General features: G+C 49.3%; 118 protein-coding genes, 1 tRNA gene and 3 pseudogenes (1 of these 122 cut by a window edge). 82 read left to right on the top strand and 40 right to left on the bottom strand.

Annotation, left to right across the window (positions count from 1 at the left end):
- The first annotated feature begins 604 nt into the window (after positions 1-604).
- Positions 605-1,210 carry a Crp/Fnr family transcriptional regulator gene (locus tag C7382_RS04860; protein WP_116679193.1) on the top strand — a complete coding sequence of 202 codons (606 nt, stop codon included), beginning with the start codon at positions 605-607 and terminating at the stop codon, positions 1,208-1,210.
- Positions 1,211-1,282: 72 nt separating this feature from the next.
- Positions 1,283-2,161, top strand: a complete 879-nt coding sequence (locus C7382_RS04865; RefSeq protein ID WP_116679194.1) for a pirin family protein — start codon at positions 1,283-1,285, stop codon at positions 2,159-2,161.
- A gap of 90 nt (positions 2,162-2,251) precedes the next feature.
- Here the strand turns inward: C7382_RS04865 and C7382_RS04870 are convergent, their stop codons facing one another.
- The 3 genes from C7382_RS04870 to C7382_RS04880 all read right to left on the bottom strand — a co-directional run bounded on the left by C7382_RS04870 (position 2,252) and on the right by C7382_RS04880 (position 5,141).
- Positions 2,252-2,923 carry a porin family protein gene (locus C7382_RS04870; RefSeq protein ID WP_116679195.1) on the bottom strand — a complete coding sequence of 224 codons (672 nt, stop codon included), beginning with the start codon at positions 2,921-2,923 and terminating at the stop codon, positions 2,252-2,254.
- A 152-nt stretch (positions 2,924-3,075) separates the two neighbouring features.
- Positions 3,076-3,678, bottom strand: coding sequence for a porin family protein (locus C7382_RS04875; RefSeq protein WP_116679196.1), 603 nt, complete (start codon positions 3,676-3,678; stop codon positions 3,076-3,078).
- 206 nt (positions 3,679-3,884) lie between these two features.
- Positions 3,885-5,141, bottom strand: coding sequence for a T9SS type A sorting domain-containing protein (locus tag C7382_RS04880; protein WP_116679197.1), 1,257 nt, complete (start codon positions 5,139-5,141; stop codon positions 3,885-3,887).
- Between the two features lie 362 nt (positions 5,142-5,503).
- On the opposite strand from C7382_RS04880, the gene mnmG reads away from it, so the two are divergent.
- From mnmG to C7382_RS10070, 6 genes are read left to right on the top strand one after another with little or no spacing between them, the layout of a single operon-like run.
- Positions 5,504-7,381: a tRNA uridine-5-carboxymethylaminomethyl(34) synthesis enzyme MnmG gene (gene mnmG / locus C7382_RS04885; RefSeq protein WP_116679198.1), complete on the top strand. Its 1,878-nt coding sequence runs from the start codon at positions 5,504-5,506 to the stop codon at positions 7,379-7,381.
- A 33-nt stretch (positions 7,382-7,414) separates the two neighbouring features.
- Positions 7,415-9,214, top strand: a complete 1,800-nt coding sequence (gene uvrC, locus C7382_RS04890; protein ID WP_207772709.1) for an excinuclease ABC subunit UvrC — start codon at positions 7,415-7,417, stop codon at positions 9,212-9,214.
- A 6-nt stretch (positions 9,215-9,220) separates the two neighbouring features.
- Positions 9,221-9,673, top strand: coding sequence for a D-aminoacyl-tRNA deacylase (dtd, locus tag C7382_RS04895; protein ID WP_116679200.1), 453 nt, complete (start codon positions 9,221-9,223; stop codon positions 9,671-9,673).
- Between the two features lie 4 nt (positions 9,674-9,677).
- The gene (locus C7382_RS04900) at positions 9,678-10,028 is read left to right on the top strand and encodes a nucleotide pyrophosphohydrolase (protein ID WP_116679201.1); all 351 of its coding nucleotides are present in this window, start codon (positions 9,678-9,680) and stop codon (positions 10,026-10,028) included.
- Entirely contained in the window at positions 10,015-10,884 is an 870-nt protein-coding gene (gene deoC / locus C7382_RS04905) for a deoxyribose-phosphate aldolase (protein ID WP_116679202.1), read from the top strand. The genes C7382_RS04900 and deoC overlap by 14 nt, the downstream gene beginning before the upstream one ends.
- Before the next feature lie 41 nt (positions 10,885-10,925).
- Positions 10,926-11,087 carry a hypothetical protein gene (locus C7382_RS10070; protein WP_165815126.1) on the top strand — a complete coding sequence of 54 codons (162 nt, stop codon included), beginning with the start codon at positions 10,926-10,928 and terminating at the stop codon, positions 11,085-11,087.
- Positions 11,088-11,525: 438 nt separating this feature from the next.
- On the opposite strand, the gene C7382_RS04910 is transcribed toward C7382_RS10070, so the two are convergent.
- The 6 genes from C7382_RS04910 to dgt form a co-directional block, all read right to left on the bottom strand.
- Entirely contained in the window at positions 11,526-12,500 is a 975-nt protein-coding gene (locus tag C7382_RS04910) for a polyprenyl synthetase family protein (RefSeq protein WP_116679203.1), read from the bottom strand.
- 101 nt (positions 12,501-12,601) lie between these two features.
- Positions 12,602-13,240, bottom strand: coding sequence for a WbqC family protein (locus tag C7382_RS04915; RefSeq protein WP_116679312.1), 639 nt, complete (start codon positions 13,238-13,240; stop codon positions 12,602-12,604).
- A gap of 20 nt (positions 13,241-13,260) precedes the next feature.
- On the bottom strand, positions 13,261-13,836 hold the full coding sequence (gene lepB / locus C7382_RS04920; RefSeq protein ID WP_243405659.1) for a signal peptidase I: 576 nt from the start codon (positions 13,834-13,836) through the stop codon (positions 13,261-13,263).
- A 40-nt stretch (positions 13,837-13,876) separates the two neighbouring features.
- Entirely contained in the window at positions 13,877-15,280 is a 1,404-nt protein-coding gene (gene lepB / locus C7382_RS04925; RefSeq protein WP_116679205.1) for a signal peptidase I, read from the bottom strand.
- Positions 15,277-16,011 carry a 4-hydroxy-tetrahydrodipicolinate reductase gene (locus C7382_RS04930; protein WP_116679206.1) on the bottom strand — a complete coding sequence of 245 codons (735 nt, stop codon included), beginning with the start codon at positions 16,009-16,011 and terminating at the stop codon, positions 15,277-15,279. The genes lepB (C7382_RS04925) and C7382_RS04930 overlap by 4 nt, the downstream gene beginning before the upstream one ends.
- 61 nt (positions 16,012-16,072) lie before the next feature.
- Positions 16,073-17,416 carry a dGTP triphosphohydrolase gene (gene dgt, locus C7382_RS04935; protein ID WP_116679207.1) on the bottom strand — a complete coding sequence of 448 codons (1,344 nt, stop codon included), beginning with the start codon at positions 17,414-17,416 and terminating at the stop codon, positions 16,073-16,075.
- Between the two features lie 635 nt (positions 17,417-18,051).
- Here dgt and C7382_RS04945 point away from each other — a divergent pair.
- The 4 genes from C7382_RS04945 to C7382_RS04960 all read left to right on the top strand — a co-directional run bounded on the left by C7382_RS04945 (position 18,052) and on the right by C7382_RS04960 (position 24,235).
- The gene (locus tag C7382_RS04945) at positions 18,052-18,411 is read left to right on the top strand and encodes a hypothetical protein (RefSeq protein ID WP_116679209.1); all 360 of its coding nucleotides are present in this window, start codon (positions 18,052-18,054) and stop codon (positions 18,409-18,411) included.
- Between the two features lie 226 nt (positions 18,412-18,637).
- Entirely contained in the window at positions 18,638-21,136 is a 2,499-nt protein-coding gene (locus C7382_RS04950) for a TonB-dependent receptor (RefSeq protein ID WP_116679210.1), read from the top strand.
- Between the two features lie 543 nt (positions 21,137-21,679).
- Positions 21,680-22,420: a DNA repair protein RecO gene (gene recO / locus C7382_RS04955; protein WP_116679211.1), complete on the top strand. Its 741-nt coding sequence runs from the start codon at positions 21,680-21,682 to the stop codon at positions 22,418-22,420.
- A 66-nt stretch (positions 22,421-22,486) separates the two neighbouring features.
- Positions 22,487-24,235 (top strand): phospho-sugar mutase, encoded by a 1,749-nt coding sequence (locus tag C7382_RS04960; RefSeq protein ID WP_116679212.1) that lies wholly within the window; start codon positions 22,487-22,489, stop codon positions 24,233-24,235.
- Positions 24,236-25,355: 1,120 nt separating this feature from the next.
- Here C7382_RS04960 and C7382_RS04965 read toward each other — a convergent pair.
- The 12 genes from C7382_RS04965 to fmt form a co-directional block, all read right to left on the bottom strand.
- Positions 25,356-25,835 carry an ATPase gene (locus tag C7382_RS04965; RefSeq protein ID WP_116679213.1) on the bottom strand — a complete coding sequence of 160 codons (480 nt, stop codon included), beginning with the start codon at positions 25,833-25,835 and terminating at the stop codon, positions 25,356-25,358.
- 54 nt (positions 25,836-25,889) lie between these two features.
- Positions 25,890-27,722 carry a V-type ATP synthase subunit I gene (locus tag C7382_RS04970; protein WP_116679214.1) on the bottom strand — a complete coding sequence of 611 codons (1,833 nt, stop codon included), beginning with the start codon at positions 27,720-27,722 and terminating at the stop codon, positions 25,890-25,892.
- Positions 27,719-28,333 (bottom strand): V-type ATP synthase subunit D, encoded by a 615-nt coding sequence (locus tag C7382_RS04975; RefSeq protein ID WP_116679215.1) that lies wholly within the window; start codon positions 28,331-28,333, stop codon positions 27,719-27,721. Before C7382_RS04975 ends, C7382_RS04970 begins: the two co-directional genes overlap by 4 nt.
- Before the next feature lie 16 nt (positions 28,334-28,349).
- On the bottom strand, positions 28,350-29,669 hold the full coding sequence (locus C7382_RS04980; RefSeq protein ID WP_116679216.1) for a V-type ATP synthase subunit B: 1,320 nt from the start codon (positions 29,667-29,669) through the stop codon (positions 28,350-28,352).
- Positions 29,670-29,680: 11 nt separating this feature from the next.
- Positions 29,681-31,435, bottom strand: coding sequence for a V-type ATP synthase subunit A (locus C7382_RS04985; protein WP_116679217.1), 1,755 nt, complete (start codon positions 31,433-31,435; stop codon positions 29,681-29,683).
- 9 nt (positions 31,436-31,444) lie between these two features.
- Entirely contained in the window at positions 31,445-32,377 is a 933-nt protein-coding gene (locus tag C7382_RS04990; RefSeq protein WP_116679218.1) for a DUF2764 domain-containing protein, read from the bottom strand.
- A 3-nt stretch (positions 32,378-32,380) separates the two neighbouring features.
- Positions 32,381-32,971 carry a hypothetical protein gene (locus C7382_RS04995; RefSeq protein ID WP_116679219.1) on the bottom strand — a complete coding sequence of 197 codons (591 nt, stop codon included), beginning with the start codon at positions 32,969-32,971 and terminating at the stop codon, positions 32,381-32,383.
- Positions 32,972-33,715: 744 nt separating this feature from the next.
- A complete protein-coding gene (locus C7382_RS05000) occupies positions 33,716-39,508 on the bottom strand; it encodes a DUF4011 domain-containing protein (RefSeq protein ID WP_116679220.1) in 5,793 nt (1,930 codons plus the stop codon).
- 7 nt (positions 39,509-39,515) lie between these two features.
- Positions 39,516-40,709 carry a two-component system sensor histidine kinase PorY gene (gene porY / locus C7382_RS05005; RefSeq protein ID WP_116679221.1) on the bottom strand — a complete coding sequence of 398 codons (1,194 nt, stop codon included), beginning with the start codon at positions 40,707-40,709 and terminating at the stop codon, positions 39,516-39,518.
- Between the two features lie 66 nt (positions 40,710-40,775).
- Positions 40,776-42,707 carry an LTA synthase family protein gene (locus C7382_RS05010; protein WP_116679222.1) on the bottom strand — a complete coding sequence of 644 codons (1,932 nt, stop codon included), beginning with the start codon at positions 42,705-42,707 and terminating at the stop codon, positions 40,776-40,778.
- A 3-nt stretch (positions 42,708-42,710) separates the two neighbouring features.
- On the bottom strand, positions 42,711-45,263 hold the full coding sequence (locus tag C7382_RS05015) for a glycosyltransferase family protein (RefSeq protein WP_116679223.1): 2,553 nt from the start codon (positions 45,261-45,263) through the stop codon (positions 42,711-42,713).
- 393 nt (positions 45,264-45,656) lie between these two features.
- Positions 45,657-46,628: a methionyl-tRNA formyltransferase gene (gene fmt / locus C7382_RS05020; RefSeq protein ID WP_116679224.1), complete on the bottom strand. Its 972-nt coding sequence runs from the start codon at positions 46,626-46,628 to the stop codon at positions 45,657-45,659.
- A gap of 424 nt (positions 46,629-47,052) precedes the next feature.
- Here fmt and rpsL point away from each other — a divergent pair, with 424 nt between their 5' ends.
- The 33 genes from rpsL (at position 47,053) to rplQ (ending at position 65,064) form a co-directional block, all read left to right on the top strand.
- The gene (gene rpsL, locus C7382_RS05025) at positions 47,053-47,457 is read left to right on the top strand and encodes a 30S ribosomal protein S12 (protein ID WP_004583602.1); all 405 of its coding nucleotides are present in this window, start codon (positions 47,053-47,055) and stop codon (positions 47,455-47,457) included.
- A gap of 215 nt (positions 47,458-47,672) precedes the next feature.
- Positions 47,673-48,149, top strand: a complete 477-nt coding sequence (rpsG, locus tag C7382_RS05030; RefSeq protein WP_116679225.1) for a 30S ribosomal protein S7 — start codon at positions 47,673-47,675, stop codon at positions 48,147-48,149.
- A 12-nt stretch (positions 48,150-48,161) separates the two neighbouring features.
- Positions 48,162-50,285 carry an elongation factor G gene (fusA, locus tag C7382_RS05035; protein ID WP_116679226.1) on the top strand — a complete coding sequence of 708 codons (2,124 nt, stop codon included), beginning with the start codon at positions 48,162-48,164 and terminating at the stop codon, positions 50,283-50,285.
- Between the two features lie 15 nt (positions 50,286-50,300).
- Complete coding sequence (gene rpsJ / locus C7382_RS05040; RefSeq protein WP_004583599.1) at positions 50,301-50,606, top strand: 30S ribosomal protein S10; 306 nt, start codon at positions 50,301-50,303, stop codon at positions 50,604-50,606.
- A gap of 23 nt (positions 50,607-50,629) precedes the next feature.
- Positions 50,630-51,247: a 50S ribosomal protein L3 gene (rplC, locus tag C7382_RS05045; RefSeq protein WP_116679227.1), complete on the top strand. Its 618-nt coding sequence runs from the start codon at positions 50,630-50,632 to the stop codon at positions 51,245-51,247.
- Entirely contained in the window at positions 51,247-51,876 is a 630-nt protein-coding gene (gene rplD, locus C7382_RS05050) for a 50S ribosomal protein L4 (RefSeq protein ID WP_116679228.1), read from the top strand. The genes rplC and rplD overlap by 1 nt, the downstream gene beginning before the upstream one ends.
- Before the next feature lie 14 nt (positions 51,877-51,890).
- On the top strand, positions 51,891-52,184 hold the full coding sequence (gene rplW / locus C7382_RS05055; RefSeq protein WP_116679229.1) for a 50S ribosomal protein L23: 294 nt from the start codon (positions 51,891-51,893) through the stop codon (positions 52,182-52,184).
- 5 nt (positions 52,185-52,189) lie between these two features.
- Positions 52,190-53,014: a 50S ribosomal protein L2 gene (rplB, locus tag C7382_RS05060; protein WP_116679230.1), complete on the top strand. Its 825-nt coding sequence runs from the start codon at positions 52,190-52,192 to the stop codon at positions 53,012-53,014.
- Positions 53,015-53,036: 22 nt separating this feature from the next.
- On the top strand, positions 53,037-53,306 hold the full coding sequence (rpsS, locus tag C7382_RS05065) for a 30S ribosomal protein S19 (RefSeq protein ID WP_036880783.1): 270 nt from the start codon (positions 53,037-53,039) through the stop codon (positions 53,304-53,306).
- A 54-nt stretch (positions 53,307-53,360) separates the two neighbouring features.
- Positions 53,361-53,765, top strand: a complete 405-nt coding sequence (rplV, locus tag C7382_RS05070) for a 50S ribosomal protein L22 (RefSeq protein WP_116679231.1) — start codon at positions 53,361-53,363, stop codon at positions 53,763-53,765.
- A 6-nt stretch (positions 53,766-53,771) separates the two neighbouring features.
- Positions 53,772-54,509 carry a 30S ribosomal protein S3 gene (gene rpsC, locus C7382_RS05075; RefSeq protein WP_116679232.1) on the top strand — a complete coding sequence of 246 codons (738 nt, stop codon included), beginning with the start codon at positions 53,772-53,774 and terminating at the stop codon, positions 54,507-54,509.
- A 20-nt stretch (positions 54,510-54,529) separates the two neighbouring features.
- On the top strand, positions 54,530-54,964 hold the full coding sequence (rplP, locus tag C7382_RS05080; RefSeq protein ID WP_116679233.1) for a 50S ribosomal protein L16: 435 nt from the start codon (positions 54,530-54,532) through the stop codon (positions 54,962-54,964).
- A gap of 5 nt (positions 54,965-54,969) precedes the next feature.
- Positions 54,970-55,167: a 50S ribosomal protein L29 gene (rpmC, locus tag C7382_RS05085; protein WP_116679234.1), complete on the top strand. Its 198-nt coding sequence runs from the start codon at positions 54,970-54,972 to the stop codon at positions 55,165-55,167.
- A gap of 9 nt (positions 55,168-55,176) precedes the next feature.
- On the top strand, positions 55,177-55,431 hold the full coding sequence (rpsQ, locus tag C7382_RS05090) for a 30S ribosomal protein S17 (protein ID WP_116679235.1): 255 nt from the start codon (positions 55,177-55,179) through the stop codon (positions 55,429-55,431).
- A gap of 1 nt (position 55,432) precedes the next feature.
- A complete protein-coding gene (gene rplN / locus C7382_RS05095; RefSeq protein WP_116679236.1) occupies positions 55,433-55,798 on the top strand; it encodes a 50S ribosomal protein L14 in 366 nt (121 codons plus the stop codon).
- 22 nt (positions 55,799-55,820) lie between these two features.
- Positions 55,821-56,141, top strand: coding sequence for a 50S ribosomal protein L24 (gene rplX, locus C7382_RS05100; protein ID WP_116679237.1), 321 nt, complete (start codon positions 55,821-55,823; stop codon positions 56,139-56,141).
- The gene (rplE, locus tag C7382_RS05105; protein WP_116679238.1) at positions 56,141-56,701 is read left to right on the top strand and encodes a 50S ribosomal protein L5; all 561 of its coding nucleotides are present in this window, start codon (positions 56,141-56,143) and stop codon (positions 56,699-56,701) included. The genes rplX and rplE overlap by 1 nt, the downstream gene beginning before the upstream one ends.
- Before the next feature lies 1 nt (position 56,702).
- Complete coding sequence (gene rpsN / locus C7382_RS05110) at positions 56,703-56,972, top strand: 30S ribosomal protein S14 (protein ID WP_116679239.1); 270 nt, start codon at positions 56,703-56,705, stop codon at positions 56,970-56,972.
- A 52-nt stretch (positions 56,973-57,024) separates the two neighbouring features.
- A complete protein-coding gene (rpsH, locus tag C7382_RS05115; RefSeq protein ID WP_116679240.1) occupies positions 57,025-57,420 on the top strand; it encodes a 30S ribosomal protein S8 in 396 nt (131 codons plus the stop codon).
- Positions 57,421-57,435: 15 nt separating this feature from the next.
- Positions 57,436-57,987, top strand: coding sequence for a 50S ribosomal protein L6 (gene rplF / locus C7382_RS05120; protein ID WP_116679241.1), 552 nt, complete (start codon positions 57,436-57,438; stop codon positions 57,985-57,987).
- Between the two features lie 18 nt (positions 57,988-58,005).
- Positions 58,006-58,350, top strand: coding sequence for a 50S ribosomal protein L18 (gene rplR / locus C7382_RS05125; protein WP_116679242.1), 345 nt, complete (start codon positions 58,006-58,008; stop codon positions 58,348-58,350).
- Between the two features lie 5 nt (positions 58,351-58,355).
- Positions 58,356-58,874: a 30S ribosomal protein S5 gene (gene rpsE, locus C7382_RS05130; protein WP_116679313.1), complete on the top strand. Its 519-nt coding sequence runs from the start codon at positions 58,356-58,358 to the stop codon at positions 58,872-58,874.
- A gap of 15 nt (positions 58,875-58,889) precedes the next feature.
- Positions 58,890-59,069, top strand: a complete 180-nt coding sequence (rpmD, locus tag C7382_RS05135; RefSeq protein WP_116679243.1) for a 50S ribosomal protein L30 — start codon at positions 58,890-58,892, stop codon at positions 59,067-59,069.
- A gap of 21 nt (positions 59,070-59,090) precedes the next feature.
- Positions 59,091-59,537 (top strand): 50S ribosomal protein L15, encoded by a 447-nt coding sequence (gene rplO, locus C7382_RS05140; RefSeq protein WP_116679244.1) that lies wholly within the window; start codon positions 59,091-59,093, stop codon positions 59,535-59,537.
- Between the two features lie 4 nt (positions 59,538-59,541).
- Positions 59,542-60,882, top strand: a complete 1,341-nt coding sequence (gene secY, locus C7382_RS05145; RefSeq protein WP_116679245.1) for a preprotein translocase subunit SecY — start codon at positions 59,542-59,544, stop codon at positions 60,880-60,882.
- Positions 60,882-61,667: a type I methionyl aminopeptidase gene (map, locus tag C7382_RS05150; protein ID WP_116679246.1), complete on the top strand. Its 786-nt coding sequence runs from the start codon at positions 60,882-60,884 to the stop codon at positions 61,665-61,667. Before secY ends, map begins: the two co-directional genes overlap by 1 nt.
- Positions 61,668-61,669: 2 nt before the next feature.
- The gene (gene infA, locus C7382_RS05155) at positions 61,670-61,888 is read left to right on the top strand and encodes a translation initiation factor IF-1 (protein WP_004583577.1); all 219 of its coding nucleotides are present in this window, start codon (positions 61,670-61,672) and stop codon (positions 61,886-61,888) included.
- Between the two features lie 14 nt (positions 61,889-61,902).
- Complete coding sequence (gene ykgO, locus C7382_RS05160) at positions 61,903-62,019, top strand: type B 50S ribosomal protein L36 (RefSeq protein WP_116679247.1); 117 nt, start codon at positions 61,903-61,905, stop codon at positions 62,017-62,019.
- A gap of 32 nt (positions 62,020-62,051) precedes the next feature.
- Complete coding sequence (rpsM, locus tag C7382_RS05165; protein ID WP_116679248.1) at positions 62,052-62,432, top strand: 30S ribosomal protein S13; 381 nt, start codon at positions 62,052-62,054, stop codon at positions 62,430-62,432.
- Positions 62,433-62,443: 11 nt separating this feature from the next.
- Positions 62,444-62,830 (top strand): 30S ribosomal protein S11, encoded by a 387-nt coding sequence (rpsK, locus tag C7382_RS05170; RefSeq protein ID WP_116679249.1) that lies wholly within the window; start codon positions 62,444-62,446, stop codon positions 62,828-62,830.
- Between the two features lie 153 nt (positions 62,831-62,983).
- A complete protein-coding gene (gene rpsD, locus C7382_RS05175) occupies positions 62,984-63,589 on the top strand; it encodes a 30S ribosomal protein S4 (RefSeq protein WP_116679250.1) in 606 nt (201 codons plus the stop codon).
- 12 nt (positions 63,590-63,601) lie between these two features.
- Positions 63,602-64,594, top strand: a complete 993-nt coding sequence (locus C7382_RS05180) for a DNA-directed RNA polymerase subunit alpha (RefSeq protein ID WP_116679251.1) — start codon at positions 63,602-63,604, stop codon at positions 64,592-64,594.
- A gap of 5 nt (positions 64,595-64,599) precedes the next feature.
- Positions 64,600-65,064, top strand: coding sequence for a 50S ribosomal protein L17 (rplQ, locus tag C7382_RS05185; protein WP_116679252.1), 465 nt, complete (start codon positions 64,600-64,602; stop codon positions 65,062-65,064).
- Positions 65,065-65,246: 182 nt separating this feature from the next.
- On the opposite strand, the gene tilS is transcribed toward rplQ, so the two are convergent.
- From tilS to C7382_RS05200, 3 genes are all read right to left on the bottom strand, one after another.
- Entirely contained in the window at positions 65,247-66,608 is a 1,362-nt protein-coding gene (tilS, locus tag C7382_RS05190) for a tRNA lysidine(34) synthetase TilS (protein ID WP_116679253.1), read from the bottom strand.
- Between the two features lie 109 nt (positions 66,609-66,717).
- Positions 66,718-67,473: a zinc ribbon domain-containing protein gene (locus tag C7382_RS05195; protein WP_116679254.1), complete on the bottom strand. Its 756-nt coding sequence runs from the start codon at positions 67,471-67,473 to the stop codon at positions 66,718-66,720.
- Positions 67,474-67,485: 12 nt separating this feature from the next.
- A complete protein-coding gene (locus tag C7382_RS05200; RefSeq protein WP_116679255.1) occupies positions 67,486-68,580 on the bottom strand; it encodes a Nif3-like dinuclear metal center hexameric protein in 1,095 nt (364 codons plus the stop codon).
- Between the two features lie 517 nt (positions 68,581-69,097).
- Between C7382_RS05200 and C7382_RS05205 the strand changes: the two genes are divergently transcribed.
- The 5 genes from C7382_RS05205 (at position 69,098) to C7382_RS05225 (ending at position 71,861) form a co-directional block, all read left to right on the top strand.
- The gene (locus C7382_RS05205) at positions 69,098-69,787 is read left to right on the top strand and encodes a porin family protein (RefSeq protein WP_116679256.1); all 690 of its coding nucleotides are present in this window, start codon (positions 69,098-69,100) and stop codon (positions 69,785-69,787) included.
- 361 nt (positions 69,788-70,148) lie between these two features.
- A complete protein-coding gene (locus tag C7382_RS05210; RefSeq protein WP_116679257.1) occupies positions 70,149-70,622 on the top strand; it encodes an HU family DNA-binding protein in 474 nt (157 codons plus the stop codon).
- Between the two features lie 141 nt (positions 70,623-70,763).
- Complete coding sequence (locus C7382_RS05215; RefSeq protein WP_116679258.1) at positions 70,764-71,213, top strand: N-acetylmuramoyl-L-alanine amidase; 450 nt, start codon at positions 70,764-70,766, stop codon at positions 71,211-71,213.
- The gene (locus C7382_RS05220) at positions 71,210-71,422 is read left to right on the top strand and encodes a hypothetical protein (protein WP_116679259.1); all 213 of its coding nucleotides are present in this window, start codon (positions 71,210-71,212) and stop codon (positions 71,420-71,422) included. Before C7382_RS05215 ends, C7382_RS05220 begins: the two co-directional genes overlap by 4 nt.
- Positions 71,409-71,861, top strand: coding sequence for a hypothetical protein (locus tag C7382_RS05225; protein WP_116679260.1), 453 nt, complete (start codon positions 71,409-71,411; stop codon positions 71,859-71,861). Before C7382_RS05220 ends, C7382_RS05225 begins: the two co-directional genes overlap by 14 nt.
- A gap of 91 nt (positions 71,862-71,952) precedes the next feature.
- Here the strand turns inward: C7382_RS05225 and trmD are convergent, their stop codons facing one another.
- Positions 71,953-72,630, bottom strand: coding sequence for a tRNA (guanosine(37)-N1)-methyltransferase TrmD (trmD, locus tag C7382_RS05230; RefSeq protein WP_116679261.1), 678 nt, complete (start codon positions 72,628-72,630; stop codon positions 71,953-71,955).
- A 217-nt stretch (positions 72,631-72,847) separates the two neighbouring features.
- On the opposite strand from trmD, the gene C7382_RS05235 reads away from it, so the two are divergent.
- The 22 genes and pseudogenes from C7382_RS05235 to C7382_RS05340 all read left to right on the top strand — a co-directional run bounded on the left by C7382_RS05235 (position 72,848) and on the right by C7382_RS05340 (position 84,864).
- A tRNA-Asp gene (locus C7382_RS05235) sits at positions 72,848-72,921 on the top strand.
- 310 nt (positions 72,922-73,231) lie between these two features.
- Positions 73,232-74,464 carry a site-specific integrase gene (locus tag C7382_RS05240; RefSeq protein ID WP_013816574.1) on the top strand — a complete coding sequence of 411 codons (1,233 nt, stop codon included), beginning with the start codon at positions 73,232-73,234 and terminating at the stop codon, positions 74,462-74,464.
- A gap of 35 nt (positions 74,465-74,499) precedes the next feature.
- Entirely contained in the window at positions 74,500-74,772 is a 273-nt protein-coding gene (locus C7382_RS05245) for an ORF6N domain-containing protein (RefSeq protein WP_116679262.1), read from the top strand.
- 12 nt (positions 74,773-74,784) lie between these two features.
- Positions 74,785-75,246: a DUF1896 domain-containing protein gene (locus tag C7382_RS05250; protein WP_116679263.1), complete on the top strand. Its 462-nt coding sequence runs from the start codon at positions 74,785-74,787 to the stop codon at positions 75,244-75,246.
- Positions 75,247-75,604: 358 nt separating this feature from the next.
- Positions 75,605-75,964, top strand: a complete 360-nt coding sequence (locus C7382_RS05255; RefSeq protein ID WP_116679264.1) for a hypothetical protein — start codon at positions 75,605-75,607, stop codon at positions 75,962-75,964.
- A gap of 6 nt (positions 75,965-75,970) precedes the next feature.
- Complete coding sequence (locus C7382_RS05260) at positions 75,971-76,492, top strand: hypothetical protein (protein ID WP_021644043.1); 522 nt, start codon at positions 75,971-75,973, stop codon at positions 76,490-76,492.
- A 9-nt stretch (positions 76,493-76,501) separates the two neighbouring features.
- Positions 76,502-76,732: a hypothetical protein gene (locus C7382_RS05265; RefSeq protein ID WP_021644044.1), complete on the top strand. Its 231-nt coding sequence runs from the start codon at positions 76,502-76,504 to the stop codon at positions 76,730-76,732.
- A 22-nt stretch (positions 76,733-76,754) separates the two neighbouring features.
- Positions 76,755-77,036: a hypothetical protein gene (locus C7382_RS05270; RefSeq protein ID WP_116679265.1), complete on the top strand. Its 282-nt coding sequence runs from the start codon at positions 76,755-76,757 to the stop codon at positions 77,034-77,036.
- Positions 77,037-77,048: 12 nt separating this feature from the next.
- Entirely contained in the window at positions 77,049-77,351 is a 303-nt protein-coding gene (locus tag C7382_RS05275; protein WP_012457825.1) for a hypothetical protein, read from the top strand.
- A 12-nt stretch (positions 77,352-77,363) separates the two neighbouring features.
- Complete coding sequence (locus C7382_RS05280; protein WP_116679314.1) at positions 77,364-77,780, top strand: PcfK-like family protein; 417 nt, start codon at positions 77,364-77,366, stop codon at positions 77,778-77,780.
- Between the two features lie 11 nt (positions 77,781-77,791).
- Positions 77,792-79,063, top strand: a complete 1,272-nt coding sequence (locus C7382_RS05285; protein ID WP_116679266.1) for a PcfJ domain-containing protein — start codon at positions 77,792-77,794, stop codon at positions 79,061-79,063.
- Positions 79,064-79,087: 24 nt separating this feature from the next.
- The gene (locus tag C7382_RS05290; protein ID WP_116679267.1) at positions 79,088-79,342 is read left to right on the top strand and encodes a hypothetical protein; all 255 of its coding nucleotides are present in this window, start codon (positions 79,088-79,090) and stop codon (positions 79,340-79,342) included.
- A gap of 4 nt (positions 79,343-79,346) precedes the next feature.
- Positions 79,347-79,565 carry a hypothetical protein gene (locus C7382_RS05295; RefSeq protein ID WP_021663494.1) on the top strand — a complete coding sequence of 73 codons (219 nt, stop codon included), beginning with the start codon at positions 79,347-79,349 and terminating at the stop codon, positions 79,563-79,565.
- A gap of 237 nt (positions 79,566-79,802) precedes the next feature.
- The gene (locus tag C7382_RS05300) at positions 79,803-80,447 is read left to right on the top strand and encodes a DUF6796 family protein (protein ID WP_116679268.1); all 645 of its coding nucleotides are present in this window, start codon (positions 79,803-79,805) and stop codon (positions 80,445-80,447) included.
- 13 nt (positions 80,448-80,460) lie between these two features.
- On the top strand, positions 80,461-81,024 hold the full coding sequence (locus C7382_RS05305; RefSeq protein WP_116679269.1) for a methyltransferase family protein: 564 nt from the start codon (positions 80,461-80,463) through the stop codon (positions 81,022-81,024).
- 14 nt (positions 81,025-81,038) lie between these two features.
- Positions 81,039-81,653 carry a class I SAM-dependent methyltransferase gene (locus tag C7382_RS05310; RefSeq protein ID WP_116679270.1) on the top strand — a complete coding sequence of 205 codons (615 nt, stop codon included), beginning with the start codon at positions 81,039-81,041 and terminating at the stop codon, positions 81,651-81,653.
- A gap of 40 nt (positions 81,654-81,693) precedes the next feature.
- A pseudogene (locus C7382_RS05315) lies at positions 81,694-82,206 on the top strand (hypothetical protein); the annotation flags it as partial.
- A 6-nt stretch (positions 82,207-82,212) separates the two neighbouring features.
- Entirely contained in the window at positions 82,213-82,875 is a 663-nt protein-coding gene (locus C7382_RS05320) for a class I SAM-dependent methyltransferase (RefSeq protein WP_116679315.1), read from the top strand.
- A gap of 34 nt (positions 82,876-82,909) precedes the next feature.
- Positions 82,910-83,095 carry a hypothetical protein gene (locus C7382_RS05325; RefSeq protein ID WP_133241533.1) on the top strand — a complete coding sequence of 62 codons (186 nt, stop codon included), beginning with the start codon at positions 82,910-82,912 and terminating at the stop codon, positions 83,093-83,095.
- 24 nt (positions 83,096-83,119) lie between these two features.
- Positions 83,120-83,626: pseudogene (locus C7382_RS05330) on the top strand (isoprenylcysteine carboxylmethyltransferase family protein).
- An 89-nt stretch (positions 83,627-83,715) separates the two neighbouring features.
- On the top strand, positions 83,716-84,183 hold the full coding sequence (locus C7382_RS05335; RefSeq protein ID WP_116679272.1) for a PH domain-containing protein: 468 nt from the start codon (positions 83,716-83,718) through the stop codon (positions 84,181-84,183).
- 33 nt (positions 84,184-84,216) lie between these two features.
- On the top strand, positions 84,217-84,864 hold the full coding sequence (locus C7382_RS05340) for a hypothetical protein (RefSeq protein WP_207772707.1): 648 nt from the start codon (positions 84,217-84,219) through the stop codon (positions 84,862-84,864).
- Between the two features lie 18 nt (positions 84,865-84,882).
- Here the strand turns inward: C7382_RS05340 and C7382_RS05345 are convergent, their stop codons facing one another.
- From C7382_RS05345 to C7382_RS05410, 14 genes are all read right to left on the bottom strand, one after another.
- The gene (locus C7382_RS05345; RefSeq protein WP_116679273.1) at positions 84,883-85,359 is read right to left on the bottom strand and encodes a DUF3872 domain-containing protein; all 477 of its coding nucleotides are present in this window, start codon (positions 85,357-85,359) and stop codon (positions 84,883-84,885) included.
- A gap of 12 nt (positions 85,360-85,371) precedes the next feature.
- Positions 85,372-85,938, bottom strand: coding sequence for a conjugal transfer protein TraO (locus C7382_RS05350; RefSeq protein ID WP_116679274.1), 567 nt, complete (start codon positions 85,936-85,938; stop codon positions 85,372-85,374).
- Entirely contained in the window at positions 85,932-86,957 is a 1,026-nt protein-coding gene (gene traN, locus C7382_RS05355) for a conjugative transposon protein TraN (protein WP_116679275.1), read from the bottom strand. The genes C7382_RS05350 and traN overlap by 7 nt, the downstream gene beginning before the upstream one ends.
- 22 nt (positions 86,958-86,979) lie before the next feature.
- A complete protein-coding gene (traM, locus tag C7382_RS05360) occupies positions 86,980-88,341 on the bottom strand; it encodes a conjugative transposon protein TraM (RefSeq protein WP_116679276.1) in 1,362 nt (453 codons plus the stop codon).
- Positions 88,331-88,618 carry a hypothetical protein gene (locus C7382_RS05365; protein WP_116679277.1) on the bottom strand — a complete coding sequence of 96 codons (288 nt, stop codon included), beginning with the start codon at positions 88,616-88,618 and terminating at the stop codon, positions 88,331-88,333. The genes traM and C7382_RS05365 overlap by 11 nt, the downstream gene beginning before the upstream one ends.
- Positions 88,615-89,238 carry a conjugative transposon protein TraK gene (traK, locus tag C7382_RS05370; protein ID WP_004585399.1) on the bottom strand — a complete coding sequence of 208 codons (624 nt, stop codon included), beginning with the start codon at positions 89,236-89,238 and terminating at the stop codon, positions 88,615-88,617. Before traK ends, C7382_RS05365 begins: the two co-directional genes overlap by 4 nt.
- Positions 89,239-89,249: 11 nt before the next feature.
- Positions 89,250-90,377 (bottom strand): conjugative transposon protein TraJ, encoded by a 1,128-nt coding sequence (gene traJ / locus C7382_RS05375; RefSeq protein WP_116679278.1) that lies wholly within the window; start codon positions 90,375-90,377, stop codon positions 89,250-89,252.
- A 31-nt stretch (positions 90,378-90,408) separates the two neighbouring features.
- Positions 90,409-91,038: a DUF4141 domain-containing protein gene (locus C7382_RS05380; RefSeq protein ID WP_004585397.1), complete on the bottom strand. Its 630-nt coding sequence runs from the start codon at positions 91,036-91,038 to the stop codon at positions 90,409-90,411.
- Positions 91,039-91,064: 26 nt separating this feature from the next.
- Positions 91,065-93,590: a TraG family conjugative transposon ATPase gene (locus C7382_RS05385; RefSeq protein ID WP_116679279.1), complete on the bottom strand. Its 2,526-nt coding sequence runs from the start codon at positions 93,588-93,590 to the stop codon at positions 91,065-91,067.
- Entirely contained in the window at positions 93,587-93,922 is a 336-nt protein-coding gene (locus C7382_RS05390; RefSeq protein ID WP_021644061.1) for a DUF4133 domain-containing protein, read from the bottom strand. Before C7382_RS05390 ends, C7382_RS05385 begins: the two co-directional genes overlap by 4 nt.
- A gap of 3 nt (positions 93,923-93,925) precedes the next feature.
- Positions 93,926-94,228 (bottom strand): DUF4134 domain-containing protein, encoded by a 303-nt coding sequence (locus C7382_RS05395; RefSeq protein WP_004585394.1) that lies wholly within the window; start codon positions 94,226-94,228, stop codon positions 93,926-93,928.
- 189 nt (positions 94,229-94,417) lie between these two features.
- Positions 94,418-95,122 (bottom strand): hypothetical protein, encoded by a 705-nt coding sequence (locus tag C7382_RS05400; RefSeq protein ID WP_116679280.1) that lies wholly within the window; start codon positions 95,120-95,122, stop codon positions 94,418-94,420.
- 4 nt (positions 95,123-95,126) lie between these two features.
- Positions 95,127-95,513: a DUF3408 domain-containing protein gene (locus tag C7382_RS05405; protein WP_021644063.1), complete on the bottom strand. Its 387-nt coding sequence runs from the start codon at positions 95,511-95,513 to the stop codon at positions 95,127-95,129.
- Positions 95,500-96,309, bottom strand: a complete 810-nt coding sequence (locus tag C7382_RS05410) for a ParA family protein (RefSeq protein ID WP_021644064.1) — start codon at positions 96,307-96,309, stop codon at positions 95,500-95,502. The genes C7382_RS05405 and C7382_RS05410 overlap by 14 nt, the downstream gene beginning before the upstream one ends.
- Positions 96,310-96,938: 629 nt before the next feature.
- Here C7382_RS05410 and C7382_RS05420 point away from each other — a divergent pair.
- From C7382_RS05420 to mobC, 3 genes are read left to right on the top strand one after another with little or no spacing between them, the layout of a single operon-like run.
- The gene (locus C7382_RS05420) at positions 96,939-97,340 is read left to right on the top strand and encodes a plasmid mobilization protein (protein ID WP_013816534.1); all 402 of its coding nucleotides are present in this window, start codon (positions 96,939-96,941) and stop codon (positions 97,338-97,340) included.
- Entirely contained in the window at positions 97,325-98,605 is a 1,281-nt protein-coding gene (mobB, locus tag C7382_RS05425; protein ID WP_116679281.1) for a conjugal transfer protein MobB, read from the top strand. Before C7382_RS05420 ends, mobB begins: the two co-directional genes overlap by 16 nt.
- 1 nt (position 98,606) lies before the next feature.
- Positions 98,607-100,616, top strand: coding sequence for a conjugal transfer protein MobC (mobC, locus tag C7382_RS05430; RefSeq protein WP_116679282.1), 2,010 nt, complete (start codon positions 98,607-98,609; stop codon positions 100,614-100,616).
- A 98-nt stretch (positions 100,617-100,714) separates the two neighbouring features.
- On the opposite strand, the gene C7382_RS10240 is transcribed toward mobC, so the two are convergent.
- Entirely contained in the window at positions 100,715-100,846 is a 132-nt protein-coding gene (locus C7382_RS10240; protein ID WP_262499705.1) for a hypothetical protein, read from the bottom strand.
- Between the two features lie 45 nt (positions 100,847-100,891).
- Here C7382_RS10240 and C7382_RS05435 point away from each other — a divergent pair, with 45 nt between their 5' ends.
- The 7 genes and pseudogenes from C7382_RS05435 to C7382_RS05465 all read left to right on the top strand — a co-directional run.
- On the top strand, positions 100,892-103,351 hold the full coding sequence (locus C7382_RS05435) for a choice-of-anchor J domain-containing protein (protein ID WP_116679283.1): 2,460 nt from the start codon (positions 100,892-100,894) through the stop codon (positions 103,349-103,351).
- 516 nt (positions 103,352-103,867) lie between these two features.
- On the top strand, positions 103,868-104,746 hold the full coding sequence (locus C7382_RS05445) for a GLPGLI family protein (protein ID WP_116679285.1): 879 nt from the start codon (positions 103,868-103,870) through the stop codon (positions 104,744-104,746).
- A gap of 14 nt (positions 104,747-104,760) precedes the next feature.
- Positions 104,761-107,397 (top strand): TonB-dependent receptor, encoded by a 2,637-nt coding sequence (locus C7382_RS05450; protein ID WP_116679286.1) that lies wholly within the window; start codon positions 104,761-104,763, stop codon positions 107,395-107,397.
- Between the two features lie 199 nt (positions 107,398-107,596).
- The gene (locus C7382_RS05455) at positions 107,597-109,006 is read left to right on the top strand and encodes a DUF3945 domain-containing protein (RefSeq protein ID WP_116679287.1); all 1,410 of its coding nucleotides are present in this window, start codon (positions 107,597-107,599) and stop codon (positions 109,004-109,006) included.
- Positions 109,007-109,094: 88 nt separating this feature from the next.
- On the top strand, positions 109,095-111,188 hold the full coding sequence (locus tag C7382_RS05460) for a type IA DNA topoisomerase (RefSeq protein ID WP_116679288.1): 2,094 nt from the start codon (positions 109,095-109,097) through the stop codon (positions 111,186-111,188).
- Positions 111,189-111,754: 566 nt separating this feature from the next.
- Positions 111,755-112,087, top strand: a pseudogene (locus tag C7382_RS10350) (N-6 DNA methylase); the annotation flags it as partial.
- Between the two features lie 984 nt (positions 112,088-113,071).
- Positions 113,072-113,443, top strand: the start of a protein-coding gene (locus C7382_RS05465; RefSeq protein ID WP_449421197.1) for a DUF2958 domain-containing protein. Its footprint extends 4,932 nt past the window's final position; the window shows 372 of its 5,304 coding nt (coding positions 1-372); it begins with the start codon at positions 113,072-113,074; the stop codon falls past the right edge of the window.

Consider the following 113,443-nt stretch of genomic DNA (forward strand, 5'->3'; position numbering starts at 1 on the left):
AACCTTTTGAATACTTTTTTTGCGCCAAAGCAACTCGAAATCATCCCAAACAAAACTACATTATAATAATGATCGCGCGCGCGATGAACAGCCAAAAATTTTCCCAATCAAGAGATATATGAGACCGTCGGGGGGAGGATATCGCCGCCGAAGGATGGCGATTCTCTCTCCCCGACGAGCCGTGCTTCGCCGGCATGCAACTAAAATCCCCCATCTTCCTACCCCCCGGAAAAAGACTCCTCCGATGGCATCTTTTTTAACAGTGTAATGATATCTGAGAGCTTCCGGGCATACCCCCCCCGAATCTTGCGCCCAAAACAAACAGAATCTCGCGCCGAAACACCTTGAATACTTGCGCCAAAACTTTTTCGTTTTGGCGCATAATTTTTCCCGAAATGGCGCCAAAGAAAATCCCTTTGCTCGCGAGTTTTTGAGACATAATACACCTAAGAAAATCCACAACTCTCGCGAATGATTTTTTTCGCATAGACCGTACGCACGATAACATCAAAGAGAGATTGTCCTAGAACCAGACCACAGGGCAGCGGACAGACGCTCTATGTCGTTATCTTTGTGAATATAAGAACGACGACGGCATACGCTCATGAATGAATACATCTTTACAGACTTTCTGCGCTCGAATGTGGTGCTCAGCAGCGAACAAATGGCTGCACTCTTCGAAGGCAGCCGCGTATTGGAACCCAAGAAGGGTGAGTTTCTCTTGTCGGCCGGAGAGATTTGTCGGCACCGCTTCTTCATCGAGCGCGGTGCCGTACGCGAGTATTCGATTGACGAGCGCGGACGGGAACATCTGTTACACTTCGCTTTAGAAGGATGGTTCCTGATGAATGTGGAGAGTATATTCTTCGATCAGCCGTCGTCTTACTTCATCGAGGCCATAGAGCCGTCGCGTGTGCTACTGCTAGACGACAAACAGTTCCGGAAACTCGCAGCGGAGAATGAGGCTTTCGAGCGCTTCGACAAAAGCCTCTTACACGAGCATATCCACACCCTACAGCATCGCATCACCGCACTACAGAGCAGTTCGGCAGAGGAGCGCTACCGGCTTTTCACCAAGCAGTACCCCGAGGTTATGCTCCGCGTGCCACAGATGATGATCGCTTCCTATCTGGGCATCACGCCCGAGAGCCTGAGCCGCATCCGCAAGGAGCTGGCACAGCGCAACTGCCGACCGCGCAATACTTCTTAACATAGATCAATGCACAGCAGCGGAGGCGAGAGTACATTTGTCGTGTAACTCAAAAACAAGAAAGGAAAAACAATGGCAACGAAAAAAAATGCATTCGTGACGCATCCGCAAGAGACTCACTGGGTAGGCGATGGCTTCCGCGTACACAACTTCATTCCGGCCATCCCCGGGCTGTCAATGCAGGAGATGGATCCCTTCATCCTGCTGGACTACAACGCCAAGAGGATGGTAGCTCCCAGCGAAACACCCGGAGGGGTGGATGTGCACCCGCACCGGGGATTCGAGACCGTGACCATCGCATACGAAGGAGAGATGGAACATCATGACAGTGCCAAACACGGCGGTGTGATCCGACGAGGCGACGTGCAGTGGATGACAGCTGCAAGCGGTATTCTTCACAAGGAGTATCACGCCAAGGAATGGGCCAAGAAAGGCGGTCTCTTCCAGATGGTGCAGCTATGGACCAATCTGCCGGCACGCGACAAAATGTCCGCCCCCAAATACCAAAGCATCCCCAACGACACCATGGGCAAGCATATACTCCCCGACCATGCAGGCTTGGTCGAGGTGATAGCGGGCGAATACCAAGGAACGGCAGGGCCGGCACGGACACACTCCCCCATCGCTCTGATGAACGCCAAGCTCAACGAAGGAGGTCGAGCTGAGTTCTCTTTCCCTGCTCATTACAACACGGCTTTGCTTGTTATTCAGGGACATGCAGTGGTAAACGGGACTGATCTGCCCACGGACAACCTACTGAAGTTTGCCAACGAGGGCGAAACCTTCACCATCGAGGCCACAGCACCCGAAACGGTGGTACTCGTCATGAGCGGCGAACCGCTGCGCGAACCAATCGCAGCTTACGGACCCTTCGTAATGAACACGAAGCAGGAAATCATGCAAGCTATGGACGATTACAATCGCGGTGCCTTCGGCCATCTCGAAGACTAAGGAATAGTCACCAATAGCAATGTCCCCATGAGAACCGAAATGGTTCTCATGGGGACATTGCTATTGGTAAAACAGGGTACTTCTATCGGATCAGAAGCGTACGCCCAGACCTACGTGGAAAGAGGTGTTCTTGAGTGTAGCGTCTAAGTCCTGTCCGAGGGCCGTCACCTCTTTGAGGCTGTTAACGAGACCGAAGTCAGCTCCAACGAGCAAATAAATTTTGGAATATTCCACCATGGCTGCGGCACCGAGTCCCATATCGAACTTATTGCCTTTGGCCGTGAGCTGACTGAGGCCTTGTTGATAAATGTCCACAGTGGATCCGTTTGCGTTCGTTCCCGTTGCTTCACTACTGATCGCATAGGAGAAATAGGGACCTGCCTGCACAGCAACAGAGAGGAGATTGAGCAGATTGACACGGTAACCCAAATGAACAGGTATCTCAACATAATGCGTCTGCATCTTGAGAGATTTCAAGCCGATACCTGCTAACGCAATGCCAGCCAAATCGGTTTTCGTTCCTTTGGACTGGAATGCAAGACCCGGGCTTACATAAAGACCTGCGCTCAGAGGCACTTCTACATTACCGGAAAAGCGATAACCCACGATGGTCTTACCGGCAAAATCTCCAATGCTCTCTACTTTATAATCCCCTGCACTAAAGCCTACTGCGGCATCGGCACGGAATGAGATTCTCTTCTGAGCCGAAGCTCCTCCTATTACGGCTACTGCCAGAGCAGCCATCATGATCAACTTTTTCATTTTTCTTACTCGATTGACATTAAACATATTAGTGCTATCTGCCCCAAATATACGATTTTTCGCTTACGAAGCACCATACACGCGCCAAAAGAAGAGGGGTGACTGCCGAGACAGCCACCCCATTTTTGTGATGTGTTAGGACGTTCGTATGCTTAGAAACGGACACCTACGCCTACGAAGAAATCGTAATTGCGAATGGAGAAATCCGAAGATCCTTTCTGAGCTACGTTGAGAATGCCGTGATCGTAACCCACTTGGAAATAATAGCGTTGGTAGCCCAATGCTGCAGCGATGCCTAAGCCCATATCGAAACGCTTGAGAGCACCCTTATCTCCAAAAGCATCTACAGAAAGATCTGAGTTCTTGAGTGTGGTGTTACCTGCCACCCCGTATGCCAAATAAGGACCTACTTCTAAAGAGACGGTCATATCCTGTGCAAAAGAAGCACGGAAACCGGCATTGATGGGTACCTGCAAATAATGCAGACGACTCCTGGCTGCATCATCCTTTGCTCCCTTCATTGTATAAGCCACGCCCGGTGCGATATAAAAACCGTCCTGACCAATGGCAAATTCGGCAGCACCGCCCACACGGAAACCTGCCAACATAGAGCCAGTTGCAGAAACGCTACCAATCTTTGTAGTCATGTTGCTACCAACGAAGTTAGCATCCAAACGGAAAGTCGGACGACTCTGTGCACTAACAATACCGATCGAAGCGAGCACGAGGGTTGCTGCTAAAAATAACTTCTTCATTTCTCTGTTCTGTTTAAGATTCATTTCCTTATTAAAACACGCTATTTTGTCATGAAATAAGCCCTCTGGGCTATTTTGCAACATCACAAATATACAATAGAAACTTAATATCATTCCTTTTTGAGTCTATAAAAATCAATCATCCCTGCAATACGTCAACCATCCTCCAGATAGGGTCGGCCGAACTCCTGAATTAAAATGGCCAACTATCGGATGAGAATCTTCTCCGTCGTGGTGCCACTGTGACGCACGATGGAGACAAGATAATGACCTCGGGGCACAGCTTTCAAATCCAACTGACCGTCACTGCCTGTACGGCACAGCTCACGACCGGCCATATCATACAGAAGCACAGACTCGACACCTGTGGGATCCGTCACGGAGAGCACGCCGCTTTCGATACAGAAGGGCAAACCCACAGTGGCAGACACCACCCCTGTTACATCGGTCATAACGGGCTGCAAGCTGCGATAAAGGGTGATAGAGGAGCCACTATGAAGCGAGCCGTAAAGGAACCCGCTGCCGTCGCACTGCAAATCGAACCGCTCATACTCCTCTCCCTTACCGATGAGCGTCCACGTGGCGATGTTGCTGCTGAGGTCGCTTGTAGCGTAAAAGCCGGGGACACCCCACTGCGTTCCGACTTCGGGGTCGTAAGCGTGCATGATACGGATGTAGAAATTGCCGTCAGGATCGGCCGTAAACTCCTGAATTGACGCTTCGCCCGTTTCGGCGTAAGTCCACACAGGCGTAGCAGAAGCAAAGTTCATATACACAAGCCGCCTCATCGAACCCGGCATGACGTTAAGAGGATAGACAATGGCATAGACCCTCCCATCCGCCGTAAAAGCTACAGAGTTGAAGAAGGTATGGTCTGCGAGATTGCCCGTGATGTCAGTGAGGCTTGCCGTCGGAGTGCAGTCGAGTTTGAAAAGTGTGGTCTTCTGGGGAGCATAAGTGAAGATGAAAAATTCACCTTCGGAGAGCGGATTATACTGCACATAGGCATTGGTGGAGGCTATCTCCCGGATCTTGACCCAAGGCGTATTCATATTGCAATCGCTAAAGTAAACAGCTTTATTCGTTATCCAGCATCGATAACGTCCCGAAGCTGAGACAGCCATGGACATGACGTGCTCTCCCTCTTCTTTGAAGATGTAGCCCCAGCTCCCATAAGAGAGCCATTCTATCCCGGGACCATAGGCATACAATGTACCGTCGGCTCCTGCATGAAGCGCATTATTCTGTGACATTGGCTCTGTGCCGATAGACATCCATTCGTTCATGCTCGGCTTATACAGCTCCAGCGCTCCGCCCGCAAAGAGAGCATAGCACCCTTCGTCTCCTCGCATGGCAGCGGTGGATCGCAGTTTGTCACTTTGCTTGATAGCAAGCCAATACTCCTGCCCCAGAGCCGGAAGGATGGAAGCAGCAACCAAAAGTGTAAGGAGTGTTCTTCTCATTTTTCATCTTATTTAGCATGAAACATAGCAGGCACAACATAAAGCCTGCACTCCTTCAAAGATATGACTTTGTCTGTTAAAAAAGAACAACTATCCGATTTTTCTTTTTTCTCCGACCTAAAAATAGAGGAATATGGCGCGTAATTTTGGATAAAACTCGCACGTAATCGAAAAAATTTTGGCGCATTTTTTTTCGGGAAATGGCGCCATTTCCAAAAGAATTTGGCGTGTGTTTACGCATAGAAAGCGCACCAAAAAATCATTTTTTTCTGCCCAATATCTGCAAAAACTGAAATTGCTAACTTTGTTTGCATAAACCATGCCGATCGCCATCGGAACTGACGACAGAGGGGAAACATCCTATGCAATTCAAATATGACATCATAGTGGTAGGTGCCGGGCATGCCGGTTGCGAAGCGGCTGCCGCGGCAGCGAAATTGGGTTCGCAGGTGCTGCTCATCACGCCGGACATGAACAAAATAGCCCAAATGAGCTGCAATCCGGCAGTGGGTGGCATCGCTAAAGGGCAGATAGTCAGAGAGATAGATGCTCTTGGAGGCCGTATGGGAATGATTACGGATGCCACGGCTATTCAGTTCCGGATGCTCAACCGCAGCAAGGGGCCTGCCATGTGGAGCCCCCGCGCCCAAAGCGACCGCATGCGCTTCATGGAAGCTTGGCGGGAGATAGTGGAGCATGAGCCCAATCTCTTCCTCTGGCAAGATAGCGTGCGAAGCTTGATCATCGGACAAGGCGCAGTGGCGGGCGTGAGGACGACCCTCGGCGTGGAGTTTCATGCACGCGCCGTAGTGCTGACCACGGGGACCTTCCTCGGCGGCATGATGCACTTCGGAGAGCGGATGATCGAAGGCGGACGAATAGCCGAACCGGCCTTCCACGGCATCACGGAGCAATTACGGGATCTCGGGTTCAGAACCGATCGCATGAAGACCGGTACACCGGCGCGAATCGATGGCAGAAGTGTGGACTTCTCCCTCACGACCGAACAATGTGGCGAAGAAGATCACCACCGTTTCTCCTATATGGACACGCCACGTCGCGTACTCCGTCAGAGGAGTTGCTACTCACTCTACACAAACACTGAGTGCCACGACATCCTGCGTCAGGAGTTGGATCGCTCGCCACTATACAACGGCCAAATACAAAGCATCGGGCCGCGCTATTGCCCAAGCATAGAAACGAAGATCGTCACCTTCGCGGACAAGGATATGCATCAGCTCTTCCTCGAACCCGAAGGGGAGACGAGCAACGAATTTTACCTCAACGGGTTTTCTTCATCCCTGCCATGGGAGGTTCAGATAGCCGCCTTGCAAGCCATTCCGGCACTCCGCCATGTACATATCTACAGGCCGGGCTATGCAATAGAGTACGACTTTTTCGACCCCACACAGCTCAGACACACATTAGAGACCAAGCTCGTCAAGGGACTTTTCTTCGCGGGTCAGATCAACGGGACTACCGGATATGAAGAGGCCGCGGGGCAAGGACTGATAGCAGGTATCAATGCGCATATGCAATGTCAGGCGGCTGGTGAATTTACACTCGGTCGGGACGAAGCGTATATCGGCGTGCTGATTGACGATCTTGTCAATAAAGGAGTGGACGAGCCGTACCGTATGTTTACGTCCCGTGCCGAATACCGCATCCTTCTACGGCAAGATGATGCCGACATGCGACTCACTCCCAAGGCCGAAGCCATCGGTCTGGCAGACTGCAAACGGGTAGAACTCCTCCGCGAGAAGACGCTCTTACGCGACAAACTAATCGACTTTGCGCACAAATTCTCTCTCAAGCCGGAGCTTATCAATCCACAATTGGAAGCCGTCGGACTACTCCCGCTCAAACAAGGCATCAAGCTGTACGACCTATTGCTCCGTCCGCAGATCGGCATGAACGAAATTTGCGAAATGGTGCCCTCATTCAAAAGAGTGATTGAGGAGATTCCAGTCACCAGACGAGACGAAATCGTGGAAGCCGCCGAGATACTGATCAAATACGATGGCTACATCAAGCGCGAAAGAGCAATGGCAGACAAAATCAATCGGCTCGAAAGTATCCGCCTGCCACAGCATGTAGATTATATGCAGATGCAGTCGCTTTCTACAGAAGCGCGCCAAAAATTGACCAATATACGCCCGGAAACTATTGCGCAAGCCTCACGTATTCCCGGTGTTTCACCCCACGATATTAGCATCTTGCTCGTACTTTGCGGGCGATAATGTTTCACGTGAAACGAAAAGTCGAGTCAAATGATGACGACAGACGAACTTAGCATTATCCTTCCTACCCTGCCGGAGAAACCCGGATGCTACCAGTACTTCGATGAAGACGGGCGGATCATATACGTGGGCAAAGCCAAAAACCTCCGTCGTAGGGTTAGCTCCTACTTTCATAAGGAGCATCACGACAGAAAAACTCGCATCCTCGTCCGTCAGATAAGGAGCATCAAATACATCGTTGTGGACAGCGAAGGCGATGCACTCCTGCTTGAGAATTCGCTCATCAAGGAGTATCAACCGCGTTACAACGTCCTGCTCAAAGACGGAAAGACATACCCCAGCATCGTAATCAAGGCGGAGGCTTTTCCTCGCATCTACGCCACTCGCGACATCAAGAAGGACGGATCGGAATACTTCGGCCCCTATCCCGGCGCACTTATTGCCAAGGGAATGCTTCAGCTCATCAAGGAGATTTACCCCATACGTACCTGCAAAATGGATCTGAGTGAAGCGAAAATACGACAGGGACGATACCGTGTCTGCCTACAATATCACATCAGACGTTGCAAAGGTCCCTGCACCGGATTGCAAAGCGCAGACGAATACGAAAGCAATGTGGCCGAAATACGCGATCTCTTACGCGGCAACCTGCACAAACTTATACGCTCATACCGACAGCGGATGCAGGCTTACAGTGATGAATTACGGTTCGAAGAAGCACAGTTTTGTAAGGAACGAATCAATTTGCTTGAGCGATACGAAGTCAAGCATACAGTTGTACCGCGAAAGATTGACAACGTAGATGTTTTCTCTTATGACGAGGACGAGCACACGGCTTACATCAACTACATGCACATTGAGCACGGAGGAATCAACCGTGTGTACACGCTCGAATACAGAAAACAGATCGAAGAATCGAAAGAAGAGATGCTGGCTTCTGCGATAACTGAGCTGAGACAGCGATTCGAGAGCACCGCTCAGGAGATTATTCTCCCCTTCGATACAGGTTGGGAAACAGGAGAAAGTATGACGACTACAGTCCCGCAACGAGGAGACAAGCGGAAACTTCTCGAACTTTCAGAGAAGAATGTAGTTCAATATAAGCTTGACAAACTGAAAAGATCCGAGAAACTTAATCCCGAGCAACGCGCCTTACGCATCGTCCACGGGATCCAAAAAGATCTGCATTTGGAGCGTCCTCCCAAGCATATTGAGTGCTTCGACAACTCCAATATACAAGGAACAAGCCCCGTGGCAGCCTGCGTGGTCTTCAAAATGGGGAAGCCCAGCAAAAAAGATTACCGCAAGTTTCACGTGAAAACAGTTGAAGGTCCCAATGATTTCGCGTCAATGCAAGAAATTATCGGTCGTCGTTATTCCAGACTCATAGAGGAGAATGCTCCCCTACCCGACCTAATTGTTGTCGATGGAGGTAAGGGACAGCTCAGCTCGGCCTACGACACATTGGAACAATTGGGGCTAATCGGAAAGATTCCTATCGTAGGATTGGCCGAACGATTGGAAGAGATTTTCTACCCCAAGGACCCAGTTCCTCTCATTTTGGACAAGAATAGCGAGACACTCAAGGTCATACAACATTTGCGCGACGAGGCACACCGCTTTGGAATCACCTTCCATCGCAACATAAGAAGCAAGAAACAAATCCACAGTGCGCTGGATGATATAAAGGGAATCGGCAAGAAAACAAAAGAAGACTTGCTCCTCCACTATAAAAGTGTGAAACGGATTCGCTTAGCAGACGAGGAAGAGCTGAGCACATTGATCGGAAAAAGCAAAGCTAAACTACTATACGAGGCATTAAAAGAGAAGTAGAAAGACATGAAAGTAGTCATACAGAGAGTAAGAGAAGCGTCCGTCAGCATACGGGGAGCCGTCCACAGCCGCATCGGACAAGGGCTGCTGTTACTCGTCGGCATAGAGGACAGGGACGGAGAAGAGGACATAGAATTTCTCACCAGTAAGGTATCTAATCTGCGAATATTCGATGATAGTGAAGGTGTTATGAACCTCTCTATCAAGGATATAGCAGGAGAAGCATTGGTCGTGAGCCAATTTACACTCATGGCCTCCACCAAGAAAGGCAACAGACCGAGCTATATCAAAGCCTCGCGCCCCGAAGTGGCTATCCCGCTATACGAAAGCTTCTGCAGCAGCTTATCCGAAAAGCTCGGCAAACCCGCAGCAGAAGGCGTCTTCGGGGCGGACATGCAGGTAGCCTTGATAAACGACGGGCCGGTAACCATACTGATGGATACACATAATAAGGAATAAGAGGATGGCAGAAATAACGCTGAGAGAAGCCCAGGAACAGGTCGATAGATGGATTAAAACACTGGGAATCAGATACTTTAACGAGCTGACTAACATGGCAATCCTGACCGAAGAAGTGGGAGAAGTAGCTCGCATTATTGCCCGTCGATACGGAGAACAGAGCGAAAAAGAGAACGATAAGGGCAAGGATTTGGCCGACGAAATGGCCGATGTGCTCTGGGTATTACTCTGCCTCGCCAACCAAACCGGCGTGGATCTGACCACTGCGTTCCACAAGAATATCGAGAAAAAAACCGTTAGAGATAAAGAAAGACATCAACTCAACACGAAACTACAAAACGATGGCAGTAAATAAATACGAAATGGCGTTCGCACAGTTCGATCCCGCCGAGTCAGAAGAGATCATCACACAGAAAACCAGTCGGATAATCAGAGATCACTTTGCACGGTTCGACACACCGGAGACAAAAAAATTCCTGCACGGCGTCATCGACCATACAAGCCTGAATACCACCGACACAGAGGAGTCCATTGCGCAATTTACCGAGAGAGTCAATGACTTCGAGGATACAGATCCCACCATTCCGTCCGTCGCTGCCATCTGCGTATTCCCCAACTTTGTCGCCTCCGTGCGCGAAGCCCTTACCGCCGGAGGAGTGCGCGTGGCCTGCGTGTGCGGCAGTTTCCCCACTTCGCAGAGCTTCATCGAGGTCAAACTCGCCGAGACTGCCTTGGCCATAGCCGATGGTGCGGATGAGATTGACATCATCCTCAACGTAGGTAAGTTTCTGGCTGGCGACTATGAGAGCGTAGCCACCGAGATTGAGGAGCAAGTAGCCGCAGCCCACGGAGCGACTGTCAAGGTCATTCTGGAGACTGGAGCCCTGCAAACACCTGAGAATATCCGCCGCGCCACGATCCTCGCCCTTTTCAGCGGGGCACATTTTGTCAAGACCTCAACAGGCAAAGGATCCGGCGGAGCCACTCCGGAAGCAACCTACACCATCTGTCGCGTCCTAAAGCAGTACCACGAACGTTTCGACGAAATCCGCGGCATCAAATTATCGGGCGGCATACAGACGAGCGAAGAAGCAGTGCGATATTTCTGCCTTATCGACACGCTCTTGGGAAAAGAATGGCATACACCCACCTATTTCCGCATCGGATCGAGCAGATTGGCAGATGCTCTGCGAAAGGATATTATGGCCTAAATCGGCCTAAAAACAGGCAAAAAGCATAATTCATTTAGCACATGGCAATCATCCGCAAGAAGAAAACTCAAGAAGAAAAGGAGCGCGAGAATCTCGGTACCTGCCAGACCTTCACCGACATGTACTACCGCTACATAGAAGAAGCGGGTCGCAATCGCGAAGAGAAGACCAATCCGCCTGCCAATACCGAGTCTGACAAATAGCGGACAAGTCTCATTTAAACTACAGCCTTGGCAAATCCTCGCTCGACTTCCCTCTCGAATTTGAAACATGACGCAGGAAATGAAGAAGTTATGGAGCCAAATCTAAATCAGAATTCGCGCCAAAAGATTTTCAAAATGGCGCATAATTTGGAGAGAAATAGCGCCAAAACAAATTGGAAAAGGTGCGAGTTTTCACCGGACTGTGGCGTGTATTCCGATCAATTTCCGGCACCATTTGTGAAAACATTGTGAAAGCACACTCCCCTACCCCACCTCGTCAGATAAACTCAAGCTGTGGCATGTATCATTCACATCGGAGAACTTGAAAAATGGCTACTATAGAAAAAACCTCCCGAGACGGAAATAATTTCTTATCCGTGTCGGGAGGTTTAAGTTTCGAAGCGTAAAACGCTAACCGAAAGCAATGTGGCGGATAAGTTATTTCTTCCGAGCTGCGATAAAGTCTGCGAGCGCAATAAGTGATTGGCGAGCCTCGGAATCTGGAAACTCTGCCAAAAGAGTTTTCGCCTCTGCGATAATTTCGGCCATTCTCCGCTCCGCATAGCCTATTCCGCCGTTCTCAATAGCGAATGAAGTGAGGAGGCTGAGATCTTTTTCAGAAAAGGATTTCTGTTGCAACACTGTGAGACAACGATCGCGCAAAGGCGTATCAATATGTTTGAGTGCATATAAGAGCGGTAGCGTTATCTTGCCCTCACGAATGTCGTTTCCTGTAGGCTTGCCCACATCGTTGCGGAAGTAATCGAATATATCGTCACGTATCTGAAAAGCGTATCCCAGCAACTCCCCCACTCGCTTGCAGCGATCTACTACTTCGGTCGGAGCCTTCACGGTAATGGCACCCACCTCTGCACTCGCACTGAAGAGCGTGGCCGTCTTCTGTCTGATAACCTCCATGTACACATCTTCATCGATCACCACCTTATCGGCTGTTTCAAACTGACGGATCTCCCCCTCAGAGAGTTCGCGTCCGAGCTGCGAAACGATGGTAATGATGCGAATATCATTCAATGCAATGGCGCGAAGCAAGGCCGACGAGAGCACGAAATCACCCATCAGGACGGTCACACGATTGTCAAAGAACGCATTGAGCGTAGGCACCCCGCGTCGCACCGCTGCCTGGTCGATGACGTCGTCATGAATAAGCGTGGCCGTGTGGATCATCTCCAGCAGGACAGCCGCTTCGAGTGTCGTCTCATTGGTTTTGCCGGCACAGGCAGTAGCCATCAGTCCTGTCAAGAGGGGGCGTACATGCTTACCGGTCGAGCCGTTGAGAACTTCGATGGCCTTGCTCATCCATTCCGACTTAGAATGGAGCGCATTCTCAAAAGCAAGATGAAAATCTTGGACAAACTGACTTACCGGTGCCTGTATCGCTTCGAGCGTTATCATAATCTGAATTTATTATCAATGTGAACAAAGATAAAAATTTTTCTAACCGTTCTTTCTCCACCTAAGAAGCAGAGGCGGGGAAAAGGAGGGCCTAAAAAAATTCAACGTATGGAACGCTGCAATGTCAGAATCGCTGCCGGTCCTTCGTGAAAGATCAGATCGACGATGCTCAAGTGAGGCATGAATCCATACTTGCGAGCGAAGGTCTGATAATATGGAGTCGGGATGAAGTGTTCGTCTTCGGGCGCTTGTTTTGGACGTATCGTGTAACGATAGTCATTGGGAGGCTCCTCCGTATATTCAGAACTAAACATAATTAACGGAGCTATATCCAGCCATTCAAGGCAAAGGGAGAGGAGATCCAAATTAAATTCCCACAAAAAGGTATATTTATGGGTGTAAAAAGGCTCTAAATCAGTAATATAATAGTCAAAAAACGGTGCCGATCCGTAAGAGCTAATAAGTGCATTCAGGTGCAAATGGCGCCAATTGCCATGATCGCTGATGCGAATGTCACGAATGGGCGACTTGGGAGAGGGAGATTTTTCGACCGGAACGGTCAGCGGTTGCAAGCCTTCGGGGCCGGCGATGTGGCAGCGGTTGCGATAACTCTGCTTCACGAAATTTTCAGCTCCTTCCAAAACAACCCCATGCGGATGGAGGAGTTTGGTGAAGTACTGGATCGGAGGCAGGTAAGCCGTGGAGAGAAAAATGGGAGCGGAAGGGTCGAAATGATTCATACGGTCAAGCACTCCCATATTTAGTTTGCACCCATCACCACCCCAACGATAGACTCGGCAGGGATGATACCCAGGTGACGCGAATCGGGACCACTCGCAGGATTGTCTGCCAAGAGCCAGTAGTAATCGCGACGGAAATGGAAGAAAACGGTTTCTGCTCCGTCACGATAAAGCTTACCTTGGTGGAAAGAGATTCCTTCCCCACCCTCTTGAGCAATGGCACCACGGCAGGGAACGAGCGACAAAGGAGTCAGTCGATAGGTGCGCCCGCTCCGAGGCACGACAAATGAATAGGCCTCTCGCGGGAGCAGAGAGGACGGGACTTCGAGCTTGCGACGGTTCACAAGGACACCATTTGGGGAGAGATCCAGCGAGTCACCAGGCAGTCCGATCAGTCGTGCCAGGTAATGCTGCGCGCTTCGCTCGCCCTTTTTCTGGTGTTTGATGACGACGACGTCACCTCTTTCGGGTGTGGCCTGTCGATTGATCCATAGGAGTTTTCCCGATTTATAGGTAGGCATCATTGCATCCCCCTGCACACGATAAGTAGTGACGAGGCAGAGACGAATAAGGATTGCCGACAGCACTACCAGCATCGGCAACCCTATGAAAAAAATTCTGTTCTTATGGCGCGAACTAATCTGCATTGACCGGTCGCATCATTCTTCCGAAACGGATCTTACCGCCAAACAAAGACTTGTCCTTGTCCTTATTCAGAGATAACCAGATGAAAACAGGTTTACCCACAATATGATCCTCTGGTACAAATCCCCAGTAACGACTATCTGCTGAGTTGTGACGATTGTCACCCATCATAAAATAGTAGTCCATTCGGAAAGTATAGGAGCTTGCCACTTGTCCGTTGATGAGGACAGTGCCATCAGGTTTTTCCTCTAGTTTATTGCCTTCAAAGTTGCAAATACAACGGCTGTAGAGCGCCAGATTGAGACGATTCAGGGGTACTGTCATGCCTTTTGCGGGAACAAGTATCGGACCATAGTTGTCACGCGTCCAACCCGTCTCGTAATCCAAAGGATAGAGCGGCCCCAGCGGCGTAGGCTCTACGACTGCTTTGACAAAAGAAGGCAGCGAAGGCAGCTTAGCGAGCATAGCCTTGGTCAGCGGCAAATGGTAGATAATCTGCGGCTTAGTAGAAGCTGAATCCAACAGACCGCTGCTTGCCGAAGCTGCAATTTCTTCGCTTTTGGCAGCACGTACGTCGTCGTAGCTGATACCCAACTCATCCACTTGGTCGATGGTAAGCTCGGACGTCATCTTCACCAGATAGTTCAGCTCCATGTTGCGCGGGTTCTTCTGCGCTTTTCCGTCTATGTAGATCTGATTGTCTCTTATGCTCAGCGTCTGCCCGGGAAGTGCCACACAGCGCTTCACGTAGTGGTCACGCCTGTCCACTGGACGGTACACGATCTCGCCATAAAAGTCCGGACGATTCCAAAGGTCCTCGCGACCGACAAGTTTCTTCCACGTATAATAGTCCGGATTGGGCTGCTTCACCGCTACGGTATCCCCTGCGGGGAAATTGAAGACCACCAAATCGCCCTCCTTTACCTGCCCGAATCCTTTGAGACGCTTGTACGGCAGTTGAGGCTTTTCCATGTAGGATTTGCCACCTATTACCGGCATCGTGTTATGTGTCAGCGGCATAGTCAGCGGCGTCATGGGCGAGCGAGGACCATAGGAGAGCTTGCTCACGAAGAGATAGTCACCAACGAGCAAAGTTTTCTCCAGCGAAGAAGTAGGGATGGCGAAGTTCTGAAAGAAAAAAGCGAAGATGAGAGTTACTGCCACAACACAGTAAATAATGTCCGCCACCCAACTACAGATCGTCCGCAGGGTTTTGTTGCGGATATTCTTATACCACCCCCATTTAATGATGTGGAGGAAGTAGTAATCGATGATCAAGGGCAGAAAAATCAACCAAAATGGCCCTGCCCACAGGCAGAACAGGAGGTATAGGAGTGAGAAGGCAACGCCTTTTACACGACGCCAAGGCGTCAAATCTTTCCAATGGAAGGTCATATCGTATTGTCTGTTGTATTGCTTATTAAGTCATTCATCGTCAAGAAACCACTGTGCTCGACTGCATATTCGGCTGCCAAAACCGCACCATGAGCAAATCCCTCGCGACCAAAAGCCTCGTGCCTGATCGTCAACCGATCCACCGGCGAGGTGTAAGATATGGTGTGCGTGCCCGGAACTTCACCCTCCCGCACTGCTGTGATAGGCAGTTCGTTCGTGGCCGGTTTCTCCGTCAGGCGCCATGCATCCAGAGCAGGCGTATTGGCTATCAACCCTTCGGCCAAGGTTATAGCCGTACCACTCGGAGCATCCAGCTTGTGCACGTGGTGAGTCTCCGTCAGATGAGGCCGATACTGCGGCTGCGTACTCATCAGACGGGCAAAAGCACGATTGAGAGCGAAGAAGAGATTGACCCCAATGCTGAAGTTCGAAGCCCAAAAGAGGGTTTTGCCCTCGCGGCGGCAACGCTCTTCCAGCACTGGCAGATGTTCCCCCCACCCCGTTGTTCCGCATACTACCGGCACAGAGCGGTCCATGCAACGACTGCAGTTGGCAAAAGCAGCCTCGGGACGCGTAAACTCGATGGCCACATCGGCCGAGCGGAACAGATCCGAGTCGAATCGATCCTCCTGACCGGCATCTATCGTCAGCACCACATCGTGGCCGCGCGCTACTGCGATACGCTCGATCACATGTCCCATCTTGCCGTAGCCTATCAGTACTATTTTCATCTTGTCGATACCTTAAAGGAAAGCCGACTACTGTCGGCACAAGGGTCAAAGATACACAGATTTAGCGCAAATTCATGCCCGTAATCTTTCGATAGAGATCGAGCGCATATATGTCCGTCATGCCGGATATATAGTCCAGTGTGCACTGTATTTTGCCATACAAGCTCTCCTCCCGCACATTGTACTGGGTGCTCACCCTACTCAGGAGGGTGCGGCTGTAGGCATGTTCGGGGTGCGTGAGAGCCTCCATCATACGATCGATGAGAGCTCCGAATATCTGATGTCCGGCCAGCTCTACGTCCACTACGTCACGCGCCACATATATTTTGCTGTAAGCCATGTCCGTACAAGCTCGGTAAGCATCGCGCAATCGCGTCTCCATCCGCCCTATCAGACTCCCTTTGAAGGTGCCGGCCAGGATCTCATCCTCGTTTTCGAGGAATACTCGCGTGCAGGTTTCTACCAGCGTATTGATCACCCGCGAACGCAGATAGGCTATTTGTTCATTGGCATCCGTGATATGCAAGAGTACAGCACGGATATGTAGCAATTCGTTCTTTGGACAAAAGGCAAGGAAAAGGCTTTCCGTCTCTGCATACGTTAGCAGGCGTAGTTTATAAGCATCCTCTATATCCATGATCTGATAGCAGATGTCATCGGCTGCTTCGACCAGATAGACGAGCGGATAGCGGGCATAGCGCAGAGGTGCATCGTTCAATCGTAGCATCCCCAACTCCTCGGCAATCATCCGGAAAGTATCTTCTTCTGTTGCAAAGAAGCCGAATTTACCTGCCCTACTTGCCAATTCACTACTATAAGGATACTTTACGATCGAAGCCACTGTGCTGTAAGTAAGAGCAAAACCTCCTTTGCGGCGGCCTTGAAACTGGTGCGTCAGCAATCGAAAAGCATTGGCATTGCCTTCGAAGTGCAGGAAGTCTTCCCAGCGACCACCCTCCTTGCGTACGGCTTCCTCCCACACTCGGCCTCTGCCCTCGCGGAAATAAGCCGAGATGGCACGCTCACCGCTGTGGCCGAAGGGAGGATTGCCCATATCGTGCGCCAGACAGGCAGCCGAGACAATGGCACTAATGGCACCCGACTCCCAAGGCAGATCGCCGTAGCGTGCTTTGAGTCCGCGACTGACATTATTGCCGAGCGAACGCCCCACACAACTCACTTCGAGACTGTGCGTCAGACGGTTATGTACGAATATATTGCCTGCGAGGGGGAATACTTGAGCTTTATTCTGTAAGCGACGGAAGGGAGAAGAAAAGACCATACGGTCGTAATCTCGCTCGAAGTCGGTTCTTTCCCATGGCTGTGCCGATTCATTCGGGCGGTGGTAGTCCTCCATCCCTACCCTTTTGTCAGAGAGCAATCGCTCCCAATGCATCATAGTCATCTGATCCAATCTGATTCTTCGTGAGACTAAAGGTAAGAAGAATCGGCATAATGCCCAGCATACTCGCCTGAAACTACTCAGTTATGCCCAGTCATCACTGACTACACAGAAAAGAGCAACGGGTCAACAGTTTTTTTAACTCTCGCCCAAGTATGGAGCATCACAAAGCGAAGTCCCATAAATTATGCGCTGAAAATCAGAAGAATATCGCGGCAGAAATCGGGAGAAAGGTGCGCCAAATCAAAATAGTTTTAGCGCCAAATTTTTCCGGAAATGGCGCCAAAAGGAAAAAATTCTGGCGCGTGTTTATTCGACAAATCACACATGAGGAAGATCATAACATATCTGTATACTTTTTGACACTATCCATGTGCAAGAGAGATTTTTGTCATCAGATTACATTGCTCTTGCATAGAGAATGCGACGTTTGACTACTAAGCCAAGATAATTAGAAAGCAGCGAAAATTTTTTTCTTTCAAGACTTTGTGGAAGAAAAAGAGGCTTTGATTGTACTCAAAAAGGAGTACCCAACAGTTGATTTCGGTGCCACGGGATTCCCTAATTATTGGGAAACTGCACCTCTATGGAAGTGAAAAAGAAGATCATAGGCTCAAAAAAACTACATTTGTAGCCGTATGAAAGAGAGACTGAACCAAACCATCCGCTATTTTCTGCCTATACTTTTCGCAGTATATGCCGGACTCGTCATCTCCTTCACTCACGTTCATATTATCAACGGTGTCATCATCGCCCACTCACACGTACAGTGGGGTGACAAGGAAAGCGATCCGCAGGACAATCCACATACCGATTCGGAATTGGTCCTCTACAATCAGCTCTCAGCCATCAGCACCGTTTCCTTAGAAGCTCCGACCATCGACTTGTCAGATCCTGAGCGGTCTGTCACTGTCTTTCCCTTCGTTTGCAACACAGTCGTTGCCCATCTGTCGGAAGCTATTACCTCCAATCTTCTTCGCGCTCCGCCGTTAGGCTGAAAAAACATTCCCCTTCTTTTTTCTTTGCCTCACCCTACAAATCTGTAGCGGGTAGGGTATAGGTGCATCTTCATGAGCTGCTGCGTTGTCATACAGCTCCGGAAGCAGTAATGATACCTATGTATATCCTGCCACAAGAGGCAGAAGCAAACTAATACTTAATCACTTACTCGGATCAGTAAGAGGTATACTCCTACATGCGATCCAACCTAACAAACAACTAAAAATGAAACATCTTCCTATTATCGGCTACATCATAGCCATTCTTTTTTCGAGCATGACAGCTTATGCTCAGCAGACGGGCGGCTCTGTAACGGGCACTGTCGTAGATAAAAGTTCCAAAGAACCTCTTGCCTTCGCTCAAGTATTTATCAAGGGTACTACGCTGGGTACATCTACCGATGCCAGCGGTAACTATACCATCAAGGGCGTGCCTGCGGGACAGCAGACAGTCGTGGCTCGTTATATGGGTTATGGCTCTTGCGAAGAACGCATCCATATAGAAAAAGGTAGCTCACGCCATGTGGATCTCTATCTTGCCGAAGAGACACTTTCACTCGATGGAGTAGTGGTATCTGCCAACAGAAGTGAAACCTTCCGCCGACAAGCACCTTCGCTCGTGACGGTGCTCTCACCGGAACTTTTCACCAAGACCAACTCCACCACACTGAGTCAAGGATTGAAGTTCCAACCCGGCCTTCGAGTAGAAGACAATTGCCAAAACTGTGGCTTTAACCAAGTGCGCATCAACGGATTAGAAGGAGCTTACTCGCAAATCCTCATCGACAGTCATCCCATATTCAGCTCCTTGGCAGGCGTGTATGGTCTGGAACAGCTTCCCGCCAATATGATAGAACGAGTGGAAGTGATACGTGGAGGCGGCTCAGCACTCTTCGGTTCTAATGCCGTGGGAGGCGTCATCAATGTAATTACCAAGGAACCACTACGTAATTCGGCAGAGATCAGCCATTCGACTATGACCTTCGACCATAACAAAGGGTGGGGGAGCTTCCAGAATACTACTCAGTTCAACGGCTCTATGCTGACGGAAGATCGTAAAGCCGGCGTCATGGTCTTCGGACAACACAACTACCGCCCGGGACAGGACATAGACGGCGACAGCTTCACGGAACTGCCCAATCTGCGTAACCGTTCGCTGGGATTCCGTTCCTACTACAAGACGGGCCTCTACAGCAAAGCCACTCTCGAATACCATAGCATGCAGGAGTATCGCCGCGGGGGCGACAGACTGGACAGACCTCCTTTCGAAGCTCAGATAGCAGAGTACCTACAGCACTATATCAACGGCGGTAGTCTGAAGTACGATCAGGCATTCAGTGGTGGCAAAGACTTCTTCAGCCTTTATACATCGGCACAGGATGTACAGCGCAGAAGCTATTACGGTGGCGGTGATTATACCCAAGAAATGCTGAACGCTTTGCTGGAAAGCGGCAGCATCACTTCTGATCAATACCAAAATGCATTCTCGGCTCTTACTGCCTATGGTACGACAAAGGGATTCGATTTTCAGGGAGGCGGTATGTATCGTCACACCTTCGGAGAGAACTGGGACTATACCGGTGGTGTGGAATATGTACATGGCAAGCTCGATGACCGCAGCGGATACCGCCCCAACATCATCGACCAACAGACTGCTACATGGAGCCAATACGACCAACTGGAGTATAAGACAGAGCAATTTAGCGCCTTGATAGGAGGACGATTCGACTATGTGCGACTATTCCAGAACGGAGAGCGCTACATAGATCCCCTCTTCATATTCAGTCCCCGTGCCAATCTGCGCTACAATCCGCACAGAGACCTCAGCTTCCGCCTCTCATATAGCGAGGGATTCCGCGCACCTCAGTACTTCGATGAAGACCTGCACGTAGAATTGGCCGGCGGTACGCCCATCAGTCGCATCCTGTCGCCCAATCTCAAAGAAGAGCGTTCGCGAAGCCTCAGTGCCTCATTCGATTGGTACCACCGTGGCGACAACTGGCAGTTCAACCTGATGGGAGAAACCTTTGCCACCTTTATCAGCAACCAATTCAAGCCTTCCGATACCGAACAAATCATTGACGGACAGGAATGGATCGTCCGCACCATCTATAATGACAAGGAAGGGGTATCGAAAGTGTACGGTATCAATCTGGAAGGTAGGATAGCTTATAACAAGACCTTCGACCTCCAACTCGGCGGTACTTGGCAACGCAGCCTCTATGGCAGTCCCTATACGCCCGTAGAAGCAGATGCCGAGACAGGACAGGCAGCCATAACGGTGAAAGACTACGTGCGCACTCCCAATCTGTATGGCTACTTTGTGGCTACCTATCGCCCCTCCGAGCACTCAGCCATCAACCTGTCGGGTACTTTCACCGGTAAGATGAACGTGGTACATGAAGCCTATGAGGGCGATATTCCTGCCGATCAGATAGGACCGGACGGAGCATTCGACTTTGTCCTGGACGGACAGGCATACAAGGGTTTGGCTCAGGGCTATGCCCAATTGGTCAAGACTCCTGCCTTTGCCGACATAGATATCAAGTTCAGTCATGACTTCCATTTGGGTTCTACCATGACAATAGAACTAAACGGTGGTGTCCATAATATCATCAACAGCTACCAAAAGGATCTCGACAAAGGCCCCGGACGTGCCTCTACCTATGTCTATGGTCCCATGCAGCCGCGACGGATCTTCTTGGGTACGAAGATTAGTTTCTAAGGGAACTCACTATCCTACACGTTGTACGTGTCACGAAGCATGAGTCGGTTGCTCTACCTTTCAACAGGTGAGCAACCGATTCTTTTATTATATGATTCCTTTTCAAAAAAGAAAAATAGATATAGGAAGAATAAAGTCGGTTAATACTGTGGATAATCTCTGTACGAGTAGGATTGAAGGAGTAGGGGATCAACAGGAAAAAAGCGGATATGAATAGGTTACAAACAGGTTATCGACTGTTATCGTCACTCAATATCAGTGAGATAACAGCAGAATGTGGATAAGTCAGATGGCCGAACAAATACCGGACTCTTTCCTACTCTTCGATTCTGTGGATAAACCTCGGCAAAAGTCGATAAGAACTTGTTGCTAACTTTTTGTGCATTTTCGGATGATGTTCTTATATGGCATTTGTTTCGGGATATGCAAGCAAATTGGCGAGTTTTTTTCATCTAATTATCAACAGGCTTATCGACAGCTCTTGTGGATAACCATTGTATCCGAACGATGAATAGACGATATTTGCAACAGACTTAGTATAGTATGCTCATCAATACAAAGGCCATCGTCTTACGTCACGCTGCTTATAACGACAGCTATAGTGTAGCCCAGCTCTTCGTGAGGGAGTGCGGTAGGGTGTCTTATCTGATAGCGCGGAGCCCTAAGCGTGCCAAAGGGGGTGGGGGAGTGCGCCTCTTGATGTCGCCACTGTACGAACTGGAGATAACGGCAGAGCATAAGCCGCATCGCGATCTGCACTTCATTCGGGAGGCAAAGCTGTGTGCCGGTAGGGCACGGATCCAATCCGATCCCGTGAAGAACAGTGTAGCGCTTTTCTTGGCTGAGTTCTTATATCTGACTCTTCGGCTACCGGAAGCAGATACAGAGGTGTATGACTTCATTGCCGACTCGATAAACAGGCTTGAATCAGCCGATTGCTCTGCAGCTAATTTCCATCTCGTTTTTCTCTATCGGCTGCTTTCTCCTATGGGACTCATACCGGATATGCAACTCGACGGACGACAGAGAAGCGAATGGTTCGACCCCGCAGACGGACGATTTGTATCCCACCCGCCTACACATGGCAAGGGTATTCCTCCGCAGGAAGCTGCCTATATGCCGTTATTCAGTCGGATCACCTATGATAATATGTGGGCTTTCCGACTCTCACGGCAAGAGCGTAGGCGAGTGTTAGACTATCTGGTGGATTATTATCGCTTCCATCTGCCCGGGTTTCCACAGCTCAAAACCCCCGATATCCTCTCTGCACTGTTTGATAAGTAGTATAAGGGGAGAGAGTAGGCGCGGAAAACTTATCTTTGTTCACAGTAGAATAATAGCAATATCATTATGGAATCAGACAAATTATTGGAACAAGTGCGTGCCAAAGCTCGGACGTGGCTTGGTTCGGGATATGATGCCTCCACACAAGAGGCCGTACGGGCCATGCTGGACAATGCAGACACGACGGAGTTGGTCGATGCTTTCTATCGCGATCTTGAGTTCGGTACGGGTGGCTTGCGCGGCATCATGGGTGCCGGTAGCAATCGCATGAATCGTTATACGGTGGCTGCTGCTACACAGGGACTCGCCAACTATCTCTTGCGAGAATTTGCCACGTTGCCGCAGATCAGCGTGGCTATCGGCTACGACTGTCGCAACAATAGTCGCTTCTTTGCCGATACGACAGCGGCGGTCTTCTCGGCCAACGGCATTCGTGTCTATCTATTCGAGGAGCTTCGTCCTACACCGGAAGTATCCTATGCCATCCGCAAGCTCGGATGCCAGAGCGGTGTAATGGTGACGGCTTCGCACAATCCCAAGGAATACAACGGCTACAAAGCCTATTGGGAAGATGGTGCGCAAATCATTGCTCCGCACGACCGCAATATCATTGCTGAGGTCAATAAGATTCGTTCGATAACCGATATTAAGTTCGAGGCCAATCCAGCTCTCATCCGGATGATAGGGGAGGATATAGACGCTCCCTTCATTGCCGACGTCAAGGCGCTCAGTCTCTCGCCCGAAAGTATCGCCCGCCATCGCGATATGAAGATCGTCTATACACCCATTCACGGTACGGGCGGTACCATCATACCCCGCGCATTGCAAGAATACGGCTTTGCCAACATTATACATGTCCCCGAACAGGATGTGACCAGCGGAGACTTCCCCACCGTTCATTCGCCCAATCCTGAAGAACCGGCGGCCTTGGCGATGGCTATAGCAAAAGCTGAAGAGACAGGTGCCGACCTCGTTTTGGCAAGCGATCCCGATGCCGACCGTATTGGTGTGGCTGCTCGCAACGATCGAGGAGAGATGGTGCTTATCAACGGGAACGAGATTTGCGCCATGCTTATCTATTATTCCATCATGCGTCGCAAGGAGCTGGGCGATCTGCAGGCTGATGACTACATCGTCAAGACCATTGTAACGACCGAATTGGTACGCGACATAGCCGATCGTGAACACGTAACCATGTACGATTGCTATACCGGCTTCAAATGGATAGCAGGCGTTATCCGTGAGAATGAGGGACGTCGTCGCTACATAGGTGGCGGAGAGGAGAGTTACGGCTTCCTCTGGGAGGACTTCGTTCGTGACAAGAGTTCGGTCTCGGCCTGTGCACTCTTCTGCGAAATGGCAGCTTGGGCTCGCGACAAGGGGCTTACCGTCTATCAGCTCATGCGCAGCATCTACCTTTCTTATGGTTTCTATCGCGAGAAAGGCGTCAGCGTCGTGCGCAAAGGCAAGTCCGGAGCGGAAGAGATCGAAGCGATGATGAAGCGCTATCGCGAGCATGCTCCCACCGTCTTGGGCGGCTCTGTTGTAAGCGAAGTGCTCGACTATGCCACGCTCGAAGGCAAGGATGTAGCCAATGGCGAGACCTTCACCCTCGACATGCCCACGACGAGCAATGTGCTCCAGTACAAGACCGAGGACGGCACCAAGGTATCAGTGCGTCCTTCCGGCACGGAGCCGAAGATCAAATTCTATATAGGTGTGCGCATCCCCGTCCAAAACGAAGAAGAATTGGACCGCGCCTACACCCTCGCCGACGATAAGATCGCCGCCATCCTCCGCGACCTCAACGTCTGATCTCCGTCCTCCCAATTCGCAGTCGGATAGGAAGTAAATGCTAATCATAAAAAGCATTTGCTTTCTACCCGATTTTATTATTATGTTGCACTTACTATAGGAAAATATAAGGCTTGGTACAAGAGGAACCTAGTTTGCATTTTGGAGGCCAGAGGAGTTACCTTTTTGTTACCTTTGTGTGTCGATTAGCGGTGTTACGATCAGTAAATAGTTGAATTTCAGTGTGCAAAAGCGAACAGAATCCAAAGAAATATGAAGTAAATGATGAAATGAAGGCAATGATGAATAGCAGACTTATGTGCGAGGGGGGGTACATCCCTTTCTTTTTAACACTTTTCTTTCGGTATGTAATGGTGTGGATTCCGGCTTTGGCCGAGATCCCTTATCTGTGATAGTCTCCCGGACAGTGAATAAAATGCGATAGAACTTCCCCGAAATTCTATCCAATAGCATCAAGTCCCCGTTGCGTTCAGGCACGAACGCAACGGGGACTTTTTGTTTTTGGCTCGTTCTCAAGCCTTTTGGGGAGATAAACTATATAAAGGTGAGTTCTAAACTTTATAAAGATCGGATGCAAAGATTATAATTATCAGAAACGATCTTTATAAAGATTGAATCTGAAGATTATAAAGTTCACCATCTAAATGGATAAAGATTGTTTTTCGACTCCTTGAATCACCTTTCCGGAATCGTTTTGACCACCGAACGACCTTCAAAAAGCGGCTTATTTGGACTGAATCTAAACAACCCTTCGGTGTTGAAAAGTTTTTTGGCACCTAACCTATTTGGCGATTGCATTGTTGTCCTAAAAGAGGATAAAGGAGGAGGGATAGAAGCTACGCGTACGCAGAGGCAAAAAACGCTGTTTTTGCGTTCGCGGATGTGTACGTAGAGAAAAAAAGAGGATATGCCGAGTGTATATTAAGAATAGTCGAATTCGGGGCTGCTTAGGTTTTGTATTTTGGTCTAAGATTATCAGCTTTGTTTGCTGCGGAAGAAATGATTCTAATATCAAAGCAAAGCCCCTCCTCGTGCTCGAGAAGGGGCTTGGGCCTTATTTGAAGCCGTGGGGCTTCCTCCTGTTTTAGAACTTAATTACAGGGATTCTGTGTGAGGAGCATTATGCGATTCCTACCATTGCGGGAACGCTACCGAAGATAAGGATGGCAACGAGGAGACCCAAGATAGCGTAAAGCTCGGGGAATACGGCCATCACCATCGTGGCACCGAATACGTTGTGACCACCACCGATAGCTTGGATACCGTTGGCACATACCTGAGCCTGACGAATGGCAGACATCAAACCTACTACACCGAGAGCAACACCGGCGAAGAAAATAGCCCAGCCGGCGAGCATGGTCAGAGCATTGGCAGCTACGAGCTGGGTAACAAGGTTAGAGGCCATGAAGAAGCCTACGAAACCGTAGAGACCCTGAGAACTGGGAAGAGCGCTAAGACCGATGTAGAGACCCAGAGAATCGGGGTTCTTCTTCATCGCACCAACGGTAGTGTTACCGCAGATAGTTACGCCAATGGCACTTCCGATACCGGTCAATGCAACCATCAATGCAATACCGAGATAAGCTAACATTTGTTCCATAATACTTTTTGTGTTGTTTAGTTGTTATGATTTTTTGAATTGTTTCTTTTGTGATTAGGAGCGTTTGAACGGCGTGTATTCGTTGCCGCCACCCTCGAATTCGCTGTTCTTGTAGAACTCTACGAACGTCAAACGTATGGGGTGTACCAGCGAGCTGATCATACAGAGTCCGATGTTGAGACCGTGACCGAACAGCAGGATGATAGCCATCACGAGGAAGTTGAGCCCCGTAGGCAGCCCTCCGCCGATCTGTACGGCAAGATTATTGAACACTCCTCCCAGAATACCGCCGGTGAGGCCGATGGCAAAGAGACGGATGTAGGACAACGTATCACCTAACAAACCGGAAGCGGTGTTGTAAGTGGCCCAAAGACCGGCTCCGAAGTTCATGAAGATGTTCTTGCCCGGGCTGTTGTAGAAGAGGGCTATCAAGAGAGCTAAACCAGTGATACCGGTGAAGGCTAATGCTACAACACCGAGCTCGGGCTTGCTTTCAGCAAGGGGCTTGATGACAAACGAGAGCGCTCCAAAGAGGATGAATGTGGCCCACGCATAGGTGGCAAGGGCATACTTGAATCCTTTTTGTATGTGCGTCTTGTAGCCGGCTACATACTTGGCAAATATGATTTGGAGAAGACCCAGCACAACGGAGAGCTTCATCATATTGTCCTGATTGAGGAAGTAGTCGTTACGGACAGAGCCCAAGAGGTCGTCTCCGGCCCATGGCATTACCATACCGAATACTGTACCCATCAGCGAACCAACGACGGCCGTCGTGCCACCCAACCATTGCAACATGCCGCAGAGCGACTTGATGGCACCGGAGTCGGACTTGATCTTGGCTATGGTGGCTATTACGAAAAGCAAGAGGCCGTAACCGCCATCACCGAAACAGAGGGCGAAAAACAGCATGAAGAACGGAGCCAACAGGGGCGTGGGGTCCAACTCGCTGTAGTTAGGCATGGAGTACATCTTGGTGATGGGCTCGAAGAGGCGGGCGAAGGCGTTGTTCTTCAACTTGATGGGCACACTGTCTTCTTCCTTGATCTCCATCTTCTCGATGTAGTAGCCTTCGGCTGCGATAGCCTGCTCCATGGGAGCGGCATCGGCAGTAGGTACCCAGCCTTCGAGGAGCATGAGTTTGTCGTCGGCCTGACCTTCAGCTTGCACCATGGCATTGGTGAAAGCGAATTTATCGGCCATCAACATATCGTAAGCCGTGAGTTCGCCCATGCGATTGTCTGCAAAAGCTGTCTTGGCGGCTGCATTAGCCTGCAATTCGGCTTCCAATGCTTCCTGCTGTTTGTACAGAGTTGACAGATCGTAGTCGGGCAATTTGATGCGCTCGGCATCAGGCTTGGGATCATGTTTGTGTCCTACGGTCACGAAATAGACCGTAGAGCGTACAGTATTGATCTCAATAGCTCCATAGATTTCGGCCCATTCGGGCTTGTAAGCCGATGCAGAAGAGGCATAGAAGTTCATCTCGTAGCCGGCGCTACTTAGGCGTGCAATGGAACTGAAGTCGAACTGACCCCAGAGTTCCATTTGTTCTATTTCTCGCTTCTTGGCCACTATGGCATTCTTGAGGCGTACTTCTTCGGCAAAAAGATGCTGCACATCCTTTACCGCCTGCTCTCCGGCAGTTTCTGTCACCACGGGAGTGGTTGTCTGTGCCGGTGCGTTCTCGCTTTTATAGGGGGCGAGCATACGCATCGTTTCAGCTATGCCTTTGCGAAGAAGAAGGAGATTCTGCAATTCGGCAACATCCTTGGTCGCCTTTGTTTCCTGGATGTGTACCACACCGGTGTTACGCAGCTTCTCAAGGAAGCTCTCATACTCGCGGTGGTAGATCAGGAAAAGGTATTTATTCATTGCGGTAATCATGCCATCACCTCCTCTTCGTTGTTACGTTTTTCCATATTGGCACGCATAATCTTCTGCGAGGACTTGGACAGGCTCTCTTCGTCCTCTATGTAGCGCTTGATCTTGCGTATGGCATCTTTATAGCCGGGGATTTGCACTTTCTCGAAGAGATTGACTTTCTGGGTCGTCTTCTTACGTGCATATTCGAGGAACTCCAACTTGAGACCGAGAAATTCAGCCTCGATTCCCGTATGAGCCAGGTTCTTCAGCAGATCAATGCCTTCGGCGAACCAAGAAGGTGCATTGAACAGACTGAATGGCTTAATGGTGTATGAAATATCGTCCAGTACGGGAACGATTACGCCCGCGACCTTCTTCGTAGAAAGCTTGACGCCCTCTACGCTGATGAGGTCGGGTTTGAATTCGTTCCATAGGCCCACCATATTGCGGTAGCCCACGATTTCTTCTTCCAGTTGGCGTTCCAATCGCTCCACCTCGTCCTTTGTGCGCTTCACTTCCAGACGCAGTGCGCTCTCCTTGCTCTTGATCGTGGGCAAGGTGCGCTCTCGCATCTTCAGCTGTTTTTCTTGCTGCTGGAGAGAGGTTTTGTTGTATTGAAACTTAATAGCCATTGTATCGCAAGGTTATTTATTTCTTCCAGTAAGTGTCCACAAGCTGTTGCTTGATGTTCACTTCGGCCGGTTTGAAGTGCTTAGCGAATAGCTCCCATGCCGTATCTAACATCTCCGTGGTGTTCACGTTCACGTCGATGGCCAAGAGTTGGCGTGAGTAGTCATTGGCAAATTCGAGAGCGCGGTTGTCGTAGTCTGTCAGGTCGAAACCGTTCTCCATCTTGGTCTGTGCATTGGCAGCGTCGGAGAAGAGACGCACGGCGGCATTCATCACCTGTGGGTGGTCTTCGCGAGTCTTCTTGCCGATCACGAGCTGTTTCAGACGAGAGAGGCTTCGGAAGGGGTCCACGATTACCTTACCGACGTTGCTGTCGCGACGGAGATAGAGCTGACCTTCGGTGATATAACCCGTATTGTCAGGCACGGCATGCGTGATGTCACCACCGGAGAGAGTGGTCACAGCGATAATCGTGATAGAACCTCCGTCGGGGAACTGTACCGCTTTCTCGTAGATCTTGGCCAAGTCTGAGTAGAGCGAACCGGGCATAGAGTCCTTAGAAGGGATCTGGTCCATACGGTTCGATACGATGGCCAAGGCATCAGCATAGTTGGTCATATCGGTGAGCAGAACAAGCACCTTCTCGTGCTTCTCAACGGCAAAGTATTCGGCAGCAGCCAATGCCATGTCAGGCACGAGGATACGCTCTACCGAGGGGTCTTCGGTGGTGTTGATGAAGCTCACGATGCGGTCGAGTGCACCAGCATTGCTAAATGTATTCTTGAAGAAGAGGTAGTCGTCATTGGTCATACCCATACCACCGAGGATAATCTTGTCACTCTCGGCACGCAGAGCCACCATGGCCATTACCTGGTTGAACGGCTGGTCGGGGTCGGCGAAGAAAGGAATCTTCTGTCCCGTTACGAGCGTATTGTTCAAGTCGATACCGGCGATACCCGTAGCGATCAGCTCCGAAGGCTGCTTACGACGCACGGGATTCACTGACGGACCACCGATCTCTACTTCCTTACCTTCGGGCTGGGGACCACCATCGATGGGCTCACCATAGGCGTTGAAGAAGCGACCGGCCAGTTGTTCGCTCACTTTGAGCGAAGGAGCCTTACCCATGAAAATCACTTCGGCATTGGTGGGGATACCTTCCGTACCGGCAAATACCTGCAAGGTAACGTCCTCGCCTTGGATACGCACCACCTGCGCCAATCGGCCGTCGATAGTGGCCAACTCTTCATTACCTACACCTGTGGCACGCAGCGAGCACGTAGCCTTGGTGATGTTGGTAATCTTTGTATATATTTTCTGAAAAGCTTGTTTTGACATGACTATCTATGTTATTTGATGCGTTCGGCCAGGATAGCGTCCAATTCTTTATTGTACTTATCGTAATCGGCACTCTTGAATTCGGAATAGTTCACTTGCTTGAAGATGTTGATCACGCGCTTGAAGTAATCCGATACTTCCAGGAAGTCTTCGAAGTCGAACTCTGTGCGGCAGATGTCCGACACCTTGCTGAGCATGAGTTCCTGGCGCTCCAACGAACTGTTGCAGTCCACGCTGTCGAATGCATCCTGCTGGAGGATTACGAAGTCTATAAGCTCGGCCTTCCAGAAGGTCACGTGATAGTTCACGGGCACACCGTCGTCACCGAGAATGTTGATCTGTTCGGCGATCTCCTTACCCTGATGCAGACGCATCTTGAGGTCGTTCACTTTCGTGATCCAGTCAGAGGCAATGTGATTGGAGATATAGCTTTCGAATTCTGGATACTCCAAGTACTTGGAATAACTGTCAATGGGGTTCACGGCCGGATAACGTTTGCGGTCAGCACGATTCTGCTCAAGAGCGTAGAAGCAACGTGCTACCTTCTTGGTACTCTCCGTCACAGGCTCCTTGAGGTTACCACCGGCAGGAGATACTGTACCGATAAAAGTTACTGATCCCGTAGCACCGTTGTTCAGGTACACAAACCCTGCACGAGCATAGAAGTTGGCTACGATAGCCGACAAGTCCATCGGGAATGCATCAGGTCCGGGGAGCTCTTCCAAGCGGTTCGACATTTCACGGAGAGCCTGTGCCCAACGAGAAGTAGAGTCGGCCATCATCAGTACGCGGAGACCCATCGAGCGATAGTATTCAGCGATGGTCATGGCCGTATATACAGATGCTTCACGAGAGGCCACGGGCATGTTCGAGGTATTGGCGATAATGATCGTACGCTCCATCAGCTTACGGCCGGTGTGCGGGTCGTTCAAGTGGGGAAATTCTGCGAAGATTTCCACAACCTCATTGGCACGCTCACCACAAGCAGCGATGATCACGATGTCAGCTTCGGCCTGCTTAGAGATGGCGTGCTGGAGCACAGTCTTACCCGTACCGAAGGGTCCGGGGATGAAGCCCGTACCGCCTTCTACGATGGGGTTGAAGGTATCAATGATGCGAATACCAGTTTCGAGCAGTTTGAAGGGACGCGGTTTCTCGCGATAGCAAGGGATGGCACGCTTCACGGGCCACTTCTGCACCATCGTTACATTATGATCCTTGCCGTCTGCATCGGTGACTACGGCTATTACATCATTCACCTTGTACTGACCGGCCTGAGCCACGCTCTTCACTTTGTAACCACCTTCGAATACGAAAGGTACCATGATTCTGTGCGGCTGAAAGTTCTCCGTCACCTCACCAAGCCAAGAGCCGGCGATCACGTTGTCGCCCACCTTGGCCAACGGCTTGAAGTCCCACAATTTGTCATCATCGAGGGCGGCAGTGTAGTCGCCACGCTTGAGGAAGACCCCGTCCATCTTGTCCAGATCGTGTTGCAGACCGTCATAGTTCTTTGAGAGCATACCGGGGCCGAGCGTTACTTCGAGCATGCTGCCCACAAACTCAGCCTCGTCTCCTACGTGCATACCGCGGGTACTCTCGAATACCTGCACATAAGCATTCTTACCGATCACCTTGATCACCTCGCTCATGAGCTTGGTGCCATTGACATCGATATAGCAAATTTCATTTTGGGAAACCGGCCCATCGACCTCCACGGTCACGAGGTTGGACACAATCCCCTTAACAACACCTTTTGTAGCCATTATTCTGATTTATTTCTTTTGATTTCTTTTGAACTCTTCCAAGGACTCTGCACTCTCGTGTTTGAGTGTCTTGACGATGTGGCGGAAGGTCTCTTCGCCAGTTCTCTCGTCCAGATTCACCCAACGTTCGATGATCGTCAGCTCCAGATAGTAGCATAGCAGACGTTCGATGGAGAATACGCGGTTGAATACGGACTCTTCCAGCCACTCCCAGCGCAGTACATCCAGCTGACGTTCTCGCTTGGTGATGTCCGTCTCTTCACCTACAGCCAGCAGCGACGACATGGCGGAGAAGTCCTCACTCAGGTCGAAGTCGCGCGAACGCGAAGTGCGCAGCTTATTTTCTATTTCGCCGGTCCCCACGATGTAGTTGATGGGGTTCCATCCGAGTTTGCGACAGGTGATGGCAGCCAGGATGTTCTTAATGTGCAGGTTGAGGCCGAACCACTCTTCCAAGAACTCGTTGCCGCACTGCATGGCATACTCGTAGTAGTACATGGCCAGACGGTCTTCGTCGGAGATGGGCAGACGTTCCCGTCCTTCTTCTTCCTCGCTTTGGACGTTCTGTGCATGCTGGTCGTTTTCTTCGCCCAGAGCTTTCTCGGCCAACTTCTCAGCCATGAAGGTCTGGAAATAGGGCGGCAGTCCTGCCATGCGGGGGACTGTGCGTTTCTCGCGATAGACGGCCATTATGGCGTCCAGGTTGTCGTAGGAGAAGAGAGTGGGTTGAGCTTCGGCGGTCTTGGCAGCTTCGCTATCCTCGAGATAGTCGAGGAGGAAGTGGTTCTCCTGCTCCCAAAGCAGGAGATCGAAGAGTTTGCCGTCGGCTTGGCTAAGGATGGGTCTCAGCTCTTCCAGGAACTGAGGGGACGTAAACGGCAGTTTCCGATCTTCCACAGCGATGTTGGGCAGACCGGCTACAGTTGCGTAATATTTAGCCATGATTTAGAAAAGCATTTCCACCAATCGGGGACGCAGGAAGCTTTTGAAGAGATTGATAAATTCTTCTTCTCCGAATTGGATTTTGTAAGAACCGTCTTGGGGTTGGATCGTGTAGGCCACTTGTTGGTTGTTCACCTCCTTGATGGTCACCTTGCTGTCGAGCAGTTCCTTGGCATTGCTTTCAAAATAGGATTTCAGTGCAGCAGCATTCTGAGTGGAGATGACGATTTTCTCGCCCGATGCCCAGTTTTTGGCCATCTCGAGCATCATCTGCTGCATGAATTCGGGGTTGGCTGTGGCGGCTTTTACGTTCGCCGTTGAGAGCGTACCCGAGATTTGATTGACAATAGTACTCTTGAGCGACTCCAGCATCTGACCGGCATACAGTTTCAGCTCCGACTCAGTGTTCTGCTGAAACTCAGTCGCTTTCTTCTTTGCATCGCTCACAATGCGCTCGGCCTCGGCCTTGGCATTATTGATTGTCTCTGCGCTTTTGGCTTCGGCCTCAGCGACAATTTTCGCGGCTTGTTCGTTGCCTTTCTCAACGCCTTCGCGGTAAATCTTGTCAGTTAGTTCCTGGATTTTGGAGTCCATTGTTCTTGATTCTTTATTATAGTAGTATTTGATTCCGATTTAAGCGTCTGCAAATATAGTACAATTCTATAAAACACAAGTAGTTTCGTTCCCCTGTCCTTTTCGTTTCGGCGGGCGTGGATACTCATTATTTTTGCGCATTCCGAGGCATGATTTTGAGGGGAAAATCTCTACAGAGAGGGAGCTATTCGCATCATGCCTCTCACGTGTCGTCGCAGCCTGTAGAGAAGATGCCTTCTTCCGCGTATGGCATCGGGATCTATATGCTCGTTGAGCCCTATGACTGATGGCTGACGCATGTCGATTCAAGGAGGCATTTGTCCGTGCCTATTGCTTGCCCTGTTGTTTTTTCGTGCGAGAAGCGGACGGATTATGGCGCAGGATTCGACAAAGAACATGCGCCAAAAGTTTTTTCATTTGGCGCATAAATTTTTTCTAAATGGCGCGAAAATAAAATGAAAAAGGCGCGAGTTTTCGCCTGATTATGGGGCGTATTCGGTTCGATTTTCGGCGCGCTTTTGACGAGAAATCTGGCGTCTCACACATCCCATTCTCCCGAAGAACTTCCTTTATGCCGAGTCTTCTCTGCCTTAGGATGAGAGTGATAGGCAATGGTGAGAGTCGAATACTTTTTTCGGTACGTGGAGAATCGTCGTCAAACGGATCGAAAAAAGGCTGCATCGTGACCATGGTCACAATGCAGCCTCTCTATGTATGACAGGAGAGAATGGGAGCGGTGCTACTCTATTCAGCGAGGGAGATCATATGGCGATCGGTGGCACGGAGTTTGCCGCTCTTGATGAGCTGGTCGATGGCATAGTCCACGTGTGCCTGTACCTTGGCTCCTGTGCGGGCAAAACCGAGCTGTTGGGCTGTGTGCTTGCGCAGCTCTATAAGGGGCATGGCGAGCTGCTCTTCCATGACGTAGCGGGCAGCATTCATGACTTCGACGGTGGGTATCTCGGTAATGTCCCTCCCTGCGCCGGAGCGATAGCCCTCGAAACCGTCTGCGCTACTGCGATCTATCCAGAAAGTACGACTCTCTGCAAAGGAGATGGGATCGATATGATACTTCTCCGTCAGCGCATCCACGAGGCTGCGTAGGCGTGTCGAGACGCGTCCGATGCCGTAGTATTCGGCCAGGCGCCTGCAGAGGAGCGTGTCGGTAATGGGTTGTTCCGTTTGGATGATGCTTTGGATTGTTTTCCGTACTTCGGTCTTCATCTTAAAGAGGGTAGCCATGTCCATGCCTTCTTTTGTCGGCTTTGAAGCAGCAAACGAACGGTAAGCCTGCTCCTTGGTACCGGTCTCGCGGAGCGGGGCTGCCGATTCGACAGAGAATTTCTTGACCGTGGGGGCTGCTGCCTCAGGGGCCGCGGGTGCATGGCTCAGGAGCGACTCCACCTGTTCTGCGATGCGTGAGAGTATGCGGTCGGGGTTCTCCATCCAGTCTACTGTCCACACGCGATGTATATTCCAGCCCAGCATACGGAGTACTCCGGGCTGTACGATCTCTCTGTCACGGGTAGTCTTGGTTTCGTAGTAGCTTTTTCCGTCAGAAAGGATGCCAAGGATATATTGGTCGGCTTGATGCGGATGGCGGATGCCGAGGTCGATCTTGAAATTGGAGCATCCGATCATCGTATCTACCTTATAACCCCGAGCGCGGAGAGCTTTTGCAAGATCGGCCACCACATCACTCTCGGCGCGGAACTGTGCGCTGCGGTTGGGCAGGTGAGACAGTCCGTGCTTGGCAAACTCCAAGAGCAGACGCAGGCCTTCGACACCAAGAGAATTGGTGCGTTTGAGGTCGATCTGTTCGGGGTTGAGCGACGTGTATATGATCATTTCGTATCGGGCTCGCGATACGGCTACGTTCAGTCGGCGTTCGCCTCCTTTGTTGTTGAGCGGACCGAAGTTCATGGACACTTTCCCGTCTTTGTCCGGTCCGTATCCGATGGAGAAGAGAATGATGTCGCGCTCGTCGCCCTGTACGTTCTCCAAATTCTTGATGAAGATCGGCTCGGCACTCTGTAGGGCTTTTTGCTCCAGCTCAGGGCGGTTGCTGAGGGCATCCATCAGTATATCGTCTATCAGGTGCTGTTGCGCTTGGCTGAACGAAACCACGCCGATGCTTCGCTCCGAGAGGACGGGATCTTCCAGGCGGCGGATGATTTCGTCCACGACAGCTTGTGCTTCTTTCTTGTTGCTTCGCGTCGCCGACTTGTCGTATACGCCTTCAACCTGTACCATTCGCACCTTCGACACGCGGTCGTCCACAGAGGGGAAGGTGAAGAGCTTGCCGTCGTAGTAGCGACTGTTGCTAAAGGCGATGAGGCTCTCATGCTTGCTCCTGTAGTGCCAGGTGAGATAGCGGGACGGCATCGAGAGCGAGATGCAGTCGTCGAGAATGCTTTCCATGTCGTCTATGTAGGCCTCCTCTTCGTTGCTCTGAGTCGTTGTGAAGAAGCTGGTGGGGGGCATTTGCTTGGGGTCGCCTACGACGACGAGTGCTTTGCCTCGGGCAATGGCGCCTACTGATTCGCTTGTGGGCATTTGGGAAGCTTCGTCAAAGATCACGAGGTCGAATTTCTCTGCATTGAGGTCGATGAACTGTGCTACCGACAAGGGACTCATCAGTATACAGGGGCAGAGCTTGGGCAAGAGGGTCGGGATTTGGTCGATAATCTTGCGAATAGATGTGCCACGACCTCCGTTGGCGATATTCCGTTTGAGTATCCCTACTTCCGAACCATTGGCTGCTGCCATGGTCAGCTTGGGTATGTTGGCTGCCAGACGGCAGTATAGTTCGTGCTTGGTGAGCTCTTGGAAGTTAGCGGTGAGGACTCTGTATTTCTCAATGACAGCCTCGAATAAGATGCCGTTGAAGAGTTTGAGCGAGGGATCGGCGGCGATGGCTTCCTCTGCTATGCGTTTGTAAAGACTGCGGGCAAAGGCGTCGGCCGCAGAAGCTGCTGTACTATTCTTTCCGCTCCGGCATATCCTCTCGATGGCTGGTGCGGCACCGACATCCAAGAGCGCGCGCTTACAGAGAACCCATTGCGACCAATCCTTGATCTGTGGTAGGTGCTCTATCCAAGTGGACAGCTTGCTACCGATCGCTTGGTAGCCTGTCGGCAAGCTGGTAGTAACGGATTGATGCAGGACGGAGAGGGTCTGCTCCAGCCGGACAATGCAGTCACATATCTCTTGCAGTCGGGGCCTGTGGCTGTCGAGCATGGGCTGTCGATATTCACCGAGGCGCACCGCCATGGCTTGGCGGATGGTAGCATAGTCCTGTCCTGTTCGGGAGGTATGACTCACGAGTAGCTGTAGCAGCTGCTCTGAGTGACTCAGATTTTCTTTGGCTTGCTGCCATTCCTCTTCGGTGCCCACGCCTTTGGTGCCGAAGAGGCGGAGCAGATCGGCTTCTTCGCGAGCTACCGTTTCATTCAGCTCTTGGTAGGAGCACAAGCGTTCGAGGAGCATAGGGATGTCGGCCTTGGCAAGTGCGGGGCGATGGCGTCGCAGACGTTTGACAAAGCCTCCCGCTGCAAAGAAACGGGGGAGGAACCATTTCATTTCGATGCCTTGCCACTCTGCTCGCAGTTGGCGGGCATCTTCAACGAATACAGAGGTAGCATAGTCGCGACTAAGGGCTTCGTGCAGACGCAGACGCTCGGCTGCCGTGTCGAGGAGCGTATGCATACGGGCACTCGCTTGATGGTTCTCTGCCAGACGGAGCAGGTCTTCCGATAACGTAGTGATACGGAAGAGATTCTCGATAAGATGACGAGAGAGTCTAAGCCCTTCGACCGATTCGTCGGGTCGAATGCCTATTAGCGTTTCGAGAAGTTCTGGAGAAGACGATAGCTCTTCGACGAGGCGTTTTACCTCAGACAGGTGGTCGCGCAAGAGAGGAAGGTTCAGCGTCGTGGGATCGTTCGGCTCCAATCCGTCCAAAGGATGTCCGGCCGGATGTCCGCTTACGCGGAAGACAGTGTCGAGTTTGGACAGTTCTTCGAGGGTTTTCTCGATAGCTTCCTTCTGTAGGAGGGATGCGGGTACACTGCTGACATCCATTTCTTCGCCCTGATGTCGGATGAAACGGGAGATGCAGTCGTATAAGGAGAGACCGCTCTCGCGCTCTCTGTGCAGCGCATCCATGTAAGCGATGAGCTTGGAGCGGTGTACGAAGAGTTCCTCAGCACAGCTTTCATAGTCCGTTGCAGGCTGCAGGCGTTGGATATCCAGAGCCGTCTGCATCTGTGAGAGGAAATGACTTTTGGTCACTTTGTTGGAGTGTAGCTCCAGACAGAAGGGTGCCAAACCGATTTTTTCCAGTCGTTTCTGTACCACCGATAGGGCAGCCATCTTTTCCGCAACGAAGAGGACACGTTTGCCTTGATAGAGGGCATTGGCGATCATGTTGGTAATGGTCTGCGACTTTCCCGTTCCGGGAGGGCCGTGGAGGATGAAGCTATTGCCCCGTCCGGACTCAATCACCGCTTCGAGCTGAGACGAATCTACATCTATTGGTATGGCAAAGGCAGTGGGAGATACGCTGCTGTCGATGTCGCGTGCGTCTATCGTTTCCTCATTGGTTTTCTCAAGAGCATGCAGTTGGTTGTTCATCAATCCGTGCAAAATGGGGTGCTCCTGCAATTTGTCGGCATGAGAATGAATATCATTCCACATGACAAATTTGTTGAAGGAGAACAGTCCCAGCATGCTTTCCTCCAGTACATCCCACCCTTTGCGGTCGCGGATCTGAGAGCGGATGGCTGCCAGAACGAGCTGTACGTCGGTGCCTTTCTCGTCTTGAGGCAGAGGGTTGAGACCGGAGAGGTCTATGCTGTACTGCTGTTTGAGGAGTTCGATCATGGTGATGTTGAGCATGGTCTCCTCATCACGGGTGCGAATCTCATATCCCTGTCCCGCACCTCGACGAATAATATCGACCGGCAGGAGGAGGATGGGGGCATAGCGCGGACGATGGCTCTGTTCGGTTTCCATCCATTTAAGGATGCCGATGGCCAGAAAGAGAGAGTTGGCTCCGTTCTCTTCTATGGCTACTCGTGATTTACGGTACAGCTCTTTGAGCGTCTGTTGGAGTTCATTATCATCCAAATAGGAGTAGAGCGTATTGTTACGCAGTCCCGTATCTACAGCAGCAGTGACCAAATCCGGATTCGTAGATGAGTCGTATATGCCGTATTCGTTCGGCTTGGTGCATCCTTCGGAGGGGGCGGGATAGATGGAAAACTTGTTGCCCGAGAAGATAAGATCCTCCAACAGAGGGATGTTGCGGGAGATGAGAGCGAGGGCTCTGCGGCCGGAACGTATATTGATGAGGTTGTTGCGCAGAGAGATATCCAGTAGTTTTCTCTCCCAAATATCTTGCTTGGTCAGTTCCTTTTCGCTGCTGAGCATGATGTCCAAGGGGTTGATTTTCATGATCTGCCGGGTAGCATTGTCATGCTTGAGACCCTCATTGACGAGTTCGAAGCCGCTGTCGGTGGCGATGCGTTGGGGGAGTGGCTTGATATCGTTGAGTCGGCAGGTGGCCACGTTGACGAAGAACAGGAATTTACCCGTTCGCAGCTGCCGGGCAGCCGTCTCCGCAGCTTGCTCGAAGCTGACCGATTCCGAGGAAGTGAGCATCGTGGTTTCGACAAAGACGATGTCGTGAACACCATCGGCACAGCCCTTCAGTAGGAACTCGCGGTCGTCTCCCGTTACTTGCGGATAGAAAACTTCGTCCTGCCATACTCCCAGAAAAATATGGCCTTCGAACAATACCAAGAGGGGATATAACCCGATATTCTCAATACATGAAGCGAAGAGCAATGTCAGATCGAGGCAAGTCCCCAGTTTTTCATTCAGCACCTTGTCCACCAGACGGATGCGCTGCCCCGCCTTTTCGAAGCTGGCAGGAGGATTGTTGTACACGATTCCTTCCGAACGCAGCGCCTCGAATATTGCGGCTACCTGCCAGCGAACGATGGAAGCGTCCTGTGATTGGTAGCCCGATAGGGAGTTGGAGCCCGTCCATTTCTCCATGAATTTGGCCGCTTTGACGAGGACTCGGGAGATAATCGGGTGGTTGGGCGTCACGAAAGCGGCTAACATTTCCGGCAGTATCTGGGCACCTGTCCATTGGTCATAGGCCATCAGATGGATTTCGTACTCCTGACGGTATGCTTCTTCGTCCCCGATCGTGATAGTGCAGGTGAATGCGGTGTCGATCCCTTCGGTCAGGGCGATAAGCTCTGCGGCATCAACCTTCAGCTCCATGCCTTCGGCTTCGATCGTCTTGCCTGCAGGGATGACATCAATATGGTAGGAAGTGGGCTTGAGATAGGACCCTTCGATGAGGATGGTGGCATCGTTCCAGTCGTGATCGCTCTCGTTCGTGATGGCGCAACGGCTTATCGTCCTGATGCCGTTATGCTGGATGGCGAAGTTGATGAAGTCGAGATACTCTAATAAAAGACTGCCGGCGTGCCGACCGGAAAAAGCCTTATTCGGTTCCATATCGTTCCTATGCTTGTGGGATTTCGTCCCGACGAGGAAGCACGATGCGGAAGGTCGTACCTATGCCGGGCTCGGATTGCTTCACGCCGATTCTCCCTTTGTGATACTTTTCTATGATACGTTTTGCCAGAGACAGCCCCAGTCCCCATCCTCTTGTCTTGGTAGAATAACCGGGGCGGAATACATCGCGCACCTTTCCTTTGGGTATTCCCTTGCCGGTATCGGCTATTTCGATGACGGCTTGGGTTGCTTTTGCGCGGAGGTCGATGGAGATACTTCCTTTTCCATCCATGGCATCGACGGCGTTCTTGATCATATTCTCGATCACCCAACTGAAGAGCGGTGCCGACAGTGCCACTATAACGACTTCGTCCGGCATTCGCAGATGTATCTGGACTTGTCTCGAAATGCGATAGCGCATGTAGTCCGTGATTTGCCCCAACGCCTCGCGAATGTCCTGGTTTTCGGTCTTGGGCTCTGAACCTACCTTCTGAAACCGTTCGGCTATCATCCGCAGTCGCTCCACATCCTTCTCCATCTCTTGCGTGATGGATGCATCCACGTCGGAGGTTTTCAGCAGCTCCACCCACGCCATCAAGCTGGAAATAGGGGTGCCAAGCTGGTGTGCCGTTTCCTTGGACAAACCGTTCCATACGCGGTTTTGCTCCGATCGGCGTTCGGCCAGCAGCGCCATGAGGGAAATGCCGAGGAAGATAAACATCACACTCAGCGCTACATAGGGCAGCGCCAAGAGTCGTCGGAGCGTCAGACTGTCCGAGTAATAAAGGAACTGCGGCTTGTCATCGTTGATTTCGATGCGTATGGGCGGGTAACCCTCTTTGAAGTGGCTGAGTTTCTTGTGGAGGTAGGCTTGTTCAGATTTACCGGCAGGTATGGTGATATTATTATAGGAGATGATAGAGTCTCGTCCATTGCATAAGATCACAGGGATACTTTCGTTGGACTGGATGATCTGCAGCACAAGATCATTGGCGAGTACCACGTCGTTTTCCGAGGCAGCCGCTTTCGTAGCTTGTGCCCATAGCTCGATCTTCTGTCGCTCTTCTCCTGCCATTTTGTCGATAAGCTTATCCGACGCGATGAGCGTAAAGATGGCAATAGCCATAGCCACGAAGATAAAAGAGACGCGCATCGATATTCGACTGCGCTCGAAGAAGGTCTGATTACCGCTCCAACCCATTCTTAGTCACTGTTGTAATGTGTTCAGGGGTGCAAGTTAGGAATTTTACTTCGGAGCTGTTCCCCTTCAGCGCGAGAGCATATCTTCCATGACGGACTGCAGCATGACGCGGGCATCACCGGCTCGTTGCTCGGCATGGGCGGGGTCATCGTCATAGACAATGGTCTTGCTGTCGAAGTTGTATATGGTCGTACCCTGCGAAGTCGCCAGCCCTGCCAAACTTGGAAAGGAGAAGTAGGCGAAATGTGGGCTGCCCTTTCGGAAGATGTTCTTGGAGAACTTCATTTCTCCGTGTGGCAGACCCAATTGTGCCAATAGTGTAGCCGGCAGATCGGACTGGGACACCACCTTGTCGAATACCATGGGACGACGGATGGCTCCTCCCGTCCAAAGCATCAATATCTTGTATCGATCGGGATGGTCGGGCAGCGCTTTGTCGGCGGGATAGGGGTAGCCATGATCCGAGATGGCGATGATGAGCGTATTCTTCCATTCGGGAGATTGCTCCATGGCATGAACGAAGTCTCCCAAGCAACTATCCGTATAGAATACGCTATTGAGGTAAGGATCGCTGTCGTGATGCGAGAGTACGTCGAATGGTTCGTGGCTCGACAGTGTAAGATAGCTGTAGAAATAGGGCTTTCCCTGCTTCTCCAGCCGGCGGCAGTCGTCCAATACGCGGGGGAAACTGATGTGGTCGGGTGTGCCCCACTTGCTCAATCTCGTTTTGATGGGGAAGTTGCTCACGTCCGTTATCTCGTCATAGCCTGTGGCATAGAGGTAGCTGCGCACATTGGTGAAGTCCGCATCGCCGCCGTAAAGATGGTGTGTGCTGTAGCCTGCAGCCCGCAGCGATGCCGCCAAACCGGGCAAGCCTCTCACCTTGTCGGGATACTTGATGATGGAAGAATGCGGCTGCGACGGATAGCCGCTGAGTGTAGCCACCGTGCCTCTGTCTGTGCGGAAGCTGCTCGCATAGGTGTTGCTGAAAAGAATCCCACCCTGCGCGAGCGTGTCTATGCAGGGAGAGTGTCCCGTGGTACCCCCGAGACAACCCACGGCATTAGCCGAAAAACTCTCCATGAGGATGAGAATGATATTGGGCCGGTCTGTGGTCAGCACCATTTCGGTGCTGTCCGATGCCGCTTCCTGCATGCCACTACCGTCCGAACTGCCGTATCGGTGGAGCCGCTCGAAGGCAGCATGGCATTCTTCTGTGGGCATGAACTGATAATCCGACAGCTTCTCCTCGCTACGCATACAGGCATAGAGGAAACTGAAACAGGGATTGACGGCTGCCTGATTGTGCAGTTGCTTGGGACTGTGGAATACCGAACCCACATTGAGCGTGGCCACTCCGACGCTGCCTCGTATCATCAGAAACAGCAAAGCCCCTCCGACGACGAGCTTCCAGACACCTATTATATATAGACGTGTAGCCTGCCCGAGCGGGAAGTACTCCCGATGGAATCGTCTCAAGGCGTAAGCCGGAATGAGAGCAAAGACTGCAAAGAGCACAAGAGCGATCAGCAACTCCGGTGCAGTGGCACTCGCCATGGCTTCTTCCGGCTGGCGGAGATAGAAGAGCGGAGTCGCATCGAGACGGAAACCCCAGTGACCGAAGAGTACGAGGTCAGCTGTATAGATGAGTCCGAGGACGAGACTGATGAGCAGATAATAGTAATGGAGTATTCGCCCCAATGTGCGTCCTACTTTCTTCCGGCCCCAACCTGCGATGCAGAGGACGGAGGTGAGGAGCAAGGGCAGCACCGCCAGATAGGCCGCCACGGCAGCATCGTGTCTGAGCCCGTGTAGGAAGATGGCAGCGATATCGCCGGCCGTGGTACCCACTGCTGTGAGCTTGCCCGCATAGACGAGCAGGAAGAGGACTTTCTGCAGGATGAAGTAGAGCAGGAACAGTCCGAATACACCTCCTACATAGCGGAGGTCGCTCCCTCCCGCGGACCAATAACGTGCGGTCTTGCGGTGCAATTCCATCGATCAGGCTGTCGGGCGTTTCTTGCGCAAGACGAAGGGATAAAGAACCGATGCGACGATCCCGAGCAAGAGGAGTACCAAAGCCGTCTTCGCTATGGCCTCTGTGATGTGCAAGCTGCGAGGATCGAAGCGGAATTCCACCCGATGTTGTCCCGCCGGCAGCTCCAAGGCACGGAGAACATAGTTGGCGCGGATAATGGAGGCAGGCTGGCCGTCGATGGTCGCCGTCCAACCGTGCGGATAGTATATCTCCGAGAATACGCCGAGCATCGCCTGTGCTCCGGAGGTCTCATAGACCTGTTTGTTCGGAGTGTACTCCGTCAGTCGTATGGAAGCGGTGGAGTCTGTGAGGGCAGGTAGCTTGCGAAGATTGTCGGAGGCGAAGCGTTCGTCCACAACGGCTATGCTGCGAGAGAGGCTGCCCGTGTCCAGTGCAGTCATTTCTTCATCCGCATTCTTGACCCATTTGATGCTGCTCACAGGCCAAGCGGGGCCGTATGCATCGGGGTTCAGCATCGGCACGGGTTGTTGGTTCTCGCCGGGTACGATGATATACTTAGTGTTGAGCATATTCACCACCTCGCGATTGCCTTTGCTCAGTTGGTGCTCGATCAAGTCCTGATAGCGCTGGAGCTTGGCCGCATGGTAGCCCCCGATGCTGCGGTGCCAGCGGCTTGTCGTGGCATCGTTGTATGTGTCTACGGTGAGATTGAGGACACGGAAACCCGGTGTCTTGTCGGCCAAGATTTGCTTGTCGGCTTCAGTCAGCGGTGCTGCCCGCTGGCTTACGAGAGCGGGATCGATGAAGTGTTCGTCATTGAGGTAGCGCTTGTCCACCGTCCAGAGGTCCAGTAGGGTGATGACCGCCACGCCGATGAGCATGGGCGTAGCCTGTAGTTTTTTCTTCAGGAAGAGCAGTAGGAGTGCCCCGCATGCGAGCAGAATGCCGAAGCTGCGCCATGCGTCTGCTGCCATGATGTCAGCGCGGACATCTGTGAGAGCCGTCTTGATGGCACCGGCCTCGGGATGGCCTGCTGCTTCGCGGAACATCATCTCTTCCTCTCCGCTGAGCAGACTGAAGACAGAGGGTACCAATGCAAAGAGAAGCGAGGCTCCGAGTGTGAGCACTGCGGCCGTGATCCAGCCGGCACGTTCGCGGTTGAGGATGGGAGCGCCCACACGTACGATCTCCACCAGTGCCAAAACGGCCAATGCCGGAATGGTAAACTCTGCAATGACAAGGATGGAAGAGACTGTGCGGAACTTATCGTATAAGGGGAAATGATCGATGAAGAAACTCGTGAGCCACATCAGGTTGTGACCCCATGAGAGCAGGATAGAGAGGACTGTGGCTGCCAGCAATGCCCATTTGACAGGTCCCTTGACAATGAAGCAACTCAATATAAAGAGGAATAGGACGAAGGCGCCCACATATACAGGGCCGGCTGTGAAGGGCTGGTCGCCCCAGTATTGATTCATCTGCCCGATCGTCTGCGCATAGGCGGGATTCACCTCGTTCATGGCCTTCTCGTTATAGCCCAGATAGCCGGACGCACCCCCCTTGACATTGGGCACGAGCAGCGTCCACGTCTCGCCGATGCCATAGCTCCACTGCGTGATGTAGGCCTTGTCCAGACCGTTTTTGTTCTCGTGCGATGCTTGGTCGGCGACATTGCCGCTCTGCTTGAGTGTGAGTTCGCTGCCGCCGCGCATGGTCTCCTTGCCATACTGATAGGTGTGGAAGAGGTTGGTACTATTCACCGCCACGCCCACGAGGCCGGCAATGATCACCACACCGGTGGAGAGCAGGAAGCTGCGCACGCGCTTGGTGCGCACGGCTTCTGCCAAGAATGCCAGCACCAGAAAGAACATGACGAAGAGGAAGTAATAGCTCATCTGCACGTGATTGGCCAGTACTTGCAGCGCGGTGAAGAAGGCCATGACCACACCACCTGCGAGCCGCTTGCCGTTGTATACCCACACCATGCCCGCGAGGGTGGGGGGGATGAAGCACAGCGCCGTCAGCTTCCAGATGTGGCCGGCCATGATGAGGATGAGGAAGTAAGAGGAAAAGGCCCAGGCAACGGAGCCGATAACGGACGGCAGGATGCGGACGCGGAGCGAGCGCAGGAAAAGGAAAAAGCCGCCCATCAGTGCGAATAGCATCCAGGCGTATGTGCCGAGGAGATACACCGGCTTGCGCAGGGTGAGCACATCCTGTATCGTCTGGAGCGTGCCGGTGGAGGGGTAACTGGGCGCGATCTGATACATGGGCATGCCACCGAAGAGGCTGTTGGTCCAGTAAGAGTGTTCGCCGCTCTGCTCCTGCCAGTCGCGCACGTCCTGAGCCGTGCCGCTGGCTCCTGCCACGTCTCCTTGGAAGAGCACACGTCCGTCGAATGATGCGGGATAGAAATAGGCCAGCGATATGGTCACGAACAGCAGCACAACGGCTGCATAGGGCCAAATCTTCCGCCAGCTAAGCTTTGCACCTGCGGGTGCAGATGCGGAGCCGACTGTCTCCGTTGCGGATGTCAACTTCTCGTTTCCTTTCATGATGTCGTATTTGTTTTGACCACAAAGTTAAGAATCTGAGCGATAGACGCATCCGTTACCTTTTTTAACCTGCTGTGATGCTTTGTGGATGAAGAAGCGTGTTGCACGAAATTACAGCCCGAAATCGCGCAAAATCCGGTGCCGAAAAGAGAGAGAAATGCGCGCCAAAATTTTTTCGATTTGGCGCGAAAATTTTTCTGAAATGGTGCCAAAATAAATTCTTTCTGGCGCGAGTTTTTGCGCTGCTCCAGACAAGTTGAAGATCGTAACTCCTTTGTGCAAATTTTCACATAAACGAGTCTGCATGGAGGAATGGGCAGGGGCGAACACGCAGGTTTGTCTCACCTGTCTGTTCGCCCCTGCCCAAGTCGCTGTATCTGTGCAGCCTTCTCGTTACTCGATGTACATATCCGAGGAGAAAGTGAAGCCGTTGAGAAAGGCGGCAGCGTCCACCTGCTTCTTGCCGGGCATCTGAAGAGAGAGAATGCGTATGACGCCCTTGCGGGTCATGACGTCGAGGGTTTTCTTGTCCGCTATGATGGTGCCGAACTTGCCACGGTGGCGGGGTTCGCGCTCGATGACGGTCGTGCGATATATCTTGAGCACGATGGACTCCATGCCAGGGCGGTGGAGCTTGGTCCAGGCGGTGGGGGCGGGCGAAAGGCTGCGGATAAAGTTGTGCACCTCTTCGGCGGGTAGGTTCCAGTCGATGCGACAGTCATCCTTGAATATCTTGGGAGCAAGTAGGGCATCAGCGTAGCCGGGCAATTCTTCTTGTGGGGTCGATGTCGGTTTGCCATCGAGGAAGAGATCGACGGTGCGCGTCAGTACGGATGCGCCGAGTACGCCCATCCGTTCGTATAGTTCCCCGAATGTCTCTTCGGGGCCAATGGCGATTTTTTCTTGCAGGAGCACTTCGCCCGTGTCGATCTCGTGCTGTAGGAGGAAGGTGGTCACGCCTGTCTCTGCGTCACCGCGGCGCAAGGTGTGATTGATGGGCGCTGCTCCGCGATACATGGGCAGCAGAGAGCCGTGCAGATTGATGGTACCCATCGGCGGCATCTGCCACACAGCTTTGGGCAGCATACGGAAGGCCACGACGATTTGCAGGTCGGCACGATAGGAGCGTAGCTCATCGAGAAATGCTTCCTCGTTCAGATTCGCAGGCTGGAGGATCGGCAATCCGTACTCCAGGGCGCATAGCTTCACCGAGCTGGCGCTTAGTTTGTGTCCGCGACCCATCGGTTTGTCGGGCATGGTCACGACGGCTGCCACTTGGTATCCTCCCTCGATCAAAGCTCTCAGAGCAGGAACGGCAAAGTCTGCCGTCCCCATAAAAATCAGTCGTAGATCTTCCTTTTTCATTACATGGTCGGGCGGCTCTATCTGCCGTCCTCATTGCAATGATACTAATTATATCCCTAAGCCCCAAGTAATGGCGCGGTATGCATCCGCATTGAGTGCCTTGCGGTGTTTTCGGTGCGGTGGTATGCCGTTTGTCTTTCGCGCGCGCGTACATTATATATATGTATAGTCAGCTGATCAGCTGGGGTATAGGGCGTGTTTTTCTGTTGAAGCCGTAGAGAGGTGCCCACCCGTTGTGTTTGCGCATCGGGCTGCGAACTACCGGTGCTTGGTCTTGATTCTTAGCTTGTTGCGAATAAAAAAGAAGTGCAGACTGTTGCGGATTAGGAAAATATCCGTACCTTTGCGCCACTGCTCATATTCGTGGGTGGTGTAAAAGATTAGAAAAGAGATAATTATAATCATAGTTTTAAAGAAAGAAGAAATGCCTACAATTCAACAGTTGGTTAGAAAGGGTCGTGAATCTTTCGCGGATAAGAGCAAGTCGCCTGCACTGAATTCGTGCCCGCAGCGTCGTGGCGTTTGTGTGCGCGTTTACACGACTACGCCCAAGAAGCCGAACTCGGCTATGCGTAAAGTGGCTCGTGTGCGCTTGACAAACTCTAAGGAAGTCAATGCTTACATCCCGGGAGAGGGACACAACTTGCAGGAACACAGCATCGTGCTGGTTCGTGGAGGTCGTGTGAAAGACTTGCCCGGTGTGCGCTATCACATCGTACGTGGTACGCTCGATACAGCAGGCGTGAACGGTCGTACGCAGCGTCGCTCTAAATACGGAGCTAAGCGTCCGAAGCCGGGTCAGGCCCCTGCCGCAAAAGGAAAGAAGTAATAGCCGCTGAGGCCTGCGGGCCATGCTACGGCAATCACGTTCTCCCCTAATCTACAATCGCGCTACGAGAGAGTGGCGCAACCAACAAATTATTTAAGAACCGGTTTTGAGTTCAATTGGATAGGCTAAAACAGGGTTGAGTAAATGCTCCGGCGGGAGCGTTGAAGACAAAACGAAACGGCAACCAATCGACAAAAACGAAATTTTTTGAGACAATGAGAAAAGCAAAACCTAAGAAAAGACAGATCCTGCCGGATCCCGTCTATGGTGATGTGAGGGTGACTAAGTTTGTTAATCACCTGATGTATGATGGAAAGAAAAACACTGCTTTCACGATCTTTTACGGTGCTCTGGACATCGTGAAGACGAAGCTCTCTAATGAAGAGAAGTCTGCCCTCGAGATTTGGAAGGCGGCTCTCGATAATATCACTCCTCAAGTGGAAGTAAAGAGCCGCCGTATCGGTGGTGCTACCTTCCAAGTGCCGATGGAAATCCGTCCTGAGCGCAAGGAGTCGATCTCTATGAAGAATCTTATCCTCTACGCACGTAAGCGTGGCGGAAAGACTATGGCTGATAAATTGGCTGCTGAGATAGTAGATGCATTTAACAACCAGGGTGCCGCCTTCAAGCGTAAGGAAGATATGCACCGCATGGCTGAGGCTAACCGTGCATTCGCACACTTCAGATTCTAAAGGAACTCCCAGATGGCAATTGATAAGGAATTACAGCTGACAAGAAATATCGGTATCATGGCTCACATTGATGCCGGTAAGACTACTACATCTGAGCGTATCCTCTTTTATACGGGTCTGACGCACAAGATTGGTGAGGTGCATGACGGTGCCGCTACCATGGACTGGATGGAGCAAGAGCAGGAGAGAGGGATAACGATCACCTCTGCTGCTACAACTACTTTCTGGAACTACAATAACAATAAGTATAAGATCAATCTGATCGACACTCCGGGGCACGTGGACTTCACGGTGGAGGTGGAACGATCACTCCGTATCTTGGATGGTGCCGTTGCTGCTTTCTGTGCCGTAGGTGGTGTAGAACCTCAGAGTGAGACGGTGTGGCGTCAGGCCGAGAAGTACAACGTACCTCGTATTGGCTACGTAAACAAGATGGACCGTTCTGGTGCCAACTTCTTCGAAGTAGTGCGTCAGTTGAGAGAAGTCTTGGGCGCTAACCCTTGTCCTATTCAGATACCCATCGGAGCAGAAGAGACGTTCAAGGGTGTAATCGACCTCGTGGCGATGAAGGCTCTCGTATGGAACGACGAGACAATGGGGTCTAAGTATGACATGGAAGAGATACCTGATGCTCTGCGTGCAGAGGCAGAAGAATGGCGTGACAAGATGCTTGAAACGCTGGCTGACTGCGACGACACGCTGATGGAGAAGTATTTCGACGATCCTTCTACTATCACAGAAGACGAGATCCTCGCTGCGCTGCGTAAGGGTACGCTCGCCATGCAGATCAATCCCATGCTCTGCGGTTCATCGTTCAAGAACAAGGGTGTGCAGACATTGCTCGACGCTGTATGTAAGTTCCTCCCCAGTCCGGTGGACACACCGGTGGTTGAGGGTACTGATCCTTCTGACTCCAGCAAGATTATCGAACGTAAGACTCTGCCGAGCGAGCCTCTCTGTGCTTTGGCGTTTAAGATTGCAACAGACCCCTATGTAGGTCGTCTTTGCTTCTTCCGCGTGTACTCGGGCGAACTGCTTGCAGGCTCATACGTGTACAACTCACGTTCGGATAAGAAAGAGCGTATCTCACGTCTCTTCCAAATGCACTCTAACAAGCAGAACCCGAAAGATGTTATCGGTTGCGGTGACATCGGTGCAGGGGTAGGCTTCAAGGATATTCGTACCGGTGATACGCTTTGCGATGAAAATCACCCGATCGTTCTCGAATCTATGGACTTCCCCGATCCTGTGATCGGTATCGCTGTAGAACCGAAGACTCAGAAGGACCTCGATCGTCTGGGTGTGGGCCTTGCCAAGCTGGCAGAAGAAGATCCTACCTTCCGCGTTCAGACCAACGAAGATTCTGGTCAGACCGTTATCAGTGGTATGGGTGAGCTTCACCTCGATATCATTATCGACCGTCTGCGTCGTGAGTTCAAAGTGGAATGTAATCAAGGTCGTCCTCAGGTTTCTTACAAGGAAGCCATCAATGATCCTGTGGAGCTCCGCGAAGTATATAAGAAGCAGACCGGTGGTCGCGGTAAGTTTGCCGATATTATTTGTCGTGTAGAACCTGCCGATGCTGACTTCGAAGGCGAACTGCAGTTTGTGGACGAAGTGAAGGGCGGTAACATCCCCAAGGAATTTATCCCCTCTATTCAGAAGGGCTTCCAGCGTGCCATGAAGAATGGTGTATTGGCCGGCTATCCGCTTGATCAGCTGAAGGTGACCGTTATCGATGGTTCGTTCCACCCCGTGGACTCTGACCAGTTGTCATTCGAAATCTGTGCCCTGCAGGCATTCAAGAATGCCTCTGAGAAGGCACGTCCGACGCTCATGGAACCTATCATGAAGCTGGAAGTAGTGACTCCCGAGGAGAGCATGGGTGACGTGATCGGTGACTTGAACAAGCGTCGTGGTCAGGTAGAAGGAATGGAAAGCAGCCGTACCGGCGCACGTATCGTGAAGGCTAAGGTGCCTCTGGCTGAAATGTTCGGCTATGTGACAGCTCTGCGTACGATCACCAGTGGTCGTGCTACCAGTACGATGTCCTTCTCTCATTATTCAGAAGTACCCTCTACCATCGCTAAGCAGGTGCTTACCGAAGCTCAGGGTCGCGTTGATTTGATTAAATAAAAGCAACAAAAAGATATGAGCCAAAAGATTAGAATTAAGCTGAAGTCTTACGATTATATGCTGGTGGACAAGTCCGCAGAAAAGATCGTTAAGACGGTGAAAGCAGCCGGTGCGATGGTAAGCGGTCCTATACCCCTGCCCACACACAAGCGTATCTTCACAGTGAACCGCTCTACGTTCGTAAACAAGAAGAGCCGTGAGCAGTTCGAACTCTCTTCTTATAAGAGACTGATTGATATTTACAACTCTACGGCCAAGACAGTGGACGCTTTGATGAAGTTGGAGCTCCCCAGCGGTGTAGAAGTGGAAATCAAAGTTTGAGAAACGATTTAATAGAAACTGAAATGCCAGGTTTATTAGGAAAGAAAATCGGAATGACATCCGTATTCAGTGCCGAGGGTAAGAATATGCCATGCACTGTTATCGAAGTTGGTCCTTGTGTGGTTACGCAAGTCAAGACTTTGGAGAATGACGGCTATAGCGCGTTGCAGCTGGGTTTCGTAGATGCCAAAGAAAAGCATACAACGAAGCCTCTCGCCGGCCATTTCAAGAAAGCTGAAGTAAGCCCCAAGAGACACTTGGCCGAGTTCAAGAATTTCGAAGGAGAGCACAAGCTCGGTGACGTCCTGAACGTAGAGTTCTTTAGCGACGTTGCCTTTGTGGATGTAGTGGGAACATCTAAGGGTAAGGGTTTCCAAGGTGTTGTTAAGCGTCATGGCTTCGGCGGAGTGGGACAGGCCACACACGGTCAGCACAATCGTCTGCGTGCTCCCGGTTCTGTAGGAGCTTGTTCTTATCCCGCCAAGGTGTTCAAGGGAACACGTATGGCCGGTCAGATGGGTAACGAGCGCGTAACTGTACAGAATCTGGAAATTATTAAGGTGATGCCCGAGCACAATCTGCTCCTTGTGAAAGGTAGCGTGCCCGGAGCCAAAGGTTCAATCTTGTTAATTGAAAAGTAATGGAACTGAGCGTATTTAATATCAAGGGAGAAGATACGGGTAAGAAGGTTGTCTTGGACGACTCTATCTTCGCTATAGAGCCTAACGATCACGCTATCTATCTGGATGTAAAACTGTACATGGCCAATCAACGCCAGGGTACACATAAGTCTAAGGAGCGTAGCGAGCTGTCTGGTAGCACTCGTAAGCTGATCCGCCAAAAGGGTGGTGGCGGTGCTCGCCGTGGTGACATTAATTCTCCGCTTCTGAACGGTGGTGCTCGCGTGTTTGGTCCGCGCCCTCGTAGTTACAGTTTCAAATTGAACAAGAAACTGAAGGCTTTGGCGCGTCGCTCTGCGTTGAGCTATAAGGCTAGAAACAATGAAATTATCGTCGTAGAGGACTTCTCTTTCGAAACACCCAAGACGAAAGCATTCAAGGCAATCTCAACTGCACTGAAAGTGGGTGAAAAGAAAGTATTGTATGTGCTTCCCGAAATGGACACGAACGTACGTCTCTCTGCTCGCAACTTGCAGAACACTGATCTGATTCTTGCCAATCTGCTCAATACGTATGCAGTTCTGGCTTCCAAGAATCTGGTGCTGACAGAAAGCTCTGTAGCTGTTGTTAATGAACTATTTAAAGCATAAGGAGGATTTGGTATATGGGAATCATCATTAAACCGATTATTTCGGAAAAGATGACGGCTGTTACGGAAAAAATGTCGGAGCGATATGGCTTCCGCGTTTCTCCTAACGCGAACAAAATAGAGATTAAGAAAGCTATTGAGGCTATGTATAATGTGAAAGTCGAAGACGTGAACACGATGAGATATGATGGTAAGCGCAAGAGTCGCTATACCAAGAGTGGACTGATTCGCGGAAAAGAGGCTTCTTTCAAGAAAGCGATTGTGACGCTTAAGAAGGGAGACACTATCGACTTCTTCAGCAATATCTAAGAAAAATGGGAATACGTAAACTGAAGCCCACAACCCCGGGGCAAAGACACAAGGTTATTGGTGCGTTTGATAAGATCACTGCAAGCACACCAGAGAAGTCTCTTGTAGTTGGAAAAAAGAGATCAGGTGGCCGTAACAATACCGGTAAGATGACTATGCGTTATATCGGTGGTGGTCACAAGAAAAAGTATCGTTTCATCGACTTCAAGAGAACAAAAGATGGCATTCCTGCAACAGTAAAGACTATCGAGTACGATCCTAACCGTTCGTCTCGTATCGCGCTCCTTTACTACGCCGACGGAGCAAAGGCTTATATCATCGCTCCCGACGGATTGGAAGTAGGCCAAACAGTGATGTCAGGAGCTGAAGCAGTACCCGAAGTGGGTAACGCTCTTCCATTGGCGAATATTCCTGTCGGTACTATCGTTCACAACATTGAGTTGCGCCCCGGTCAGGGAGCGAAGATGGTTCGCTCTGCCGGATCATTTGCTCAGCTGACATCTCGTGAGGGTATGTATGTAGTGATCAAGATGCCTTCAGGTGAAGTACGTCGTATTTTGTCCGCTTGTAAAGCGACGATCGGTAGTGTGGGCAACTCTGACCATGCACTAGAGAAGTCCGGTAAGGCCGGTCGTTCACGTTGGTTGGGTCGTAGACCGCACAACCGGGGTGTCGTAATGAACCCAGTGGATCACCCGATGGGTGGTGGTGAAGGCCGTCAGTCAGGAGGTCATCCCCGTTCACGCAAGGGCTTGTATGCTAAGGGCTTGAAGACAAGAGCTCCTAAGAAGCATTCTTCTAAGTACATCATTGAGAGAAGGAAAAAGTAATCTGATTTAATCGAAGAAAATTATGAGTCGTTCACTTAAGAAAGGTCCATATATTAATCTCAAGCTGGAAAAGAAGGTCTTGGCGATGAACGAGAGTGGCAAGAAAGCTGTCGTTAAAACGTGGGCTCGTGCCTCAATGATCTCCCCCGACTTTGTGGGACATACCATTGCAGTGCATAACGGTAATAAATTTATTCCTGTTTTTGTTACAGAAAACATGGTAGGTCACAAGTTGGGAGAATTCTCTCCTACTCGTACTTTCCGTGGCCACGGTGGTAACAAGAAGAAGTAATTCGGTTGAAGACAAACACTTCAGGAATCTGAAAAATTAAAAGTATTAAGAACAATGGGTGCAAGAAAACATAATTCAGCCGAAGCAAGAAAGGAAGCCCTAAAGCAGACCTACTTTGCCAAGCTTCGTAACGTGCCGACCTCTCCTCGTAAGATGAGACTGGTTGCCGATATGATTCGTGGCATGGAAGTGAATCGTGCTTTGGGTGTGTTGAAGTTCTCAAACAAGGAGGCTTCGGCGCGTGTAGAAAAGCTGTTGCGTTCCGCAGTTGCTAACTGGGAAGAAAAGAATGAACGTAAAGCAGAAGAGGGAGAGTTGTTCGTGTCTCACATCAGTGTAGATGGTGCTTCTACGCTGAAGCGTCTCCGTCCTGCTCCGCAAGGTCGTGGCTATCGAATCCGTAAACGTTCGAATCACGTGACCATATATGTTGATACGCTTAATAACGATAATAACTAACAGAGGATGGGACAGAAAATAAATCCGATAAGTAATCGTTTGGGAATCATCCGCGGATGGGATTCTAATTGGTATGGCGGCCGCAAGTATGGAGAGACGTTGCTCGAAGACAGCCGTATCCGTCAATATTTGAACGCCCGCCTTGCTAAGGCAAGTGTATCGCGTATCGTTATTGAACGTGCTCTTAAGTTGGTGACTATTACCATCTGCACAGCACGCCCCGGTATGATTATCGGTAAAGCCGGTCAGGAGGTTGATAAGCTTAAAGAAGAGTTGAAGCGCATCACTAACAAGGATATTCAGATCAACATATATGAGATCCGTAAGCCTGAGTTGGATGCTGCTATCGTGGCTGAGAATATTGCTCGCCAGTTAGAAGGAAAGATCGCTTATCGCCGCGCAGTTAAGATGGCAATCGCATCAGCCATGCGTATGGGGGCTGAAGGTATCAAGATCTTGGTGTCTGGTCGTTTGAATGGTGCTGAAATGGCTCGTTCTGAGATGTTCAAAGAAGGGCGTACACCTTTGCACACTCTCCGTGCTGACATTGATTATGCTTTGGCTGAAGCTTTGACCAAGGTTGGTTTGCTCGGGATCAAAGTTTGGATATGTAAAGGGGAAGTTTACGAGAAACGTGATTTGGCTCCCAACTTTGCAGTAGCCAAGAATCAAGGCCGTCGTCCTAATGCGCAGGGCAACAACCGTGGTGGAGATCGTAACCGGAGAAGAAAAGGTAATCGCTAACATTTAGAAAGACAGACAAAATGTTACAACCAAAGAAAACAAAGTTTAGAAGACAACAGAAAGGTCGCATGAAGGGTTTTGCTCAGCGAGGCAACCAGTTGTCTTTTGGTTCTTTTGGAATCAAGTCACTGCAGAGCAAATGGATAACCGGTCGTCAGATTGAGGCTGCTCGTATTGCTGTGACTCGCTATATGCAACGTCAAGGGCAAGTGTGGGTTCGTATTTTCCCTGACAAGCCTATTACCAAGAAAGGTGAAGGTGTTCGTATGGGTAAGGGTAAGGGTGCTCCCGAAGGTTTCGTGGCCCCTATTACTCCAGGACGAATCATTTTCGAAGTAGAAGGCGTATCTTATGATATCGCTAAAGAAGCACTTCGTTTGGCAGCTCAGAAGCTCCCGGTAACTACAAAGTTCGTGGTTCGTCACGACTATGATATCCAAAATCAAAATGCGTAATTGTCATGAAGATTGCAGAAATTAAAGAGCTTGCAACGAAAGAACTGCAAGAGCGACTGGATGCAGAAGTAGCTGTTTATGACCAAATGCGAATCAACCATGCGGTATCGCCTTTGGATAGTCCGGCTCAGTTGAAGCACCAACGTCGTATGATTGCGCAGAAGAGAACAGTGCTGCGCCAACGCGAACTCAATAATAAATAGAGTGCACACATGGAAAGAAATCTTAGAAAAGAACGTGTGGGTGTTGTTTCAAGTAACAAGATGGATAAGACTATCACAGTTGCAGTGAAGTGGAAAGAAAAACACCCGATATATGGTAAGTTCGTCAACAAGACGAAGAAGTATCATGCTCATGACGAAAAGAACGATTGTAATATCGGAGATACTGTACGTATCATGGAGACACGTCCTCTGAGCCGTACGAAGAGATGGAGATTAACTGAAATAATCGAAAGGGTAAAATAAGATGATACAACAAGAATCAAGACTCGTTGTCGCTGACAATAGTGGAGCGAAAGAAGCTCTTTGTATTCGTGTCCTAGGAGGTACTCGCAGACGCTATGCTTCTGTAGGCGATATCATCGTGGTTTCGATCAAGAGTGTAATCCCTTCAAGCGATATAAAAAAAGGTGCTGTTTCTAAAGCAGTAATCGTACGTACGAAGAAAGAAGTGCGTCGTCCTGACGGCTCTTATATCCGTTTTGATGACAATGCCTGCGTTTTGCTGAATGCTGCCGGCGATATTCGTGGTAGCCGTATCTTTGGTCCTGTAGCACGTGAGTTGCGCGGAACAAATATGAAAATTGTTTCTCTCGCTCCAGAAGTACTATAACTTTATTATTAAGCAAGCAGAAATGAGTAAGTTACATATTAAAAAAGGTGACACCGTCATGGTGATCAGTGGCGAAGACAAAGGCCAGTCTGGTCGTGTATTGGAGGTGTTGGTAAAGGAACAGCGTGCTATTGTCGAAGGCTTGAATATGATTAAGAAACATGCCAAGCCTAGTGCAAAGAATCCGCAAGGAGGTATCATCTCCAAAGAAGCTCCTATGCATATTTCAAATTTGAATGTGGTAGATCCCAAGAGCGGAAAGGCCTCTCGCATTGGTCGTCGACTCAATGAGGATGGTAAGTTAGTTCGTTATGCAAAAAAATCAGGAGAGGAGATTAAATAATGAGTGCGACTGCTAATCTGAAGAAAGACTATCAGGAAAGAATCGTTCCTGCTCTAATGCAACAGTTTGGTTATACCAGCGTAATGCAGGTGCCGGTATTAAAGAAGATTGTCATCAACCAAGGGCTTGGTATTGCGACAGGCGATAAGAAAATTATCGATGTGGCAGTAAGCGAGTTAACCGCGATCACTGGTCAGAAGGCTGTTCCGACTGTTTCCAAGAAAGATATTTCTAACTTCAAGTTGAGAAAGAAAATGCCTATCGGCGTAATGGTGACATTGCGCCGGGAGCAGATGTATGAGTTCTTGGAGCGTTTAGTTCGTGTTGCATTACCTCGTATTCGAGACTTTAAGGGAATCGAAAGCAAGTTAGACGGAAGAGGTAATTATACTCTGGGGATTAATGAGCAGATCATTTTCCCTGAGATAAATATTGATGCGATTACTAAAATTCTCGGAATGAATATTACCTTTGTGACCTCTGCGCAGTCGGATGAGGAAGGTTATGCTCTTTTGAAAGAATTTGGCCTACCGTTCAAGAACGCTAAAAAACAAAATTGATATGGCAAAAGAATCAATGAAAGCCCGTGAGGTGAAGCGAGCGAAGCTTGTCGCAAAATATGCTGCAAAGCGTGCACAGTTGAAGGCTGAAGGCAATTACGAAGCTTTGCAGTCTCTTCCCAAGAATGCTTCTCCTGTCCGTCTACATAATCGGTGCTCGATGACTGGACGTCCTAAGGGCTATATGCGTCAATTTGGAATTTCACGTATTCAGTTTCGTGAAATGGCTTCTGCTGGACTCATCCCCGGCGTTAAAAAGGCAAGTTGGTAAGAAAGTGTTTAAATATTGTCCGGTTCTCTGGATCAATTTAATTTAATTTGTAATGACAGATCCTATTGCAGACTATTTGACGCGGTTGCGTAATGCAATCATGGCTGGTCACAGAGTGGTTAGTGTTCCTGCGTCAAATATTAAAAAAGAGATCACTAAGATCCTTTTTGACAAAGGGTACATCCTCAATTATAAGTTTGAGGAGAATGACTCACAGGGTGAAATAAAAGTAGCCCTAAAGTATGATTTGACGCATAAAGTTAATGCGATTAAGTCGCTGAAGCGTGTGTCACGTCCAGGTCTTCGTAAGTACGTTGGTTACCGCGATATGCCGCGCGTATTGAATGGCCTTGGTATTGCGATCGTTTCGACGTCTCGTGGTCTTATGACTGATAAGGAAGCGCGTGAGTTGAAGATCGGGGGCGAAGTGTTGTGTTACGTTTATTAATGGAGGTGCAGAGTTATGTCAAGAATTGGTAAGTTGCCCATCAACATCCCTACTGGAGTAACGGTATCTCACAAAGATGAAATTGTAACCGTAAAGGGCCCTAAAGGAGAATTATCACAGTATGTAGATCCTAGAATCACTGTTGTGGTAGACAATGGTGTCATTCAGTTGGAGCGTCAGACAGATGATCGTATTGAGCGCTCGTTGCACGGTCTCTACCGTTCTCTCATAAATAATATGGTTCAAGGGGTTTCTGCAGGATTCAAAAGAGAGCTTGAACTTGTTGGTGTGGGTTATAGAGCATCCAATCAAGGTCAGTTGCTCGAACTTTCTTTGGGCTTTACGCATAGCATCTTCATGCAGTTGCCGAAGGAAGTGGCAATTGAAACCAAAAGTGAGAGAAACAAAAATCCTTTGATTATCCTTGAAAGTGCTGATAAACAGCTACTAGGGCAGGTATGTATGAAGATTCGTTCTTTTAGAAAGCCTGAGCCCTATAAAGGAAAGGGTGTTAAGTTCGTCGGAGAACAGATTCGCAGAAAGTCTGGTAAATCTGCCGGTAAATAACCGTAAATAAGAGCTATCATGGTAACGAAAGAAGAAAGAAGACTAAAAATAAAGGCTCGTGTGCGTGGGAAGATTAGTGGCACACAAGAGAGACCTCGTCTGACAGTTTTCCGTAGCAACAAGCAGATTTATGCTCAAGTGATTGATGATGTTGCAGGCAAGACGGTTGCTTCAGCATCTTCATTAAAGATGGAAGATGCAGGTACTAAAAAAGAAATTGCAGCGAAAGTCGGCGAAGAAATTGCAAAGGCGGCGAATGCAGCAGGCGTTTCTACGGTTGTGTTTGATCGTAACGGCTATCTCTTTCATGGCCGTATTAAAGAATTGGCGGATGCAGCCCGAAAATGCGGTCTCAAATTTTAATTACTATGGCTAAAGTATATAATCGGGTAAAATCCGCTAATGATCTTGAATTGAAAGATCGTTTGGTCGCGATTAATCGTGTAACCAAGGTAACAAAGGGTGGACGAACCTTCACCTTCGCCGCTATAGTTGTCGTCGGCAACGAAGATGGTGTAATTGGGTGGGGGCTTGGAAAGGCTGGTGAAGTGCCTGCAGCCATTGCAAAAGGAGTTGAGGCAGCCAAGAAAAACCTTATTAGAGTTCCCGTTCATAAGGGAACAATTCCTCATGAGCAATCAGCCTCTTATGGAGGAGCAAGTGTGTTCCTAAAACCTGCAACGACGGGTACTGGGGTTAAAGCTGGAGGTGCTATGCGTGCTGTTCTTGACAGTGTGGGTGTGACGGATGTCCTTGCAAAGAGTAAAGGGTCCTCAAATCCCCACAATCTTGTCAAGGCGACTATTGAAGCTTTGGCAGAGTTGCGTAGTCCATTAATGGTTGCCCAGAATCGTGGTATTTCTGTGGAAAAAGTGTTCAAAGGATAATTGGAGGGATCAGAAATGACCAAAATTAAAGTACAACAGGTTAGAAGTCGAATCAGATGTCCAAAGGACCAGAAGAGAACTTTGGACGCTCTTGGTTTGAAGAAGATGAATCAGATTGTAGAGCACGAATCAACACCCAATATTCTTGGGATGATTAGCAAGGTGAGACATTTGGTTCAGATTGTTGAAAGTTAAACTCTATAAACAGAAGAACATATGAATCTATCGAGTCTAAAGCCTGCAGAGGGATCGATAAAAGCTCGTAAGAGAATTGGTCGTGGCCCTGGTTCTGGTTTGGGAGGGACCTCTACAAGAGGACATAAGGGTGCGAAGTCTCGCTCTGGCTACTCAAGAAAAATCGGTTTTGAAGGTGGTCAGATGCCAATTCAACGTCGCTTACCAAAATTTGGTTTTAAAAATATCAACCGAATAGAATATAAACCCATCAATTTGTCAGTAATTCAGACTTTGTCGGAAGCGAACTCTCTCAGCAAAATAACTGTTGAGGATTTGATTACTGCTGGGTTTATTTCGAGAAAATCATTGGTTAAAGTATTGGCAAATGGTACTCTAACAGCTGCTCTAACTGTGGAGGCTCATGCATTTTCAAAGAGTGCAGAGGAAGCTATTGTAAAGGCTGGTGGTACTATTGTAAAATTATAAGCTTATGCGTGCGGTTCAAACACTAAGGAATATATGGAAAATTGAGGATTTGCGACAGCGTATTCTCACGACCATATTGTTTGTTGTTATCTATCGCCTCGGATCATTTGTTGTGATTCCTGGTATTGACCCCGCATCGTTGTCAGCTCTAAAAGATCAGACGTCTGGTGGATTGATGGCTCTCTTGGATATGTTTTCCGGGGGAGCTTTCTCCCATGCTTCTATTTTTGCGTTGGGCATAATGCCTTATATTTCTGCCTCAATTGTGATGCAGTTGGCGGCAATTGCTGTCCCCGCAATGCAAAAGTTGCAGAGAGAAGGGGAAAGTGGACGAATGAAGATTAATCAATGGACGCGTTATCTAACTGTAGCTATTTTGATCCTGCAATCGTTGACCTATTTGGTCAACTTGCGAGTTCAGATGCAATCAGTTGGCGCTACGATGCCTGGTGGCATATGGTTTCAAATCGTTGCGGTTGCAATTCTCACGGGGGGTAGTATGTTTGTTTTGTGGCTTGGTGAGCGTATTACGGACAAAGGTATTGGTAACGGTATCTCATTGATCATCTTAATTGGTATTATAGCTCGTTTGCCTCATGCTTTTGTTGCTGAGTTCACGTCACGTACGACGAGTGCAGTCGGAGGTCTTGTTGCTTTCCTCGCAGAGATTGTCTTCTTGCTTTTTGTTATTGCTGGTGCAATTCTTTTAGTTCAAGGAACGAGAAAGGTGCCTGTGCAGTATGCGAAACGAGTAGTAGGCAATAAACAATATGGTGGTGCGCGTCAGTATATTCCTCTTAAGGTTAATGCTGCAAATGTGATGCCCATCATTTTTGCTCAGGCATTAATGTTCATCCCCATCTCAATCATGGGTTTTGCCAATATGGACCAGTCTACAGGCTTTCTCAGTGCAATGTCTGACAACACAAGCATTTGGTATAATCTTATCTTTGCTGTATTGATTATTCTGTTCACCTATTTTTATACGGCGATCACGATTAATCCCAAGCAGATGGCGGATGACCTAAAAAGGAATAATGGTTTTATACCTGGTATTAAACCTGGAAAGCAAACGAAAGACTATATCGACACCATTATGGATCGAATAACCCTTCCAGGTGCTTTTTTCCTTGCATTGGTCGCAATTATGCCTGCTTTTGCGGAAATGTTCGGAATTAGTTCCGCCTTTGCTCAGTTTTTTGGTGGAACGTCGCTGTTGATTTTAGTTGGTGTCGTTTTGGACACATTGCAACAGATTGAGAGCCATCTATTAATGAGACATTACGATGGCTTATTGAAGAGTGGACGTATCAAAGGTAGAACAGGTTCTGTTTCCGCATATTAATGATCTACCTAAAGACAGATGAAGAGATTGCGTTGATGCGCGATGCAAATCAATTGGTTGGAAAGACTCTGGCTGAGGTTGCAAAGAACATTCAGCCAGGTACTTCAACCTTAGAGCTTGATAAGATAGCTGAAGAATTCATTCGTGACCATGGAGCGGAGCCCGCTTTTTTAGGTTATGGTGGTTTCCCAAACAGCATTTGTGCATCAATTAATGAGAATGTAGTCCACGGGATCCCGTCAGCAAAGGCCATCCTTCAAGAGGGAGATATCATCTCTGTAGACTGTGGAACTTTTTTGAACGGCTTTACTGGTGATTCGGCATATACTTTTGCAGTGGGCGAAGTCTCACCAGAAGTGTATATGTTGTTAAAGACAACTAAGGAGTCTCTGTTCGAAGGGATCACTGCTGCAATTGAAGGCCACCGCACGGGAGACATTGGTAATGCTGTTCAATCATACTGTGAGGCTCGTGGTTATTCCGTCGTTCGTGAGTTAGTTGGACATGGAATAGGTCGGAAGATGCACGAATCTCCAGAAGTTCCTAATTATGGGCGAGTAGGTACTGGCAGTTTGCTTAAAAATGGAATGTGTATCTGTATAGAGCCTATGATTAATCTTGGTGGCAAGAACGTTCTTACGGAGAAAGATGGCTGGACTATCAGAACCAAAGATCGAAAACCGTCCGCTCATTTTGAGCATTGTGTCGCAATTCAGGGGGGAAGGGCACATATCCTTTCTTCTTTCGATTTCATTCAGGAAGTTTTAGGAGATAAAGAGTTTTAGAGATGTCAAAACAGACGGCAATAGAGCAAGATGGTGTGATTTTAGAAGCACTCTCTAATGCGATGTTCAAAGTTGAGCTCCAGAACGGACATGTCATTACGGCCCACATTTCTGGAAAGATGAGGATGCATTATATCAAGATTCTTCCCGGAGATAAGGTGAAGGTTGAGATGTCTCCCTATGATTTGACTAAGGGGCGCATTTCTTTTAGGTACAAATAGTAAAAAATACGATAATGAAAGTAAGAGCATCAGTAAAGAAGCGTACTCCTGATTGCAAGATTGTCAGAAGAAAGGGGCGCTTGTATGTAATCAACAAGAAAAATCCCAAATTCAAGCAACGTCAGGGGTAATCATTTAATTAAGCTATAAAATTCAGTATAGTATGGCAATAAGAATAGTTGGCGTTGACTTGCCACAGAACAAAAGAGGTTTTATCGCTTTGACCTATATCTACGGAATTGGACGCAGCAGTGCAGCGACTATTTTGGAGAAGGCCGGAGTAGATCCTGATATCAGGGTTAAGGATTGGTCCGATGATCAGGCTGCGGCCATTCGTGATGTAATCGGAGCTGGCTTTAAGGTTGAAGGTGATTTGCGTTCGGAGGTGCAACTTAACATCAAGCGATTGATGGACATTGGTTGCTATCGTGGCATACGTCACCGTATCGGCCTTCCTCTTCGTGGACAAAGCACGAAGAATAATGCTCGTACTCGTAAGGGTAAGAAGAAGACTGTTGCTAATAAGAAGAAAGCTACTAAATAATAAAGATTGATATGGCAAAGAAAGCAGTCGCAAAAAAGAAAGTTGTTAAGGTTGATGCTGTAGGTCAGGCTCACATCCATTCTTCTTTCAACAACATCATCGTATCCTTGGCGAACAGTGAAGGTCAAGTAATCAGTTGGTCATCAGCTGGTAAGATGGGCTTCCGTTCTTCTAAGAAGAATACACCTTACGCAGCTCAGATGGCTGCCCAAGATTGTGCGAAGGTTGCATATGATATGGGTTTGCGCAAAGTAACGGTCTATGTTAAGGGGCCTGGTAATGGTCGTGAATCGGCTATCAGAACGATTCATGGTGCGGGAATTGAGGTAATGGAAATCATAGATGTGACTCCGATGCCTCATAATGGTTGTCGCCCTCCGAAAAAGAGAAGAGTTTAAGAGAGAAGATCTTCTAACATTCAGATACGATTTTCTGTCGATCGGATATGTTTGGTGTATGGATTGCCTATAAACTATCAATCTCTCACATAGCAATCGCGGCTGTACCGAGCTTTTCGACCCCACAAAATCATCTGACAAAAACAAATTAAAATGGCAAGATATACAGGCCCTAAATCCAAGATAGCACGAAAGTTTGGCGATCCCATCTTCGGAGCAGATAAGGTTCTTTCCAAGAAGAATTATCCTCCCGGACAGCATGGTAATAATCGTCGTCGCAAGACGAGTGAATACGGTCTTCAGCTTCGTGAAAAGCAGAAAGCTAAGTATACTTATGGTGTTTTGGAGAAGCAATTCCGTCATTTGTTCCATCGTGCGCAGCGTGCAAAGGGTGTAACGGGTGAGTTGTTAATCCAGTTTTTGGAAACACGTTTGGACAATGTTGTATTCCGTTTGGGAATTGCCCCGACGCGTTCTTCAGCACGCCAACTTGTTTCGCACCGCCACATTACCGTAGACGGAAGTGTGGTTAACATCCCCTCTTATTCTGTTAAACCAGGTCAAGTCATCGGTGTTCGTGAGCGTTCGAAGTCTTTGGAGGTTATCTCAGATGCGTTGGCTGGCTTCAACCACAGCAAGTACCCTTGGATGGAATGGGACCAGCCCTCTCTGTCTGGTAAACTTCTGCATATGCCCGAGCGCGCTGACATTCCTGAGAACATTAAAGAGCAGCTGATCGTTGAATTGTATTCAAAGTAATCCATAGATCCCATGGCAATATTAGCATTTCAGAAACCCGAAAATGTATTGATGATGGAGACATCGGACTCGATAGCCAAGTTCGAGTTCAAACCATTGGAGCCTGGTTATGGCATTACCATTGGCAATGCGCTTCGTCGAATACTCTTGTCTTCACTTGAAGGTTTTGCTATTACAGCAATCAAGATCGAAGGTGTAGAGCATGAATTTGCTACTATTCCGGGTGTATTGGAGGATGTTACTAACATTATCCTTAATCTCAAACAAGTTCGTTTCAAGCAAATCGTTTCCGAAGCTGATGCGGAGAAAACTACTATAGTTATCTCTAATTCGGATACATTCCATGCCGGAGATTTGAATGCTCAGCTTTCAAATTTCGAGGTGTTGAACACGGATTTGGTCATTTGCCATCTGGATAAGTCGGCCACGCTTACGATGGAGTTTTCCATTAACAAAGGACGTGGATACGTTTCTTCAGAAGAGAATCGTGAAGAGCATAACGAGCTCTCAACGATTGCAATTGACTCTATCTACACGCCTATCCGAAATGTCAAGTATGCGGTGGAAAACTTCCGTGTCGAGCAGAAGACCGACTATGAGAAGTTGCTGATGGAAGTATCCACAGACGGCTCGATTCGTCCCGTAGATGCCCTTCGTGAAGCAGCACAGATTCTGATTTCTCATTTCTCTCTCTTTGCAGATAATAAGATTTCAGTTGAGTATGTGGACCTTGCTGATACGGATGAATTCGACGAAGATTCTCTCCATATGCGTCAGCTCTTGAAGTCCAAACTGTCAGATCTTGATCTTTCAGTGAGGGCGCTCAATTGCTTGAAGGCAGCTGATGTAGAGTCTTTGGGCGACTTGGTAAGCCTCACTCGCAGTGACCTAATGAAGATTCGCAACTTCGGTAAGAAGTCGCTCACCGAGTTGGACGAACTGCTGGGAGCTCTGAATTTGTCGTTTGGGATGGATATCAGCAAGTATAAATTAGATAAAGAATAAGAACGATGAGACATAATAAGAAATTCAATCACTTGGGCCGTAAGGCAGCTCACCGTAGTGCGATGCTTTCCAACATGGCAGCCTCGCTGATCCTGCACAAACGTATCTTTACGACTGTGGCTAAGGCTAAGGCATTGCGTGTATATGTGGAGCCTCTGCTGACCAAGACTAAGGAAGATACAACGCACTCTCGCCGTGTAGTTTTCTCTCACTTGCAGAATAAAGTGGCAGTGAAGGAACTCTTCGGTGATGTGGCTACGAAGATTGCTAATCGTCCCGGTGGTTATACGCGTATTCTGAAGACCGGTTATCGCCTCGGTGATAATGCAGCTATGTGTTTTATTGAGCTTGTGGACTACAATGAGAATATGCTCGTTGAAGGAACGAAGAAAGCCTCTAAAACACGTCGTTCACGCAAACGTAAGACAGCAGATGCTCCTGTACAGGAAGCCGCTGCAACGCAAGAGTAAGCGACTGCAATAGTATAAAATAGGAAGCCCCCGATTCATTTCTGAATCGGGGGCTTTTATGTTTTTGAAGGAATTGAGAGACGAGTAGGGGCTTTTGTTGTAGGAAAGTATTCGTTGTAAGTGTTCTGTGCCGTATAGGGAGAAGGGGTAACTCTGTCTGTGACTTCGCTGTGTTAGCACTTTCATGGGCAGAAGGAGAAGAGGATGTACTCTTCGGAGGGGTGGAGTGCGTCCAAGGCGAAACGTCTGTCTGCGCCGTGCTCCGGGATCCATAGGACGTCTTCGTCGTGGCATAGGAGCCAGGTCTGCTCCCGCCGGCTACGTGCGATGCGGCGATCGATCAAGAAGCGGCTCACTGTCTTTTGCCCTTTCAAACCATAGGGATAGATGTAATCCCCATGCTGTGGGTGGCGGAGAATCAATGTCCCCATCATTTCGACTGCCTTTGCAGACAATAGCAGCTGCTTATTGGGCCGGTGCAGGCTCTTCAGATGCAGTTCTGATGGTGTCCCTTTGCGCCACGTAAGACGCTTGCCATCCGGTAAATCAAGTTTGTCATCAGCGAGATTTAGCTGGTAGTATTCTTTGCCTGAAGGATCGGAGGCGAGCGGTAGAAGAGCCAATGCCTTTCGTTCGTGTATCAAACGGAGCGTAGGCGAGTAGAAAGTCGCTCCGGGAGCCTTGTCCATTGCCGTTGCCATTTCGCGTATCTGGCTTCTGTTGAAGCCGAAAGGATGCAGCAGATCGTATAGAATCGTAAAGGGAGCAGGCGATGATTGGATCGTCTGAATATTGATTTTGCCCGAAGCGTGTAGTTCTTGCCGAAGCGGTTCGAGAGCTTGTGCGTAGCAGGCAGCCACCCCTTCCAGATTCTCACGTGTGCGAGCCAGTGCCTCATCCACGGACGGGTTTAGCTCATGGAGCAAGGGCATGATGCGATGACGTATCAGATTGCGTCGGAAGCGTGTATCTGTATTCGTCGAGTCTGTGCAGTACGATACCTTCCGCTCTGCGAGATACTCCTCGATCTCTTTGCGCGAGGCATCCAATAGTGGGCGCACCACTCCGTCTTCCCGTTTATAAGGCATGCCACATAGGCCACTTATGCCTGTGCCACGGCAGAGGTTCAGCACCATGGTCTCGGCATTATCGTCGGCATGATGCGCCACCGTCACGTTCTCGATGTCAAGATCCTGCTGTAGTCGGGCAAACCAGCCATAACGAAGTTCGCGAGCAGCCATCTCAATGGAGAGTGACTGCTGGCGAGCATATGCGATAGTGTCGAAGTCTGTTTGGTGGAGTTGTACTCCGAGTTTGCGACAGAGGTCTGTCACAAAGGCAGCATCTTGGTCGCTTTCCGCTCCCCGCAGATGGAAGTTGCAGTGTGCAGCTACAGTCTCGTAACCCAATTCCTGCAACACCAATAGTAACGCCACCGAATCCGCTCCGCCACTGAGAGCTACCAGTACTGTGCGGCAGCCTTGGCGGAAGAGCTTCCTTTCCTTTATTGTTTTGCTTACGCGTGTCGCGAGAGGAGATGCCATTCGGTAGCGCGCTTAGAGGTGGGTCGCAGCCATTGCGGCTTTTCTGCTCCGTTGTTTCTTCAGAGATATTACGAAGGGAGTGGTCTCTGCACCACGTATCCGATGGGGGTTATGCCCCCATTTCGGGGTCAACCATGATACGCCCGCAGTACTCGCAGACGATAATCTTCTTGTGCAACTTCACGTCGAGCTGCTTCTGGGGCGGGATCTTGTTGAAGCATCCGCCACAGGCATCACGATCCACCGGTACGACGGCCAGTCCGTTGTGGGCCCCCTTGCGGATACGCTTGAAGGCCGTCAGCAGGCGCGGCTCGATCTTCGTCTCCAGCTTTTTGGCTTTCTCGCGCAGTTTCTCTTCGTCCTGTTTGGTCTCGGCGATGATGCTGTCCAGCTCTTGGCGCTTCTCTGTGAGAACTTCCATGTGTTCATCGAGCGTTTCCTTCAGAGCGGCGATGTCCGTTTTGCGCTGTTGCGATTCGGCTGTGAACTCCTTGATCTTCTTCTCGGAGAGCTGAATCTCGAGGTCTTGGAATTCGATTTCTTTCGACAGGTTGTCAAATTCGCGGTTGTTGCGCACCTCGTCGAGTTGCTTTTTGTATTTCTCTAAGAGCGTTTTAGCCGTGGTGATTTTTTCCTTTTCGGCCGTGATGGCTTGGGTGAGCTGTTTGGATCCGGTGGTGAAGTTCTCCAGACGAGTCTGCATGCCTGCTATTTCGTCTTCGAGGTCCTGCACCTCCAGCGGCAGTTCGCCACGCAGCGTCTTGATTCGGTCTATCTCCGAGAGGGTCTGTTGCAGCTTGTTCAGTGCTTGCAGTTTCTCTTCTACGCTTTGTTCGTTGTCAACTATGTTTTTTTCTTTAGCCATATTGCTCTATAACTACAAATAGTTTATCGGATTCGTTCCAGCCGTTGTTCGATGGGTGGCAAAGGTAGGGAATTTTTGTGATATTATGCGCATAAACAGTTCATTAGCCACCTCTTCGCTCTCGTAATGTCCTATTGTCACGAGGAGCAGATGTTCGCCTGCATCGAAGTAGTCGTTGTACTTCGCTTCGCCCGTCAGGAAGAGGTCTGCGCCCAGCTGTGCCGCCTGCTTCCACATGAAAGCACCGCTGCCACCACAGATCGCCATTCGCTTGACGGGGCGCTCACGCCACGCCGAGTGCGCCAGCACCTTGAGTCCGAATACCTCCTTGATGTGCAGCAGCATCTCCCGCTCGCTCATTGCCTCCGGCAGGTCGCCCACGATACCACCGCCCGCAGTGGGGTGTTCATTGGCCAGCGGGATGAGGCTCACGGCAGGCAGTTCGTATGGGTGTGCTGTGCGGAGAGCCTGCATCACAGCCCCTTGTCTGTAGGCCGGCAGGATGACGCTCAGCCGCTCTTCCTCCTCCCGATGCAGCTCGCCGATGGTGCCCACGAACGGATTGGCTCCCGCTCCGGCTCGGAACGTCCCCACTCCGGAGTGGCTGTAGGAGCAGCAGTCGTAGCTGCCCAGTCTGCCTGCTCCCGCCCGCCACAAGGCTTGGCGTACGGCCTCCGTGTGTTCGCTCGGTACGAAGGTCACCAGTTCCATCAACTGTCCCTGTAGCGGCTCCAGCGGCTGTGTCTGCGTCAGTCCGAAACGCTCTGCAAGTACTGCATTCAGCCCTTGCGGTGCGTTGTCGGCATTCGTGTGAGCAGCATATAGCACCAGATCGTGGCGCACAGCCATCTGTACGCATCGTTCGATGAAGGAGCTGCCGGTCAGCCTTTTGAGGGGCTTGAAGAGTAGCGGATGATGAGCTATGACCAGATTGCAGCCCAGTCGGATGGCCTCCTCCAGCACAGCCTCTGTCACGTCCACGCATAGGAGCGCGCCTGTCGCCATGCGTCGCGTGTCGCCCACCTGCACGCCACTATTGTCGTAATTCTCCTGATAAGCCCTCGGGCAGACGGCCTCGATGGTATCTATTATTTCCTGTATCGTCATCGTTCTGATGGGGCGTTGTGCCCCGATTGGTTTTCCTATTCTCCAAAGGTAATGTATTGCGTCCGTTCGTCCGCATGCGGTAATGCCGCTTGTGCCTGTCTCTGTGTCGCGAATTAACCCTGCTGCTTGTAGTGAACCCCCAAAGGCTTCCTCTCCTAAAAACGCGCGAAAAAACGATGGAAAAACGCCCCGAAATCCCGTGAAAACTCGTGCCAATTCCATTTTGTTTTGGCGCCATTTCCAAAATAATTATGCGCTAAATCTATTTTGATTTCACGCATATTTCTTTCTTGATTTGGCGTGATAATTCGATTTTTTTTCGCGCTTAAACCTTCTCTCTTCTCCGTACTCTTATCGAAAAGAAGAGTTGATGAATGCGAGAATTATTTCTCATTCATTGAACTGCTCCTTTTCTTTGTGTTTGCCTAATCAGTCGAGTGGAGGTCCGATTGGAAGTACATTTGTGATGCTCCGAGACCTCCCCCGTAAGTCTAACTTATAATGGAATAAAACAAGAATGAAGAGATTTGTATTAGTAGCAGCTGCTCTGCTCGCATCGGCTACGATGAGTGTAGCTCAAAACCGTCCGACGTTTCGTGTGGATGCTAACCTCTCAGTGAGTAATCAGGATAGCAAACGCAATGATTTCACCTATAACACCGTCCCGAATGTGGGCGTGAGGCTGGGTGTCGGAGCCGAATTTCAGTTAGGCTCAAAAGGCTTTTATCTCGCTCCGGGACTCAACTATTCTATGAAGGGTTCGATAACCAAGTGGAATAGGGACGGCATTAACATAGAACCATCCTATATAAAGGAAGAGTCCACTCGACTACACTACTTACAACTCCCGATCAACATAGGGTATCGTTTCACCCTGTCAGATGACTTTGCCATTTCGTTTGAGGTCGGACCCTATGCTGCGTATGGATTCAGTGGAACACACATACAAAAAAACAGTTTGAATGACGGTTACCACACGCAAGTATTTGGAGATATAATTGGAGGTCCTTCCAAAACTCGTTGGGATGTTGGAGCAGGCATCGGAGTCGCTTTGCATTATAAGCGTACTTACCTGCAAGCAGGCTACGAACATGGTTTCATTGATATGGTAAGGGGAGGTGCTTACCAGCCTCCACTCTCTGACGAAACATTACATAAGACCATCTGCAACCGCAGTTTCTTTGTGGGCTTAGGTTACCGCTTCTAAGCAATATAGCCCATCATCGTCAAGAGCCTCATAGGGTCGGATCGCCGATCTTATGAGGCTCTTCTTTATTACTTGGTCTCCATTTGTTCCGTATCTCTGCCTATTCCCCGTCCTTATATACGTAGATGGTGAGGCAAAGGCTCCCCGTAAGTGAGTGCAAAAAGGGGTGAAGAGGAGGCCATAGACGGCTATAGAATGCCACAGACGGCAGTAGGATGCCTTTCGATTCCCGTGGTCGGATGAGGCATTCTACTTTTGCATCGTCAGCAAGAAGGAACGCTATCCGGATGGCCATCCACGAGAAGAGACCCGAGAGGCCGACAGTATTATTTCATTCACTAATTAAACAACAAAAAGTATTATGGCAGTTTCATTTAAAGTAAGAGAACGCAAGGTAAAGATCAATGGCAAAGCAGTGAAGATTCGCTTCGCCCAAAGTGTGAAAACGGGAGATATGGATTTGCTCGAAATCTGCGACTTGACGAGTAAGATCTCCGCCGTGAGCGAAGGTGACGTCCGCTCGGTCCTCAATACACTGACCGACCTCATCATCGGAGGTCTCAGACAGGGACGTTCTGTAGCGCTGGGTGAGTTGGGACGATTTCGCATCAGTCTGTCATCCAAAGCAGCACTGGAGGGAGAGACGTTCACTGCAGAGAATATCCGTCGTGCCCGAGTGACTTTCTATCCCGGTGGTGAGATCCGCCGTGCTTGTCGGGAGATTCGTCTCAAAGGGATCAACCAGATTCGTCCCGAAGAGCAGCCGGTCACCCCGCCCGTTACGCCCCCATCCCATGATGGTGGCGCAGAAGGATCAATCGGCGGAGGTCTCTAATCCTAACTAATGTCCTGCCTGCAACCAAGACAGGACTTAGATCCAAGGCCGGAGACAGACCATAAAGTTGGATCTTCGGCCTTTCTCTATCCCTATTACCAATCATTCACCATCAAACATCATCTGACAAACATACATACAATGAATACCATCAAATATTTCGTCATCCACTGTTCGGCTACGAGATCCAATATGACCTATACCTCCCTACAGCTCGATCGTGACCATCGTGCACGTGGCTTTCGCTCGGCGGGCTACCACTTCTACATCCGTCGCAACGGGGACACCGAGGCCCTGCGGCCGACACACGAGCCAGGCGCCCATGCCCGAGGTTACAACGACTGTAGCATAGGCATCTGCTACGAGGGAGGTCTCGATGCCATGGCACGTCCGGCCGATACGCGAACGCCGGAGCAGAAGGATGCGCTGCGGCGTTTGCTGCTGGAGCTGAGAGTAAAATTTCCCCTGGCGAAGGTCATAGGACATCGCGATCTGAGCTTCGATCGCAATCAGGACGGTCACATCAGTCCCGACGAATGGATGAAGGCCTGCCCTTGCTTCGATGCGCACGAAGAATACAGTCGCCTATGAGACGGAAAGCAACCCTACATCTCTCCCTCGCCGTGCTCATGAGTGCGGCAGGGTTGGGACTCCTCTTTGTCGGCTTTTTCGTGCCGCCATTGGGCGAGATAGACTCGTCCGTCCTCGTTGCTTATGGGGAGGTGAGTACCTTCTCGGGCAGTTTGCTCGGCATAGACTACCGTTACCGATACAGACAAGGACAACATGGAAAGTCGTAATGCGATCGTTCGTTCTGTCTTTGCAAGCATAGGGCTGTGGCTGATGATGGCAGGGTGTCGCACGGTCAGGCTCGAAAGCGAATCGGCTCAGCTGCAAGCGCACCTCTCCCACGACAGCAGCTACTATCATACACGGGTGTCCGGTACTGTCGAAGAGGAGGAGATCACCGAGATAAGTGTATTCCCCACCCTTCTCTCAGAGGCGGTATCCGATTCTGTAAGAGAGTATCCCGCCATAATCCGCAGGCAACGCACTCGGCGAACGACCCGACAGACGGAGTTGCGCGACAGCAGCTGTGCGGAGCATAGGGTGGGAACTATCGTGCAGACAGAGCAAGAGAAGAGACGGGAGAAGCATCCCGCGAGCATCGGATGGGTGCCTGTCCTATTCTTTCTGGGCATTGTGCTTGGGGTAGCAGGTTACATCCGCGAGCGGTAAACCCGATACATCCTAATAGAACGGGGGCGTGCAGACGATGGAAGTTCTGCACGCCCCCGTTTGGTTCGTGTCGGATTGGATTGTGGAGAGTTCAGTCTTCGAGCAAGTCGGGACGCAGTCTCTTTGTCCTTTCCAAGGCTTGCTCCATCCTCCACTTGGCTATGTTGGCTTCGTGTCCACTCAGCAGGACGTCGGGCACGCGCCATCCCTTGTATTCGGCAGGGCGGGTATAGATGGGGGGAGCCAGCAGATTGTCCTGGAATGTGTCGGACAAGGCGCTCCCCGCATCATTGAGAACGCCGGGGATGAGTCGGGCTATCGCATCGGTCATGACTGCAGCTGCGAGTTCTCCGCCTGTGAGGACATAGTCGCCGATGGAAATTTCGCGTGTGATCAGGTGTTCGCGTATGCGGTAGTCGATCCCTTTGTAGTGTCCGCATAGGATGATTATGTTGGAAAGGAGGCTCAGTTCGTTGGCCATCGGCTGGTCAAACTTCTGACCGTCGGGCGAGGTGTAAATCACGTCATCGTATTCTCGTTCCGATTTCAGCTCCGTGATGATTCTGTCGATGGGCTCTATCTGCATAACCATGCCGGGTTCTCCACCGAAAGGATAGTCGTCCACGCGCTTCCACTTGTCCGTGGAGTAGTCGCGCAGTTGGTGCAGTCGTAGCTCCAGCAAGCCCCGTTCTTGTGCACGACCGATGATGGAGCAGTTGAGCGTGCGCTCTATCATCTCGGGGAGGACGGTGATGATGTCAATTCGCATTCTGGTTCTTACTCATATTGATTCGCACACAAAACTACCATATTTATCCGTTCTCCGGCGGGAGAATACGGGAAAAGAGGAAGGGGAGAATGAGGAAACGAAAGAAAGATTTTTACAAGAAACTTCATCAAAGTATTGCACGGAAGAAGAATCTTATTACCTTTGCAGCGCAATCGGAAGAAAACAAGCGAGTTTTTTGTGCTGATTGTACAAACTTGGTGTGGTAGTTCAGTTGGTTAGAATACCTGCCTGTCACGCAGGGGGTCGCGGGTTCGAGTCCCGTCCATACCGCTAAATAGCTGAAAGATAGGCTATAGGTCATCTGAAGCAATTTTAGAAACGAATCCAAAAGCGTCTTAATTCCAGCGAATTAAGGCGCTTTTTCTTTGTCGCCACCCCACACGTCGGATGAGGTTCGGAATAAGCGTATATTCCGTAAATATGCCTCCGGTGGTTCCATTTTGGTTACAAAAAACAAAGGGGCTGAAAATTGTAACCACAGACGACGTTAAGACGATGTTTAGACGATTGACAAATTGCTCTGTTTCAAAATCATATGTCGAACTTTGTAGCCGTATGGTTACACTAATTTTGGAGCAAAATGAAGAGTCAATTTCGTTCAGTTTTTTACTTGCGCAGCAATTACATCAACAAAGAAGGTAAGACGCCCATCCTCATTCGGATTTATCTGAATAAGGAGCGTTTGTCGCTGGGGTCTACAGGCCTGTCTGTCAATGCCCAATTATGGGATTCAGAAAAAGAAAAAGTCAAAGGACATAGTGCAGAAGCACTTGAAGTCAATCGAAAGATCGAAGAAATCAGGGCTGATATTCTGACCATTTACAAACGTTTGGAAGTAACAGTAGATGATTTGACGCCGGAGAGAATCAAATCGGAATACTGCGGACAGACGGATACATTAAACAGTATAATGGAACTTTTCGATAAACATAACGAGGATGTCCGGGCCCAGGTGGGAATCAATAAAACGGCTGCCACTTTACAAAAATACGAAAACAGCAAACGGCATTTTACCCGATTCCTCAAAGCGAAGTACAACAGAACGGATCTCAAATTCTCGGAGCTTACCCCCTTGGTCATTCATAACTTTGAGATATATCTGCTGACTGTAGCCCATTGTTGTCCGAATACGGCAACCAAAATCTTGAAGCTTTTCAAAACCATTACTCTTTATGGGCGCAGACATGGATTTCTGTCTCATGACCCCTTTGTGAACAAGCGGTTTCATACACAAGATTCCAACAGAGGGTTTCTAACCGATGAAGAAATTCAGCGAATCATTGGAAAAGAAATATCCATACCCAGATTGGATTTGGTTCGCGATATTTTCATATTCTCCTGTTTCAGTGGCCTGGCGTATATTGATGTGTCCAATTTAACCGAGGATAACATCGTTGAATTGGATGGACGTGAATGGATCATGACCAGACGCCAGAAAACAAGGGTAGCCACCAATATCATCCTGCTCGACATACCCAAGAGGATTATCGAGAAATATGCTCCTGTCCGAAAAAACGGTCATCTCTTGCCGATTCTCTCCAATCAGAAGATGAATGCCTATCTGAAAGAGATAGCCGATTTGTGCAATATCCGCAAACCCCTTTCCTTTCACATGGCAAGACATACATTTGCCACGATGTCTTTGAGTAAAGGCGTTCCCATCGAATCTGTGTCGAAGATGCTGGGACACACCAATATCAAAACGACGCAGATTTACGCCCGTATCACCAATAAAAAGATTGAACAGGACATGCTCAAGCTATCGGATAAACTGGATATATTCAGATCTCCGGTGTCACAAGCAAAACAATGACTTAAAATTGAATACAAATTCTATAAATCAATGATATGAACACAATAACAGCAGATGTAAGCGTCATCCGGAGTAAAATTCTTGAGATTCGTGGCAACAGAGTGATATTGGACTATCATTTGGCCGAACTCTACGGTATGCAGACAAAAGTGCTCAAACAGGCCATCAGGAGAAATTTGCAGCGCTTCCCGGAAGATTTTATGTTCGAATTTACCGAAAAAAAATGGACGGAACTGGTCACAAATTGTGACCGGTTACTCCGTCGGCTTTATCATTCCCAAGCAAGAGAAATGATCACCAATAATTAAAAAGGAAAAAAGATGAAACAGGAAAAGAAAACCTTGTCGTATTACCGACTCAGGCTGGAAGTTTATCTGAAAGACTACCATCCGCAACTGCTCGGTGACGAAACGTTTATCCGTGAACGTTCCGAAGCTGCTGCAAAAACGTACGAAGAAGCCTTCCTGCAAGATAATCCCATCGGCATAGCCGAAAGCATGGCCATGGAAGTATTGCTTAGAGGACTGCATTTTTCGCCGTATCAGTTTATCGAACAAATCATCGATAACGAATTTGCAAACGAAGTTCCCGCCGAACTGTCGGGAAAACTCTCTTTGCTTCTGTTGGAGCACAAAGAAGTCAAAGACACCTTCGACCGTTACCATCCGGGAGACGACTTCGATGAAAAGCCGGAATATGACCGGCTCTATACCGAACTGACCGGAACGATCGCTACGGTCATGGAAGAGCATGATTTGCTAAAGGACATTATTCTCCGTTAGCCCGATCAATCTTTTCTCGACAACCTCTTTTTTTAAGGGATAGCTTCACACATGGGGCTGTCCCTTTTTCTTTTCCGGAGAATTTCGGGAGTATCTTTTCCGTCTCCAAATCTTCCACCTGTTGTCTTCGATTCCGGAGTGCCGATTCCTTTCTTTGGGCGAAGGAAACCGGCCTTCGGGTAAAGTGTCAAGGCCTGAAGCCCTTTCGGGTTCGCCTGAAAAAATCTCCACATTTCCACTTCGTTCCAAGTTGTATTTTTTCGGGAAGCCTTGACATATACCCTCCGGCCACCTTGAACAGCCCACGAAACGGAATCGGCACACTCCGAGCTTTAGACGCAAAAAAAATGTCAGCATTATGGAACAAGAAAGATTAAATCACTCAATGGAACGCAGGAAACGAAATAACTCCTCCTCGCATTACCGCATAAAAACGGGTTCGGGCGTGTCCATTCTTATCGTGGCAAGCGAATACGGAAATCGTGCCTGTGAATTGACCGAACTACTGTTGTGCCATGTCGGATTTAAGACCGTGCCTGTGGTTTCGGTGAGTAAGGGAAACGGATATGTACGCCTGTACAGTTGGAAAAATTATGTCGCAGAAACCTGCTATGACAAAGATGCGGAAAGCATCAGCCTCTCTCAGGACGAATACGACGATGATGCACTGCTGAATGCAGCCATAGAGAAATATTTTCTAACCCTGACAAAACAATAAACAGTTATGGCAACCCATAATTTCGCTTACGAGAATCGTCTCATCTATGTCGAAGACGAAGACTACGAATCAGGGAATGTTCCCGAACACAAGGAATATGTGCAGGGATGCAACCGCAATTATCCGAGCTATTATCTGGATGAATACCGTGCTTCCTTTCATACGCTTGATATAGTCATTACTTCAGCCTACTATTCGGGTGGGTGTATCGACTACATTCAGCATGACAGCTATTTGAACAACATAACTTTTTGCGATGGATATGATGAAGATGCCACCGACACGATTATGCGTGATTTCAAAGCATATCATCCCGATTATGAGAAAGTCAGAGAATTGGCAAGGAAAATAGGCGAAGATTGGAAGAATTATACCGCTTACGATGCTTTACAGGCATATTTATTCGCATTGGAAAAGCCCGAAGCCGATAAGATAATCGACAAAATCAAAACGGATTATGGCTATCGGGAACTCACTAAAACAGGCTCTTTCTGTAATGGAGAGGCTTTATATGAACAAATTGCATAAACGAAAACAATGATGAAAACAATCCTTATACGGCTGACGGTAGTAGCTGCTTTCATAATCGGAACGGTCTGTATTTGTTCCATGCTTATCACAGAAGAAGCGATAACGGTACTTACCCTGCTCACCGCCCTGTACTTCGTGCGCTTTCTCGTCCGTACGGCACTCTATGTCTTTTTCACGCTTGTCAGGTGGCTATGTATCATAGCTCTATTGGGATTGCTTTTCTGCTCACTCTTTTAATAACTCTATAAACAACAAGGATATGAATACATTCGATTTTCATCAGGACAGCAAGGTTATTTGCCGGATGCGAACAAAATTTCAGGTGAAAGCTGAAAATTATGAACAGGCAATAGCCATTATAAAATCTTGGCAAGGCGAAGACGTGATGAACCATGACGATGAAGAACAGGTCATTTTCGTTGAAGGAGAAACGCTTTTGGATACCTCCGAGAATCTTTCTCCCGAAGAAAACGGAGGTCGTCCGACCATAGAGGTCTTCGATGACAATGGAAAGGAAATCACCAATAATTTGAACCCATAAATATCAGAGGTTATGGCTAATATATGCACCAATTTGTTCTTCTGCTCCACAGAGAACAAAGAGAACCTGAAAACGGTAGAAAACTACATGACGGATACTTTCGGGGAAGGTTGGTATTGCTACTGCTCCGACGAGCAAATGGTGGAGGGCGAATTTGAATCCAAGTGGTCATTTCCCGAAAATTTCTTCGAGAGAATCACAACGGAGTTATCCCATGACAAAACGCTTTATATGCGGATTCTTTCCTATGAATTCGGCAATGAGTATGCGAGTTTCAGGGTGTATAGAGACGGAGAATGGGATATTAAATTCTAACATCTTATGACAATGAAAGGTACAGAGCATTTCAAGAACGTTATCCAAAATTATCTGGACGAACGGGCGCAATATGATGAACTCTTTGCGGAGAATTACCGTAAGAAGGATAAAGACATGGACAGTTGCATTCAATACATCTTAAACACAGTAAAACAAAGCGGTTGCAACGGATTTGCCGATGATGAAATTTACTCAATGGCAGTACATTTTTTCGATGAAGATAACATCGACATCGGTAGTCCGATAAACGCACATGTTGTAGTAAATCAGGTGGTAGAATTGACAGCCGAAGAAAAGGCACAGGCTCATCGGGAAGCGATGCAGAGGGCGCAGGAAGAAGCCTACCGAAAGATGACACAGCCGACAAAGAAAAAAGCTAAAACGACTGTCGATGCAACCCTCCAACCGAGTTTATTCGATTTATAATTTATCGACACATGAAACCGAGAAACAAATTTCAGAAACAGGTGGCGGAGCTGAGCAGTCAGCTCCCCGCCATCACCCAAGCACAAAAGAATTGGGCATTTAAGCACAGCTTTACACATATCGTCAAACGCACGGCAAAAGGAGAATGTACTTGTTTGGAATGTGGGCATACATGGATGGATAAAGAGCATAAGAGAAAGAGAATTATTTGTCCGCATTGTGGAACAGCATTGGAGGTTAATACTACCCGACAAAGGGTTTTCAAACAAACGGAATACTTGGGTATCGTTACGACATTCAAAGGGTATCAGGTCTTGCGCTTCTTCTATATGCAGTCTTACCAAAAGAAGGGTGAACAAGCCGGTTATTTCATTTCCGAAGTGGTGCAGCGTTGGATGAACGCACAAGGCAAGTCCGCAGTACTGGCACGGCTTCGCCCGATGAGTTGTTGGTACGACACTTGGCAGTTCGACAGTAATTTGGAAATACGTCCTGACAAGGATTTGTACGATATATTCCCCTCCGCCATCTATCCCCGACAGAAAATTCTACCTGAAATCAAACAGAACGGATTTAAGGGCGAATATCATGACCTTACACCTTTCGAGTTGTTTCATTCCATTCTGACTAACAATAAAGCCGAAACATTATTGAAGACAAAACAAACCGGACTTTTGCGGCACTTCGTCAGAATTAAATACCGGAATATCGAGAACTATTGGGCTTCTCTCTGCATCTGTATCCGTAACGGATATACCATTACGGACGGCTCTATGTGGTGCGACTATGTCGATATGCTCTGCCGATTGAGTAAAGACATTCATAGTCCGAAATACGTTTGTCCCTCCGACCTCAAAACCGAGCACGACCGCAGGCAGTCAGAACTGCGCAAACAAAGAGAAAAAGAGGAAAGAGAGCAAAAAAGACGAAAGGCAATGGAGGATGAAGAACGTTTTCAAGAACTCAAATCCAAATTCTTCGGTATCTCATTCACGGATGGAACAATTCATGTTCATGTTCTGGAAAGTGTTCAGGAGCATTTGGAAGAAGGACTGGCATTACATCATTGTGTATTTGAGGGAGGATATTATCTCAAACCTCAGTCCCTTATCCTTTCTGCTACCATAGACGGTAAACGAATAGAGACCGTAGAAGTTTCTTTGGAGACAATGAGAGTTGTACAATGCCGAGGGTTGTGCAATCAAAACAGCCAATATCACGAACGAATACTCAAACTTGTCCGCAGGAATATGAACCAAATTCGCCAACGTATGGCGGCATAATGTTTCACTGAAATACATAGAGAAATGGAAATTAAAATAGAAAGCATCATTTGTAATTGGGCAGACGAGATACCTCACATTCTTATAAGGGTTATCAATGCCGTAGCCCTATCTGCGAATGAGGAGGAATTGAGAACCTCTATAAGGCAGATCGCCGAAGAAACGGCACTTGACAAGTTTTTCGTTTACGGTTATGGCGCACATCACTTTTGGCTCTCCCATCGCAGACTGTCCAATGGTGAGCCGATGCCAAACAGATTATTAAAGGTAGAATTTTGAGGATATGAAGAAACGAATTTACAGAATACGGACACAATACATCTTTGAAGGTGTGTTTGAAGTGCTTGCCGAGAGCAGAGAGGAAGCACGGCAAAAAGTCCTGCAAGATTGCGGACTCGTAATGGGAAGGAACATCTACAGCACCTTGCCCGATGAAGAGGTAAATTGGGCATTCGACATCCATCCTGAAAAGCGGATAGGTGAGATAGTGCAGTTGAAGTAAAGAAGAACAGCGGGCGGCATTTTTGTTGCCCGCTACTTTTTGCCGGTGAGCCTGAAGCGGTACAAAAAGTAGCAAAAAGACCGATTGAAAAAGGAAATTAACGGTGATTTGCCGGTTACTGACGAATCGACAGACCATAAGAAATAGGGATTCCGACTGTGAAAATAGCCATTATTGGCGATTGCAAACGATATTCTACTTGTGCATTTTTGTAAACTCAAATAACAAGAAAAAGGTATGGATAAAAAACTCAGATTGACAGGGTATATGGGAGTGGCAGGTAGCCTGCTGATGTATATCGGCGACATGTTGCTGTATTTTACGACACAACCCATTCCCGATTTGGAAAAAGATCTGTTGCCTTCCATGGGCACAGTGCCCTTGGAGCGTCTCGTTGCCGGAGGAATAATAGGACCGTTGGCGGCGGTTCTGTACATCATCGGATTCTACCATTTGTTTCTCAGGGTTAAGAAAGAGCGACGAAAAACAGCCTGCTGGATGCTTGCTTCCCTATCCGTAAGTATAATTGTCGGAGGTGCTTATCATGCCTTCTTCCCTGCTTTCGGCATCGTATCCTCGCAGGGACATCCCGAAATCATCGACCATTTTCTCTCCTATACCGGCTGGTTGGGCGGATTGGCATTTGCACTGATGGGGATAGGTTGGATTGTATTTACCGTTTTAGTAGTACAAAAGCAGACTTCTTTTCCTCGTTGGATAGTTTTCGCAACACCGTTGGTAACTATTTGGCTCAACCTCATTTGGCAACTGTTGCCACAACCATTTCTTCTGTTGATAGCAGGCGGATGGAACAATCTGGTGTGTTTCCTGATTTTTGCGATATCGCTTTTGACATTGAACAAACGTATGGAAAGACAATAATCACGGAAACATTATGGAATATTCATTTTTCACAACATTGCAAGCCGGATGGTTGAATGCTTGGATACCATCGTTCGGCATGGTGCTGATACAATTTATATACATGGCAATCTTCCGTGAGGGAGGAAAGCGTGCAGTGGACACCTCGTGGTACACGGCCAAAGACAAGGCGAACGCCTCTGTCAGTACAATCCTGCAAATTGCCATATTGGTGCTCTCCGTTTTCGTCCCGTTCAAGTTCGGTACGGCATGGTTTCTTGCGGGAATGGTGGTTTACGTGCTTTCGCTGGCGCTCTTTGTCCGGGCTTTTCACAGCTATGTGGCAACTCCTGCCGGAAAGACCATCAAAGGAGGAGTCTATCGTTGGTCGCGCAATCCGATGTACTTTTTCTTTTTTACGGGGATGTTCGGCGTTTGTATCGCTTCCGCCTCGTTGTGGATACTACTCGTCATGATACCCTTCATCATTGCCACGCATTTCCTCATATTGGGAGAAGAACGCTATTGTGAGGAGACCTACGGAGAGGAATACCGCGAATACAAGGCCAAGACGCCACGTTATTTTTTGTTCTTTTAGCAACTGAATAGAAGATGAGACTGTTCAAGAAATTCATAAGCAATTGCCGCAGACCTGAAAACAATTTCTGGGGAAAAATGATGCTTGCGGGGATGAACTACAGCCATAATAAAATGGCTCTTTGGTGCATCGACGAATGTATCCGGCCGGCCGGTGAGGAGGATATTCTCGACATCGGTTGCGGCGGTGGGCAAAACATCGCCAACTTCCTAAGAAGGACGAAAGGAAAAGTATGCGGGGCGGACTACTCGGCGCAGAGCGTGGCAAAATCCGTTGCCGGAAACAGGAAAGCTGTCCGGGACGGCCGGGCGGAAATCATGGAGGCCTCGGTCTCGTCCCTTCCTTATGAATCTGCGACTTTCGATCTTGCAACAGCTTTTGAAACCATCTATTTCTGGCCGGACATCGTCGAGGATTTCAAAGAAGTAAGGCGTGTACTCAAGCCGGGCGGCAGATTTGCCGTCTGCAACGAAATGGCTTCCGAGGCAGGAACCGAGCGATGGATTTCACTCTTGGATATGAGAATTTATACCCCGGACGAAATCGTTGAGAACATGACGAAAGCAGGGTTTACACAGACCTCCGTATTTACGCAGGGCAATTGTATCTGTGTTATCGGGCATAAATGAATACATGACATACTCCAATTGTTTCCAAATCATTATCGAAATGAATCTGATAAAAGAATTTAGCACTGCTCTTTGCAGTGAAAAAAGAAGTGGACGAATCCCCGAAGAGCTCGATTTCTTCGGCTCTTTGGTGGGAGAATGGGAGATCGAATGGACAGACCGTTTGTACGACGCAACACCCAGACGGGTAAAAGGCGAATGGATATTCTCTTGGGTTTTGGACGGCACAGCCATTCAGGATTTGTTCATCGTCCCGTCGCGTTCCGAGAGGTTGATAAACAAACAGCCGGATGCCGAATACGGAACCACACTCCGCATTTTCAACCCGAAGACTTCGGCATGGGATATTTTCTACGGTTGTACGGGCGAAGCCATCCGGTTGACAGCTCGTAAAACGGGGGATGACATCGTATTGACCGAAAACACGACAGGCAGAATGAGATATGTTTTTTCCGATATGACTGCCACCGCTTTCCATTGGCGCAAAGAGCAACAAAATGAAAACGGAACATGGCAGACGGTCGCCCGGGTCGTTGCGACGAAAAGACAACAACAAAACATGGCACAAAAAAACGCCTATCAAAAACAGATAAACCGCTATGACGATGTACTGACGGGGCGTAAATGGTGGTCTTGGCTGTATATGCACTGTCTATGGAAGACCGATGATAATATTGTCGCCAAAGAGATTATGGAAATGATCCCCGACAACTTCCGTGGCAGGATTCTTGATGTACCTGTGGGAACTGCCGTTTTCACTCATGACAAATACCGTCGAATGGCAAATGCCGAGATTATAGGGTTGGATTACTCGCAAGCCATGCTTGATATTGCATGGTCGCGATTTGAAGATACGGAGATAAAGAACGTTGTCCTACAGCAGGGTGACGTATGCGAATTACCTTTCCACTCCAATTATTTCGATCTCGTTCTCTCGATGAATGGTTTTCATGCCTTTCCCGATAAGGAGAAGGCATTTGCCGAGGTCTTCCGCGTGCTGAAATACGGAGGGACATTTTGCGGCTGCTTTTACATCAAAGGCCAACGTAAACCCGCCGACTGGTTTGTCCGAAAGGTTTTGGATAAAAAGGGATTACCTCCTCATTATACACTGGAACAAGCAGAAAAGAAACTGCGAGCCTTGTTTGGAGAGAATCTGAAAATATGGAATGAAGGTTCCATACTGATTTTCAGATGTGTCAAGCCGGATGGTCAACGTTGATAGTATCGGATTATTAACTAAAATAATAGAGAATATGAGTGTTACAAGCATTATTGATGACGGAAAAGTCACAATCGTACAAGGAGTAAACGGCATCTTGCTGTGTAAGGAATCATGGATGAACAAACAGAATAGTACAGGAGACTGGGAAGTGGCAGCTCCCATCTTTACCTCGGATCACGAAGAAACGGAGATGAAGAATAACAATGGCAATCGGTAAAATCCAATCGTATGCAGTACATTTATTATCACATTCATCATCTTCTTCGCCCTCCGGCCGGTTTCCCTCTCTTATTCCATCTGCAAAGAGAAACGTATCCAGCAAAAGGGAGCAGTGCAATACGGCAAGCTGAATTGCGCTTTTACTGATTTTGGCGCATATAGCATACTATTTTTCCCCCTGTACGAAGCTTATGCTTCGGGTGGTAGATTTCAATTATTTCTCGGTCCGGGGTGTTACCATTATGGGATTTGCCTATGCAATGCTGTTTTATGTCATCTATAAGCTGAGAGATGTTTGGACGGTGAAACTATATATTGTCCCCAACCAGTGCATAGAGAGAAGTATCCTTTTCAAGACGGTGCGTCATCCCAACTGTTACCTAAATATCTTGCCCGAGCTGATCGGGGGAGCTCTGCTCTGTAATGTGTGGACCATTTGGACAGTCGGACTGCCGTTTATATCTGCCTTTTTGCTGTACACATCCAGCAGGAAGAAAAAGCCATGGCCGATTTGTGGAAAAATGGATAAAAAAACAATAATTCATTGGGTAAAAATATACCGAACCCGTATCTTTGGACGCTATAAGTCTCATTGACACGGTAAACTTGTAATTAGTTATGAGCTACATAGAGAAAACATTGCTGACGGGTGAAACCGTTACATACAAAGCCCAAGTGCATTGGTGGGTTTTTGTTTATCCGATGAAATTCCTATTGTTCGGACTTCTGTTGATATCCTTTTCACCACTCTACATCAAGATTCCGGGTTATGTGCTGATCGCTATAGCCCTATGGGGGATTATCAACAGCTACCTCGGCCGGTGCTATGCCGAATACGTCGTAACTAACAAACGGGTGATTTTCAAATTAGGCCTGATTCGTCGCAGTGTTGTCGAATTGCAACTGAACAAAGCCGAAGCCATCGCTTTCGGAGAATCGTTTTGGGGACGAATTTTCAACTTCGGAACAGTGGTCGTAACTACCGGAGGTGCTACCAATACCTATCCTTACATCGCTGATCCTCTGAGCTTTCGCAGAGCTATCAGCGAAGAGGTAGATAAGCGTTTCGGCAGAGGCAACGAATAGACTAAAACCACATACGTCGCATTTATTAAATATATGATGGAGATATTGAACCGGATTATCGGTGAACTCAAGGAAGCCTTGCAGTATTTCAAAGAGAGAACGAAGCATAAATATTATGGCGATCGCTTCGAAGAATGGGTTGTGATGCACTCCAATATCAGTAAAGACGGTATGCCCGACACAGGAAAACATGCTCCATTCTGGAGGTTGTTGGAGTGGCGTGGGGATAAGTACGTCAACGGATATCGTCCCGTATCTTCCTCTGCTCCGGATTTACTGCTGGAGTGTATCTCCAATAAGAGTTCCAGCTATGTCTCCGGAGATATTATCGCAGTAGAATGCAAATGGCGCAGCACGGTGAATTTCTTTATTCCCAAAAGTGATGCCGAGAAATATGAGAAATATTTCCGTACCAACAAAATTAGATACCCTGTCAAGCATCTGTTTTATCTTTTCGGCTTCGGATGGTCCCGTAATGCACCGGAAGCCGTATATGTAATTCCATCCACGGCATTGTACGAATATGATGAAAATACATTCGAAATAACGTTTCCCAATGGAGAATCGATGAAGGAGAAGCAGCTACGGATGGAAGATTACAAAGTACAGTCCAAGACGTTGATTTACGCTTTTCCGGAAAACGGAAAGCGCCTATCCTCTCGGACGGGCGCTTTCGATTGATTAAGAACAAAAAAGGAATTATTGGAGCGGTCTGGTGCGGTAACCGGCTTCTCGCTCTTTATCCTCGTCCGATTCTTTGTGATTGAAATCCAGAACGATCGTTTGCGATTGTCCATGATTGTCCTCGAAGACGATTTCGAGCGACTGTCGCTCTTTGCTTTGCGAGGTATAGTAGAGGCGGAAGTCTCCTTTATCCACCGGATAACGGTCATTGGGTTTGAGAGCAACCCTGCGTCCGATCCGCAAAACGCCTTTCCCTTCCGTTTGAAAAAACCGCATTGTATAGCGCGTTCCGGAAAAATCGCCTTCCGAAACGAGGGTACAGCGCACTTCCACGGTTTCTCCCTGTTTGATTTGTTTGGGAACCGGCATTGTGCTTACTTCAAACGGAAAAACCGTCTGCACGTCCAGCTCCCGATTACAAGCAGATAAACAAAACCCGGCCATGAGCAATACTCCCATCACCCACAGCGCATCGATCCATTTTCTTTTCATCGTTTCATTGGTTTAGAGGTTTATACGAAATCCCGCCGAGAGAGCGGGACGAAAAAGATTCACATCCGATCCGAAACACAAGCGTCCCTGAGCTTTGATGAGCAGCAAGAGACTGTCCGTCAGAAAAAGCTCCATCGACAGATGCACGGCGCCACCATACACGAAGCCCGAACGATCCAAGAGGCGGGCGCCGTCGGGTAAAAAAGTTCTCCCCCGGTCAAGTTCTTCGTAACCGCCTAAAGCGGAAATACCCGCGCAGACAAAGAGGTTCTTCCCGCCATCCGACAGTACGGGATGCATATAGCCGACCTGCAGGAAGGCATCTTTCATCGGCACACGATAGCTTCGATAAGCTATATCCTGCTGCTCGTATTCGGCGGCGAGAAAGGTATAGTTTTCGCTTTTGAGGTAGCGGGTAAACGATATTCCGATACCGAAATGATCTCTCTCTCCGTTGATAACAGGCAGGCTGCCCGTAATCTCCATCCCCTTTTGTCCGGGAATCAGGCGTTGTGCGTACGAAGGAGTGCCCATTACGACAACACAGACGAGTAAAAACAGACACTTCTTCATCACCATCGGAGTTTCAGGTTATCGATTCGTTCGGCTCGCAACAGGTCTTCCTGCTGCACGCGGAATGTCAGGGTTCGTCCACCGTTACGCTCGTAAAGCGTTACTTCCAGCTGCTTGTCTTCGGGCAGAGAGAACTGCTCCAGCGCAAAGACCGTCCGTTCGGACGTCTTCCCTCTGACCCATGCCACCTGATGGGAGGCGCGAAGCGGCTGCAAAACCTGCTCCTGAATCGCTGTGCGTTTGGCCACCTTTTTATCCACCACTTTGAAGGTGATGAAGTCCACCGAGTAAGGCATATTCGTCTGATTTCCGATAACGACGTGGAAGAAAAGCAGCCCGTTGTGTGCATACAGTCCTCGAAGGAGAAACTGCATGCCGAAATGCCGCGCACCGATGTGCTTAACCGTTCGCTTATTATGCTTGTAGATGGTTTGCATCATCAGCTTCACAAGTACAGGCGACTCGTTGCCCAATTCCTTGAAGTAGATGTCGGCACGGTTCGAAGGCAGGCGTCCTTCTCCGGAATACAAGAATTGCGCTTCGCGCCTGTCCTGGCTGCACTCGGCATAGCCGGAGCAAGCTCCGCTCTGCCCTCGTTGGCACAAGAAGTCTTTCATCTCCACATTGAGTTTCTCCGGCTCTTCGGCATACTTCACATTGTAGGAGTAAAATGAACCGTCTTCACAAATGACCGACAGGTTGGTCTCCGTTTCAAAATTCCGTACGGCGGCCTTGACACGCAGCACGTTTTCGGCATCTTCCGCTTTTCCGGCAATCAGGTTATTGCTTCCCAGATCGACATAGCGGATGGCGGAAGGAAAAATCAGGTGAACGGTCTTTTCAAAAGTCACCTCCAGTCCGTAAGGCAATACGACCCGGCCTTCGGGAATCGCCTTACTCATTCCCCGGTAAAACGCTCCGCTTGAAAGAGGATGACCGGCCGGTAAAATCGCAGTCGTATCCTGCGCAAGGGCTGTCGCTCCGATAGTCGCAAGCAGGACAGCCGATAAAATCCATTTCTTCATGATCGTCGATAGATTGATTGTTTTACTTTGTCTGTACTAAAAAGAGGCGGTACCCGCCTTTGAGCGTCACTTTTACGGTGCGGAGTTTCTTTTGCAAGAGCTGACTTGCTCCCTGCATCACCCCGCGGGCCGCTTCGGAAAGGATCTGGTCTTTGGCGGAGGAGGCAAAGGTGAACGAGGTCCCGACCGTTCCTCCCATATTGGCTCCCACTTCTTTCAGTGCGGAGACCTCTTCCGATCCGGGAATAAAAACCCCTTCCTGCCCGTCCGTATCGAAGGCGGAGAGCTGAACGGAAACGATCCGTCCGCCATATTCGATACTCGTGATATGAAGCTTCATCCGGTTGCCGTCGATTCGGGCCTGTGCCATCAGTCGGGTATGACGGGGAATGGAAAGGTCGTGCAGGCGAGCGGACTCCAGCAGACGGAGTTGTACGAAGTCTCCATGCTGCAGGGTGGTTGTCCTGTCCACGACCACCCGCAACGTATTACGGGTGACGGACGATGCCGGCACGTCGGCAGACCGGAAACCGAAGTTTCGCTCTTTATGCCCGTACTCAGCGATAAAAGCCGAATCGCTCATGGGCTGATCCAGAGACGAAACGATTGCTTTCTTCTCCGGAAGAAGCTCCACAGCGGGTAAAGCCGCCCGTTCCGCTGTCGCCGCTGTCTTGGGTGCGGGAGCATCGGCCGGGCGTTCCTGACTTTGGGCGTATGCATCCCGAGAATTTGCATCACCGGAGGCCGGGAAGTATTTGGCTGCCATCCGGTAAGATTTTTCGAGCAGTTCGAGGTGATCGATCTCCTCCTCTTTTTCCTCCTTGAGAGTTGCGAGTTCGGAGCGTATCATGTCCAGCTCTTCCCGCAGAGCTTCTTTCTCATAGTCGTATGCCGGTGGCTCGTAGAATGAATGTACCATCTGCGACGTTTCTTCATATCGGCTTACCGACCGCTCGATCGGATGAAGTCCGTCCGAAGCGGCCTCTTCCGAGAGTTCCTGCTCCCGTGTTTCGTCTTTCTTCTCGAAATAGTCGTAGAGGTTGCCGAGGGTCTCCTGCCGGTGGGATTCCTTTTCTTCATCGCGCCCCAGTTCATAGCCTTTCAGTTTATCGTCGGGCAGTTCCCCGTCGGTGGCTTGCGGAACGGTTTCGTTAAGACCTGCTGTCCTCTCTTCCTTTTGTCGCTCTTGGGCCGAAGGAGAGAAGATCAGCCATAAGGAAATCAGAAAGAGGATGCCCAATCCGGCGAAGACAAGCAGTTTTTTAAGCTGTTCTTTCTTCTTTTCGGACTGTTCTCTTTTTTCTTTCTCTTCTTTGTCCGCTCCCTTTCCCGGGGTCTCCGGAAAAACGGGATGCGGATGTTTCGGATGTTTTTCATTGTTCATATTCGATTGTATTAAGGTTATTTTCGGCGTAATGCTTTTGCGGAAGTCGCTCCGTCCGGAGGCTGTCCGTGCGAACGGGACTGTCGATCAGCTCGCGGAATCTTTTTTCTTCCGCCGGTCTGTAATCGGACGGAGCAAAGAACCGGACAATCATACCGAGCGAACAGCACAGGTAAATCAGGCTCAGCCCGAATACCGCGATTTTTCGTTGCAGGGGGCTTAAACGGTCGCATTGCCGCTTTAGGCCGAGGTGTAATTTCAGATAGAGCCGTTTCATCGTTTCACGGTTTGAATGTCCTGATTTTGCAGCACGGTAAAGCGTTCCAACAGGAAACCCTGCGGATTGTTGTCCGAACGAACGGAATTGATCAGGCTGCATTCGGTGATAAGCGACCGCTCCGTGATATTGCTCTGGCGGACGATAAACTGCCGGGCGTAAGTCCTGACCCGATAAGGATAGGCCTCGAAATCGCACCGGATGGAGTCGAGCTCGATACGCTGGTGGATATTGCCTGAGATCATCCGGCTGTAATATCCTTTTTCCATCAGGTCTTTGTAGTAATTGTAGGCCGTTTTGTCGGCCAGCATCAAAGCGCGTTTGACATTCCCTTCGATGGCCGCCTTGTCCGGCGCAATCGTAAAGAAGAGTTCGTGAAAACGCCTGACGTGCTCACGGGCTTCCACGGGACGGTTGGCTTTGGCATCCTGACTGAGAGCGAGCATAAGCGACTTTCCGTTGTCCAGCACATAGACTTTCTCCCGCTGTTTTTCGGCAAAGGAATAGGATGAAAAAACAGCATAGCCCGTGATAATGAGGCAGAGTACGACAAAGGCAATGGCATAAAGCCGGATCTGCCGGAACGATGTTTCGATATTTTTCAATGATTTGAATTCCATAAAGTAAGGTGTTAGCTGTTCGTTGTTTTAGGTTGTTTCGTCAATGCTCCGTTGATGTTTCCACCGCCGGGGTTCGATCCGCTTTCGGACGTGTTTCCTCCGGAGGAACCTTTCCGGAATCGCTCCCTGAAACGTCCCAAAGCATTACCGACAACTGCGCCGCCTGCGGCAGACAGCGCCTTTCCACCCGTCAACGCCTTTCCTCCGGTCCGTTTAGCCAGCTCATTGACATTCTTACCATAGTTGCCGATACCGCCGCCCGCTTCGATGATCCATCCCGAAACAGTCGGTACGCTGAAGAAACCGAGAATGCCGATCAGGAAGAAGACGATGTAGTACCAGTTTCCCGAATCGGGCATATAGTTCACGTCCTGCAACTGGGCAATCTCCTTGTTGAGCATCAGGATTTGTATCTTCGTGAGCAGTGCTGTCAGAATACTGCTGACTGGCAGCCAGAGATAGACGGAGATGTAGCGGCTGAACCAGGCTGTCAGCGATCCGCTGAGTCCGTCCCATACGGCGATACCGAACACGATCGGCCCCAGGATGGACAGCACGATCAGAAAGAACGTGCGGAGCGTGTCGATGACCAGACTGACGGCATGAAAGAGCAGTTCCAACAGTTGATAAACCTTTTTTATAAACCAGCGCTTGGCGTTGAACGCCGTACGTTCGGCATACATGCCGGCCAGGGTAATCGCGTCTTCCGGGCCGATAAAACCCATCTCCTCGATCTTGTTATTCCACGCTTCGTCATCCACCAAATAGGCTCTCGACTTGTCCCGTTTATAGGCTTCCTCTTCCAGCCGGTCTCTTTTGAGTTGCAACGCCTGCAGGTCGTCCTGCTGTACGTGCACCATTTTCTCGGTTCCCTGTACGACGGGGCTGAGTACGGCATTCATCGTACCCAAAACGATAGTCGGGAAGAACATGATACAGAAGCCGAGCACGAACGGACGGAGCAAAGGGAAAACATCGATCGGTTCGGCGCGGGAAAGAGATGACCAGACGCGCAAGGCGATGTAAAAAAGCGCACCCAGCCCGGCAATGCCTTTGGCGATGCCGGTCATTTCACTGCACAGGGGCATCATCTCCTCGTAGGTAGAGCGCAGCAGCTCGTGTAAGTTGGCAAAATCCATTGTACATAAATTCAGCGGTGAAACAAACAGCTTACCAATAGCGGCTGCTACCCGAACCGTAGAGGGAGTTGACACGCTCCAGCTCCCCTTTTTCCGCGGCACGGACAAAACTCACGGAAATGTTCTTCTGCGTAAAATAAGAGGTTACGGCACGGTACTCCCGAACTTCGTCATAAATCCGGTTGATCAGCTCCATTCGTTCCTTATCGTTCATCGACAAGGCATTGTTTTTGAGAAGCGTTTTCAGTTCCTTGAGCGACTCACCGCTCATTTCAAGCAGTTTGGCATAGCCCGATGCCATAGCCGAAAGTTCTTCCGGACTGTAGTTCGGATCTTTGAGCATGGAGCGATACCCCGTGACGTAAATATCCGTGATATCGCCTACCATCAGGATGATCTCTTTTACCTTGTAGGCATCCCCGATCAGGTTATTGACCGTCTTGAGCGCATCGTAGTATTTTTTCCCCTGATGATAGACTTTCTCCACTTCCTTGAAGTTATTCAGGGTATTTTTTACCGTCTTGGAGGCCGTTGCGATCTCCTTGACCGTGTTGGCGATGTTGCCGGCAAAATTGGTCGGATCGGTCACGACCCACTGGGCATGTACGCTGCCACAGCAGACCGCCAGTACCATGCCGAGAATTAAAATCTTGTTCTTCATGATGTTTCAGGTTTTGGTTCGTTCTATTATATATGGTTCAAGTCTTTGCGTCGGTTTCGTTTGGTTTCGGCCAGTTGGCGGATGGCCTGTTCGATATGACCTCCCGATTTTTCAGCCAGCCTCAGCACTTCCATTTTTTCCGTCTCTTCCGTTGTATAGCAGAGATACTCTTCGGCCGAGACTTCGGTGGCATAGACAGCCGATTGCGTGCCGCCCAGCCCGATCCAGACCTCTTTGTAGAGTCTGGACGGATCGTTGTCCATATTGATGGACAGGATCTGCGACTTCTCCTTATCGGTCAGCCCGAGCAGGTTCTGTATCTGGTCGAATTTGTTGGCATACTTGCGCTGGTCGAGAAGAATCTTGCAATCCGAGTTGTTGATGATGCTCTCCTTTACCACCGGCGAAGAGATGATATCATCCACCTCCTGCGTCACCACGATTGCCTCCCCAAAATACTTGCGCACCGTTTTGTACATATATTTCAGGTAGTCGGCCATATTGGCCGAGGCGATCGCTTTCCAGGCTTCCTCGACGATCAGTTGTTTGCGAACGCCTTTGAGTCGCCTCATCTTATTGATGAAAGCCTCCATGATGATGATGGTTACCACGGGGAAAAGTTCCCGGTTTTCCTTGATGGCATCGATTTCGAAGACGATGAACCGCTTCGACAGGAGGTCGATGTTTTTGTCCGAATTGAGCAGGAAGTCGAAACGACCGCCCCGGTAGTACTGGCGGAGCGTAGTCAGAAAGTTGTCGATATTGAAATCTTCCCGACTGACTTTGATCTCTCGGTTTTCCAGTTCCGGCCGGTAGGTGTCGCGCATGAATTCGTAAAACGTATTGAAGTTCGGCGTTATCCCTTTGTCCGAACCGATCAGGCGGATATAGGCCGAGACAGCGCTGCCGAGCTCGCCCGATTCGGTTTTCGATATTTTTTCCTCTTCGCTTTTCCAGAGCGTCAAAAGCAGCGTTTTGATACTGTCTTTCTTTTCGACGTCGAACACCCCGTCATCGGTATAAAAAGGATTGAACGAAATCGGCTCCTCTTCCGTATAGGTAAAATAGATGCCGTCTTCACCTTTCGTTTTCCGGTGGATGAGCGAACAAAGTCCCTGATAAGAGTTGCCCGTATCGACCAGCAACACATGCGTTCCCTGTTCGTAATACTGCCGTACGAGATGGTTCATGAAAAACGATTTTCCCGAACCGGACGGTCCCAGGACAAATTTGTTGCGGTTCGTGATAATCCCGCGTTTCATCGGCAAGTCCGAAATATCGAGATGGAGCGGTTTGCCCGTCAGGCGGTCGGACAGTTTGATGCCGAAGGGTGAAAGCGAGCTGCGGTAGTTCGTCTCGGCCGTAAAGAAGCAGAGAGCCGGCTCGATAAAGGTGTAGAATGTTTCTTCGGAGGGAAAATCGCCCGCATTGCCGGGCATGCCCGCCCAATAGAGCGTGGCCGTGTCCGTCGTATTGTGACGGGGACGGCACTCCATCAAGGCCAGCGCCGAGCCGACATCGTTTTTGATCTGCCGGAGTTCTTCCCGGTCGTCACTCCATGCCAGCACATTGAAATGCGCACGGATGGAAGCGAGTCCCTGGGAGTGCGCAACGTTCAGGTATTCCTCGATCCACTCGCGATTGATCTGATTGGAGCGGGAGAAGCGGGCAAGTGAAAGCATGTTTCGCGCCTGTTTCTCGAAGCGTTTGAGATTTTCTTCGCTGTCGTCGATAAAGAGGTACTGGTTATAGATATGGTTACACGGGAGCATCAGCCCGACGGGAGCGGCAAAGCTCAGCCGGCAGTCGCTGCGATCGGTGGAGAGCCGTTCGTAACGGCCGTCCGTTGCGACGGCGGCAGGCAGATCGTCCGTATCGGACAAGGTGTGCAGGCAGAGGATTTGATCCCCGATCCGCACTTCATCGGCGCCGAGCCGGAGGTCTTCGAGCGTGCCTGCCGCATCGTCGCGTAACGAGAGGTAACGGTCGAGCAAGCCACGCTTGTCGTCCGTGCCTGCGATCTCATCCGCCGAAAGACGTCTGAGCCGCATACAGCCCGAATCGTTGATGATTCGTTCGAACTGATCAACGGCCTCCAGAAATTTCAGGACGGCCTCCCGCTCCCGGACTTCCTTCGGCAGAAGGGTTCCGCGACAGAGCGTCGAGAAATCGCTTCGTTGTGCCATGCGCTGTTTCGTTGTTTTCGTCAGACAGAGGTAGACGGAATGGCGCAGGAAGGGACGTTCGTTGAAATGCCGTTCGTAAGAGCGGTCGAGGAACGAGAGATCGTCCTTTTCCAACTCCGGACGGTAGCTTTCCCGAATAAACCAGTCCTGCTTGTGCAGGATGCTGTAAACGGGCAAGACCTTCACCGCCTTGTGCCAGGCAGCATGCATCGCCGCGTATTCGGGCGAGGTCACGGTAAAGAGTTCGGGCAGTTCAAGAGAGAAAGCCACGGTGATGTCGGCATCTTTCGATACGATGCAGCCATTTTCGATGGCCAGCAGCGGGAACTTCTCTTCCAGTTCGCATTTCTTACGGATATTTCTCATGGCGTCGATTCGTATGTCGTTACAGCCCGGACGGAAAGAATACGGCGGACAGGACGGCGAGAGAGCAGGTAACGGGGATGCCGGCGAGCGGCTCCCCGTTTCATCAGCCCGTGTTCTCCGTACTTGCGGTTCATCGCGAACGTTTGCCACACCACGAGGGTGGCACCCGATACGCCCATGCCCAGACAGAGATACTGGTTCATGCCGCACATGTAGCAGATGACGACAAGGATAAACGTCGCCAGCAGCCCGCCTGCGAAAATGAACAGGTATTGGGATTTAAGCCCTTTGAACTCGACCGTCCGGCCGATTCCCTTGTTAATCTCCCACATGGCTTACAGGAAAAAGCTTCTTAAAATCGTGGCCGCCACAATCAGAAAGATGCAGGCGCCGAACCACGAGGCCGCGGTCTTGCTGGTATCGGGGTCTCCCGAAGAAAATTTCTGGTAGACTTTGACTCCCCCGATCAGGCCGACTACGGCTCCGATGGCGTAGATCAGTTTCGTGGCCGGGTCGAAATAGGAGGTTACCATCTTGGTGGCTTCGTTGATTCCGGCCATGCCGTTGCCCTGAGCAAAAGCTCCGGTTGCGAGCGTCGTAAGCAGCAGGGCGATACACATCGTTTTTCGTGTTTTCATACGATTGGATTTCAGGTTTATAATTCAATACATTTGTATCCGCCATGGAAAAAGGAGGACGGGGAACCCTTCGGTATCAGATAGTAAGGTTAAGGTTCGGTCGTCTTTTCGGGTTTCCCCGCCTCCGGTTTTCACCGTTCGGATATAAGGCTTCGTTTTCTCGGCGGACGGAAAGGCTCTCCTTGTTCTTTACAGGTAAGCCATCCAGTCCTGTGCTCCGGTTGCTGTCGGAGCGGCGGAATCCGTTTTTTTCGCTTTACGGCCTTTTTCTGCCATCTCCTCGGGCGGATGGCTGAGCAATCCCAGCAACTCCCGTCCGCGTTCCCGCTGCAACCGTTCGTGTGCCCGGAGCTTTTCCAGAAATTCCGTTCCACGCAGCTTGCCGGCCGTTTCCCGTACAAGTGCTTTGTCCGTTTCCGTAAGCTGCTCCGGCTCCTCGGCAGCCGTCCGGAGTCTTTGAAGCTCTTTCACCGTAAGGCTGTCTGTGGAGACCTCGATCTCCCGTTCCAGCAGCAGCGAAAGAGCTTCCTGCTCCTCCAGCATCTCATCCGTTTCATTTTCCGGCAGGGAAGGATAGAACTCGCTGTCCTCGTTTTCTGCTGTCCGGACTCCGTCTTTTTCGGGTGGATCGGATGATTTTCCGACGGCAAAGCTATCGCCTTTTTCCTTGCGATTTTGATCCGGTTCCTTCGCGTTCCCCCGCATTCCCCGGGATGGAAATTCCGTTCGGGTTTTTCCCAGAATATCGTCATCGTCCGAAGAATAATTACCGGTGTCGGATTCCTTCTTTTTCTCCGCTTCGCGCATGCTGCGCCGGATGTTCCATTTGCTTTGGAAGCGCAGGTACAGCAGTACCAGTACCAGAAACCAGGTGGTCAGTAAAAGAATTTTCATAACGTTACGGGATAAGGGTTTTCCGTCTGTTCTTTTCGATGGCTTTGCTTAGCAGCTCCCTGTGCCGTTCGATATGTTCGGAGAGGATATTTCCGATATAGGCCGAGAGGGTTGTTTTGGCTCTCAGGTCGTTCAGGATATGGCGCAGGCATTCGAGCAGCTCCCGGTCGCAGGAGAAGGTCATCCGGTTCTCGACGGTACGGGAAGAGAGAAACAGGCTTCGGTATTCGTCCATCGTGATCTCCTGACGGGAGACGGGATCGTCCGCGGGAGATGAATTTTTCCCGTTCTTCTCATCAGAGCGGGGAAGGACCTGCGGAGCATCGGTACCGGCCATCTTTTGTATCTGTTCGGCGATCAGCTTTTGGCGTTGTTCTTCAATCGTGGGCATGACGTTTCGGTTTTAGCAGGCATTTTTCGATGATTTCCCCGGCCAGCGCAGCTATGCCGCTTCCTTCGAGCAGGCTTTTGTCCGGTGGCAGGTAGGTGGAGCGGAAAACCTCCCGGTTGTCGGTCGTGATTTCTTTCTTGAAACGGGAAGAACGTGGCAGGCGGGTATCGAACAGTCCCAGTCCTTCTTTTTCGATCTCCCGGTCGTAAAACTCGATGACGGCCGGATGGACACGCCGGTCGATCTTGTTCCAGAGCATGTAGATCTGCTTGATGTTGCCCGATGTGATCGATACGCCCAGATCGCGCACAGCCAGCGCGTAGGACATGCAGGCGACCAGCGACTGCCGATCGGGCTCTATCGGAGAAATGAGGTAATCCATATCGACCGTCAGACTGACCAAATCGGGATCATCCGCCCGTCCGGGCAAGTCGAAGAAAACGAGGTCGAACGTTTCTGCCGAACGCGCTTCCATAAAAGTCTGCACATCCTGCATGGCCTGTCCGGAGGTGCTTTTGATAATCCGGTAAGCAGGCTTGCCGAAAGCCTCGAAATGTTTCTTCATCCGTGAGAGCAAAGCCGGCCGGCCGTTCTGCACGGTTTCTTTGTCGCGCTCCCGGAGATTGGCGAAACTGTACTGCGAAAAATCGCAGTCGACGACGAAGAGATTCAAACCTTCCCTGTAATAGAGGTAGCTGGCCAAAATCTCCGCAATACTGCTTTTCCCTACGCCGCCTTTGAGCGATCCGAAGCCGATATGTACCGGCCGTTCGGAGAGTGTCTTTTGTTTTTGCATCTGTTGTATAATAAAAGGATTTGTAATGTTATGATCATATGATTGTATGGCTGCGTCAGCCTGTCTGTCTGCCGATAAACGGATACATGAATCGACCGGTCAGGTGATGGACACATCGGTACATTGATCAATCCATGAATGCACATACCCGTGTGTTCGTATCTTATCATATTCTTGTGTCATTGTGTCATTATGTTATTGCATTATTCTGTTATCCTGTAAACATACCCGGCAGGCAAGCTGCAATCATGTTGCCTGCTTATCCGGTAACCGGCTTGCCTGCTTTGCAAATTAACAGCTGAACAGACGCTTTTTTACGACCCGGTTCCCCCGGATTCCTTTGCATTCCTTTTGATGGAAAACAAAGGCTTTCCCGACACGGCGGCAGGCCGTAACTTTGCGCAGGAAAAGCAATCGTCCCCGACCGACCGGCAGGAAATGAAGATTGTCCGGAAGAGCGACGGTCGACCGTCGCTATCGCTTTTGAACGGTTGATCATGGCAAGGTGTACCTTTGTCCGACAACGCGCTGCGAAGCCGACAAAGGTGCCTTGCCCCGGTGCGGGGAAAGAAGCTTACTCCGAAGTCGTAAGCAAAGACTGATTTATTAACCTTAACCTGACGAATGCTGTGAGAAATGAAAACAGGCATGGTGGCAGTCCGTCCTATCGCTACTATGTCAGACTCAATGAAAAGGACAACAGCCGTTTTCTCGATTTATACGAGAAATCCGGTATCGGAAACAAATCCGAATTTATCCGGCGGAGGCTTTTTCTGACTCCGTTCCGTGTGATTACCCATGACAAATCGGCCGCCGATTATTACACCCGGCTGACCCATATCCATGCCCAAATCCGCAAGGTTGGCGTGCTCTACAATCAGGCCGTCCGCTCCATTAACACGTACCATTCCGTCAAAACGGCGGCCGTTTTACTGCAAAAGCTGGAGCAATACACCGGAGAACTCCATGCGCTTCTGGAAGAAACGAACCGGCTCACGAAAGCGTTCGAAGAACGATGGTTGCCGAGATAACCGCTCCGAAAAGTATGGGTAAAGTGTTGGCATATAACTTTTCCAAAGTAACGGCGGGAAATGCCTCCGTCATTCTGACCTCCTCGATGAGCGTGGATCAAAACGGAGAAACGAACTTCGAGCGAGCATTGAGCGATATGGAGATGCGCATCCCGTCGGGTATCCGCACGAAAAAGACGGTGTTTCACTGTTCCCTCAATCCGCATCCGGACGACAGGCTGACAACAGAGCAGTTACAGGACATCGCCCGGGAATACATGGAAAAGATGGGATACGGCAAACAGCCTTACATCGTATTCAAGCACAACGACATCGCGCGCGAGCATATCCATATCGTCTCCCTGCGTGTGGACAGCTACGGGAAAAAACTGCCTTACAAGTTCGAAGCAAGACGCAGCAAACGGATTACCGATGAGCTGGAGCGGAAATACGGCTTGATACCGAGCGGAAACCGGAGAAGCCGGCACGAGACACATGCGGAGAACGTGTTGAAAACGGCGGATGTGAAGCAGGGCGATGTGCGTCGGCAGATTGCCGCTGTGGTTCGGGCGGTGCTGGAACGGTACGCTTTCCGGTCGTTGGGTGAAATGAATCTGCTGTTGGCCCGATACCACATCGTTGCGGAGGAAGTTCGCAAGGAGTACAAAGGGAAGCGGTACGACGGGTTGGTATACGCCATTACGGATGATGCGGGAGAGAAACGGATGATACCCTTGCATGCCGGTAAAACAGGGAGAGGAGCAGGCTATGCCGCCGTTGCGCGTCACTTTGAGAAATCCAAAGCGCTTATAAAAGAGAAGGCGCCGATGCTTCGCAATGCCATCGTCGAGGTCATGCAGTCATCCCCCGATAAAGAGCGGTTTTCGGAAGAGATGAAAAAACGAGGCATCGACGTGCATATCCGCCAAAACGAGCAGGGACGTATTTACGGCATCACGTTTATCTCGGACGAAGCCGGTATCGCTGCCAATGGCTCGCGCTTGGGGAAGGGCTATTCGGCCCATGTCTTTAACGATTACTTTCTCGGGGGTGAGAATCCCTTCCTCGATTACAGCCGGCAGGAGATTCGGGAGCTTCCTTCGGTGCGTTCTGCTCCGGAGATGCTACCGGAGGCTGAAACCGGCGATGATTGTTACGATGAGCCGATCGGAACGGATGAGTCGGGAATCGTCGTTCACGGGATCGATTATAAGGAGCTGGCTTTCCAGCGAAAGCTGAGAAACAGGCGGCATAAACAGGATATAACCGGAAAAAGAAGAACATAAGATGCAGAATGAAGATGATTTGAGAGGACTGGCCAAGACGATGGACTTTATGCGCGCCATCGCCATCCTCTTTACGGTAATCAACGGCTACTGGTTTTGTTACGAGGCTTTACACGAATGGAAGATTACCATAAGCGTTGCAGATACGATCCTGATGAACTTTCATCGAACGACGGGGCTTTTTTCTTCCATCCTTTGGACAAAGCTCTTTGCAGTGGTATTCCTCGGACTTTCCTGTCTGGGGACGAAAGGTATCAAGGAAGAACGGATCACCCGGCGCAAGATCGGGGTGGTATTGAGTGCCGGAGCAGCTCTCTATCTGCTGAACGGATGGATACTGAGCCTGCCGGTCGGCATAGACCTTCGGGCTGTCTGCTACCTCCTTACATTGGCCGCGGGATTTATCTGTCTGCTGATGGCCGGCTCCTGGATCAGTCGCCTGTTGAAGCACAACCTGATGGACGATGTATTCAATGTGGAAAATGAAAGTTTCATGCAGGAAACCCGCCTGATGACGAACGAGTATTCGGTGAATCTCCCGACTCGTTTCTATTACCGGAAAAAGTGGCGCGACGGTTGGATCAATGTCGTGAATCCTTTCCGCGCGAGCATGGTGCTCGGTACACCGGGGTCGGGAAAATCCTACGCGATCGTAAATAACTACATCAAGCAGCAAATCGAGAAGGGATTTGCCATGTATATCTATGACTATAAATTCCCCGACCTTTCCGAGATCGCTTACAACCATCTGCTCAGACATCGGAAGGCGTATGAAGTGCAGCCGAAGTTTTACGTAATCAACTTCGATGATCCCAGAAGATCGCATCGTTGCAATCCGATCAATCCGGATTTTATGTCCGATATATCGGATGCTTACGAATCGGCGTACACGATCATGCTGAATCTGAACCGCACATGGATTCAGAAGCAGGGGGATTTCTTTGTGGAGTCGCCGATCATCCTGCTGGCGGCTATTATCTGGTTCCTGAAGATATACGAGAACGGCAGGTATTGCACCTTTCCGCATGCCATCGAGTTTCTGAACAGACCTTATGCGCAGATCTTTCCGATTCTGACTTCCTATGATGAGCTGGCCAACTATCTTTCACCTTTTATGGACGCATGGGAAGGCGGCGCACAGGATCAGCTTCAGGGGCAGATCGCTTCGGCCAAGATTCCGCTTTCGAGGATGATTTCTCCGGCACTTTACTGGGTAATGACGGGCGATGACTTCTCGCTCGACATCAATAACCCGAAAGAACCGAAAATCCTGGTGGTAGGCAACAATCCCGACCGACAAAATATCTATTCGGCGGCACTCGGTTTATACAACAGCCGGATCGTGAAACTGATCAATAAAAAGAAGCAGCTCAAAAGCTCGGTGATTATCGATGAGTTGCCCACCATCTATTTCCGAGGGTTGGATAACCTGATTGCTACGGCTCGTTCCAATAAAGTGGCAGTCTGTCTGGGCTTTCAGGATTTCAGTCAGCTTACCCGCGATTACGGAGACAAGGAGAGCAAGGTGATTCAGAACACGGTGGGAAATGTTTTCAGCGGTCAGGTCGTAGGTGAAACGGCCAAGACGTTATCGGAGCGCTTCGGGAAAGTTTTGCAGCAACGCCAATCGATGACGATTAACCGGAACGACAAATCCACCTCCATCAGTACGCAAATGGACAGCCTTATTCCGGCCAGCAAAATCAGCAACCTGACGCAAGGGATGTTTGTCGGGGCCGTTTCGGACAATTTCGATGAACGTATCGAACAGAAGATATTCCATGCGGAGATTGTCGTGGACAGTGCAAAGATTTCCGCAGAAACAAAAAGTTATAAACCGATCCCGGTGATTGCAGCGTTTACGGATGAGTCGGGACAGGACAGCCTCAAAGCATCCATTGATGCCAACTACAAGCAGATAAAGCAGGAGATTCTCGCACTGGTCGATGTAGAGATTGAGCGGATTGAGAATGATCCTGAACAATCCGGATTGCTCAGGAAAAATTTATGATTCCATGGAGACAAACAATAGAGATAGGTTAGCTGCATATTAAAAGTAAGGCCTTGTTTATCCCAATCGTACATTTGATTCCGAAAGCCCAATTTACTTCATTTTTCCTCTATTGAAACTATCGTACAATCCACACCCCCTTTATTGGGTATTTTGCGTTCTTGCGCCGATAATAAGCCTTTTTTGCTTTCTAATTTAATTTTTTGTGGTTCCTTTATGATAAATGCCATAGAGAGGCATGTTTGATTTAATCAACCCTTTAACAATTAGAAGGTATGAAAAAGCAGAACTCCTTATTTGCTTTTGCTCTTCTTTTCTCTCTTTGGGGATTAGGGCAAACAGCAATGGCGCAAAAAGCGAGAAAAGAGGTTTCCCGTGCGCAAGCAAAGACCTTAATGCTGAAACAGCAAAAGGCAACACCATCCGATCTTAAAAGATTCCGTGATGAGCCTATTCCGGGTGGCATGGCCCGCATTATTCTGGAGGCTCACGACGTGTGGGGAGACGGCTCCGGCTACCAGATGCTATTGGATGCCGACCACACGGCCTATGGCAATGAGATTCCTCTGACCACACCTTTAGGCAATACTCTGACCGTCGATTGTGATATCCCTGCCACATTGTACGCTCCATTCGAATTCAAGGTGCCAGCGGATGCCGATCCTTCCTGTACGCCGGAGCATCAGGTTGTGGATGGGGTAGCCTGCATCGACTTGCCAGCAGGCGTTTACGATTATGTGGTTGTCAATCCCACGCCTTCCTTATGTATTGTTATACCAGGAATTTTCGGGCAGGAAGATGATACATTCGGAGACGATTTCAGATTCGAAGCGGGAAAGATTTATCATTTTCTTGTTGCATTTCATGATGGAGGTACCTTCTCTACAACGGGTGACTATGTAACATTAACCGTAACTGATGGCACTCCGCTTCATCCTGTTCAGAATCTGAAGGGGACAGCAGAAGGACAAAAAGTCACTCTTAAATGGGACTCCCCAACCTCGGGCAAAAGCACTATAGTACTGAATGAAAGTTTTGACAAGGAAAACCTACCGGAAGGATGGTCTATGATCGATGCCGATGGAGATGGACATAATTGGATGTCCACAATCGGTGTTTATAACACACTCCCTCATTCTGGCGCAGGCGCCATGTTCAGCAAATCATGGACGTCAAAGCCCGATCTGACACCGGACAATTATCTGGTGACACCACGCTTTACAGTTCCTATTCATGGAGAGTTGACCTATTGGGTTAGTACCCAGGAAGAGTGGGTCAATGAGAACTATGGGGTATTCCTTTCCGTTTCCGGTAATCAGGTGGCGAATTTCACGGAGAAATTGTTTGAGGAAAATCTCTCAAACGGCAAACCATTCACAATGAGGCAGAAAAGAGAGAATGCTCCAAAACTGCCAGCCCCTTACAGGAAAAGGAGCATAGACCTCTCTGCCTATGCCGGTCAGGAGGTATACCTGGCCTTTCGTCATTTCAACAGCGAAGGCGTTTTCCGTTTCTATCTTGACGATGTGACGGTATCTGACGGGGAGGTATCTGAAGAATTCACTTATACGGTATACCGTGACGGAACGAAAATCAAAGAGGGGTTGACGGCTACCTTGTTTGAAGAAAATGGCGTAAGTGTTGGCACACACGAATACTGCGTGGAAGTGCAATATGTCGGTGGCGTTTCTCCGAAAGAATGTGTCGACATAACAGTCTCCTCCCAATCTCTCAATCCTGTGACCGGTCTGACGGCTACGCAGGATGGGATGGATGCCGTTCTCCGATGGGGCGCTCCTGTCGCCAAGGACGAAGTCGTTCTGTTGAGTGAAAGTTTCGATACGGGAAAAATGCCTGAAGGATGGACGACTATCGATTCCGATGGAGACGGACATGCTTGGGACCCTGCTTTTCTCTTTGACTTTGGCGGACAAGGGCACAATGGGAGCATCGGACTGATTTCTTCGGCTTCTTACATTTACTATGTAGGTATTCTAACTCCTGACAACTATTTAATCAGCCCGGAACTTAGTCTCATAAATGGAGGCACTCTTTCTTTCTGGGTATGTGCACAGGATATCGGTCATCCAGCCGAACACTATGCGGTTTATGCTTCGACCGGTGGCAATGCGGTTGAGGATTTCACAATACTTCTTCTTGAAGAAACAATTGAGAACAAGACTGTTCAATCTATGAGAAAGAGTAGCGAGCTGCGTTCCCAGACCCCTTGGAAAGAAAAGACTGTAACTCTTCCAGTCGGAACAAAGTATGTTGCTTTCCGTCATTTCGACTGCTCGGACATGTACAGACTCTGCATCGATGATGTTGAAGTCTCTTGTAAAGAAGATGAAATCCCATATACCTATACAATTTACCGCAACGGTACAGAAATTGCTTCGGTAGTAACGGAAACCACTTATCGGGATATGAATCTGGTACCAGGCACCTATACATACGGGGTAAAAGTCGTTTATCCGAACGGCGAATCGTCGGTGGAGGAAGCAACACTGACCATTACGTCCTTGTCCGAAACGGTAACGACAAGGCCGTATACCCTGGCCGTACACGAGAATCAAATCACTGTAACTTGCAAAGGGGAAGTCCGTATTTACGATATAAACGGACGCCTTGTCGCGACCGGAATCGATGTCGTAAAATATACGACACAGAACGGAGTCTATGTGATTCGTATCATTGTCAATGGTAAGACATATGTGGAGAAAGTCATTCTGTAGTAGTCAAACAAGCCAGTGTACAGCACGAAAGACCTTTATAACTACAGATGTTTGCGTCACCACTATTAGGTATTTTGCTGCAGAAATACGAGGATATTTGGTGATATGGATTTTTATGCCTATCTTGCGCGCAAGGAGGACGATAGTGTGTCTTCCATAATTTTCAACAACACAAATCATAAAAACAAAAACTATGAAGAAATTTGTGCTAGCGTTTGGTCTTCTTTGCACTGCTGCTGTCAGTGCGTTTGCAGGACATCATGTGTGGATTCACACGAGTTGCGGAGTTAGCATAGAGATGGTGTATGAGGATTATCACACCGGTGCTGATGTTGTAAACGACGCATTGCTCTTAGAAGCTTATTTCTGTGGAGATTAGCCGTATGATTTTATGAAATTATGCCAAAAGTCGAGCGAGGATTTTCTTCGGTAAATGATAGTTCTCTTCGTGCTTTTGGCATAGTTTTTTCTGGGAATATGAATTGTAAAGCAAGTTTGATTTAATTATTGGAAGTCATGAAAATTAAGAATTCTATCGGAGCGCTTATTTTTTTATTTTCACTCGTAGCTAATGCAAATGCGCAAAAAGTAGATAAGATAGGTGTAGGAGCAAATCTGTCCAAAGATTCTATTCCAATGCAGATTGTAGATAATGCAAAATACCGTGTGTATTATAAGCTTACTTTCTGCAAAGATTCTACAGCAACTGATTTGAAAACGGAAGCACAAACGATTTTATTGGTGGGATCAAAGTTCAGCTCTTTTCTGGATTATAATGCTTTACGCAAAGATTCTCTGTTTAACGCCTTATCTAAATCAGGTTTAGGTGCTATGGAAATTGTAGGTCGTGTAATGCCTATAGGCAGACAAATCAAATTTGAACCGACCATCATGAAGAATTTTCCACAGAAGGGTGTATATACATTTCAGCAGATGATTACGGCGCGGGATAATTACAGATACGTGGATGAAGGAGTGAAAATAAAATGGAAATTGGAAGCCGGTGAAAAGGTTTTGCAAGGATATACCTGCAAAAAAGCCACTTGCACGTATCGAGGAAGATGTTATATCGCTTGGTATTGTCCCGATATAGCAATGAATGATGGTCCATATGTCTTTACAGGCTTACCAGGGCTTATTTTGGAAATATTCGATGTAAAAGGGCATTATAAATTTACAATGAATGGATTAAATAAAGTGACAGGTTTTGATCCATTATATTTTACAGCAAATAACGTGGAAACTCTATCAAGAGATAAAGTTCGAAAGGTTATCAGTAATCTACGAGCTAATCCTGCAAGCATATTACAGCTAATGGGAGGAAGAGCCACTGTTAGTCCTGAAACACTGAAAAAAATAAAACCAAAACCTCATAATCCGATTGAATTGGAATAAATACGGTACGCGGTATGTGGTATAAATCTCTCTGTTGTTTTTTTGCCCTTAGTTTATCTTTTTTTTATGCGGAAGCTCAATCTCAGCCGGAAAAGAATACATATAAAGGGCGAATAGTTTGTGCAGAAAGCGGAAAGGGGTTAGAAAATGTTATTTGTCAGGTCATGAATGCCGATGGGCGAACAATCGACTTCTCTTTCTCCGATAAAGACGGCTTTTTTGTTTCGAACATAAGGGATGATTCCCATGCCATATTATTCAAGCTATTGGGGTATCATGATTATAAGATCTCCATTGAGAAATTAAGACTCATCAAGAATGGTCGGATTGTATTATCCGTATCAACTCAAAATCTCCAAGAAGTTGTCGTTTCCATTCCCCCGATAACCAATCATAACGATACAATCAAATATAATGTCAATAGTTTTCGAGGTCAAGAAGACAAATATATCGTTGACATCCTGAAGAAATTGCCAGGGATAAAAGTTTCGGAAAATGGAGCGATTTCCTATATGGGGGAATCCATTAACAAATTCTACATTGAAGGTCGGGATTTATTGGGTGGACAATATAATCTTGCAACAAACAATTTAGATGTCGATGCAGTCAGTTCTGTAGAAGTTTTAGAAAACAATCAGCATGTCAAAGCTTTGAAAGGTGTAGAATACTCTGAAAAAGCGGCGATAAATCTTCGATTGAAAAAGGGGTATACTGTACGCCCTTTCGGGGAGGCAAAACTTGGAGCAGGAGCCTCCCCTTTTCTCTATGATGGACGAGGCTTTGCGGCGTACCTTAGCAACACCCTTCAAATTATGAGTAATTTGAAGGGTGGCAATAATGGGAGCTTTATCTTAAATGAATTGGATGAAAAGCTGGATATCGGTAATATTTTTTCTTATGAACCTCTAACTTCTGATGCTGTAATCGCTCCATCTCCCAGAGGAGTTCCCTTACCGATGGAAAGGCATCTATTTAACAAAACTATCTTGGGAAGTGTCAATACTTTGATTCCTTTGAATAAAGAAAGTGAGTTGAAAATAAATTTCGCATATGGTGAAGATAAGACCAATCAAGAATTCAGTTTATTGCAAAGTCTCGCAACAGGAAATAATACTCTAAATATATCCGAGCGTTCAGAGTTTCAAAAGAAGACGGGAAACACTCGTCTATCAGCTACTTATGAGCATAATTCTACAAATAAGTATATACAAGATCAATTGGTATATTATCGGAAAAAGATAAAAACAAATACGATAGTAAATGGAGATGACGATTTTCAGGTGCTAAACACCGGAGAGCTTTATCACATTCAAAATGATTTCCAGTCTTTATTCAAATTCGACAACAACCAAACTTTCAAAGCAAATTCTTTTTTTAGATTCAGCTTTAATGATGAAGATTTAGAAAAGCAACATCATGTAAATGTACCCAAGGATAACATAAACGAAACCTTCTATAACAAGCATCTTGTTGCCAAAAATAGGATTAGTTCGACGTTTGATATGTTAGGAAACAGTCTATATTTGGAACTTAACATGAAATATCAGAAAAAGGATATGAGAAATACCCTCAAGATCGAAGAAATGAATACGATATGGGGGACATTTAAGCCGTCACAAGAGATAAATATAGAGCGTTTGCAGGTTGGTTTTTCTCCAAGCTATCAAATTAAGACAAAATCGGATCGATCTGTCATCAAATTGAATCTCCCCTTCTCATACAGTCGTTATTCCAGCGACAATTCAGAATCTCAAAAAAAAGATGAGAGGTTCATTTTTTCTCCTTCATTCAGTTGGACATATAAAATCAATTACCAATGGGAATTATATACGAGACTGGGACGAGATTTCGATTATGTAGAAGATATTTCTTTATTGGATGCACCTTATTTGAGAGGATACAGGGCTATCTACATTCCTTCCGGCTCGTTTAACCATAGTGATAATTACAATATATCGGAAAGGATTCGGTATAAAAACCTTGTGGATATGCTCTTCTTCAATCTCAATATTCTTTACCGACACTCATCATTTAATTTCATAAATAAATATCATAATACCCCACAATGGGCCTATCATACGACTGAACAGCACCGGAATGAAGGTTCTCTCTTTTCTGTTGTTTCCGATATATCCAAGACAATCATACCATGGAAACTTTCTCTAACGTTCAGTCCTTCTTACACTCATATAAAATCACGGTTAATTCAGCAAGATATGCGAATTCGAAATATCACAAATATCCTTTCTTTCTCGGCGAAGACAGAATGGAAAGCTATTGAAAAATTCACTCTGATTTACAATGTTTTAGGGAGAGGAACATGGAACAAAAACAATATAAGAGAAACCCTTTTGCTAAAAGATTTTTCTCAAAATTTATCTTTATTCTTTTTCCCAACCAAACAAATAGACCTATCTATCACTGCTGATCACGTTTTATATGAAAAGAAAAAAAATAAGTATTTATCATTCTTTTTTCTTGATCTGGCAGCATCTTATAAGTATAAAAGAATGGAATTTGGCATAACTGCAAATAACCTGCTCAACAATGACATATTTTCCATCACAAGCGTATCAACTGTTAACTCATATTTTCAACAGATGCCATTGAGAGGGCGGGAGTTTATGTTCTCTCTCAAATTCAACTTTTAATCCAGATTTTAGTCATTCTGTCTTATTTACATCTTCTACGATCAGCCTTAATTGCTAAAAGATGATTCAACTGCGAATTAAGTATGACTTTCCATAATTTCATCCTTTTCCACTCTAAGGAACGCTAAGAAACCCATCGGCATCATTCCTATTTGCCTCGCCTATCTTTGCTGCGATAACCTTATAATCGCAGTAGTATATGGAAAACAATGTAGACAACTACGTACTCGTTCTGGAGGATCGTAGCAGGGTTCAATCCCCCACCGAAGCAGGACACCTGTCCGTCGTCTCCTCCATGGATGAAGCCGGCCGGGTCAAGACCGTCGAACCGACGGAAGCCAATCAAACGGCTTTCATGAAATTCAAGAAGAACGACAGTATACTCAAAAACTTCCTGTCGAATTTAGTCAAGCAGTTCAAAGACCCGACCCATTTCGGAGTATACCGTCTGGTTTCCGACCGTGCCGTCGAGTCGGTAGCCGAACTGAGAAACATGCTTGCCGGACGTGAGGAACCTCAGAACAAGGCTATGTTGGAAAGTATCCGGATGAATCTCGACGAGTTTGCTCCGGCACAGAAAGCATCCGCCATCGACGAGTCCAAAGTCGACTGGAAAGAGTTGGAACGTCTCGGATTGAGTCGTGACCGGCTCGAACAGTCCGGCGACCTGAACAAATTACTCAACTGGCAGAAAACGGGTCTGGTCGGAATCTCCGTTCCTTTCGGAGAAACCTCCATCTATACCGAAGCACGCATCGCTCTGCGTCGAAGCGAAGACGGCAGTCTGGGGCTGGCCATCCACAGCATCCGCAAAGAGCCGCAGCTCGATTTACCCTATATGGGCTATCGTTTCAGCGAGGACGAAAAAGCGACGCTGCTGCATTCGGGCAATCTGGGGAAACAGGTGGAGCTGACCCCCAAAAACGGCGAACCCTTCAAAGGCTACGTCTCAATCGACCCGTTGACCAATGAGTTGGTCGCCCTTCGTGCCGACCGCGTGATCATTCCGCAAGAGATTAAAAACGTCTTGCTGACCGAACAGCAGCATCGGGATCTGACCGAAGGTAAGCCCGTGAAAGTAGAAGGTATGCTCTCGCGTGGCGGCAAACCGTTCGATGCCACGCTTCAGGTCAATGCCGAGAAAAGAGGCATCGAGTTTATCTTCAACGACAACCTTTCCTTCAAAGAACGCAGGCAACCCTCTCAAAAGCCGCAGGCGGATTCTCCGTATGGCGTGCCGGCGACCCTCTGCAAGTATCAGCTGACCGAGAAACAGCAGAAAGCCCTTTCGGAAGGACGCACCCTGTACCTTAAAAATATGGTGGATAAGGAAGGCGAAATCTTCAGTGCCTATGTCCGTTACGACAAGGAGCAGCAGCGTCCCCGTTTTTATCGCTATAATCCGGACAAAAAGCAGGAACAGGTCGAAGCCGTGGCCGAAGGACACAAGACACAGGTAGCCGTCAACAATGAAGGTAAGACGAACGAAGCTACCAGGCACGTCAAGGAACCCCTCAAAAGCGGTCAGGTGCGCCCTACCGAAAAACAACAGGCAAAACAGGAGAGCGAGGAGCAGAAGCAGCCTCGCAAAAGAGGGCGCAAGATATAGCCCTTTTCTCCGCTCTCATGAACCGCCGGACGGATGGGACGCCACCGTTCGTCCGGTTATTTTATCTCAACCTTAACCATCGTATCCCATGAAATGTATCATTGCCGAGAAACCCTCGGTCGCCCGCGATATAGCCCGCATCGTCGGTGCAACGCACAAAGAAGAGGGCTGTTTCTCCGGAAACGGCCATGTGGTTACCTGGGCCTTCGGACACCTCGTTACCCTTGCGATGCCCGAAGCATACGGCTTCCCGACATACAGCCGCGAGCAACTGCCCATTATCCCCGATCCTTTCCGGTTAGTCGTCCGACAGATCCGCAAAGGAACGACCTGCGCGGACGATCCGTCCGCCTTGAAACAGCTCGATATCATCCGCAAGTGTTTCGACCGGAGCGATCGCATCATCGTCGCCACCGACGCCGGACGTGAAGGCGAGTTGATCTTCCGCCTGATCTATGCTTATTTGGATTGCCGCAAACCTTTCGACCGCCTGTGGATCAGCTCCCTCACCGATAAGGCTATCCGTGAGGGACTGTCCCGGCCGGCTGACGGCCGGCAGTACGACCGCCTTTATCTCTCGGGCAAGGCTCGCAGTGAAGCCGACTGGCTTGTCGGTATCAATGCCAGCCGCGCCCTCTCCATCGCCCGCGGAGGCGCTTACTCCCTGGGTAGAGTACAGACACCGACTCTGTCGATGATTTGCCGCCGCTATATCGAGCACCGGGATTTCCGGTCCGTACCGTTTTGGAAAATCCATGCGCTGCCCACCGGCCTCTCCGTCAAGGGCATCGGAGAAACGACATACGAAAGCCGCAGAGCAGCGGACAGGGCGATGGAGGATCTGGATCCGCGCGAAGCACTCATCGTTTCGTCCGTTTCCGTACAAACGAATCCTGTGCCACCACCTTTACTCTACGATCTGACCGCTCTTCAGAAAGAAGCCAACAAGCGATACGGATATACGGCGGAAAAGACGCTCTCGCTGGCCCAAAGCCTGTACGAGAAAAAGTGTACCACCTATCCCCGTACAGGCAGCCGGTATATCAGCGAAGACATCTTTGAAGAGATCCCTTCGCTATTAGAAAGTCTGAAAGATGATCCCGATTATGGCGATTACGTCGAAAAGCTCACAGCCGGTACACTTAACCGCCGGAGCGTGGACGATACGAAAGTAACCGACCACCATGCCATTCTCCTTACCGGAGAAAAGTCCGGCAGCCTGACCCGCGACGAGGAGGTGCTCTACCGGATGATTACCGTACGTATGCTGGAATCCTTTTCCGAAGCCGCCATCGAAGAAACGCTGACGGCGACACTCGCTCAAAGGGAGCATCGTTTCGGGATAAAGGCGAAGAGGCGGGTTAAGTCCGGCTGGAAAGCCATCCGCGGATCGGTGGAAGAGTCGGTAGAAGAAGGAGAAACCGTCGTGGACAGCTTTCCCGAATGGCAGGAAGGCGACCGGCTCGATGTTTTCGGATTCGAAATGACCGAACATCAAACAAAGCCCAAGCCCCTTTATACGGAAGCCACGCTGCTGTCGGCCATGGAGCACGCCGGACGGGAAGTTGCGGACGAAGAAGCCCGCAAAGCCCTTGCCGGTTGCGGCATCGGTACGCCTGCCACACGTGCGGCCATCATCGAGACATTGATCCTGCGGGAATATATCCGTCGGGAGAAGAAGATGCTTATCCCGACCGAAAAAGGTCTTTCCGTCTATAAACTGGTCGCCGGACGAAAGATCGCCGACGCCGAAATGACGGGAGCATGGGAAGTCGCTCTGGCTGCCATTGAAGCAGGCGCCATGGACGAACGGACATTCGGGAAGAGCATCGAAGTTTATACCCGTCAAATATGCGAAGAACTGCTGACGACAGCCGCCGGAAACACGGATGCTCATTACAAGACTTACCGCTGCCCGCTATGCGGGAACGATTCGGTACGGGTGTTTCCCAAAATCGCCAAATGCGTAACGGATGATTGTGGGTTCAAAGTCTTCCGGGAGCTTTGCGGCACCATCCTGAGCAAGGAACATATTCATGCCCTGATGACTGACGGATGCACTCCGCTACTCTGTCGGCTGACCGGCAAATCGGGAAAAACCTTCAATGCCCGCCTGAAGCTCGACGAAGATGGCGGCACCTCCTTCGTCTTCGATTCCAAACCCCGTAAACCTCAAACATAAAACGTATGGCATACCACAAGAAAGAGACACTCCGGGGCAACATCGAAGCCATCCGCACCTTGCTTGCGGTCGAGAAGGAACACCGTCTGCCGACACCGGTTGAGCGAGAAGCTCTGAGCCGTTACAACGGTTTCGGCGGCCTCGCGTGCATTCTCAAGCCGGTCGATACGCTTGCCGACCGTACCCGTTGGGTCAAATCCGAACTGGAACTCTTCCCGATGGTACAGGAATTAAAGCAGCTGATCTTCGGAGAGAGCGCAAGCGAGCGCGAAGCCCGAGGCCTGTGGGATAGTCTCAAAAGCAGCGTGCTTACCTCTTTCTATACCGATGAACGGATCGTACGGGCCATCGCTTCCGCTTTGAGGGGCCATCGGATTCCTGTCGGAAAACTATTGGATCCTTCGGCCGGTATGGGTGTTTTTTCCCACATACTGGCAGGAGAGCATACCGAAGTGACAGCCTTGGAGAAAGACAAAGCTACGGGGCGCATCCTGCGCCTGTTATCGGCGGATAATCCTCAACAAACAGTCCGTATCATCGGCTTCGAAGAGATCGAAGAACGACAGATGGGGACATACGATCTGGTGGCCAGCAATATTCCATTCGGAAATTTTGTCGTCTATGACCGGTCGTATGCCAAAGGGAAAGATCCGGTCAAAAACGAATCGACACGGGCTGTCCACAATTACTTTTTTGTCAAAGGACTGGATGCGCTCAAGGAAGGCGGGCTGTTGGCTTTCATTACATCGCGAGGGCTGTCGGACAGTCCGAAAAACGAATCGATTCGTCGCTATTTGATGGAAAACAGCCGGCTTATTTCCGCGCTTCGCCTGCCCGACGGAATGTTTTCCGAAAATGCCGGAACGCAGGCCGGAAGTGATTTGATCGTATTGCAAAAGCAAACAGGCAAAGGGATACGGACAGAGAGCGAAAAGTCCTTTACCCAAAGTGCTACGGTCTCCTATCAGGGAGAAACATTCACGGAAAATCCTCTGTTTGCCGGAGAAAATGCCGAAAATGTGCTTGCAACCCGGCGCTTCCCCGGAACGGATGCTTATGGAAAGCCTGCGATGGTGTATACGCATGACGGAGGAATCGACGGTATCTCAAAGGAGTTGGGTGAAAAACTGTCGGCAGACATCAGGCAACATCTCGACCGGAAATTCTATCTGACGGGAGCAGAGACCGTACAACCAGCTACAGCCCCCGAAAACGAAACACCCGACCGAACCACAGCGGAATCCATTCGTTTGGAAATCGACCGGCCGGATCGAGCCACCACACAACAGGAAACGCAGCCTGTCGAAGAGGCAGGCCGTCTTTCTTTACCCGAACTTCCCGCCCATCTGGCAACAGCTCACCGGCTCATCACCAACGAATGGCTGCTCGATGAACTGGCCCGTACGCAGTTTGCGACTCCCCGTGAGGATCTCCGGCATGTGCAGGAGGGCGATATGATGCATATTCGTTTTTTGGGAACGGAAACGCTGGCCGTCTATACCGAAGGTCCGTATAAACGGGAAGATGGTAAAGTCTGGGCAGTTATCCATGCCGATCCGGACGGAGAGAACAGAGGGCTCATTACCGTCCCTCATACAGATATAACGGCTATCTATCCCGTACGGATGTCTCTCCGTGTGATGCAGATCAACCAGGCGGTCAAACGACCAACGGACGCATCATCGGAGCGTATTCTGGCGGAAGCGGAAAAACGGGGGTATATCCGTCGTCCGTCCGCTATACAGGCCGAGTGGATCGAAAGCGGACTTATCCGTGCCATACGGGAACTCGAGGGGCTTTCCAAACAGGAGTGGAACGAACGGAATCTGCCGGCGGCGGAATACCGGCTGCTCTACCCCGAACCCGATTCGGAACCGTCTCCCATGGAAGAGCTGAAACAGACACAGGAAAAGATTTTAAGCAAACAGCAGGATAAAACGATCCTGATTTTGATACGGAATGAAGACCGCTACGAAACGATCGGGGCGACAGCCAGGCGTTTGTCCGATACCTGTGGTCTTCGCCTGTCCGACCGCTTCGGAGAACCATATTGCAGCTTTCACAACCAACAACTGGATCAATACCTTCCTGTGCTGGTTCGGGCCGGTCATCGCGTAGCGATAGCCGATCGGCTTGAAAACAAGCAGGACGTGTCTTCCCCCGAGCAAAAAGAACCGGATCATCCCGAAGAAAAAACGAAAAAAAACGGCGCTCTCTTCGACATGGAGGATGAACAGGAGCGAGAAGCCGGGCGG

The organism is Porphyromonas loveana, from assembly GCF_003096695.1.
GTDB lineage: Bacteria > Bacteroidota > Bacteroidia > Bacteroidales > Porphyromonadaceae > Porphyromonas > Porphyromonas loveana.

What these genes read in the sequence shown, in the direction of transcription:
- C7382_RS04860 (WP_116679193.1), top strand. Translation starts at nt 605, where the DNA reads ATGAATGAATACATCTTTACAGACTTTCTGCGCTCGAATGTGGTGCTC.
- C7382_RS04865 (WP_116679194.1), top strand. Translation starts at nt 1,283, where the DNA reads ATGGCAACGAAAAAAAATGCATTCGTGACGCATCCGCAAGAGACTCAC.
- C7382_RS04870 (WP_116679195.1), bottom strand. Translation starts at nt 2,923, where the DNA reads ATGAAAAAGTTGATCATGATGGCTGCTCTGGCAGTAGCCGTAATAGGA.
- C7382_RS04875 (WP_116679196.1), bottom strand. Translation starts at nt 3,678, where the DNA reads ATGAAGAAGTTATTTTTAGCAGCAACCCTCGTGCTCGCTTCGATCGGT.
- C7382_RS04880 (WP_116679197.1), bottom strand. Translation starts at nt 5,141, where the DNA reads ATGAGAAGAACACTCCTTACACTTTTGGTTGCTGCTTCCATCCTTCCG.
- mnmG (WP_116679198.1), top strand. Translation starts at nt 5,504, where the DNA reads ATGCAATTCAAATATGACATCATAGTGGTAGGTGCCGGGCATGCCGGT.
- uvrC (WP_207772709.1), top strand. Translation starts at nt 7,415, where the DNA reads ATGACGACAGACGAACTTAGCATTATCCTTCCTACCCTGCCGGAGAAA.
- dtd (WP_116679200.1), top strand. Translation starts at nt 9,221, where the DNA reads ATGAAAGTAGTCATACAGAGAGTAAGAGAAGCGTCCGTCAGCATACGG.
- C7382_RS04900 (WP_116679201.1), top strand. Translation starts at nt 9,678, where the DNA reads ATGGCAGAAATAACGCTGAGAGAAGCCCAGGAACAGGTCGATAGATGG.
- deoC (WP_116679202.1), top strand. Translation starts at nt 10,015, where the DNA reads ATGGCAGTAAATAAATACGAAATGGCGTTCGCACAGTTCGATCCCGCC.
- C7382_RS10070 (WP_165815126.1), top strand. Translation starts at nt 10,926, where the DNA reads ATGGCAATCATCCGCAAGAAGAAAACTCAAGAAGAAAAGGAGCGCGAG.
- C7382_RS04910 (WP_116679203.1), bottom strand. Translation starts at nt 12,500, where the DNA reads ATGATAACGCTCGAAGCGATACAGGCACCGGTAAGTCAGTTTGTCCAA.
- C7382_RS04915 (WP_116679312.1), bottom strand. Translation starts at nt 13,240, where the DNA reads ATGAATCATTTCGACCCTTCCGCTCCCATTTTTCTCTCCACGGCTTAC.
- lepB (WP_243405659.1), bottom strand. Translation starts at nt 13,836, where the DNA reads ATGCTGGTAGTGCTGTCGGCAATCCTTATTCGTCTCTGCCTCGTCACT.
- lepB (WP_116679205.1), bottom strand. Translation starts at nt 15,280, where the DNA reads ATGACCTTCCATTGGAAAGATTTGACGCCTTGGCGTCGTGTAAAAGGC.
- C7382_RS04930 (WP_116679206.1), bottom strand. Translation starts at nt 16,011, where the DNA reads ATGAAAATAGTACTGATAGGCTACGGCAAGATGGGACATGTGATCGAG.
- dgt (WP_116679207.1), bottom strand. Translation starts at nt 17,416, where the DNA reads ATGACTATGATGCATTGGGAGCGATTGCTCTCTGACAAAAGGGTAGGG.
- C7382_RS04945 (WP_116679209.1), top strand. Translation starts at nt 18,052, where the DNA reads ATGAAAGAGAGACTGAACCAAACCATCCGCTATTTTCTGCCTATACTT.
- C7382_RS04950 (WP_116679210.1), top strand. Translation starts at nt 18,638, where the DNA reads ATGAAACATCTTCCTATTATCGGCTACATCATAGCCATTCTTTTTTCG.
- recO (WP_116679211.1), top strand. Translation starts at nt 21,680, where the DNA reads ATGCTCATCAATACAAAGGCCATCGTCTTACGTCACGCTGCTTATAAC.
- C7382_RS04960 (WP_116679212.1), top strand. Translation starts at nt 22,487, where the DNA reads ATGGAATCAGACAAATTATTGGAACAAGTGCGTGCCAAAGCTCGGACG.
- C7382_RS04965 (WP_116679213.1), bottom strand. Translation starts at nt 25,835, where the DNA reads ATGGAACAAATGTTAGCTTATCTCGGTATTGCATTGATGGTTGCATTG.
- C7382_RS04970 (WP_116679214.1), bottom strand. Translation starts at nt 27,722, where the DNA reads ATGATTACCGCAATGAATAAATACCTTTTCCTGATCTACCACCGCGAG.
- C7382_RS04975 (WP_116679215.1), bottom strand. Translation starts at nt 28,333, where the DNA reads ATGGCTATTAAGTTTCAATACAACAAAACCTCTCTCCAGCAGCAAGAA.
- C7382_RS04980 (WP_116679216.1), bottom strand. Translation starts at nt 29,669, where the DNA reads ATGTCAAAACAAGCTTTTCAGAAAATATATACAAAGATTACCAACATC.
- C7382_RS04985 (WP_116679217.1), bottom strand. Translation starts at nt 31,435, where the DNA reads ATGGCTACAAAAGGTGTTGTTAAGGGGATTGTGTCCAACCTCGTGACC.
- C7382_RS04990 (WP_116679218.1), bottom strand. Translation starts at nt 32,377, where the DNA reads ATGGCTAAATATTACGCAACTGTAGCCGGTCTGCCCAACATCGCTGTG.
- C7382_RS04995 (WP_116679219.1), bottom strand. Translation starts at nt 32,971, where the DNA reads ATGGACTCCAAAATCCAGGAACTAACTGACAAGATTTACCGCGAAGGC.
- C7382_RS05000 (WP_116679220.1), bottom strand. Translation starts at nt 39,508, where the DNA reads ATGGAACCGAATAAGGCTTTTTCCGGTCGGCACGCCGGCAGTCTTTTA.
- porY (WP_116679221.1), bottom strand. Translation starts at nt 40,709, where the DNA reads ATGGGTTGGAGCGGTAATCAGACCTTCTTCGAGCGCAGTCGAATATCG.
- C7382_RS05010 (WP_116679222.1), bottom strand. Translation starts at nt 42,707, where the DNA reads ATGGAATTGCACCGCAAGACCGCACGTTATTGGTCCGCGGGAGGGAGC.
- C7382_RS05015 (WP_116679223.1), bottom strand. Translation starts at nt 45,263, where the DNA reads ATGAAAGGAAACGAGAAGTTGACATCCGCAACGGAGACAGTCGGCTCC.
- fmt (WP_116679224.1), bottom strand. Translation starts at nt 46,628, where the DNA reads ATGAAAAAGGAAGATCTACGACTGATTTTTATGGGGACGGCAGACTTT.
- rpsL (WP_004583602.1), top strand. Translation starts at nt 47,053, where the DNA reads ATGCCTACAATTCAACAGTTGGTTAGAAAGGGTCGTGAATCTTTCGCG.
- rpsG (WP_116679225.1), top strand. Translation starts at nt 47,673, where the DNA reads ATGAGAAAAGCAAAACCTAAGAAAAGACAGATCCTGCCGGATCCCGTC.
- fusA (WP_116679226.1), top strand. Translation starts at nt 48,162, where the DNA reads ATGGCAATTGATAAGGAATTACAGCTGACAAGAAATATCGGTATCATG.
- rpsJ (WP_004583599.1), top strand. Translation starts at nt 50,301, where the DNA reads ATGAGCCAAAAGATTAGAATTAAGCTGAAGTCTTACGATTATATGCTG.
- rplC (WP_116679227.1), top strand. Translation starts at nt 50,630, where the DNA reads ATGCCAGGTTTATTAGGAAAGAAAATCGGAATGACATCCGTATTCAGT.
- rplD (WP_116679228.1), top strand. Translation starts at nt 51,247, where the DNA reads ATGGAACTGAGCGTATTTAATATCAAGGGAGAAGATACGGGTAAGAAG.
- rplW (WP_116679229.1), top strand. Translation starts at nt 51,891, where the DNA reads ATGGGAATCATCATTAAACCGATTATTTCGGAAAAGATGACGGCTGTT.
- rplB (WP_116679230.1), top strand. Translation starts at nt 52,190, where the DNA reads ATGGGAATACGTAAACTGAAGCCCACAACCCCGGGGCAAAGACACAAG.
- rpsS (WP_036880783.1), top strand. Translation starts at nt 53,037, where the DNA reads ATGAGTCGTTCACTTAAGAAAGGTCCATATATTAATCTCAAGCTGGAA.
- rplV (WP_116679231.1), top strand. Translation starts at nt 53,361, where the DNA reads ATGGGTGCAAGAAAACATAATTCAGCCGAAGCAAGAAAGGAAGCCCTA.
- rpsC (WP_116679232.1), top strand. Translation starts at nt 53,772, where the DNA reads ATGGGACAGAAAATAAATCCGATAAGTAATCGTTTGGGAATCATCCGC.
- rplP (WP_116679233.1), top strand. Translation starts at nt 54,530, where the DNA reads ATGTTACAACCAAAGAAAACAAAGTTTAGAAGACAACAGAAAGGTCGC.
- rpmC (WP_116679234.1), top strand. Translation starts at nt 54,970, where the DNA reads ATGAAGATTGCAGAAATTAAAGAGCTTGCAACGAAAGAACTGCAAGAG.
- rpsQ (WP_116679235.1), top strand. Translation starts at nt 55,177, where the DNA reads ATGGAAAGAAATCTTAGAAAAGAACGTGTGGGTGTTGTTTCAAGTAAC.
- rplN (WP_116679236.1), top strand. Translation starts at nt 55,433, where the DNA reads ATGATACAACAAGAATCAAGACTCGTTGTCGCTGACAATAGTGGAGCG.
- rplX (WP_116679237.1), top strand. Translation starts at nt 55,821, where the DNA reads ATGAGTAAGTTACATATTAAAAAAGGTGACACCGTCATGGTGATCAGT.
- rplE (WP_116679238.1), top strand. Translation starts at nt 56,141, where the DNA reads ATGAGTGCGACTGCTAATCTGAAGAAAGACTATCAGGAAAGAATCGTT.
- rpsN (WP_116679239.1), top strand. Translation starts at nt 56,703, where the DNA reads ATGGCAAAAGAATCAATGAAAGCCCGTGAGGTGAAGCGAGCGAAGCTT.
- rpsH (WP_116679240.1), top strand. Translation starts at nt 57,025, where the DNA reads ATGACAGATCCTATTGCAGACTATTTGACGCGGTTGCGTAATGCAATC.
- rplF (WP_116679241.1), top strand. Translation starts at nt 57,436, where the DNA reads ATGTCAAGAATTGGTAAGTTGCCCATCAACATCCCTACTGGAGTAACG.
- rplR (WP_116679242.1), top strand. Translation starts at nt 58,006, where the DNA reads ATGGTAACGAAAGAAGAAAGAAGACTAAAAATAAAGGCTCGTGTGCGT.
- rpsE (WP_116679313.1), top strand. Translation starts at nt 58,356, where the DNA reads ATGGCTAAAGTATATAATCGGGTAAAATCCGCTAATGATCTTGAATTG.
- rpmD (WP_116679243.1), top strand. Translation starts at nt 58,890, where the DNA reads ATGACCAAAATTAAAGTACAACAGGTTAGAAGTCGAATCAGATGTCCA.
- rplO (WP_116679244.1), top strand. Translation starts at nt 59,091, where the DNA reads ATGAATCTATCGAGTCTAAAGCCTGCAGAGGGATCGATAAAAGCTCGT.
- secY (WP_116679245.1), top strand. Translation starts at nt 59,542, where the DNA reads ATGCGTGCGGTTCAAACACTAAGGAATATATGGAAAATTGAGGATTTG.
- map (WP_116679246.1), top strand. Translation starts at nt 60,882, where the DNA reads ATGATCTACCTAAAGACAGATGAAGAGATTGCGTTGATGCGCGATGCA.
- infA (WP_004583577.1), top strand. Translation starts at nt 61,670, where the DNA reads ATGTCAAAACAGACGGCAATAGAGCAAGATGGTGTGATTTTAGAAGCA.
- ykgO (WP_116679247.1), top strand. Translation starts at nt 61,903, where the DNA reads ATGAAAGTAAGAGCATCAGTAAAGAAGCGTACTCCTGATTGCAAGATT.
- rpsM (WP_116679248.1), top strand. Translation starts at nt 62,052, where the DNA reads ATGGCAATAAGAATAGTTGGCGTTGACTTGCCACAGAACAAAAGAGGT.
- rpsK (WP_116679249.1), top strand. Translation starts at nt 62,444, where the DNA reads ATGGCAAAGAAAGCAGTCGCAAAAAAGAAAGTTGTTAAGGTTGATGCT.
- rpsD (WP_116679250.1), top strand. Translation starts at nt 62,984, where the DNA reads ATGGCAAGATATACAGGCCCTAAATCCAAGATAGCACGAAAGTTTGGC.
- C7382_RS05180 (WP_116679251.1), top strand. Translation starts at nt 63,602, where the DNA reads ATGGCAATATTAGCATTTCAGAAACCCGAAAATGTATTGATGATGGAG.
- rplQ (WP_116679252.1), top strand. Translation starts at nt 64,600, where the DNA reads ATGAGACATAATAAGAAATTCAATCACTTGGGCCGTAAGGCAGCTCAC.
- tilS (WP_116679253.1), bottom strand. Translation starts at nt 66,608, where the DNA reads ATGGCATCTCCTCTCGCGACACGCGTAAGCAAAACAATAAAGGAAAGG.
- C7382_RS05195 (WP_116679254.1), bottom strand. Translation starts at nt 67,473, where the DNA reads ATGGCTAAAGAAAAAAACATAGTTGACAACGAACAAAGCGTAGAAGAG.
- C7382_RS05200 (WP_116679255.1), bottom strand. Translation starts at nt 68,580, where the DNA reads ATGACGATACAGGAAATAATAGATACCATCGAGGCCGTCTGCCCGAGG.
- C7382_RS05205 (WP_116679256.1), top strand. Translation starts at nt 69,098, where the DNA reads ATGAAGAGATTTGTATTAGTAGCAGCTGCTCTGCTCGCATCGGCTACG.
- C7382_RS05210 (WP_116679257.1), top strand. Translation starts at nt 70,149, where the DNA reads ATGGCAGTTTCATTTAAAGTAAGAGAACGCAAGGTAAAGATCAATGGC.
- C7382_RS05215 (WP_116679258.1), top strand. Translation starts at nt 70,764, where the DNA reads ATGAATACCATCAAATATTTCGTCATCCACTGTTCGGCTACGAGATCC.
- C7382_RS05220 (WP_116679259.1), top strand. Translation starts at nt 71,210, where the DNA reads ATGAGACGGAAAGCAACCCTACATCTCTCCCTCGCCGTGCTCATGAGT.
- C7382_RS05225 (WP_116679260.1), top strand. Translation starts at nt 71,409, where the DNA reads ATGGAAAGTCGTAATGCGATCGTTCGTTCTGTCTTTGCAAGCATAGGG.
- trmD (WP_116679261.1), bottom strand. Translation starts at nt 72,630, where the DNA reads ATGCGAATTGACATCATCACCGTCCTCCCCGAGATGATAGAGCGCACG.
- C7382_RS05240 (WP_013816574.1), top strand. Translation starts at nt 73,232, where the DNA reads ATGAAGAGTCAATTTCGTTCAGTTTTTTACTTGCGCAGCAATTACATC.
- C7382_RS05245 (WP_116679262.1), top strand. Translation starts at nt 74,500, where the DNA reads ATGAACACAATAACAGCAGATGTAAGCGTCATCCGGAGTAAAATTCTT.
- C7382_RS05250 (WP_116679263.1), top strand. Translation starts at nt 74,785, where the DNA reads ATGAAACAGGAAAAGAAAACCTTGTCGTATTACCGACTCAGGCTGGAA.
- C7382_RS05255 (WP_116679264.1), top strand. Translation starts at nt 75,605, where the DNA reads ATGGAACAAGAAAGATTAAATCACTCAATGGAACGCAGGAAACGAAAT.
- C7382_RS05260 (WP_021644043.1), top strand. Translation starts at nt 75,971, where the DNA reads ATGGCAACCCATAATTTCGCTTACGAGAATCGTCTCATCTATGTCGAA.
- C7382_RS05265 (WP_021644044.1), top strand. Translation starts at nt 76,502, where the DNA reads ATGATGAAAACAATCCTTATACGGCTGACGGTAGTAGCTGCTTTCATA.
- C7382_RS05270 (WP_116679265.1), top strand. Translation starts at nt 76,755, where the DNA reads ATGAATACATTCGATTTTCATCAGGACAGCAAGGTTATTTGCCGGATG.
- C7382_RS05275 (WP_012457825.1), top strand. Translation starts at nt 77,049, where the DNA reads ATGGCTAATATATGCACCAATTTGTTCTTCTGCTCCACAGAGAACAAA.
- C7382_RS05280 (WP_116679314.1), top strand. Translation starts at nt 77,364, where the DNA reads ATGAAAGGTACAGAGCATTTCAAGAACGTTATCCAAAATTATCTGGAC.
- C7382_RS05285 (WP_116679266.1), top strand. Translation starts at nt 77,792, where the DNA reads ATGAAACCGAGAAACAAATTTCAGAAACAGGTGGCGGAGCTGAGCAGT.
- C7382_RS05290 (WP_116679267.1), top strand. Translation starts at nt 79,088, where the DNA reads ATGGAAATTAAAATAGAAAGCATCATTTGTAATTGGGCAGACGAGATA.
- C7382_RS05295 (WP_021663494.1), top strand. Translation starts at nt 79,347, where the DNA reads ATGAAGAAACGAATTTACAGAATACGGACACAATACATCTTTGAAGGT.
- C7382_RS05300 (WP_116679268.1), top strand. Translation starts at nt 79,803, where the DNA reads ATGGATAAAAAACTCAGATTGACAGGGTATATGGGAGTGGCAGGTAGC.
- C7382_RS05305 (WP_116679269.1), top strand. Translation starts at nt 80,461, where the DNA reads ATGGAATATTCATTTTTCACAACATTGCAAGCCGGATGGTTGAATGCT.
- C7382_RS05310 (WP_116679270.1), top strand. Translation starts at nt 81,039, where the DNA reads ATGAGACTGTTCAAGAAATTCATAAGCAATTGCCGCAGACCTGAAAAC.
- C7382_RS05320 (WP_116679315.1), top strand. Translation starts at nt 82,213, where the DNA reads ATGGCACAAAAAAACGCCTATCAAAAACAGATAAACCGCTATGACGAT.
- C7382_RS05325 (WP_133241533.1), top strand. Translation starts at nt 82,910, where the DNA reads ATGAGTGTTACAAGCATTATTGATGACGGAAAAGTCACAATCGTACAA.
- C7382_RS05335 (WP_116679272.1), top strand. Translation starts at nt 83,716, where the DNA reads ATGAGCTACATAGAGAAAACATTGCTGACGGGTGAAACCGTTACATAC.
- C7382_RS05340 (WP_207772707.1), top strand. Translation starts at nt 84,217, where the DNA reads ATGATGGAGATATTGAACCGGATTATCGGTGAACTCAAGGAAGCCTTG.
- C7382_RS05345 (WP_116679273.1), bottom strand. Translation starts at nt 85,359, where the DNA reads ATGAAAAGAAAATGGATCGATGCGCTGTGGGTGATGGGAGTATTGCTC.
- C7382_RS05350 (WP_116679274.1), bottom strand. Translation starts at nt 85,938, where the DNA reads ATGGTGATGAAGAAGTGTCTGTTTTTACTCGTCTGTGTTGTCGTAATG.
- traN (WP_116679275.1), bottom strand. Translation starts at nt 86,957, where the DNA reads ATGAAGAAATGGATTTTATCGGCTGTCCTGCTTGCGACTATCGGAGCG.
- traM (WP_116679276.1), bottom strand. Translation starts at nt 88,341, where the DNA reads ATGAACAATGAAAAACATCCGAAACATCCGCATCCCGTTTTTCCGGAG.
- C7382_RS05365 (WP_116679277.1), bottom strand. Translation starts at nt 88,618, where the DNA reads ATGAAACGGCTCTATCTGAAATTACACCTCGGCCTAAAGCGGCAATGC.
- traK (WP_004585399.1), bottom strand. Translation starts at nt 89,238, where the DNA reads ATGGAATTCAAATCATTGAAAAATATCGAAACATCGTTCCGGCAGATC.
- traJ (WP_116679278.1), bottom strand. Translation starts at nt 90,377, where the DNA reads ATGGATTTTGCCAACTTACACGAGCTGCTGCGCTCTACCTACGAGGAG.
- C7382_RS05380 (WP_004585397.1), bottom strand. Translation starts at nt 91,038, where the DNA reads ATGAAGAACAAGATTTTAATTCTCGGCATGGTACTGGCGGTCTGCTGT.
- C7382_RS05385 (WP_116679279.1), bottom strand. Translation starts at nt 93,590, where the DNA reads ATGAGAAATATCCGTAAGAAATGCGAACTGGAAGAGAAGTTCCCGCTG.
- C7382_RS05390 (WP_021644061.1), bottom strand. Translation starts at nt 93,922, where the DNA reads ATGTGGGAGATTAACAAGGGAATCGGCCGGACGGTCGAGTTCAAAGGG.
- C7382_RS05395 (WP_004585394.1), bottom strand. Translation starts at nt 94,228, where the DNA reads ATGAAAACACGAAAAACGATGTGTATCGCCCTGCTGCTTACGACGCTC.
- C7382_RS05400 (WP_116679280.1), bottom strand. Translation starts at nt 95,122, where the DNA reads ATGAAAATTCTTTTACTGACCACCTGGTTTCTGGTACTGGTACTGCTG.
- C7382_RS05405 (WP_021644063.1), bottom strand. Translation starts at nt 95,513, where the DNA reads ATGCCCACGATTGAAGAACAACGCCAAAAGCTGATCGCCGAACAGATA.
- C7382_RS05410 (WP_021644064.1), bottom strand. Translation starts at nt 96,309, where the DNA reads ATGCAAAAACAAAAGACACTCTCCGAACGGCCGGTACATATCGGCTTC.
- mobB (WP_116679281.1), top strand. Translation starts at nt 97,325, where the DNA reads ATGGTTGCCGAGATAACCGCTCCGAAAAGTATGGGTAAAGTGTTGGCA.
- mobC (WP_116679282.1), top strand. Translation starts at nt 98,607, where the DNA reads ATGCAGAATGAAGATGATTTGAGAGGACTGGCCAAGACGATGGACTTT.
- C7382_RS10240 (WP_262499705.1), bottom strand. Translation starts at nt 100,846, where the DNA reads ATGGCATTTATCATAAAGGAACCACAAAAAATTAAATTAGAAAGCAAA.
- C7382_RS05435 (WP_116679283.1), top strand. Translation starts at nt 100,892, where the DNA reads ATGAAAAAGCAGAACTCCTTATTTGCTTTTGCTCTTCTTTTCTCTCTT.
- C7382_RS05445 (WP_116679285.1), top strand. Translation starts at nt 103,868, where the DNA reads ATGAAAATTAAGAATTCTATCGGAGCGCTTATTTTTTTATTTTCACTC.
- C7382_RS05450 (WP_116679286.1), top strand. Translation starts at nt 104,761, where the DNA reads ATGTGGTATAAATCTCTCTGTTGTTTTTTTGCCCTTAGTTTATCTTTT.
- C7382_RS05455 (WP_116679287.1), top strand. Translation starts at nt 107,597, where the DNA reads ATGGAAAACAATGTAGACAACTACGTACTCGTTCTGGAGGATCGTAGC.
- C7382_RS05460 (WP_116679288.1), top strand. Translation starts at nt 109,095, where the DNA reads ATGAAATGTATCATTGCCGAGAAACCCTCGGTCGCCCGCGATATAGCC.